This window comes from Clostridium sp. YIM B02555 (assembly GCF_022320955.1).
Classification (GTDB): Bacteria; Bacillota; Clostridia; order Clostridiales; family Clostridiaceae; genus Clostridium; species Clostridium saccharoperbutylacetonicum.
This window is the reverse complement of the sequence record NZ_JAKJJY010000007.1, coordinates 1-115343: the sequence shown is the minus strand read 5'-3', so window position 1 is coordinate 115343 and position 115343 is coordinate 1. Positions and strand designations below refer to the sequence as shown.

Below are 115343 nucleotides of genomic sequence, written 5' to 3'. Positions count from 1 at the left end.
CTGGAGTCCCTATATCAGTATATCCACTTGTATCAACTTGTATTTGATCAATCCATTTACTAAGATTATTTGCAATCTTAGCAGTTTCAGTGTATCTTGCCATATGTCTATCCATAACTGATACACCTTTTTTATAATATCCACTTATCCATGCCCTTGCTAGTGGACCTGCTTCATAAGGTTGTCCATTATATCTTGGCGCCTTAAGCCAAGTATATGCTCCTGATTTTCCATAACTTGGTGTTGTACTTTCAGAAGCTGGATTTGTTCCTGACTGTGATGAGTACCATGAATGACCTACGTATTCTTTAATATTATCTTGACTAAAGCTACCTATAACCCCATTAGTTACAGTACCTTGTGGGAATAATTTAGTTCCATTTGTATCTGTATCAAACACACCATATGCGATTAAATTGCCATAACCTTTTCCTATCTTATAATAATCACTATACGTTGATGCCAACTTATTAACATCAGCTTGATATGTGTTTGTAATAAAAGTTGTTATTTCGCTTAAATTGCTTTTAAACTTAGTTATATCTGCTGCTGAAGGTATTGCAGTTACACCGCCTGGAACAATAGAAGCAGCGTGTGGAAGCTTTCCACCAAATATTGCTCCCATTTCATGAGCTTTTCTTCTAATTGATAATGCTTTTATGTAATTATCAACTAAAGTTTGGTTATCAGTTGAATTAAATCTGTAGTCTTGACCATACGTTGGAGTCCATGGATGTGATTGTGGACCTTTAACATAATCCATTAATGCTAAATGGTAGAAATGTAATATATGATCTGAAATATAATTTGATCCTTGTATAAGGTTTCTTAGAAGCATTCCTTGTAAATTCGGAGTAAATTTAGCTGCTTGTTCTACTGCTTTTGCTGAAGATATTGCATGGGAGACAGGACATAATCCACATATTCTTTGTGTTAAAAAAGCTGCGTCCTTTGGCACTCTATTTAAAAGAAGATTTTCAAAATCTCGATAAAGCCCTCCTGAAGCTTGAGCTGCAGTTACAGTATTACTTGAGTCAAGCGCTACATTAATCTTTAAATGTCCTTCCAATCTTGTAATTGGATCTAATGTTATTGTACTCATTTATATCATCCCTTTCGTCTGAACTTGCTAATTTAGTAGCCATTTATGTTAAGTAAATAACTTCAATCATATCTTTTTTATTGCTTAAATTTCAGTTACATTTATCCTTTTTTAAGTGTAGCACCTGACACAGTATCTACTTTAGTTTTGTCTTTTTGGTTTTTTTCATTGGACTCTTCATCATTATTTGCTTTTTTAGTGGCACCAGAAACAACATCTATTAATGGATTTGTAGGGAAAGCTGGATTTGCACACCCCATACATGGCTGATTTGCTGCTATACAGAAACTAACTCCATTATTCCATTTCATGCTAGGACATACATTTGAACATTGAGGGCCTTTACATCCTATGGATCCATAACATCCATATATACCCGGTTGTTTTACCTTTTCTTTTCCTCTTCTTTCGCATTGTTTGTGAACTGTAGTACCATAATATTTTGTTGGTCTATTATTTGAATCTACAGCTGGTGCTCCTGTTAAAATAAGGTCAAGTAATGTTTGTACCATAACTGTTGGATGAACTGGGCATCCTGAAAGATTTATTACAGGATTGGTTGTTTTACCACTTAACACTGTTGATACTGATTTACATCCAGTTGCACTGCTTGCACCTGATACTCCACCAAAGGAAGCACAAGTTCCAGCTGCCACCACATATTTTGCCATAGGTCCATATTTTAATACAGCTTGCTCCATTGTTAATGGAGAACCATTCTGCTCACCAATTATACAATAGTTTCCACTTTCACCTGTTGGCACTGCACCTTCAACTACAAGTATAAATTGTCCATTATAAGTGGTAGCACATTCTTCAAGAGTATCCATTGCAGTATTTCCCGCTGCTGTCATAAGTGTAGTATCATACTTTAAACTAATTTTGCTTGAAAGTACATTATCAATAGTAGTTGGATTAGTAACATTTAACGTTGAAATTGTACATCCTGAACAACCTGATCCATTTAACCATATAACTGGTGGATCTGTTTCTGCTGCAAGTACTGTATTCACTCTATCCATATCTAAATCAATGTTTAGAGCAACTGCTGCTGCTACAGACCATTTTAAAAATTCTCTTCTGCTAATTTTCATAATAATACTCCCTTTTGTTATTTTTTATATAATTCCATGCACGGTTTTATAACATATGTTATTGTATTGATTTTACCATAAATTTAATATATATCCAATATATTGTTAAATTATACATAAAAATCCTTGGAATTTGCTGAGAGTTTGCAGAGAATTTGCTGAGAATTTTCTAAAAAAATACGTTCCACATTTTCCTATTTCACCATTTTTTCTTATATCCTTTAAAAATTCAAGTCAAATTACTTAGCCTTGATATAAAAATTAAAAGCAAAGAAAAAAGTGCCCCATCCGACTAAGATAAGCACTTTTCACTCTTTTCATAATTATTCATTTAAATATAAATTACTTCCAATTCGTCATTGTCATTATCCTGAAAGTTATCCCTTCCTTACCATAAACTCAATAAAATCCATCTACTTCCCGATATAAAATTATATACTTTCCTTATTTAAGGAAAACTTATTCCAAATCAAATGAGAATTCAATTGTAGAATGTTCCATAATATCAATATTTTCAATATATATTTTATCAATTATGATTTCAAAACTTTCGTCTAAGCTTCTTAATTCATCAAGAGCTTTATCAAACTCACTCTCTTTATGTAATCTACCTACAGTTAAATGAGGACAATATGTTACTTTCCTAAATAAAAAATACTCTAATATTCCACTGTATAATTTATCATGCAGTTCAATTATATTGTCATTTCCCTTCTTTACATTAAGAAACAAATACCCATCTCTAAAATCTCCTGTAAAATCCTTTAATTTAACATTAAACTTTTTTACTCCTTTTAATACCTTATTAAAATGTGATTTCAAATCATCTGTTGATATATCACTATCAAATGGAAAAACAATAGTTATATGTGGTTCAATGCAATTTGCAAGTGGATCATACTTTTCTCTTATACTTTTAATAATATTAATATTATCGAAATTAGGAAATAAAATTATTGCCCTTTTCAAAAAAATCACTCCTTATCATCATTTGATTTTTTTAATATCTTAGTATCTAAAGATAATGTTTTATATATAAGAATTGTAGTGTTTTTCTTAAAATTAGTCACTCTCAACTATTAAAAATAAACTGAAAACTAATTGTAGCTTACAACTACTTATATTTAATCAATTAAAAGATTTAGAAGTCTTTTAATTTTATCTTTACCATATCACCATTAATTAAGTTATGCCAAACAATTCCCTCTATCCCACAATTGTTACCAAACTTAGATTTCTGTTTAGGTAACCATTCCTTTAGTTCATTATAAGTAGTAGGTACATCGTCGAACACAATTCTTTCTAATTTAGATGGAACAGTAAATAAAAATACAGTATGACCTTCTAAATTTAAAGGATTGCCTTGAATGCTTTTTCCTAAAGCCTCTCCAGAATATTCGCCATCTGCTACGCCTATAAAACTAGTGTTTTTAACAGCATCTATAATCCACTTATTCTCTGGAGCTTCTTCGCAGTCAACATACCAAGGCTCTATAATACCCAACTTCTTTTGTTCTTTAGTTGGATTTCTTCTCTTCTCAACTCTAACACAAGTTTCATTTCTAAGTGTTAATCTCACATTAGTCCCATCTAACTTTTCAGTAGCTATTGCATCTTTAAAGTTAAATTCTACATCAAAAGAATCTAACACCTTTCTTGTTTTAAGGTCTCTTTTAAAAATTGTTTTTATCTTTCTCATAATTGATACACTCCTTGTTAGTTAATTTTCGAATCCATCACCGCCAAGAAGTAAGTTGTAAGCTATAATTAATATTCAGTATTCCTATTTTTTAAGTTAGACAACTAAGCCTTAACTATCCACAGCCTCTCCCAAATAAATAGTTTATCCATTATTGTTATCATATTCAACAAACCTTAGTTAAATATATTTGTAAATTCTACAATGCCAGGACTATGCATATTATCACTACAATTTGGACATTTTAAAGAAAAGAAATCAAAAGAATTATAAACTCTATTTAGTTCATCTTCTTTGAATATGTACGAATCCCTTTCCAAAGCATATCCATCTGCACTTAATCCACATTTAAAACATTTAAATGTATGAAAATAAACTCTGAAAAATAATCTTTCTTCTAATGTTGAACAATATCCTTCTTCAATTTTAGGACATCCTTTTGGCCAATATATTATTGTTGGCCAAAAGGTCTCTCTTCTTCTATAATTACGTTTTTCTAAAACTCCCAACGTTTTTTGTGTATTAAGAGCTTTTTGGTCAATACAATAGGAAACAGCTTTTTCGAAGATACTATTATTTAAGATACTTACATTTTCAATAGAAGTAATTATTCCATTATTGATTGACATCCATTCATCTATTGATGGTATTACTGTGATTTGATCATTTAGAATAATTCTTTTCATTATTTCCCCCATCATATTATACTTTGTATTACTAACACTTTAAGCTACAATTTCCATTTATTTCATAATAATTTCATTTTTAAAGCTCTACATCTAATTTTATAACCAATTGCCTTAGCTATTCATACCTTTCATCTATGTTACAAGTTAGCATTTTTTTATCTTATAAAATCACTTCAGCCCATATTGCAGTATTTATCCATGTTTTCTCCTCAACATATTGTTACTTAGCTTAACAATTCTTCTACTTCCTTCTCTGCCAAACTCTCTAAAATTTCAATTCGAGGTGATAGTGCTTCATGACATTTAAATATAAAATTACTTAATACTTTTTAATATTGTATCCACGTTATCATAATTAGCTCCAAATGATTTTGCTTTAAGCATCTCTTCTTTTGCTAAATCTAATTTTTTCGCATTATAATATACTATTCCTAGACAGTAATGCCCATCTTTAGGGTCTAATTCAATTAAGTTCTTTGAATAATTAACAGCATCATCATACTTCATTAAAAATATATCTGCATTAATAATAGATTTCAAAACATAAGTTTTCATATTCTTATCCGGATTTGATGCCAAAATTTCCTTAGAATTACTTTCAACTGCCTTCCAATTTTGTGCTTTGTAATCTTGCTCTAGTTGCATTGCTAATCTTATTGTTTTACTTTGAATGTTATTAAATCCCCACCAAACTGTTGATGTGGTTATTATAAGTGCTAGTAGTAAATAGGCATATCTATTAAAGTACAACAACCTCTTTTTCGATTCATTTAAAATTCCTGCAACGGTGAAGCCTCCAATAAGACCTCCTAAATGTGCAAAGTTATCTATTCCAGATTTACTAAATCCATAAAATAAACTTATTAATATTACTCCAAGGATGTTTGGGCCTAATCCAGACTTAAATAATGCAGGTTTCTCTATACATTTAAAAAGAACAGCTCCAAATAATCCAAAAATAGCTCCTGATGCTCCTACTCCAGGATTTGAATTAAATGCAAAGCTAAATATATTACCTAAAATTCCAGCTACAAAATATATAGTTATAAACTTTGTTTTTCCAAAAATTCTTTCAGAAAGTTTACCTATTAAATATAATGAATAGCAATTTAATGCTACGTGCATTATGTTAGCATGTAAAAACATTGGTGTAATAAATCTCCAATATTGCCCTTGTATTATACTAGTATTTTCTTTACTTCCAAATTCAAATAGAAGTTGATTATAATCTATACCTCTCTCCCGTGAATATATCCCCATTATGACAAAAATAAAAAGATTTAAAGCAATCAGTATATATGTAATTATTGAGTCTTTACTCTTAAATTCAACATTAGATTCCATCCTCTTCTTCTCCACAATTTCTTCAAAACTTGATGTAGATGTATCAATTTTCTTATATTCATCAAAATACCTTTCTAAATGTTCTTTTACGCAAAATTTATCTCTTTTAGCATTTAAATAACTCACAACACTTTGCTTTTCAAGATCCACAACCATACTTCTTAAATATTTATTACCTGCTACTTTATCAACTTGATTATCTTCAATAATCTTAACCTTCTCTATTGGTGGGTCTCTATCGAAAATAAACATTCCAAAGTAATATACAATTGTGTTCTTCTTAATACCCAGAAGCTTTTCCTTCACGTCTATGAAATATTGTTTTATTTCTTCTTCTGAAAATAGATCTCCATTCATTAATTCTAAAACAATCATTGTGCCATAATAATCTTTTATCATTATATTGTCTTTTTCATCTATTCTTATTTTATTTTCCTCATCACATAAAGGCATAAAATCCTTATACTGAGTGAAACTCTTCATTATCATTTTAATTTCATTTGTATACATAAAATCCCCCTTATATCCCTCAAAAGCATAACCACATTATACCATAACATAATTTCTATTAATACAATTGAACATTTTCTAACTGATTCATTTACTAATCCATAAATGAAAATAACTGCAATTGTCTAATAAACAGTTGCAGTTATTTTCGCTAGCTTTATTCTTTCGTTTTTTCATACTTATTTCCTAAAAAGCTTTTTAACTATCTAATTCATCTAAATATTCTTCATAACCTAATTCCTTCATTTTATCTATAGGAATAAATTTAAGTGCTGCTGAATTAATGCAATATCGTAACCCTCCTGCATCTTTAGGGCCATCATTAAATACGTGACCTAAGTGAGCATCGCCAATATTACTTCTTACCTCTGTTCGCACCATACCATGACTTTCATCCTTTTTTTCCTTAATAACTTTTCTTGTTATAGGCTTTGAAAAGGCAGGCCATCCACAACCTGAATCAAACTTATCAGAAGAAATAAATAAAGGCTCTCCTGTTGTTATATCAACATATATTCCTTTTTCAAAAAATTTATCGTACTCATTCTTAAAGGGCGCTTCTGTGGCATTTTCTTGTGTTACTCTATATTGTATTTCAGTTAATTTTTCTTTTAATTCTTTAAGTGACTTTTTTACATACTTCTCATCCATTTTACTACCTCCTCAAAACGTATAATGCTAATTTTTCTTTACTATATATTTAATCACATTATATCATATCAAATTTAATAAAAATCAAAACATATTTTTAATATATTGCATTCTTAAAAAATAGAATATGGTAAACATTATAAATATGAATTACAATATAATTAATTGGTATATGTTTCCGTATGGAGGTGAGATTTTATGAGAAAAAGAGATTCTAATAATATTAATAATTTCTTTGGTGAATTCTCAAAAAAAATTATATTTAGAAAAGATAATTCTCTGCAAGGTAGAGCTTTAAAAATTACACTTATTTATTTTATTATAGGAAGTTTGTGGATTTTATTATCAGATAACTTAGTTGAACTATTTGTTCATGACCCAGGTACAATAATTATCATAGCTATTGTAAAAGGATGGTTTTATGTACTTATAACAGCAATTATAATTTTTACTCTTATATCCAATGAAATGAGCGAAGTAATTAATTCAAAAGAAAAAATGCAAGATATAAATGCCCTATTAGAAGAAGAAATTGATAAAAAAACACAAATTGAAATAGAAAATAATAAACTGACAGAGCGACTTCAAAAATATAAAATTTTAGCCGAAAATGCTAATGATGCCATATTATTTGTCAATAAAGATGGACATATTCTTGAAGTAAATGATGCAGCTATAAAAATATATGGATATACGTTTGAAGAATTTACAAAGCTTAGTGTGTTTGACTTAAGACATATTGAACGGCATCAAAAAATAATAGATCAAATGGAAGATGCTGATGCAGAAGGAATCATATTTGAAACCATGCACTATTTAAAGGATGGGACTTCAATACCTGTTGAGGTAAGTTCAAGAGGTTCTACAATAGGCGATAAGCGAATTCTGCTTAGTATTGTTAGAAATATCTCTGAACGTAAAAAAGCTGAAAAAGAAATATTATATTTAAGTTATCATGATCAACTTACTGGTTTATATAACAGAAGATTTTATGAAGCAGAACTTCGGCGATTAAATATTGAGGAAAAAATTCCACTAGCTTTAATTATAGCTGATGTTAATGGTTTAAAACTTATAAATGATGCCTTTGGACATAAAGCTGGCGATGCACTTTTACAGAGAATTGCTAATATACTAAAAATAGAATGTCTGCCAAATGGAATTGTAAGCAGAATAGGTGGCGATGAATTTGTCATTCTCCTCTCTAATACAAATGAAATTTCAACAGAAAAAATCATCAATAATATAAAAGCTGCTATTAATGATGAGAAATCAGATACTGTTATTTTATCTATTTCAATAGGTGCTGCTGTTAAGAAAAATAAGTTTGAAGATATAGATGAAATATTTAAAAAAGCTGAAGAAGACATGTATAAAAATAAACTTATTGAAAGTCCTGCTATGAGGAAGAATACAATCGATTTAATTATGAATTCTTTACATAAAAAAAGTAAAATAGAAGTAGTTCATAGTAAAAAAGTAAGTGGAATTTGCAAATTAATTGGAAAAGCTTTGAATTTTGATAATGAACAGTTAGAGCAAATTGGACTGGCTGGTCTTATGCATGATATAGGCAAAATATCCATTAGCAAAGACTTACTAAATAACCCGAAGCCTCTAAATGAAGAAGAATTGCAAGAGTTTAATAGGCATTCAGAAGTAGGCTATCAAATATTACGAGCAGTAAATGAATTTGCGAGTATAGCTAATTATGTTCTTGAACATCATGAAAGATGGGATGGGAAAGGATATCCAAAAGGGTTAAAAGGAGAAGAAATATCAATTGAAGGGCGAATTTTAGCTGTTGCTGATGCCTATGTATATATGACTTCAAACAAAAGCCTAAGCGAAGAAGCTGCTATAAATGAACTAAAGAAATATTCTGGAAGCCAGTTTGATCCTGAAATTGTTCGAGTCTTATTAGAAAAAGTACTTATTCGTACATAAGTTTTCAACTTATTAATTCAGGCACAATTAACAATATTTAAAGAATAATTGTAACTTTCACAAACTCAAAAAGTCTACTTGGAGAACTTTCCAAGTAGACTTTTTATAAAATAAATTTTATTTCACTGCTTCTTCATATAACTTATTAGCAAAATCCCAATTAACAACACTCCACCATGCGCCAACATAATCTGGTCTTCTGTTTTGATATTTTAAGTAATATGCATGTTCCCAGACATCTAGTGCTAGTACTGGTTTCAAGCCTTCGCTAACTGGAGAATCTTGATTTGCTGTAGATACAACTTCTAACTCCTTATCCTTGTTAACTACTAGCCAGGCCCATCCACTACCAAATCTTGTAGCAGCAGCTTTTGCAAAAGTTTCTTTAAAGGCATCAAAGCTTCCAAACTTTGCATTTATTGCTTCTAATAGAGCTCCTTTTTCCTTTCCTCCATTTGGTGATAACAACTTCCAAAATAGAGAATGATTAAAGTGACCTCCTCCATTATTTCTAACAGCAGTTCTTATATCTGCTGGAACACTTTCTAAATCCTTAACCAATTCTTCAACAGATTTATTTTGAAGCTCTGGATAATTTTCAAGGGCTGCATTCAAGTTATTTACATAAGTCGCATGATGTTTTGAATGATGTATTGTCATTGTATTTTCATCTATATATGGCTCTAAAGCGTTATATTTATATTCTAATTGTGGTAATTCATGTTTCATTTTGTTCAACCTCCAAACGTTTATTTTCTATGTTTAAATATTAACACTATTGAGAATAATAATCAATACTATTTGATAATATTTTAAATTTATTTTGTTATAATGTAAGTTCAAATGAGATTTTTCTCTTTTAAATAATTTTCAAAAATATAAGAGCCTATTTTTATAAGCTCTAAGTACAATAATTCTTTATAAAATTTCTCTAGTTTTCAATATTATATCTAAACTATTTAAAATATTTTCGAAATATAATTATATTAAGTAATATAAATTTTATAGTTATGTAGTATATAATTAAACAAATGTTATTCTGTTTTGGCAGATAAACATCAACTTATGATATTAGGGGATGATTAGAATTGATAAAAATAAAACAACAACCAATTGATTTAACATTGTTAATATTTACAGTTATAATTGGAATTTTTTCGTATATTTTTAATATAGGCTGGATAAGACTAATCTTTTTTCTTCCTTTTTTAATTTACAATCTTATTATATTAATTTCCGGCATAATCTATGTTTCTAAGAATTGTAATGAAGGAAATAAAAGACGAAAACTTGTATTTTACCTTGGTTTATTAACATACATACTTTTTAATGTATTCTTAATTGATGGTGGTGATATTGGTCCTAGCTATTGCTTTTTTAGTTTAATAAAAGTTTATGGAAATGGTGCATTATTTACTAATATATCAATGACTGGTCTTGCTATAAGTTTGATATGTATTGCTTTAAATATTAAGGCAATTATAACTAAAAAAGCTGTGTAACAAGATGTTTAATATTGTAGCTTCCTCATTCTTCTGACTCTAGAAATAGTAAATAATTCTTGCAGCTATCAAATTATAAAATATATATATTACTATAGTATCCATTGATATTTTTCTTTTACCTTTTAAATGTAAAAATACATCAAATGCTATCATTACTATTTCTAAAATTATAAATATTGCAATGAATACATTGAAATTAACATGAAAAATATCATAAGATATTGGCATTAGCACACCTATGAGTAATTTAATCCATGGACCTAATTTATTTAAAATTTTCATTTAACAATCCTCCAATTTTTCAAAACATAATTACTTAATTATATCATATTTTCCAAATTAATGTATTTGAAACCACACTTCATTAAAGCATAAATTCTTTCCTTGTAGAATTTATGCTTATTTAATGCTATTATTTTATTAAAGATTATGAAAAATTTTAAATAATTAATTATTAGGCAATACTATAACCCAAGGAGGTTTTTTCATGTTGATAGATAAACTAAAAACTTATACTTATAAAGATTATCTAACCTTTGATGAAAATGAAAGAATTGAAATAATAGAAGGAGAAATTATTAATATGAGCCCAGCTCCAAGTAGAATACATCAAGAAATTATAACTGAAATACTTTATAAAATAAGACAATATATTGAGAGCAATAATGGCACTTGTAAAGTTTATCCTGCGCCCTTTGACGTTATACTTAAAAATAACGATGAAGATGCAATTAATAGTAAAAATATAGTTCAACCAGATATATCAGTTATATGTGATAAAAATAAATTAACGGATAAAGGTTGCACTGGTTCACCTGATATGATTGTCGAGGTTATTTCAGCTTATAATCCTAGTAATGATTATGTAAGAAAATTAAACCTTTATGAAAAGTTTGAAGTTAAGGAATATTGGATAATAAACCCAATGAAGAAGAACATATTAGTTTATGTACTAACTGAACATGGATACGACGCTCCTACAGCTTATACCTTTTATGATACAGTTAAGGTAAATATCTATGATAATCTAGAAATAGACTTTAAATCAATTGATATATAATTGTTATTTTGCATTCCAAACTAATTAGGACTACCTAAAAAGGTAGTCCTGATGACTTTACATAACAACTTATTAATTAGTTAATTAAATGTGAAGCTCCTATTAAACCAGCATCATCTTGGAATTTAGCTAACTCTATTTTTAAATTTTCAGGATAAAAAACCTTGGACATAGTTTTTTCTTTTATAAGGTCAATTATTTTAGGATTATGAATTGCAACAGAGCCTCCTATTATAAAAATATCTGGATCAACTACTGCACATATATTAGCAATTCCCTTAGCCATATTTTCACAAAAATCTTCTATAACCTTTATCGCCACCTCATTCTTTGAATAATACAATTCAAAAACCTCTTCAGCATTTAACTTTCTATTTAGCTTTTCACTGGCGATTCTTGCAATATTAGTACCGCTGCATTGACCTTCTAATCCTCCTGCATTTAAACCATTGTGCGAATATTTATCTTCATTAATAATAATATTGTTAATTTCAGCAGCTGCTGAATTAGCTCCTGCTATTATTTTATTATCAAGTATATATGCACCGCCTACTCCAGTTGAAATTGTAATGAAAAATACTGCTTCGGAGCCTTTCCCAGCTCCATAAATAGCTTCAGCTAATCCTGCAACATTAGCATCATTATTGAGTTTAGTTTTTAAAAGTGTTTTTTCTTCAAAGTATTTAACTATTTCAAAGTCATTCCATCCAACTAAATTCACAGGATTTAGAATTTTACCTTTTCTAATATCTAATGGACCTGGACAACCAATTCCAACTCCATTAAATTGATAATTGTTTTTTTCCTCATTAACAAAATCGATTAATTTATCCAAATTTGCAGTACATCCAAGTTCTACTTCATTATTAAATTTCACTTTTTTAATAAGCTGTCCATCTTCGTCAAAGATAGCACATCTTAATTGAGTGCCTCCAATATCTATTCCTATTTTATTCATTATACTTAACCTCCTTGATTTCAATTTCCTTGAAAGAGAAAAAGTGAGAATTGAGACGACAAGCCCACATTTAGAACCTTCCAGCAAAAATTTCACTAGTCCTGTGGAAGATAACTGTATCATATTTCGGTGATTGTTGCATAAGTCTAATTCTTGCTTTGGATATCTATAATTGAACATTGTAAAATATATATTACATTATTCTAAAAGTCTTGATTTCATAAGGCTTAATATCAAAGGTAAATTCATTTGTATTTTCAGCAACGCATAAAATTTCTTCTTCAAGTAAGTTACATTCTATTACTTTGTTACAACTCATATCTAGACATGCTTTCACTTGTGTACACTTATTTTCAAATTCATAAATTCTAATAATAGTACCATTTCCATCTTCGGCTTTCTTTATAGTTTCAAGAACTATATTTTCAGCATCCAACTCAATAAGACTTGTACTTTCATTTTTCACTTCATTGCTGCTCTCTGGATAGCTGGTCAAAAGAGGAAGATTTAGCATATAGGCTTCCTTTACAGTAGAACCTTTTTTCCAATTTCCCTTATGTGGTAGTATTGAATACGTAAACCAATGTTCTTCTTGGTCAGTTGTTAAATTAGGTTCTATTCCTGATTTTATAAGTGATAAGGTCATAAGCTGATTTTTTATGCCATAGCCATATTTACAGTCATTTAAAAGACTTACACCATACCCACCATCGGATATATCTGCCCATTTATGTGCACATACCTCAAATTTTGCTTTATCCCAGCTGGTATTACCATGAGTTGGCCTTGTCAAATTTCCAAATTGAATATCATAGGTTGCTTCATTAGCATTAACATCTATTGGGAATTCAACCTTCATAAGCTGCTGATGCTCTTTCCAATCTACATAAGTTTCAAAGTCAATTCTATTAGAGTTAGCATAAAAATAAACTTTTTGCCTTATTAATGAATTGCAATAGTTCCTTTCAGTTAGTAAAACTGCTTGGACAGGGCCATTTTCTATCCATTCCAGCCTTGTAACTTCATCTGCAATCCATGATTTTCTATTGTAATAAATATCAATATTCCAGTTATCAAATTCTCTTGGTTTATCCTCATAAACTCTAAATACATTTCCCTTTTCTCCAGCTTTTAAAACTTCACGGTTGGAAGTTTTATCAAGAAGTGATGTAAAGAAACCTGCAGAATCTATACTTATTTTATAATAAGGCGTTTCTATACCTTCATCAGTAATATTAAATGGACTTTCATGATTTGTACCGTCATTAAATTTAAACAACTTAAGCCCCTTTGCTGGAATGTCTTTAACCCATACTACCAGCTTACCCTCTTGAGTTTTTTGTACTGGGAAAACATCACCAGCTTCACTTATTAATTCAGTTGCATTTTTATTAAAATCTTCTAACAAAATTTTATCACTACGCCTAAAGGACAAAGTATTAATAACAGCAATATGTTCTTTACCCGCTCCTAATTTTGAAGCAATTAAATTTAATCGTTCATTAGTTAAAGCTTCAACTTTATTTTTAATTTCTTCATATTCTAACTTTGTAACATCATAGGCTTCTTTAATTGCTGAACCAGGCAGAATATCATGGAACTGATTAAGTAAAACTGTCTTCCATATTGAATCAATTTCTTCTTTAGGATAAGGCATACCATATTTTTCAGCCCAAACTGAAAGCATTTCTAAATCCATTAGTGCAAATTCACTCTTACGGTTACTGCGTTTATTTCTAGCCATTGAGGTATAAGTTCCACGATGATACTCTAGATAAAGCTCTCCAATCCACTCTGGCACATCAGGATTATCAGTTAAAGCTCTATAAAGCTTGTCAAAATAATTTTTTGAGAATTCCTGTTTAACTCTTGGTGCGCCAATAATTCCTTTTTCTAATCTTCTACCGTTTTCAAGCATTTCGCGAGTTGGCCCGCCACCACCATCTCCATAACCGTAACATACAAGAATATCATTATTTAACTCTTTTTGTTGATATCTGTCCCAGCCACCCATTAAAGCTGCTGGATGTAACATACCATTATAAGTTGTAAAAAAGCTTTCTTTTGCTTGATCTATGCCTTTTGTTGTAATCAAATGTGTAAATATAGGTGTACCATCAATGCCATGCCACCAAAATGTGTCATAAGGAAATTTATTAAATTCATTCCACGCAATTTTAGTTGTCATAAAATATTCTATTCCACATTTTTTCATAATTTGAGGTAATGCAGCTGAATATCCAAATACATCTGGGAGCCAAAGAATTTTGCTATCTACATCAAATTCTTCTTTAAAGAATTTCTTTCCATATATAAACTGTCTAACTAGAGATTCTCCAGACGTTAAGTTACAATCTGCTTCAACCCACATTCCGCCTTCAGGTTCCCATCGCTTTTCTAATACCTTCTCTTTTAACTTTCCATAAATTTCTGGATAACGATCTTTTAAAAATTCATATAATTGAGGTTGACTTGACATAAATTTATATTCTGGATACTCATTCATTAATTTTAAAACAGTTGAAAAACTTCTAGCAACCTTTTCTCTAGTTTGACTTACTGTCCACAACCAAGCTACATCTATATGAGTATGCCCAATACAACTAGCTATCACTTCACTATGATCAGCAAGTGTACCATATACAGTTTTCTCAAGATATTCTTCTGTTTTCTTAATAGAGGAATAAAAAGACTGTGAATATGGCATACGAAGATCTAATAAATCAGCAGCCTTCTCAAGCTCAACCTCAAGAGACATTTTTGCACTATTATCCTCTTCAAGCTTTTCAGCTATACATAAAGGTACATTAAAATCATGATATAATTTTAATATCTGCTCATCAACTTGAGTAACATGTCCTATAAGCAATAGTTCAACGTGTAGGGTTCCAGTATAAGCTTGTAAATCAACTTTATACTTTTGTTTTGGCTTTGCACTTTCAGTAATTAGTATTTCCCTATGGTTCATATCTACACCTTGAACAGGAATATCATTTATAAAGGCTAAAAATTGAGGATTTCTCATATCCTCTGCTTCATCAATTTGTGTTTTTATAATTAAATATACTGCTTTATTTGAATATTCTTCTGGTACAGTAAATTCAGTTGTAAACCAAGAATGTTTATCTTTTCCCATCCAAATCATATTCTTACTATCAAATTCCTCCCATGGAGTTTGATCCATTTCAGCATCCTGTGGTCTAAGATAAAAGCCTTCTTTTTTCTTCCATTTAGTTATATCAAAAGATGTAACAGACGATAATTTTTTTAATTCATTGCAAAGTATACGAATACGTTCTTTTCTAAACATTAAAATCACCAAACTTTCAAACTAAATATTTTTATTAGTATTTATGTAAATTGATTTGATATTTTTTAAATATGCCTTATATAAATAAAATCCTATCAAAGGTATCTATTAAGTTACAACTTTGATAGGATTCATAATGTATAAAAAATTTATCTATTATCCTTTAGCTGCACCTTGCATGCTGAATCCTTTTGACATATATTTTTGAGAAATTATATATAGCAGTATAGATGGTGCTGCATAAAGCACGGAATATGCTGCTAAAGGTCCATAAGCAATCATGCCATGATTTCCAAAAAACTGATATAGCATAACAGATGCTGGGTACTTTTCAGTAGTACTAATTAAGATGTATGGAACAAAGAAGTTTCCCCAGCTGCCAGAAAAAGTATAGATAGCTACAGTAAAAATTCCTGGAAGCATAACAGGTGTAATAATTTTTCTTAAGGCTGTAAACACACCTGCTCCATCAACCCAAGCTGCTTCTTCAAGCTCTATTGAAACTGAATCCATAAAATTTTTCATCATCCAAATAGCATAAGGTAGCGCTGAAGCTGTTAGGAATAAAATTACTCCAAAGATATTATCATATAGCTTTATAGTTATAAAAAGCTGATAAACAGGTACCATTAATGCTGTTATAGGAAGTGAAGTCATAAAAAGTACAGAATACATAAACATTTTTTTGTGCTTCATCTGATATCTAGAAAGTGGATATGCACACAAACCTGACACGACAACAACAAATACTGTTTGTAAAATAGAGATTAACAATCCTATAACAAACGAACGTTGATTAGTTTGATTTTTCAATACATCAATATAATTACCCAAAGTTATATTTTTTGGTATCTGAAGTGCCTGAGATGCACTGCTATCAAATGAAGCTACTATTACCCATAGCAATGGAAGGAAAAAACAAACACCAATTATACTAAGAATTGCATAAGGAAATACTTTTCCAAAAATTCTTCTTCTCCATTTCATATTCATACGTCTTACCTGCCTTTAAATTTTTACTTTAGATGCTTTTACATAGATAACACCTAATATTACACCAATTGTTAGAAGTATCATTGATATTGCAGTACCATAACCAATTTGGAAACTACCAAATGCATCATTATACATTAGCAATGGAAGCGTTGTTGTTGAATCTCCTGGCCCTCCACCAGTCATCATATAAATCAATCCAAAGACACCAAGAGTAGAAAGTGTATTTAACATCATATTAGTTATAATAGAACCTTTTATATTAGGTAAAATTATTTTAAATAAAATGGCTATATTAGATGCACCATCAACTACTGCTGCTTCTTCAATATCCGTTGGAACATCATCTAAGGCAGCTTGATATACTAACATTGAAAATGCTGTACCATGCCATGCATTAGCAATAACAATACTAAGCATAGGATATTTAAAAAGCCATGATACTGGTGTACCACCAAAAGCATTAATTATTGAATTAAGAGTACCAGCATCATTTAAAAAGTTAGCCATGCAAAGTGCACAAACAACTTCTGGCATAACCCAACCAGAAAGAACTATACTTCCTACAACTCTTCTGAAGATTGTATTTTTATTTTTCATTAAAACTGCAATAAGAAACCCAAATACCTGTTGTCCTATCAAAGAAGAGCAAACTAAGAAAACAAGTGTGTTAACTATACTTTTAAATACTTGAGTATCCTTTAACATCTGTCTGTAATTTTCTAAGCCTATAAACTTAAAATCCTGAGCTTGACTTCCTGTCAAGGACAAATTTGAAAACGAAAAAATTACAGTTAATACAATAGGAAAAATAAAAAATAATAACAAAAGTGAAACTGCAGGCAAAAGAAAAATATATTTTCCAAATTTCGATTTTTTGTTAAATAGCGAAGACATAACTCCAGCAGCACTCATTCTTTTAACCCTCCTTACAATATATATGTACTCAGGCAAAATGCCTGGAAATTTTCAAAATTAATAAACGTTAATTCATTTCTCTTATATGAACTATATAGTTTGCAATAATACCGCTACATTACCAAACTAAAATATGTATTTAAATACTTTTAGTGCTATTTATATATTCAAAACAAGTATAAACGAGCAGTTTCATATACAGGCCCTGCCCGTTTATATTAATTTTTATTTATCAGTCACCTTATCATCTCCAGCGATTCTCGTTACATTTTGTGCATATTTTGCTATAGCATCAGCTGGTTTTGTTCCAGATGCAACTGCTTCAACCATTGATTGAATTTCAGTTGATACTGAAGGATATTTATCTACTGCTGGTCTAAATATTGCATTTTTTAACATATCATTAGCTTGTTGATTAAATGGTATAGCCATAAAATCCTTATCTTCTGCTACATCTTTACGAGTAGTAAGGAAGCCTGCTGCTTTATCTAATGTAAGCATATTTTCTTTATTCATAGCAAATTTTACAAATTCCATAGCTGCATCTTTGTTTTTACTTTGTTTAGGAATTGCAAGTGACCATCCACCTGCCATAGTTACAGTTTTTGGCTCTTGTCCTTTACTTGTAGGCATAGGTGCAAATCCAACTTTATTAGTATAATCTGCCCATTCAGCAGGACCACCCTTTGCCCAATTACCTGACGTCCAATATCCATCTAAGCCAATACCAACTTTATCCTTAGGCATATACTGACGAGCAAAAGTATTTCCTGCTTCTCCATTAAGAACTAGGGAAAGAGATGGACCATATCCCTTTTGATAAATTGTATCAACAAAGTTAAGTGCCTCTGTCATTTCATTACTCTTTACAACCCATTTTTTGCTGTCTGAATCATAAAGGGTACCACCAGCACCATAAAGAAGCATTTCATAAGTCTGCATACTTGTAGCTTCGCCAGTAGCTTTTCCTGAATTCATCCAGAATGGAACTACATCTGGGCACTTTTCTTTAATTGTTGCACATGCTTGTAAAATCTCATCCCATGTTTTTGGTTGCCAGTTTTCAGGCAATCCTGCTTTTTTAAAGACTTCTTTATTGTACCAAAGTCCTCTTGAATCCGTGCTATATGGCACAGCGTAAACCTTTCCATCTGAGGCAGTAACACCTTTCTTTAAAGGCTCATTAAATTGGTTTGTCCAATCTGACCAACTATTTAATTGAGAGGTTAGATCTTCTAAATATCCAGCACTTGCATCTGAATTTAACATAAAGGTATCTTCTGTTACAATATCAGGGCAATTTTCACCAGATTTTAATGCTAATGCAATTTTGGTAAAATAATCACCTTCTGATGCAGTGATTGGTGCAGCAACAACCTTAACCTTAGGATTGTTATATTTTTTATTAACTTCTTCAATCCATTTTTTATAAGTGTCAGAACCATCATCTCTGTAAGTAAATTTAAGTGTTATAGCTCCATCTGATGATTGATTTGAACTAGCAGCTTTGTCACTTGAGCTTCCACACGCAACCAAAGAACTTGTCATTATAATACCTGTTACTAATAACGAAATCTTTTTTAACATTTTTCTACTTAACATAAAGTCCCTCCTATTTTTACTTATCATGGAATATTTATATAAACTTCACTATATACAATATAATGAGGTTAATATATCAAATTAATCTACAAAAACTTTAATAATAAGTTCAGCAAAAAGCGAATCTGCCCAAGCGAACCAGCTTCTTGTAAAATCATGAGGATCATTAGGATTAAAGCTCTCATGCATACATTCTCTTCCATCATCTGTTTCTATGATCATTTGAATAAGCTTACTTATTTCCTCAGGATCAATTGAAGTCATAGCCTGCATCATCAAACCAATTGGCCAAATGTTTCCAGCAGGAGTATGAGGACTTCCTACCCCTTTAGCGTATTTACCTTCATAATAATATGGATTTTTGTTGCTTAAAACAAATCTACGTGTATTTTGATAAATCTCATCATCTACTGATGCATATCCTAAATAAGGAATAGAAAGTAGATTTGGAACATTTGCATCATCCATTAAATTATAATTACCCATACCATCAGTTTCGAAAGCATATATTTTTCCAAATTCTTCTGTTTCAATAATTCCAAAGGAAAGTATTCCTTGTTCAATTTCTTTTCTTAGTTCTATGGCTCTAGTCTCTAAATTCTTATCTTTATAAATTGAAGCTGCAATTTCCTCCATAAATTTAAGTACAACTACTGCAAACATATTTGAAGGAATATTATATCCATATGTACAAGCATCATCACTTGGTCTAAAGCCTGACCATGTCATTCCTGTATAATCAAGTGGTGCTCCCTTTCCTTCGTTTGGAAGAGTATCTGTATCTGGACAATTTTCTCTTTGAAATCTATACTCAGATTTTTCATAATGGTGCTGTTCAACTTTCCATAAATTAATTATTGTATTCATTACTTTATAAAAAGCTTCATCAAAAACTTCTTTACTACCACTAACTTTCCAATATTGATAAGCAAGCTGAATCGGATAACAAAGTGAGTCTATCTCATACTTTCTCTCCCATACCCATGGGTTTTGAAGAGTTAAGTCTTCCTTCATTCCATGATTGCTTGGCTCCATATTGAAAGCATTTGCATAAGGATCAATCCCTATATACATGATTTGCCGTTTAATCAACCCTTCAACAACTCGTGCAATTTGAGGATCTTTATTGACTAATGGTAAATAGTGTCTTACTTGAGCAGAAGAATCCCTTAACCACATAGCAGGAATATCTCCTGTTAAAATAAACGTAGTACCATCTTCTAAAATACTTGTTGTAGTGGCAAGTGTACTAAGATAACAATTTTTAAACGTTTTCTTAAAACTTGTGTCTAATTGCTCTGCAATATCATCAACATATTGTAGAACAATTTCTGATATATTCAATATCTTCACTCTCCTTTCACCATGTTTTTTCTTACTTGACTATATTATATATTCCAATTTTGCCAAAGTCAATATATTAATTATACTTTTTAAATAAACATTGTCTATTTTATGTCAATCTAAATACATTTAGTATATTAAATATACTAAATGTATTTTTTATTTGTTATATTTACTCAATCATAGCTAATAGCTTACTCTTGCTTCTCGACCAACTTAATCCCTTAGCCGTTTTATTCCCTTTAGCCATATATAAAACAAAAGATAACCTTTGATTTCATAAGCCCCTCAGATCCTTTAATTCTTTACTTTCTAGGTATTAAAAAAGGTGCTACAACTCTATTTAATAAATAGATTAGTAACACCTTTTTATTTCTATAATTATTTATTTTCCTATTAATCATGAATTTCTTTAACTGACTGACCAATAACGAGTATAGCTTTAAGATAAGTTTTCTCTATTACTTCCCCTTTTAAAAGCTTAAGCACAAACTGTATTGCTGTACTGCCAATTTCCTTTTCCTTTTGACGTATATGAGTAAAAAAATAATCTCCCATGCTATTATATGGACCATCAAAGCAAAGTATAGATATATCTTCTGGCACTTTTTTATTTAGCGATTTTAAGACGCGCATTACTAATAGTGCTAAATTATATTCTGTTACAAATACACAAGTTATATCTGGATTGTCTAAAATTAAATTCTTGATTTTATCACAATCTGCTTCGATATTATTATCGCTATCCATCCCTGGTAAAGTACTCATTAAATTAGTTTCCCATAGAGTTTCATCAACTTTAACGCCATGTTCTGCGTGACTAATTATAAAACCTTGTATTCTCTCCTCGATAGTCGTAGTATCTTTAGGATTAGTAGACATAAAGCTAATTTTTCTATGCCCCTGTTCTAAAAGATAATCTGCTGCCATTTTTGCAGCCTCTACATTTTCAGTTCCAACAAATGCTGCTGGAATACCCTTTAAATCGCAATCCATTAAAACAAGTGGATATCCTTCAATTATAAGCTTCAGTATTTTAGGATTATAATGTTCTCCATGAACTGGCATTACAATTATTCCGTCTACCCCCATGTCCACCAGTGAATCAATTGCATCATTTTCTAAATCCTGATTACCATAGGAACGTCTTGGAACTATAAAGCAGTTGTTTTTAGTTGCTTCTTGTTCAATTCCAGATAATAAATTCGTTCCATAACTCTCAGAAAAATCAGAAAGAACAACACCAATAATTGGTGAATGTGCTTCTCCCTTATGTATATTTTCTTTATCTTCAGTATATTTCATAACAAAAGAACCTTTTCCTGGCACTCGTGTTATTAATCCATTATCAGCAAGCATCTCAAGTGCTTTTTTGCTTGTAATATTACTAACATTAAATTGTGCTGCGAGTTCTTTTTCTGTGGGCAATTTTTCTCCCTCAGAATATTCGCCACTCACAATTTTATCATATAAAGAATTGTATAATTTTTGATACAGTGGCTGATTATCATTCATATAAATATATCTCCTGATCATTAATAAAATATTATTTAAAATATAGACATATAAATTCATAGCTGATATTAACCAAAGTTATACCTAACTATAAATAATATATCTAATATATTTAATATATCATTCTTATATCCTCTGCGTCAATTTTATTTTATAAAGTTTCTGTACTATATTATAATTAATTACCCAAAATTAGATAAATTTTCAAAAAGGCTTCACTAAACTTTAAATTTAGTGAAGCCTTTTAAATACATCAAAGAAAACATACTTACTATTTTCCTAGTTACATTTTAATTTCTGGTTTTACTATTAATTTAAACTAGTTTTGGAAGCGTAGTTGCTCCATGAGGCATAATACTTATTGTAAGATTTTCAGCTTTATCCTTATAAGCAGTTTCAAGTGCCTCTTCCAAGGTTTTAGTCACAATAACTTTTGTATTTTTAAGCAAAACAGGATCAATTTCCGAAACCAAAATCAGTTTATACTTTTCCCCTGTCTCACAGAAAAAGTATCCAACAAATTTTGAAATGGTATAATGTTCTCTAAGGTCTTTTTCTCTATCTAACATATTATCAAAATTCAATATCATATCCTTAATATCTTTAACTTCCCCAATGCCTTCGCTACACTCACTAAGTACTATAATAGTTCCACCATCTACTACTGCTTCTTTTGCATTTATTAAGGTTTTTATGGATTGATAAAGATTTATATCCTTTGGATATCCTCCTGCACTAGCAATAACAATATCCGCTTTCTTTTTTATATTAACTCCATCAATACTATCTACTAATTTTCTTCCGGCTTCATGAGCGGTTATATAATTTCCTGCAACTGCACCAGCTATATCTCCATCTGGTCCCATTACTACATTAAACATAAAGGACGGCTTCACCATAGCAGCTGCTTGCATCATATCTTCATGTACAGGATTTTCTATAATATTACCTGAACATACACGATCCCTTGTCCCACTTCCAAGACCTTCATTCAAAGAAAGAGAGTGATTTGCTGATATGGTCTTAAAAGAGGATATGCCAGGAAGTATTGATTTCTTTCCTCCTGACCAACCCACAAGGAAATGATAAACTATGGCTCCTGTGATAACTACATGATCAGCCTCAACAGCTATTTTATTTACTTTTACAGGCGTTCCATAGCTTGTATCACCTAGATATACAAGATTTTCTTCATCAAAACAATCGTGGTCATATACTTCAAACCTTTTTGACAATTCCTCCCCAAGAAGTATTTCATGCTCTTCCTTTGTTTGCTTTCTGTGAGTACCTTGAGCACATAGAAATATAATATTTTCATCTTTAACTCCACCTAAATTTAGTTCTTCTACAATTTTATATAGAAACTCATGTGGCTTTTGCCAGCTTCTTGTAATATCAGAAATTACTATACAAACTCTTTCATCTTCATGTACTATATCTTTAAGCCTTTTACTATCAATTGGATTAAGTAATGCTTCAGAAATAATTTCAGCTTCCGTTCTATCTTGCCTTAATACATTGCTTTCAATTACTTCTAGTAGATTTTTTTCTTCGATTAAAGCTTTCATCTCACCTTGACCGTATTTCATATTAATTTCTTTCATTTTATAGCCCCCAATAATTGAATTATTAATCTTTTTAAACATTTATTAATAATTTGGTAATTTTTTTGTATATTTTATATATAATACAATATTTAATCCTTGTCAATATTATCATTCTTTTAATCGCAATAAAGTCAAATCTTAATTAATCTTAATTTTCCAATAAATCTTATACAATTTATTGGAAGCATATACTCTAAATGGTATAATAATAGGGGTATAATTTAATTCAAAACTTTGGATTTGGAGTAACAAGTATGAAAAAAAGTACAAGCAAATTAACAAAAACAAAAATTATATTATATATTTTTATTGTAATTACTTTTTTAGTTGGTACATGTGCACTAGCTCTAGCTATTAACTCCGTTGGAAACATAACAAAGTATTGGCTTTATTTTATAATTAGTAATTATGTATCTATTATAACTTTTTTTATAGCAGCATTAATTTTAGGTGGATTAATAATATTCAATCCTAATAGAAATCAAAAGCTCATAGGAATTATAGCTTTTCTTGGAATCACTATAATATGTGGTTTGATTTTTATAAACTTAGCATTACCTTTAGGCAGAGATGCATATATAATGATGACAAAATCATATAGTGAGGTTAGTGGTTCATTATTAACAGTCAATGCGGTACATACAGGCGCAAAGCTTAGACAAATAGATACTGAACTTACCATACATGATATTAATAAAAATGAAAATATTAGTATTACTTTTTTTAATCCAGCAGCTACTAATTTTAGAGTTGGAGAGAATATCAATGTAAAATATTTACCACATTCACATATGGGAATATCATATTCTTATATAAATGAACGCGTTCCATTTTTATTATTGCCACCAATATAACTAAAATAGTATTAATCACTTTAATTATAAATAACACTAACATTTTTAACATACACGTTCACGTTCACAACGTATATAACGATTTTTTATTTAACAAAATTTTATTTAAAGAGAGGATTTTAATTATGTTACTAAAAAACACCTTTGCACAAACTCCACCAATGGGTTGGAATAGTTATGACTATTATGATACTACAGTTAATGAAGCTCAAGTTAAAGCTAATGCTGAATACATGGCAAAATACTTAAAACCACACGGATATGAATATATTATTGTAGATATTCAATGGTCTGACTCTAACGCAGGTACTGACAGGAAAAATTGTCAATACATAAATTTCAGCCATTTTAATATAGATGAATATTCTAGGCAGCTCCCGGCTGAAAACAGATTCCCATCTTCAAAAAATGGTGCTGGCTTTAAGCCTCTTGCAGATTATATTCATAATTTAGGCTTAAAATTTGGTATTCACATTATGAGAGGAATTCCAAGATATGCTGCACATATGCCTTTAAAAATTAAAGGTACCAATGTAACTGCAGATAAAATTGCAGATCCGTATTCAATATCTAAATGGAATCCAGATATGTATGGCGTTGATTATCAAAAGCCTGGTGCTCAAGAATATTATAATTCTATTTTTGAATTATATGCGCAGTGGGGCGTTGATTTTGTAAAGGTTGATGATATATGCAATACTAATATGTATAGGGAAAATCCTTATTCTGCCGAAAAAGAAATTGAAATGATTCATAAAGCTATATTAAGTTCTGGAAGAAATATTGTCTTAAGCCTTTCACCTGGACCTGCTGTAATTGAAAAAGCTTGGCACTTAGAAAAGTTTGCAAATATGTGGCGTATTACTGATGACTTTTGGGATAATTGGATTTTACTCAAAAATATGTTTGAACGTTGTGAAGTTTGGCAAAATCATGTATTAACTGGCTGCTATCCTGACTGTGACATGATTCCAGTTGGATGGTTAGGTAAAGGTTTTGGTTTAGAACGCTATACTAGCTTTACTATAAATGAACAAATTACCTTAATGACTCTGTGGTGTATTTTTCGTTCTCCTTTAATGGTTGGAGCTGAATTAACAAAATTAGATTCAGAAACCTTAGAGCTATTAACAAATGATGAAGTCCTTTATTTAATAGCAAATTCACATGGTGCTATTCAAATAGAACGTGATGATACGCATGCTGTATGGTTTAGTAAGGATAATAATGATGATAGCTGTTATATTGCTCTATTTAACTTATCAGAAATAAGTAAAACTATAACAGTTTCTTTAAAGGATATTGGAATTAATTCTCATGTTTCTCTACGTGATTTATGGAAACATGAGAATTTGGATCCAGTTGAAAATATAGTTACTGCTAACGTTCCTTCACATGGTGCAGCACTATATAAGCTTAAATTTTTCCAATAAGATATTCCTGCTTTCCATCTCGTAAGAAAACTGGAATAATATCTATTGGTGCATCTACTTCAATGGTTTGACCACCATTATAAAGCTTTCCAGTATGTGCATCTGTCCAATGAGAGCCTTTAGGGAGATAAACCTTCCTAGAGGTTGCTCCTTCATATATTATTGGCGCAACTAATATATCAGCTCCATATAAATACTCGTCCTTAATATCCCAAACCTTTTCATCGTTTTGGAATTCAAAGAAAAGTGGCCTCATAATTGGAGCCCCATTCTCATGGGCTTCTTTCATTAATTCTCTAGTATAATCTCTTAAAGTTTCTCTTAAGCTCATATATTTAACTAAAATATCATATGCTTCATCTCCAAAGCTCCATACCTCATTATTTCCACCAGTAGACAATGCCTTGCTGCCGTCTTTTTTAATTACCTCAGTGCTTGATGCACGATCTCCATGTAATCTCATTACTGGGCAAAAGGCCCCCCATTGAAACCATCTGATTAATAATTCTCTGAATTTAGGATCCTCGGGATTTCCTCCAACAAAACCACCAATGTCTGTTGTCCACCAAGGAATTCCTGCAATCCCCATATGCAAGCCTGCAACAATTTGCCTTCTGAAATCCTCATAAGAAGAATGAACATCTCCTGACCATACTAATGCTCCATATCTTTGACTTCCTGACCATGCACAACGAACTAAATTAACAATATTCTCTTGTCCTTCTGACTGCATTCCTTCATAAAAGGTTTTAGAATAGTGTTGTGGATAAATATTACCTATTTGAACATTTGGTCCTAAGGAATATCTATAGTTATCAAAATCATATACATCATATTCTGGCTCAGCTTCATCTAACCAAAATATCTTAATTCCATAATCATAATAGTTCTTTTTACATTTTGACCATACATACTTTCTTGCCTTTGGATTTGTTGCATCAAAAAAAATACTTGCTGGAAACCAATTCATCATAGCGACATTAGCTCCCTTTTCAGCTTTAATTAAGTATCCTTTTTGCTGCATTTCCTCATAATTTTCACTTTGTCGATCAATTTGAGGCCATACGGATACCATTAATTCTATACCTAATTCTTTTAATTCCTCTACCATTGCTTTTGGATCTGGAAAAAATTCTTCCTCAAATCTAAAATCTCCTTGTTTAGGCCAATGGAAAAAATCAATTACAATCACATCTATTGGCAGCTTTCTTTTCTTATATTCTCTTGCTATATTTAATAGCTGCTCCTGATTATAATACCTTAATTTGCATTGCCAAAAACCTAGACCATATTCTGGCATCATTGGAACTGTACCTACAGCTTTTCCATAAGCCTTTTCTATTTCAGCTGGAGAATCTCCTGCTGTAATCCAATAATCTAATTGCTTAGTACTTTCTGCAAACCATTCTGTTCTGTTTTTAGCAAAATTTACTCTTCCAATAGCTGGATTATGCCATAGGAAGCCATATCCTTTACTTGAAAATAGAAATGGTACACTAGCTTGAGAGTTACGGTGAGCTAATTCTAAGGTTGAACCTTTCAAATCAAAAATTTCTTGTTGATATTGGCCCATTCCATATATTTTTTCCTTGGCATCTCCTTCAAAGGAAGCTGTTAACTTATAATCTCCTCCAATGATAGGCTTAAAAGCTCTTGCTTGAAGCTTTAAAGCTCCACCACTGCTAATTTCTCTTAATAACAATTCACCTTTTTCATTGTAAAAGGAAATCCTACCTGAAGTTTCCCATCTTGATTGATTAATGATGCTTGCAGTTATTTTACCATTTTTTATGATAGCAGTTTGTGTTTCTTTGTTAATTTCTATTTTAGCTTTAGTATTACTGCTACAAGGTAACAAGGAATAATCCGTATCTATTATTTCACCCATCATTCGCGATCTGACACGCAGACTGTTTTCTCCCCAAGCTTCAATTTGTAAGGTTTCTCCATTGTTTTCAAAAATCAACTTTCCATCTTCTATAGAGTAAAAATCCATTTCTAATTAACCTCCCACCTGAAATATATTCTTCTTATATATAATTATAGTGTCTTATAAATTCTCATGTTATAATTATATTTGCAATAAACTATAAATATAATGTCATACTATTAATAAATGGGGTGAAAATAAATGGTAGGTAATAAGGATTTAAAAGCTCCTAATGACTTAAAAGAAAACATTTCACATGGAGATTTTTTATTTAGTCTTGCAGTGCATTTAACAGAACATAAAATCGCACTCGACATAATGTTATATTCTCATTGGCATGAAGAATTAGAAATTTTATATATAATTGAAGGAAGCATGCTGCTGCAAATTGATTTGCAATCATTTATTGTGAATAAAGGCGATATTATTATAATTCCACCAAACTTAATTCATGGAGCCTCACGTTGCAATAACTCCCCCTGTAAATTTTATGCAATAGTCTTTCATCCAAACTTAATTTCCAGCATTATTAATGATACTATTCAGCAAAATTACTTAGATCCTTATTTTATAAAATCAAACAAGAAATTTCTCTATATTAATAAGAGTTCTGGGGAATACGATAAAACCTTTCACTACATAACAGCTATAATAGAAACCTATTATTCAAAAGCTTTTGGCTTTGAACTTCTTATTAAAGCCTATATTCTACAGATGTTTTATAACATAATTCAATTTCATTCAATTGAAAACAATGAATTGAAAAAGGAAGATCTTTTAACAACGTTTCGAATAAAAAAAATTCTTGCTTTTCTAGAAGATAATTATCAAAGTCCCTTTTCCTTATCAGATTGGGCATTAAGTATCTCTCTAAGCAAAGAACAGTTTTGTAGAATTTTCAAGAAACATTTTAATAATACTCCTATTGAATATTTAATTAATTATAGAATCTCTAAAGCAGTTGATTTACTTATACAATCAGAGCTTCCAATTATAGATATTGCCTTTGAAACTGGATTTGAAAGTGCCAATTATTTTACTATAACATTTAAGAATAAGATGCATACTACTCCTAAAGAATATAGACGTAATAACAAGAAGTTGGTATAATTAGGCATAAAAAAATCGTAGGCGACTGTGAAGCCGGAGATTTTTTTTACGCATCTGCCTTTTCGAACGCATGTGAGAAAAATCTGGCAGGCGAATATGATTTGTTTTTTATTCTTTTTCTTATACACACTCAGTTAAATAGTCTTTTTCATATATTATCCACAGATTTTAATGCATTATAAAATCCTAAAGAATAAAAAAATATTTTATCACAACTATTTCGTGATAAAATATTTTTTATTATGAATATATTCCTAATATCCCTTATTTTTGAGTTCCGATACTATTTCCACATATTTTTCAATTACATCAAAGCCTTTATAATCATCTCTTCTTAGGTCTATAATATCTCCATGAGAAATTCCACGTCTTCCTTTGTTTCTCAAAACTCCTTTGAATTCACCCCATTTTGCAGAATCAATTGCCACTAAGCCATCATTTTCACCTTCTGTAAGCTTTACAAAAATATAAGGTATAGCTATAACATAATCACTGAAGATATTCTTTACTACTGATGTATAACTTTGATAATAAACTTGCTCCACATCTTTAACCTCTTCATTGAATTTTTTGCTATGATAGGTTGAGAATTGCCTGCTTGCAGTGTAAAAATCTGGATTCTTATCACCTAAAAGTTTGTAGTGCTTATCAAAAAACCTTGCAATAGCCTTATAGATTTTATCAGGAATTTTGCAGGCAATATCAACAAACTTACAACCTCTATGTGGTGATGATATCATAGTTAGAGATGCTACATAGTCACCCATATCTAATTTGCTAATCATATAACGTGAATCCAAGCCACCTTTAGAATGTGCAATAATATTTACCTTTTCACTGCCTGTTTCTTTTATTATATTCATAATTTTATTTTTAATATCTTTTGCATTGTACTCAACTGTACCCCAGGCTTCTTGATTTCCATAATAAACTGTTGCTCCATTACGAATTAATTCTTTAGGTATCCTTCCCCAGTAATTAATGTATTTTAAATCTCTAAAGCCAACACCATGCACCAATACAAGAGGATATTTTGTTTTACAAACTGCTGAATCAACACGTGCTTCATAATTAATCACTTTATAGCATTCATGATCATATTCCATTCCTGCAATACGGCAAGCGTATAACATTACAAAAACATTAATAATAGGAATTAAACTCCAAAAACCTACTATGAGCCTTTTCACAATATTTAATCTTCTTGAAGTACATAAAATTCTTAGCATTCCATTTACAAGCAAAATAAGAATTGCTACTATAACTACAATACTATCTGCAATCAAAACATATTCAGGCATTCCAAAGCCTTGTATTCTAGTAAATCCAGTTAAATATATTATGGCTTGAATAAATGTTGTATATAAGCCATACAAAACAATACGCCTTCCACCTAACATCACTCTTAATCTTAGGTTTACAATTTGCTTTTTTGTATGTGGCGCTACGTTTACTTTCATCCAAAGATATAAAATGAAAATAATCATCTCCGTTAAAATAATCCATTTGCATATGGAATTATCTTGTCCAAATTGTGTGCGTTCACTAAAAAAATACCCTAACAAAACAATGTGTGGTGCAAAAATAAAATATAAACACATGAACCCTTTATGTAATAAATTTAACTTTTTAGTAATATCTAGACCTATGACACTAATTACTATTAGCATTAATGCAAAAGTTATTATAACAGCTACCATATTTATCCCTCTCTTTAGTTAACCTTTAAAATTTAATCTAACCCTATTATTTATATAATTATATAGATAAATTCTTAGGATCTTCTCCATACTGATTTGCTCCTATTTGACCTTCTGTACATAACAATATAAGTGGCCATATTCCTCCAATTACCGGAAGAAAAGTATGAAAATCCAAAATCCACTCGTACCAATATCATGCTCTCTTCTTACTATAATTTTACTTACAGGTACACTACTCTTAACTAAAAGCTGTTTTGTTTTTTCACTCTTAACATAAAACAAAGCATTATCACAACCATCAAATACTGCACCTTCAATGTTTTCGACACTATCTGGGATTGTTATACTTTTTAAATTACTACAACCATCAAATGCTGCATTGTCTATGCTTTTCACACCATTTGGTATCACTATACTTGTCAAGTTCTTACAGTCTGAGAATGCTGCCTGTTTAATACTCGTCACGCTATTAGGAATTTCTATGCTTTTTAAATTAGTGCAATAATTAAATGTAGAATAGTTTATGCTTGTTATCCCTTCTGGAAGCGAAACACTAGTTAAATTATTGCATCCACTAAATACATCTCCCCCCATATTTTTTACACTATTTGGCAGAATAGCATTTATTAAATTATCACAGCTAGCAAACGCATAATCTCCTATATCTGTTATCCCATTTGGTATTGTAATATTTTTAATACTAACACATCTTTCAAATGCACTTTTTCCAATACTTGTTACACCATTTGGTATTTTTACACTTGTTAAATATTCGCAATTAAAGAATGCTTTATCCCCTATACTTTTTATTTTAATATCACCAATCTTTTCTGGTATAACTAATGGAATACCCGTTGTTCTTCCTGGTCCCCAAGGAATATCTCTGCTAAATTTCACAATGGTACCAGTTGCTTTATCAACCTGAAATCCGTCACTGCTTACACATTCTATCCCTACTCCATTATCATCTAAATACCATCCATCCACATTTTTATTCTTGGCCATATATCCATTACTGTCAAAATAATACCATTTCCCAGAAATGTTTTTCCAGCCTCTGGCGCATGAATCTCCTTCTACATACCACCAGCCATTATTATCTTTTTTCCATTCTGCATTAGCTCCTATTGGATTTAACGCTAGTACTAAAGCTACAACCAACGTGCTTGTTATTCCCCTTCTTAATTTTCTCATTATTTTCCCTCTTTCCCTAATAACATTACTTTCTCATACATAATTATAACACATATTGCCAGATACCAAATTCACCTAACAAACCTATGTTTTAAAATGCTCAATTTTTCACTATTTTTCTCAATATAAATGCAAATTAACAAAAGAAAAACTCCAATAGACGAATTGTTATCATCTATTGAAGCATCGCTAATTAATACTTTTTTTCATTTTTATATTCTCTTATACTGAGTTAATTTTTCGCCTTTGAATTATTAATAATTTTCTCAAAGAATATTAAATATAATACTATTCATTTTATTTTATATTTTTTAATACTGTTACATTAAATAAGGGCTTTTGGGATCTTGATGATTCTACTTAGATAGTTCATCTACACATTTTTTTAAATACTCGAATTTAACTGGAGCATAATTCCATCGTTCTACACTAACACATGCTGATTGTTTCATGACAGTTGGATACATCTCAGTTCCATGAACATGTCCATACAGATAAAAAAATGGAGTTGCAGAGTTAATATACTGTGGGGGCTGATGTTGCATCACTATAAACTCGTTATAGATAATTGGAAATCTATATACTTCATCAAAGCCACATTCCATCCACTCACTTAATGTTAGATAATTATCATGATTGCCCATAATCAATATCTTTTTTCCCTTCAACATCTTAATGATATCCTTCATTTTCAATAATGGATATAAGCCCACATCACCAAGATGAAATACCATATCATCTTCATTCACTACTCTATTCCATGAATCAATCATTTGCTTATCCATATCTTCAATGCTTAAAAATGGTCTTTTTTCATATTTTATGATATTTTTATCACCAAAATGTGTGTCTGCTGTTATAAAAACTCCTGCCATATTATCCCCCTCATTACAAAAACAACTTAACATATTCTACTAAATATATATTATTATGCATTCACTTCTAGACATTTTATGCATTCTGTTTATAATAATTTATTGCTATTCCAATATCCCCACCTTTTGTGTCATAATATGATAATGCTTCACCCCAAGTATAATTATATTTTATACCTGATAGCTTTCTTTCATGTGGCTGACCTAATTGATTTATTAACCATTCATCATGACTTTTTCTTTTTAATTCTACTTTGTCATCTGACCAATTATCATAAGAATTTTTTAATTTAGGGTCAGCATTTTTCAATTCAATAGATGATATAATATTCTTTTTAAATACAATTCTAATCCATAATAATAATCCGTCTATTGTTTGTGGATTTTTAAAATTATATCTTTCAATATCACCATTAGAATAACTATTTATTTCCGATGAAAATAGCTTTGTAAAACTTCCACTATTCATTCCATAGTATATCTCTTTATTATTAATAATTATTTTTCCTTCATCTAATCCCATTATTCTCCTCCTATTATTACTTTAATCCTTCTAATACATCCAACATTTTATTATAATCGTCTAAAGACATCTTATAATTATTCAAATCTATTGTCTTTGATTCAATCCTCTTTATTTTCCCACTCTTCACTAATTCGTTAAAATCAGGTATAAACATTTGAGGTAAACCACCATCTCCAAATTGTGGATTGGCTTTAGTTATTCCAAAAGCTACATCTGTATCTTCTGTTATTTCATAAGCCATCATTTTACTTCTATATTCAGCAGCATCCATTCCATCTTCCCAATATGGTTTTACCTGTAATCCTTCAAATAATTTTCTTGAATCACCATTTATTCTGTCAACTGCACTTTTAGTTGTAGCATACCCTGTTGGATATGGGTCACCCACATATATTATTTTTCCTTTTTTTAGAGTAATATTTCTGTAATTATCTACCCCCACATATGGAAAATCTCCTTGCCAACTTTGAGCTATTTCGGATGGACTAGATTTACCTGCACCCTCACTACCATCTTTAACATTCTCTGATTCTATATCTTTCGCAACCTCTTTGTCAACTTTAGCTACCTCAGTTTCCCTTGCAGTATCTACAACCTTCCCTATTACCGGTGTTTCTACTTCAACATTATTCCCAAGCTTTGAAGTTCCAACCTCATCTTTTACTGGTGTTTCAACTTCTATTTCTTTATTATTTATATCAATTTCTAATTTATCTATATTTTTTATATTATCTACTTCAATTTCCTTATTAACATCCTTTAATTCTAAATCAGCACTGCTTATTTCTTCATTTTTAATATTTTCTAGATTTGTATCTAATTTTTCCTCTATTTCTGCTTTTATTTTACCTGTTTTTGATGCATTGGCTCCTTCTTCTAAACTTGTCTCTACTCCTACTTCTGAACCCACCTTAGTAATTCCAGAAATTTTTCCTTTTACAGATCCAAAACCAGCCCTAACTCCATCTACTGTCATTGCTGTGTTTATTGCGTTTTGACTCCACTTTTGTGCATCTTCCAATTTCATATCTAGATTAACTTTATCCCAAGCATCATTTACTATTCCCATTACAGATAATCATGAACCTAAAAAACAGTCATTAGATTTATACATCTAGTGACTGATCTTATATTATATTAACTTTTTACGAATCTCATCTATTTTTTTCTTTCTAACCATTTCATTATATAATTTTTCAAATGCTTCTTCTTCATTATCGCATTTGCAGATTACATTTGCTTCCCCTCTTTCATCCGTTTCATATATTAACCATTCACCATCCACTAATGCACATCCTCTCGTATTTGGTGCTTCGCATATATTATCAAAATTACCAATACAGTATCTCCCCAAATTTTCTTGTTTAATTTTAATTAAAAATTCTTCTTTATTCATTTTCTCACCTCTATTTATAATCAATCATTCCTAATTGTTTCAAACTATCAACACTCATTGGTAATTCCCATTGTATTCCACCACCATCATTATCTTTAAATGCATCTGCAATATCACCCGAATATGTTTTCCCTGGCTCATGAGTATAGGTGTCTGAAACTCTTGTATTCCTTTGAAATTCATTCATAAATTCTTCTCTCATAGCTTCATTTTCTTCTACACTCAACTTTGGATTATTATATTCATTTATAGCATCTTTTAATTCATTAAAATTACGCTTCACTTTATATCTATTATATGAAGGCTCATTTGCAATATTCTCTTCAGTAAAATGATACGGTAAGGCCCTTTTTTCTTTTGGAATTAAAACGCCATCTTTTATAGGTGAAACAAATCTTCCATTTTCGTTTCCTACTCTATCAAACTCATCTCCTACACTAGGTACTATTTCCATTGGCTTTCCTTTAAAACCATTGTTAAATGGCCATTTATAATTCGGATCGCTATATGGTACACCATCTGCATCAAGAGCAATTGGCGGATTTTTTAAATATTCTGCACTTTCTGGTACAAGAATATCTCCTTTCTCCACTTTTGATGAATTATCATATGCATTTTTCATATCGCTAACATATTTTTCTATATCTGATTGTTGAACTTTACCTTCTAAATCAATCTTTCCAACAACTTTACTACTAATATCATCTAATTTTGTTCTTAAAGAAATACATATATCTTTATCAATAGTTTCACCTAACTTCTCAGTACTTTTTCTATCACCATCAATCCCATCTTTCACATTCTCTGATTCTATATCTTTCGAAACCTCTTTGTCAACCTTAGGCACCTCAGTTTCCCTTGCAGTATCTACAACATTCCCTATTACTGGTGTTCCAACTTCAACATTATTCCCAAGCTTTGTAGTTTCAACCTCGTCTTTTACCGGGCCTTCTACTTCTACTTCTATTTCTTTATTATTTATATCAATTTCTGATTTATCTATATTTTTTATATTATCTACTTCAATTTCCTTATTAATATCCTTTAATTCTAAATCAGCACTGCTTATTTCTTCATTTTTAATATTTTCTAGATTAGTATCTATTTCCGCTTTTATTTTACCTGCTTTTGATGCATTGGCTCCTTCTTCTAAACTTGTCTCTAATCCTACTTCTGAACCCACCTTAGAAATTCCAGAAATTTTTCCTTTTACAAATCCAAAACCAGCCCTAACTCCATCTACTGTCATTGCAGTGTTTATTGCACTTTGACTCCACTTTTGTGCATCTTCCAATTTCATATCTGGATTTGTGAAAAAGTCCCACGCATTCTTTGGATCAAGAGTATTTTTTACATCATTTATTATTCCTGGAACTATTCCCTTTGCTGTATCCCAAGACAATTTCATGGCATTTTCCATATCTTTTTGATTTGCTTCTAGTGCTTTCTTATAAGTATCCTCGTCATCCATTCCATTAATACCTAAAGCTTTTTCTACTTGAATTTCCATGAAGTCTGAATTTACATCGTTATTATATTTAAGCAAATCATGAAGGCTTAAAATTCCTTTTCCCATATTAATTACATCAACTGTTAATGCCTCTTGTCTTACAAGTTTCATTTTCAGCTTATCATATAGCAGCTTATTATTCTCTTTTAAATATTGCCCAGTTTCACTATTTTCTAAATAATCATTTAGTTTATTCATATCTTTAAGTGGATCATCAATAAAGTCTTCTGCTGAATTAATCCCTGATACTAGGTTATTATAATTTTCTTCACCGAGCTTACTTTTTAAATACTCATCTGCGCCTATATCTCCATATAAACTTTTTAAATTTTTGATAGAATCCTCTGCTTGTCCTAGTATATCTAATCTAAGCCCATCTTTAATATTATCCTTTAATAAATTTAAAATATCCTTATTTATATTTGCCTGCTTCTGCTTTTCTTTTTCATCTGCGTCTATTTCTTTTATTAGATCATTAAATTTATCTTTACCTAAAACTCTGCATAAATATATAAAGGTCTGTTTAGTTTCATCTGATAATTCTCCAGAATTTTCTTTGAGCATTTTTTCTAAATTATTTTTATCTATTTCACCATTTGCAGTAATAACTGAACTTTTCTCGAAGGTTTTATAATCAGTTATTCCAGATAATTTAGAAAACTCACCACAAACTTTATTTTCAAGTTCGTTCACTCCATTATAATATTTATTAAAGGCTTCTTCAAACCCTGTAAGACTTGTAGTTTGATCACTTATTGATTTTTCTATATCTGATATATCCCCACCTATATCAAAGGCTGTAAATTCCAAGTTACTTATAATATCAGTTATAGTATTCATATTTTTAAGAATATCTTTATAATCTTCATCCACACAATTAGATATATTTCTGTTTATCTGAGCAGTGTCACCATAAAAAGATATTAGTCCTGTATCTGGTCCTGTGACACCATTACCAATTCCGCATCTATCTATATAATTAACAAAATTTTCACAGTCTTTTTTCAAACTTACTGCTGTTACTTTTTCAACATAAGTTAAAACTTCCTTCATAAATTTCACTTCTGTTTCAAGCAATGTATACTTTTCTTCTCTTGTTTTATGCGCTGCTTCAAATTTATCTCTAGCTGCTCCTGACCATCCTCCTTGATATAATTCATTTAGTGCACCCTTAACTATGGCTTTTTGCTCAGCCAATATACTCATTACATGATCGTGTCCACTAATTGTACCCGTTAATTTCCCTAAATCTACTTTAAAATTCATAACTTACTCCCATGTGTTTTCCCTATTTTGATTTAAACCAGAATGCATTTTGAAAAATCAAATTTTATGTTTATTCTCTCTATTACTATTTATTAATCATCATGATGATGGTGGTGTTTCTCTCTCTCTTCCGAATGATATCTTATATCTTCTCTTCTCATAGAAGATAATTCCTCTTGTAATTCTGTTATTTTATCACTACATTTAACTTTTAACTCATCAAGTTCATCTGTTACAGTATTATTTAACTTTTTTTCCTTTGTCATCAATTCATCTTCATTAGCACAATAAAATGTTGATAGCCCATTTGAAGCCAAATTAACTAATTCAGATGATACCCTCTCATTTATGTTATCTGTAAACCTTAAAATACACTCTATTTTCTCTATTTGTGATATATCATTAGAGCATTTTCGTATATCTGAGCATCTACATCCCATTTATTTCGTTCCTTTCCTCAAGACATTATTAATCCTTATAACTGTCCATATTTTCATATTACTTATTTCCCTTAGCTATTTATTATTGTTAATTTGAAGAATCATTTATTACTGCTTGAGTTGAATTAATCATTTTATTAACATCTTCAGAGCTATTTATTAAAGCTGCTGCTTCAGACCCCACTGCCCCAAATATTGATCCACCTATAAGCTGTCCAATTAATTTATCCTCTTCAAACATTGTAAACATAGTATTATTTAAATCTTCTATTTCATTTTCCAAATCAGTTATTCTCTCTTTAAACTGTTCTTCAACAATTCTTTCAGTAAGAATAAAGGCATCACCACTAATCCCTATCCAATTTTCCTTCATTTCATTGTTAAGGTTTTTGTGATATTCCAAGGCTTGACATAATTCAGTTTTACACTGTGTTAATGTCGCTATAGCTTTTTCAAATGCCTCTGGATTTACTTTTATTTCTTCTGCCATATTATTCTCATCCCCATTTTCATTTTTCGTTTATTATAATAAAACACCGTAAATTCATTAAAATTTACGGCATTACTATTATAGCATACTTTCCCAGTTATTCAAATTATCAGCATATTATCTTCTTAAATTTGCTTTTTTGACATTTTATTACTTAAAATAATAAAATTAATCCAATATATTGGGATAAAGAGAAAACTCCATCAAACAATACAAAAAAGAATGTAGTAGATTTTTCACACAAATCTAACTACATCCCCTTCTATTCTCAATATTTCAAATTATAATATTCCTCATATAAAGAAATCAAGAATTCCTCAACTTGTCCTTCATCAGACTCATTAGGTAAAGTTGTTTTCACTGATGCTTCTTTAAAATCAAACTCATAAAGTTCTACCAATTTAAACAATTCATCATAACTATATTTACCTTTTCTAATATCCAATAATAAATCATGTTCTTTCTGTCTATAAGTATTAATTTCATGAGTTTTTAATATTTCAGTTCCCATAACCAGAAGTCTTATTAAATGCATAGCATGTTTTAAGAGCTTACCCTCATCTTTTTTTCTATTCCTATGATTAAGCTTATCATAATCATGAACTATATTACTCATTTCTGAGTATATGCTAACAAAATCTCTTAATGGATATTTATCCATTTTAATATCCATTAACATCTCTGTTTCCATTTCTTGCTTATTAGATTTATCAATATATAATTTTATGCTTCCTTCTGGAAACTCTGTATAATTAGTTGAAAAATGCTCCATTTGATTATTTATTGTATTAAGAATATGTTTTTCTTTTTCTTCTTGAGGATACTCATCCCTTGCTAATGCATTTTGAAGCCTTCTTAATTGTGCCGTGGCGTAGTTTCCAAAAGTATGTATTACTCTTTTTGATAAAAACATATTTCTATTTTTACGTAATACTTCACCATATTTATTCATATAGATAATATGCTCATCCCGTGTACCTAATAACTCAAGAATATTAGGATTACCTTTTAAGGCTAATGAAACAAATTTCTTAAGTCCATATATAACCGTATCTGTTTCTTTATCTTCAAATTGTTCAAAGCTTTGAAATCCAAACATATTTTCTTTTTTTCAATTGTAATTCCTCTTAAGTCTATATCGCTACTATCTATATTAGTTCCATATCCTATTGATCCTGAAAGGGTTAAATAAATTAAGTTATCTCCCAAATTTACACTTGAATTTAGGAATTTATATTCTTCTTTATTTAAAATTTCATTTTTCATTTTATGTCACCTCTACAAACTCTAAGAGTCTTATAAAAAAATTCATTTAAAGTCTCAGAATCCCTTTCTCTTTCATTTTTAATGCATTTTGCATAATTATTAAAATCAGCAAAGCCTTTCTAACTTTGAAATATAATACATTGGCTATCTGTAGAACTATTCAATTGATTATTTGCAACATTTATCCTTTGAAAATATGTATATGCTTCTTCTATACCTAATTTAACTGAATACTTATTTTCTATTATTTCTTTGAGTTTATGAATATGATAATCTGATATTGATATATCAAAGTCACCCCAAAGTTCTTCTCCTTTTTTTAAATAAATCCTATCCAAAACATATACTCTCACATACCACCGACTTCTCGAATCATAATACCCTCTTCTTACTAGATAATCTTCATTCCTACTATTGTAAAATGATTTATTATCATTTAAAATACGCTTTATTTTTTTATATGTAAACCTCTTTTTGTAAAATAATAGTCCATCATGCTGCAACCAGTCATCATATCTATAAATTTTGCCACACAAATTATTTCTTCCTAAATATAGGAATATCTTCTCTACTATTTCTCTTATAACACTAATAGGAACCTTTTCACCATTCATATTCAGTCTTAAAATATTTCCATCAAAAGGTGCGAACTTTTTTTCAACATTTTTAAAAATATCAATTTTCATTTAGAACCTTCCTAATACATCTAAATTATTATTTTTAGGAGCAAACTATGCTCCTATTAATTATTTCCAATAATAAAATTTTTTCCACATTCTAAAATAACCATTATTATATTCTTTTTTATAATAATTACTTAAATTATTTATACTACCACGTAATTTAAGACATATCTCTATTTCTCTTTGTAATTCAATTATATGTTCCTTCAAAGTTTTTCTAGAAACATAATCGCGAAACGTCCAAGTTTCATATACTTTTCTATATGACTTTCCACTACGAATATCACTATATCTGCGCACTTTCTTATTTGCAGACCTTTTGCACCACTTTAAATTTTTACTACCATATCCATCCTTACAAATGGGTGTCTTTTTGTAGCTTCTTGACATTAATATCACCTCCACTACAAGGCGTCATCTATCCAAATCATATTTTCTCACCTCCTAATAATTTATTTTTGTAACTTTCTATATAATCTCAGATTAAATTTGATGTTCAAAACTCAAAATCTATACAATATAAATAATTGTAATTTTATTACCCTTGAGCCTTAAAATTATAAATTGGTTTAATTATTTCAATAATCTCAACAGTTTCAGAAATATTTTGAAGGATTTCTTCTTTAGGTTTATACACCATCGGAGCTTCATCAAGAGTTGCTTCTGTAACTGAAGTCGTATAAATCCCTTCCATTGAAGCCTTAAATTCCTCTAAATCCACTTTTTCTTTAGCTTTAGTCCTACTCATAATACGTCCTGCCCCATGGGGTGCTGAATAATTCCAATCTGGATTTCCTTTTCCTATGGCAATTATACTTCCATCTCTCATATTAAGTGGAATTAATACTTTTTCCCCTTCATAAGCTGAAATACTTCCTTTTCTAATAATATTGTCCTTGAAATTTATGTAATTATGAGTAGTAGAAAATGACTCATATTCTTCAAAGCCTTTTCCAAAAAGTTTCTTTAAAATTATATCTGCCATAGTGTTTCTATTTAAAACAGCATATTCTTGACAGATATTCATATCATGTAAGTATTCTTTCCTGTAATCTCCATCTAAAAAACATAAGCCTTTTGGATAACTTGGCATTAAATCATCATATAATGCTTCTAAAGCTTTTAAAGCTCTTTGAATTTCTTTTCTACGCCCATCAGCTTTATACTCACTAATTATTTTTTCTCTTTTAATATAATAATCACCTTTACCACTGCATAAATCTATAGCCAAGTTTTGATAGATATTAGCCACTTGCAAGCCTAAATTTCTGCTACCTGAATGTATTACAAGATACTTAGTTCCATCAGCACTTTCATTTATTTCAATAAAATGATTTCCACCACCTAAAGTGCCAATACTTTTTTCAATTCTTTTAGTATTTTTCAAACTTCTATAGCATTTTAAATTTTGTAATTCTGGAAATCTAACAACTCTTCCTTGGTGAACCTTCATTCCTGATGGAACATATTTATGAATAATATCATCCAACTTTTCTAAATCAACATCTATTTTCCCTAAATTAATAGTTAACATCCCACATCCAATATCAACTCCTACAATATTAGGAATTACCTTATCACCTAAATCAGCTGTAAATCCAATTACACAGCTTGCCCCCTTATGAGTATCTGGCATTATTCTTACCTTACAACCCTCTACAAATGACTGATCACATAATTCTTCTAATTGTTCAATTGCTTCATTTTCTATATTATCTGTAAATACTTTTGCTGTATTATATTTTCCTTTAACTTCTAACATGTATTATATTTAGTGATATGCAGCACAACAAATATACCACTCACTAAATCTTCACTTCCTTTCAATTTATATATTTACTTCTCTTTTTCATATTTAATTGTAAAATTCTATTAATATGTTTGTACTTCAATATTCTTATTTTTGCATAAAATCATTGCAGCTTTGCTAATATATTCTGGCTTATCTACTAGTCTTTTAATTATTTTTTCCACTAAGTATGTTTTTTCCTTTATCTTCTCTTCTTCAACTATTTCCAACACTTCTATTGCCTTAGCTCTTACTTGTGGGTTATAATCCTCTAAAAGCATCTCAATAAAATTTAAAACTTCATTATTATTCACTTCTCCAAGCACTGCTATTTTGCTAATTATTTTTCTTTCTTCTTTATACTGTTTCCCTATAATATTATTATGTGAATAATTATGTTTTTTTCTTTCTCCTATATTATATAAAGCCTTAAATTCTAAATATATTTTCTCTTTTATTTCATTACTACCAAACTTTATTAATAAAGTCTCTAGAGTTTCATTTAATTCATCAGATTCTAAATAAACTTTTTCAAAATCAGGTATAACTTCTACAATATTATTAGCTTTAGTATATTGTATCCATGTCCATATATTTTCTTTTTCATAAATTGCTTTTCTTAAAAGTTCTATGGAATATGTTAATGTCCATAGTTCTGCAACCCTTACTTTGAGATTATTATAAACACTTTCTATAGTCTCTTTTTTTATAAAAGCCTCATTTTTCTCATCTTCAAGAAATTCTTTTATATTCTTCAAACCTAAAAGCTTCAATGTTTTAAACTCTGCTTTTTCCATGTTATCTATATATAGATTTAAGTACTCAATATCCTTTTCTAGATTTAGCAGCCCTCCATTAGGCTGTGTTTCAAAGAACAATGAATAAAACAACTCAATTAAATATTTCATTAATTCTTTATCTTCCTGTGCATTCTCAAATAATCTTTCTATATTTAATGTACTTCCCAAATAATAAGCAATTTCCATACGAATACAATTATTTTTGAGAGCACCAATTAATATTTCCCTTTGGTTACTTATATCCTGCATTATATCTTCTTGTAAGACTAACATTTTAGCTATGTTAATAGCTCCCCAATCCCTATTTATTTTAAGTAAATAAAAAACTCCTTCTTTTGCCGCTTTATTATCTCTCCATCCACATAATACATAAGAAATATATCTGGCATATTCCTCCGCTTGTCCAATAATAAGATAATCCTCTATTAACTCAACACATTTATTATGTAATCCTGTCATATCAATAGCAAACTTAAATATTTCACTATTGCCTGTAGTAAACAATATTTCTTTAAATATTTCATATGTTTTATCCGAATAAGTTCGATTATCTAACTTAGAAATTAATTCATCTATTATATTTAAGTTTTTAAAATTAATTTCAAGTAATTTCTTTTCAACTACAGAAGCTTTTTTTAATTTATTATTGCTAATTTGGTTTAATAATTCCAATATCCTCTGCACTTGTGTCAATCTCATTTTTTCATCAATACCAAATTGATCTAAAAAACCTGCTGATATTTTTATATTCTCACCATCTTTTGGGTTTAAGATCTCATCTGCTGAACTGTAATCTAAAATACCATCATAAGTACAATTCTTTAAAATATCATATATGGATTTTTTATCATCTTTATTTCTAAACAAATTTATAATCATCAATCTCATCTCCAAATTTCCTATTTTGAATAACAAATAAAATTTCTAAAATATATACTTATATATTAACTATTTTTTATAAACATGTAATGATATTCAAGTGCTTTTTCTATAAAACTAGCTAACATCTATATTACTGATTGCAACTCTTTCTTAAAATAATAATCCTCTATTGTATCTTTTAAATTGCTTAGGCCATTTTCTACATTTGGTATAAATTCTAATATCTTTTCATTCCAGCCAGCAATTACATTGACCTTTTCTCCTTTAAACTGTTGAGTCCCATATCCTACAAGATCAATTGCATGAACCCACACATTTGAATTAACTTTAGCTCTATACTCATCAATTAAATCTTGACATAACTGATCATAGCCTCTATTTATTTCATTATCCGATAAAATTATTATTCTATCTACATATACTCTATTATCTAACAAATATCGTATTGGTAATGAAATATCAGTACCTCCCCAAGTTTGTTTTATTGCTTTAGCATTAGATATTATTCCATTTCCAGCTGCAAGTGGTGTTATTTTAAATTTTGTATCAAAAGTGCTTGTTATAGCTTCTTCACAAATACTATTTGCAATAGCCATTAGTAAAGTTCCTATTTCACCACACGTCATATCACTTTTTTTACTTACGTTATAACTCATAGAACCCGACACATCGGTCGATATAAAGGTTTTCCCTTTTAACTTATCAATATTTCTTGTTGAATACCTAATTGCATTTTCCAATACATCATAGATCTTTGAGGTTCCTAATCCTTCATTTGATAACACCTTATAAGCTGAATAATATCTAAAAGGTAATTGCTTACTCTTTTTAACTCTATTTTCATTTTCTAAAACTTCATATACCATATTTATATTATCTGGCTCAGCTTTAATAATATTTCTCAAATTACGGAGAATAGCCATATAACCAAGTTTATTACTTCCAATTAGCTTTCCCCAGGTCTCCTTGTTGTTACCTTCACTTGAAAGCACTGTTTCCCATGTAAATGGGGTTGTTAATTTATCTTCAAGTAGTCTTTTAAACATACTGCTTTGCTCAAGATTATTTGGCTTTGGATGCACTAAATTGACTATATCTTTGAGTCTAATTTGTTTCTCTCTATTATATTTTGCAAATGAAAACTCATCAAATCTTAAGAAACAATCAGAAAGTCCCTTTTTTAAAGAGTTTGGAATTGGCTTACCATATACATTTAAATAGTAACTTAAAATTTCTGCCATATCATCTACTCTTTCAACTATTTCATTTGAAACTCTTCTAACATACTTCTTTCCCTGCACATCATGAGCGAGCTCCCCTGCTATAACATGAGAGATACTTCTTAAATGAATTTCTTTTCTAGCATATATAGCTAAGTTAGCTATAAACTTTGGATCTATCTTAATAATCTGTCTTAAGTCTTTAACTATCTCTAAAGAATTATCTCCATAAAACTTTCCTTCGTTAAAGAAACTTGTTAAAACTTCAGTTATTAGCTTTTCCTTTAATTCCATTTTAAAAGCTACATGGCCTGCTTTATTTAATGTTTTACACTTAGCAGCATTAAACTTTGACATTATAATTTACTCCTTCCAATAATGAAGTTTGATTTTTTTGATGACTTATGGAGTTGCACCATATAGGCCATATTATCAACAATTTATTAATCAATCTATTTATTGTAATATGCCTAAATACTCTTATCATCACGTTAATTTGTTTAGTTTATTAAGTTTTGCAAACTATACTGCTTTGTGGTATTTATATAACAGAGAGAAAATCAAAAAGTGTTTAATACTTCTATTTTAGCTTTACTACAAAGTAACACTTTTCTGCACTTCTCTTAAAACTAACCTATATAATGGAGTAAATTTATCTGAGTAGTTTTCGGCACTATATTAAACTATCACATTATCTTCAACCTTCCTTCTGAATTGAATTTACTTTAGAAATTAATTTATGATTACTAAAGTATTTATTATGTATTTTTCATTTGATTTTTGTGTTTAATTTCAAATCCTAATTATCACTTTTAAACATTATTATACTTTGCTATACGAAGTAACTCAGATATGCACTGCCATGTTGACTTATCCTCTTGACTACAATACTTATTATATTATTTCTATGATTTTCTTAAAGACAAAAACTTTGCATCTTTAGAATTATAATCCATTAGTACCAATTAGGTATTTTACATATATTTATTGTAATAAAAAATAATCCATATAAACTTAGGTTGATGAATTCAATTCATCCTCTTTGAGTTTACACAGATTATTCTTATATTTATTGTGTAAATAACATAGGATTAGTTATCTTTTAAATTAACCTTTATAATATGTTACTTAAATTTTTGTGTTTTAGGTACAAATGTCATTTCAAGTTTTTCCCTTGATACCAAAGTTATCTTTAAATCTCCAATTTCTTTTTCTTGAGTCGTTGTTAAGACTCTACCATCAAAGCATTTATCAAAAAATTCTTCAAATTGTTTTGTTTCAACATTTGGTTCACATACATCAAATATTGCAGATGCATATTTTTTCAAATCATTAATTTCACCTTTAGTATACTTAATTTCAGAAAATGATCCTTTTTTAGTTTCTTCTCCACCACCAAAATCAATGGAAACTTCTAATAGTGGTCCATTTTCCTTTTGAGATTTTGCTGTAATCATATTTTTATCTACATGTTCAATGTATAAGTATCTGTCATCTTCTTCAGTCCTTTTTGCTCCAGCATATTTACTATTGATTTCTAGTTTCTTTCCTTCGAATTTATTAATTTTAGAACCAGAGCCTACTGCCTCATTAAAATAATTTTTAAATTCTTCACCAGTGAAGGTATAATAATTTCCGTTAATTCTACTATCAGTCGGTTGTTTAGCTTTTGCCTTTGCTCCACATCCAGCTAACAAACTTAAAGCCATGCATGCAGCAATAAAAATTTTAAATTTCTTCTTCATTTTAATTCCCCCTAAAATTTAATTCCTAAAATTTACCCCTTATTGTTTTTTACACAACTGTATTATTTTATCATATTTTAGCATATGTTGTAAAATAGAAAAAAGCTAGAAAGTTTAATTTAAACTTCTAACTCTATTTTTTATTATATATATTATTATGATAACTTATTTATATAAGTTCTAATTAGGAGTGTATATTTCATTTCAAGAAATCCTAAAGGGATTTCTCCATTTATTTATAATTAAACTATATAATTAATTTGCCTTATCTATATTTTCTATATTTTCAATTTCTTTAGTTCCTTCAAGCCTAAGTGCTCTTTTAATCTTATCAATAATAATCTCTCTTACGCTATCAGGTGACTTTACTCTAACATATGGCCCTAAAGATATTATTTTTCTTAGAACCTCATCTTCTTCAAAAGTATAATAATATATATCTATTTCATATTTATTTTCTGAAATACTCCTTGAATTTCTTTCAAAGGAAGAAAAACTCATAAAGCACCTTTCCATAGCTCCCCTAATATCTTCAAGTTCAATTGTAATTGGAATTTCACAGTATTTCTTTTCTTTTAGTTTCTTAAGTACCTCTTCCCTTCTTATTTTCGAATTAACCTTTTGTTCTATTTCTACTTTCTCTAAAGTATGTAAATTAACCATTATTGGCCGCTGCTCTTCTAAAGAATAAAGAGAGGCTCTAAATTTATCATCTTTTAATGAATACTCAATTCTAATTGGAAGTGCTAGTTGATTCTTATATTCATTGCCATTTTTATCTACATTAGAATATAAAATAGGCTTTTCCTCAATTATCCCTTCTAAAATAGTATAAAAATTTTTACTTATTTTTTCTAAATCAACTTCAAAATCATTTTTACCCTTGTTTGTAAACTCTATTACTTTATTACTTCCTGTTTTTATTTCTATTAGTGCTTTTTGTAATTTTTCTAAAGTTTCATTTCCAAGTAAAGCTTGTACTACTGGCTCTTCTAGCATTCCATTAAGCCAAGATTTCTCTAGTTTTGAAAACCTAACTTTAAGAGGCATCCTATCTTCATTATTTAAAATACTATAATATTTTCCATCTCTTTCTTCTAAGAAATTGAAATTATCTTTTTTATCATATTGATTTAAAAGCATTCCCTCAAAAGTTTTGAAGTCTTTCCCTATTACTTTTTCATCATATTCTTCTTTTTCAATAATCTTTATAATTTCATCTTTATAAAGTCCATTATTAGCTAAATTTAGAATTCTAAATACTAAATGAAAATATTTATTTTTATATTCATGAAATAACTCCATAATTATTCAACATATCCTCCCAGTCATTCTTGATTTTCTTATGAAGATATTTAGGAGAAATAACCCTTAAATAGCCACCATATTTTCTAATCCACGGAATCATTTCCCAAGGATCATTTACTATCTTTTTAAAGGAATATATTTTATCATTTATTTCCTCAAAAGTACACTCACCAAGTTCACCTTTTATCTTATCGATTATGTAATATTCCTTTGGAGAATTAATCTGAACCTCAAATTCCACTTCTTCATATTGCCCATCAATGTTATGAGGTACACTAGAAAAACTCTTTTCCATAGCAATTTTATACTTTTCTTCATATTTATCATAATTAAATCGTGTTTTTAAAACTTCAACATCGTCTTTTCTATCAAGTCTTGCACTAATACATTTCCCATTACTAGTAAACGAGAAAACATAAAACCTTCCACATTCAATATCATATCTAAGCTTGAAAGGTCTGAGTACTTCATTATTACCATTTTTTACGCATGCGACTTTATCGTCAGTCTTAAGTTTTATTTCATTTCTATTTTCAATTGCTTTCATAATTTTCAAAATTAGTTCTTCCTCAATTACAGGATGAAAATGCAGGTTTTTATATTGAAAACAATTATTATCCACTGGAATTATCTTTCGCTCAAACTCCATATAATCTTTTAGTGTGTCATAAAAATAATGTCCACTTACATTAGGAAATATAATATTTTTATATAAATCTACTATATTATAAAGCTTTAAAATTTCATTATTATTGAGTTCTTTTAATATATCCTCTGAAAGATAATATTCTTTAATTCTTCCATTTTTCTTAACTGAAACAATTTCCATAGAATTTACTAATTCATTAAGCTTTCGTTCTATAGTTTTACTGCTAATATTTTCATAATCTATTAATTCTTTGCTTATCATTTCATTTTCAATATCTGAAAAGTTCATTGGTTCGCTTTTATAGTTTAAAATTAAAAGCAAGTAATAATACAAAGTAATATCACAACGAGTAAAGCTCTTGCTTAAATATGTATTAACCAAAAAGTTTTTTGTATTTGAAATGTCATCATAACTCAAACCTAATAGTTTATTTTTACCATCTTTATCTATTTTGATAAAATCATTTTCTATATATTGCTTAATTCGTCGCATCTCATAGCTAACTTTTCTTGAGCTCCCATGTTTCTTATTTTCTAAATCACCTTTTGAAAAACAGCCATATAAAAAAACATCTCTAAGTATTGACCGTATTAAATCATAATGTTTTATAAAATCCGGAAAAATGTAAATCCCCACCCTTGTTTAAACCCGCAAATGGATTTCTTTTCTAAATTCGCTATTATTATCATAGCATAGCAATTAATATAATGGGATAAAAACTTGCAAAAAATATCTAATCCGTAATTATAATGAATAAGTAGAAATTGTCAATTGAGAACCTTGGCCTCTCCAAAATATTGATATAAAGGCAATAAAATGGTAAAATATATAATACGAAAATAATAGTTCTTACAAAAAACTAAATTTATCTTAATATAAATAAATTATTAATGATGTAATGATAAAAATTCAAGTTAGATAGGAATGTTGGTATGAATAAACAACTGATAATATTAGGAACAATTGGTTTGATTACTATAGTTGGCGCTGGTGCTGGCGGTGCAATATTTGCCGCTAATAACGACTTTAATACTAATACTGTTTCTAAAAGTGTTGAAGCCTCAAAAGAACCTAAACAAGAAAAAGTTAACATAAGTGGCTGGAAATCAGAGAGTGGAAGTTGGTATTTTTATAAAGATAACGAAAAGCAAAAAAATTGGATACAAGACAAGAATTCTTGGTATTACTTAGGTGCTGATGGTAAAATGAGAGTTGGATGGATTAAAGATAATGGTGTTTGGTATTACCTAAATACAGATGGAACTATGGCTACTAATACAACAGTAGATAATTGCTATATTAATGAAAAAGGAACTATAGAAGAAACTCCTGCTAATTCTCAAAATTCTGCTAAAACTGATGATTCTTCAAATACAACTAAATCCAAATATGCAGTAACAACCTTTGAACAAGCAAAACAAATTGTATTACGTGAAGATGGTGCATATATAAAGAAACTTGCTGATCCTGGCACCCATATACAGCTTACTCCATTTAATGATCAAGATCATATTGCTGACGGCTCTAGTTATGGCTTCCCTACTGAGGAATTTTTCACATTACTTATTGATGAATACTCTAATAGTACTGGAGAAATGGAATTTGAATCAGGGGAATACTTAGTTGGAAAGGAAAGTGGCAATGTATATATACTTCCTCATCAAGGATGCTTTTCAGCTTACCAAATTAAAAATAATAAGGTTGCTAAAGAATTTAGGTGGCCAGGTAAAGATGAGGACCCTCATCACAGTTGGCGTTAATGAGCATAAGTAATATTAGATAAATAAAAGCTTAACCAAACTTTAAATCTGGTTAAGCTTTTATTAATAATGTTGATTTCCTTTGGAAATCTTTAAGTGTTGAACAATTCTTTTTCAATATATATAGGTTCGATATCATAAACTACTAAAGTATCACTTAATATATCATGTAAACCTCTTTTTTTCGAATCTACTCCAATCATAATATAACCAATAAACAATATTAATCCACTTAAATATCTACCAATACTTTCACGATAAATTAAAGTAAATAAAGATGGCTTTTCACCTGTATCTTTACATACCTTAAGTTTAAATAATTTTTTTCCTAAAGTTCCCCCACAATAATATGTCATTAAAACAAAATACGCTAGTCCACATAAATAAATAACAATGTCCAATATAGAAAATTTGAATAAGAATTGTTTTATCAAAAATGCATCTGGATCTGTCCTAGATATTATAAATCTAGGTACTGTTATAACAAGTAATGCTATTCCCACAATAATACAGTCAATTATATATGCTGAAAGTCTTACAAAAAAGCCTGCATATTGTAGGTTTTCTTTATTCTGTTTTAGCATAATACATAATTCCTCCATTACCTTCTTTTTCTAAGTAATCAGAAATAACTTGTGCATCTGATTTAGGCTTTAAATTCTCTGCTTTTGCAAACAGAGATGAAAGTATGTTTTCCTTGTTCTCTGGTGTAAATATTTCAACACTTTGACCTACAGTATCTATCACATTTTTTTGCATATTTTCGTAAGTATCGATATTATCAATCAAGCCCAAATCCAAAGCTTGTTTAGCTGAATATATACGACCATCTGCAATAGGTTTAACCTTATTTATGTCCATTTTTCTTCCTTCTGCAACAACCCCTGCAAATTGTTCATAAGCTTCATTAACTAAGCCTTGTAAAATATTACGCTGCTCATCTGTCATTTCCACTCCTGAAGCTCCCATTGCTTTATTAGGTCCGCTTGTTATATCTATTTCTTTAATTCCTAATTTATCATATAAACCTTTTACATTAGTTAATGATGTAATTACTCCAATGGAACCTGTCCAAGTATTCCTGTTAGCATAAATCTTATCAGATGCCATAGCTATATAAAATCCTCCAGAACACGCTTGAGATGCCATATAAGTCCATATAGTACGTCCTGTTTTTTCTTTATATTCTTTCAACTTTAAATAAAGTTCATCACTTTCATAAACACCCCCACCAGGACTGTTAACATATAAAATAACTCCTTTATTATTTTTCGATTTAATCATATCATCAATATATTTTAATGTACGTTTATGATTATATGACTCTGTATTTTGAAAAATGCTATTAGAATTTGATCCACTCTTAATTGTACCTTCTACTTTAACCACTCCAACAAAATCCTTACTTGGTAATGCAATTTTATTAGAATTTAACATCTCGCCAAAAGTACTTTTTGTATCCTTATTTTTATTATCTATTTTGTTAGAGACTGCATTTGTAATAACACTTGCTGCACCAACAAATACAAAACATAAAGCAGCAGCTATCAAGCCTATAATTTGTTTTTTGTTCATTCACCAATTCCTCCAATTTTTACTTATATTTCTTAATTATACAATAAAAAAATTTATGGCGATATTAAATTTATCTTAATTTTTATCTATTATTTGTATTTACGCTATCTAAATTATCAATGTTAAATGTTCATTGTTCAATTTTCAATTATCAGTTAATAGCTAAATCTCTTCAGTATTTCTTGAATTTAAATGCATAATCTTAATTAGAATTTGTATATAAAAAGAGTATCTTCAAATTGAAGATACTCTTTACGCTTTAAACCCATTGACAACAATAGATGCCAATGGTATAATAACAAATTATAATTATATATTTTCATCATAACATATTACAAAATAAAAGTCAACACTTTTTTTGAAGGGAGTCTTAAATTTGAATGAAATTATTAATTTATTTGAAAACACTTCTCTAGAAAAGCAGGTATTTAATGAAATAATTCAATGTAATGAAATCACACGCGATTATAGTTTGAAACTAAATGAAGACGACGTTAAGGAAATTATGAAAACAAGGACTATTGCTCTAGAGAAAAGTGGCCGAATAGAATTTAATGGTCAAATTATAACTAAAATTATTACAGCATTTTCTGATTCACCATATATCTCGCAGCATAACTATAGCGATACAATAAATGAACTCGTAGAAATTTTTTATAATTATAAAAATGAAACTTTGGATTATATAGGAGATGATGAACTCATAGAAATCATGAAGGACTATTTTGATGATTATTGCCAAGGTTCTTTAGAACTTTTAGAAGGAAAAGTATTATATAAGATTGCTGACAATATAAGAAATGGTGTAAAAGATTATACTAATCTTGATAGTGAAAAGGATTGATGATTTGTGGAAAATTGCAATAGCATTGAAAAATATAGCTTCTTCGTAGAGCATAATTTTAGTGAAGATCATTTTTTTAAGGATGTTTTAGTAACTTGCTATAAGGAAAAACTTCTAGATGATACTACTTTAAACAGACTTTCTTATGAAAGACTTGACTTATTAAAGATACAATTAAAATATTACACTAAAGATGAAAGCAGCTCTGTTATGGTAGAAGTAGCAGAAAACTTGCTTGAAGGCATTGATTATACATTAAGCTTTTATTTAAAAACATTTAATTCCATTCAGCTAATAATAGATGAATTAAAAAATAACAGCTTATCACAAATGTTAGAAACTGGTCGAGATTTAATAAAAGTCACTATGAAAGAAAGTAAAAAACTTTTGGAATACATTATAAATAATAAACTTAAAATAAATAATTATTCTTATAATGACACTATAGATGATGGGCTTCCACCCTTTTTTAAGGAATATGATTACTTTTTTACCCCACATTTAGGCTCAGGCTCAATAGATTATCAGCTTTACATGGATAATTGGAATTATAAAGGTATTGAGTATATAAGAAATTATTTGAAAATCTTAAATTTAGAAAATGAATTTTGCAATAAATTTGATATTTATGAAATCAATGAATTGCTCAATAGCTATGATAAAAGAAGTGAATATCTTTTAATAAATATATTCGAATTAGTCCTTATTAATTCTCTAGGTTTAATTATATCTGGTAAATCTTTAAATAACTTAAATATAACCAATTCTGACAGAGAAGTTTTAAGAAGTAAATTGATGAATTTATCACTTGAAAAGTTACAAGACAAATTGTTAGAAGGTGCAGCTAAGTGTTGTGAAACTTTAACTATTGAAAATAATGAATTAATTAATTATATTAAAAAATCTACAAATAAGTTAACAGAATGGTTATATGAAAGTATTAAATTGGATAAATTAGAAACGATATTTATATCTTTTAAGGAAAATATAAATGAAGAAATTATAGAATATGAAGACGGAGAAAAGCTAAGTAACACTGCATTTAAAAATATAACTGAAAAAATAAGAGAATGCTCTTCTGTGCAAGATAAGATTACATTGATAAAATATAATATTAAAAGCTTGGAAGATTTAATAGATATGCTAAATGCAGAATGTTTATTCGATGATGAGTTTATGCACTTATTTAAAAACTTATCAAAAACTTACATTATTCTCTTAGCAAAGCATATTTCAGATTTTAGCTTTAATAATGACTACGAAAAAGATTGGTACTATGAATTTAAAAAATATATTTTAAGTTTAAGCGAAGAAGATCAAAAGAACATTGAAATAATTAAAGAAAAAATTAATATTACTTAATAATCAGCTATTAATGTGCAAAATACTAGTGCTAATCACAATTGAAATCAGCACTAGTATTTTTAGCTTATAAATTATTTTTATGCTTGATTCAATGTAAAAACTTCATTAAGTTTCAAATCTAGTAAAGCATTATCTTATTATTAATAATGAATATCAAATATCGGTTTCAATTCAAAAAAACTTTTCTGTTTTATTAAATTAATTCATTCTTTTGCAAAAATTCTATAGCAACATCTTTAGGATCTTTATTTAATTCATCTACTTCATAATTTAATTCACTCATTACATCATCATTAAGTAAGTCTCCTACTTCTTCTACTAATGGTTTTATTTCAGGATATTTTTCTAATGTTTCAGCTTTCACCACAGGAATAGCATAATATGGTGGAAAAAAGTGTTTATCATCTTTTAAAACCTTCAAATCATATTTCTTCAATAATCCATCTGTCGAAAATGCATCTATTACATCACTTTCTTTATTAATTAAAGCAGCATATCTAGGACTGCCGTCTATTCCGACAGTATCTTTGAAATTAAGATTATATTTCTTAGTTAAACCAATTAATCCATCTTCTCTATTAAGGAACTCAAGCGTTGTTGTTGCAGTTAAACCATTTGAAACTTTTGCAAGATCACTTATAGTTTTTAAATTATATTTTTGAGCAGTATCCTTTGCTACTGCTAGTGTATACGTATTATTAAACCCCATTTGCTTTAACACTTCAATATCATATTTATCCTTATAATCTTTTTTTACTGTATTATAAACCTTTTCTACATCTGATATTGGCTTATATTTTAATACATCTCCATAAGCTGTTCCACTGTAACTCACATACATGTCAACATCACCATTTTTTATAGCAGAAAATATAACTTGAGTTCCACCTAACGCAAATTTTCTATTAACAGTAATGTCTGTCTTTCTTTCTATAAGCTCTGATATTATATTTCCTAAAATATCTTGTTCTGTAAAGTCTTTACTACCTATTGTAATAACTTTTTTACTAGATACCTTTTGAGATACTCCTGTTACAACAAAAATTCCAACAAGGACACATGCAGTAGCAACTAATATAGATTTTTGCATTTTTCTAGCTTTAACTTTTGATGCTTTACTTTTATTATTACCATTTTGCAAACTAATTGGTGTAACAAGTTTTTCTACCACTCCAAATAATCCATCTACTAATAATGCTAATATACACGCTGGAATTGCTCCTGCTAAAATTTGATAATTATTAACAGTTCTTATACCAGAGAAAACCAAATATCCCAAACCACCACCACCAATAAATGCTGCCATAGTCATAAGGCCTACTGCTGTAACTGCTGAAATTCTTATTCCTGACATTATTACTGGAAGTGCTAAAGGTATTTGAACTTTAACTAAAACTTGAAATTTAGTAAGTCCAATTCCCTTTGCAGCTTCAAGCATTTCTGAATTTATACTATCAATTCCTGTAGTAGTATTTTTTATAATTGGTAGTAATGAATATAATACCACCATTACAATTGCTGGTTTTGTACCTATTCCTAAAAACGGTATTGCAAATCCCAGTAATGCCATACTTGGAATTGCTTGAACAACACTAGCTATACCTAAAATCGGCTTATTCAGTCTTTTCACATAACTTGTAATTATTCCCAATGGGATTCCAATTATTATAGCTATACCAACAGCTATTGCCGTAAGTTTAATATGTTCAACTGATAATGTCATTATCTGATCTTTTGCTGTAAATATATAATTTGAGAATTCATTCATTTTATTTCACCTCTTCCGTATCTAAAAATTGACTACTTAGAGTTGTTACTAAACTACTTTTCGTAATTATTCCTTTTAAAACGCCCTTATCATCAAGCACCGGAACTTGTCCTATTTTATGTTTTTTTACAGTTTCAAGGATGCCTATAATCGAATCATCTGGCTTTACATTTATGAATTTAGTATTCATTATTTCTTCTACGAGAATATTTCTATCAGATTTATTTTGTATTTCCTTGGCTGTAGTAATTCCCAAAAGATAGTTTTCTTTATCTATCACCATTAAACTATCAACTTTTGAACTCCTCATTTTTTCAATGCATCTTAACAATGATGTATTTTTAAAACAAGTAACAGGATGATCAATCATTATATCTTTAGCCCTTATAAATTCTGGTGATGACCATATTCTATTCTTTCCAATAAATTCGTTAACAAAATCATTAATAGGATTTTTAAGAATATTTTCTGGAGTATCATATTGTATAATCTCACCTTTATTCATTATACAAATTTTATCTGCGATTTTTATAGCTTCATCCATATCATGTGTTACAAAAACAATAGTTCTTTTTAATTTACTTTGTAAATCAATTAATTCCTCTTGAAGCTGCACCCTAGTAATTGGATCTAAAGCACTAAAAGGCTCATCCATTAAAATTATTTCTGGGTTTATTGCAAAAGCTCTTGCAACTCCAACTCTCTGTTGCTGTCCTCCACTCAATTCAGTTGGATATCTATCTAAAAATTCATCACTACTTAATCCAACCATTTCCATAAGTTCAATTGTTTTTTTCTCTACATTGGCTTTATCTAATTTTTCAACTTTAGGAATTATTTGAATATTTTCTCTAATAGTCAGATGTGGAAACAATCCTGTTTGTTGTATTACATATCCAATGTTTCTTCTAAGCTTTATTACATCTTTTGAAGCAATATCTTCACCATTAATAAAGATTTTTCCTGATGTTGGATTAATCAACCTATTTATCATTTTTAATGTTGTTGTCTTTCCGCATCCACTTGATCCTATTATAGCAACAAGTTCCCCTTTATTTATCTTTAATGAAATGTCTTTAAGAATTGTTTTATTTTTGAAATCTTTACGTATGTTTATAAATTCTATCACAAATTCCACTTCCTTCCTTTTAGCAACTTTATATTATAACCAAAGTTGTTACTTTTTGCATTCCAAGTAACAACCTTATTATATCAACAAGTTGTTACTATTGTCAAATTACACTCTGTTATTTAAGAATTATTATTTACTTAAACTCATTAATAGCCTCATTTATTTCTAATAAATTATTTTTTTTTATGAATTTAAAAGTAACAACTTAAATTAAAAATATTACATAATATATATTAGTTTAGAAATATTCACTTAAAATTAAAACAGGTAAAATATCAATCATTTGAGTTATACAAATAATTAATATTTTACCTGTCACAAAATATATTAACAATTTATGGATACAAAAATTTAGTTACTTTTTCATAACAACCTTCATTTCCGATAAAATAAAAAATGTCATTTTCACGTAAAACGGCATATGGTCCCGGGGACATTTCTAAGCATCCATTTCTCTTAATACATATTATTGTAGCTAGGGTATTATGCCAAAAATTAATTTCCGCTACATTTTTATCTATATACGGTGTTTTTTTTGTTATAAGTATTTCGAAAGGTATAAATGGATTTATTGCTTTAAACCTATCTGTTCTCTCTAATAAATCTAAAATTCTATCTCTTAACAAATCATTTTCTTCTTTTTGATGTTCTAATTTGTCAAGTATATCATTCCTTAAATCAGTAACAGTCTTTACGTCATTGTGCTGTCTGATAAATTTTATAGCTTTCTCTGTTGATTTTATTATTACTCCACTGCCTTTATTTGCATCTACTATATCCATATCCGCGAGGATTGCTATAGCTCTTCTCGCTGTTTCTGCAGAGACTCCATATTGACTAGCAAGCACAGATCGTGCATATATTTTTTCACCAACACGATAATGTCCAGTTGCTATTTTAGAAGCAATATCTGCAGCAATTTGCTGATAAACAGGACTTACTATTTTTATTCTTTTTTCCATTTTTTCTATCCTCTTATTAAAATTTAATTTAAATATCTTTAAAATTATTTTAAATACTTTCAACTGGTATTCTATCACATTTCTTTTGTTTTTGCTATAAAACTTCATATCATATACACTTCGAATAAAAAACAATAATATCCATATTGCCGAACGTAATAAGATTAATATGTTGTGGCTGTCGCATCAGTGATTATCTAAAGAACTTTATTTTTAACATTAGAAAAGCAGATTCACCTAACTTTTCTGTAAATCTGATTTTCTAACAATCATTATTTTGTATTCTACTTATTCAAAAATCGTTCAACTATGTCTAATTATTTTTATCAATATCTAAAATAGTTTGTAATAGGACATTTGCCCCTTTCCAGCAGTTTTCAACTGGTGTAAATTCCTTTTCACAATGACTGTGGCCATCTTTACTTGGTACAAATATCATTGTAGTTGGAATGACATCTGTTATAAATTGTGCATCATGACCTGGTCCACTATACATTCTCTTACATGAGTATCCAAATTCCTTAGCATTTTTTTCTACGTAATCTACAAATTCTGGGTAAAAATTAACTGTTTTACGTGACCATGCTTCTTCATAGCTTGCTTCACATTTTTCAACCACCTTAGGTATAGCATTAATGATTTCAAGAACTTGTTTAATTACTTCTGGATCTTGATGTCTAGCATCTAAAGTAAATTTAACCATATCAGGAATTACAGTATGAATATTAGGATGTGCTGAAATCTTTCCTGTGGTATATACTAGCTTACTATCAAGTTTATCAAGTTCATCGTGGAGATATTGAATTGTTTTTACTGCTGCATACAAAGCATCTTTTCTATATTTCATAGGTGTTGTTCCTGCATGATCAGCTTGACCTACAAAAGTAAATTCATAGTTGATCATACCGCAAACCCCTTCAACAATACCGATATCAATTTTTTCATCTTCTAAAACTGGTCCTTGTTCTATATGAAGTTCTAATAATGCCATATATTTTTCAGGCGTCATTCTATTAGAAGCTTCTCCCATATATCCACTTGCTTCTAAAGCTTCTTTAAAGGTAACACCTTCTGTATCTGTAGATGCAAGCATTACATCCTTATCAAATTTACCTGTAATAACTCCTGATGACATCATTGCAGGTTCAAAACGTGCACCTTCTTCATTTGTCCATATAACAACTGTTATTGGATGCTTATGAGGAATTTTTTCTGTGACTATGGTTTCTGCTGCTTCGAGTGCAGTTAGTACACCAAGAATCCCATCATAATTCCCTCCTTGTTTAACAGAATCAGCATGAGATCCCATCATAATAGCTGGTAAACCATCTTCTCCAGGAAGTGTTGCATAAATATTTGCCATATCATCTGTTTTTATTTCCATTCCAAGTGCTTTACATCGTCTGCAAAATTCTTCTCTTGCTTCTAATGCTGCTGGTGACAATGACAATCTTGTTATTCCGCCTCTTCCAGTGTCTCCAAATTTACTAAAAGTTTTAATTTTGTCATCCATTCTATCAATGTTACAAGTAACCATACTAATATCCTCCTTTAAATTCTTATATTCTATATAATTTAATCCTTATAATAAACCTTTATATTATAATCTATCCTACAGAAATTTCATAAATTCACAGGAATAGCCATCTATACAAGCCATACTTGATGTTTTATATACTAATTTTATTATTTTTTCATTACTCTCTGGGCTGGTGAAATTGCCTTAGCTGGGCAAACAGTGCCACATAACTGACAACCAACACATTTATTTGCTATAAGCATAGGTTTGTTTGTTTTTTCATCCATCTTTATTGCTTGATGTCCACCATCAAAGCAGGATAAATAGCATCTTCCACACCCTAAGCATTTATCTCTATCAAATTTAGGATAACAAATACCATCTCTTTCAAGTTCATCGGCAGCTACAATATTAGGCAAGGCTTTTCCAACCACTTCGCTTACCCTTTTATAACCTTGTGAACTTAAATATAGTTTCATTCCTTCAATTAGATCCTCAATAATCCTATAACCATATTGCATAACTGATGTAGTTATTTGTAAATTTTCACAGCCTAAAGCTAAGAATTCTGCCGCATCTGCCCAAGTTTCAATTCCTCCCATACCACTTATAGGTGCATCCTTTAGTTCCTTACAAACCTTCATATCTCTTATAAAACGTAAGGCTATTGGTTTTACAGCTTTTCCTGAATATCCTCCAACACTTGATTTTCCTTCTACATTTGGTGCAGATTGAAAATTTTCAAGATCTATATTCATAATGCTCTTTATTGTATTTATTGCAGCAATCCCTGTTGCACCCGCTTCCATTGCAGCCTTAGCTGGTATTTCCATATTACCAATATTCGGAGTCATCTTTGCAAGTATAGGTAAGTGTGTTCCTTTTCTTGTTGCTTTAGTATATAAAGCAACTAATTCAGGATTTTGTCCGACATCAGAGCCTAAACCTTCCCCTGTCATATGTGGACATGAGAAATTACATTCTATAATATCTGCACCTGCTTCTGTCATAAGCTTAGCAAGTTTTGTCCATTCTTCTTCATTTTGTCCCATAATTGATGCAACAATGATTTTAGTCGGATAATCCGCCTTAAGTTGTTTTAGGAATTTTATATTTTCTTCTAGGGTATGATCTGAAATTTGCTCTATATTTTTAAAACCTATAAAAGGTAAATTTTCTTTAGTTAAAGCTGTAAATCTTGGAGAAACCTCCTTTGGTACAAACATTCCTATTGTCTTAAAAGCTACTCCTGCCCAGCCCATATCAAATGCCTTAGCCACCATCTCATAATTGCTTCCAACCACAGAAGAAGAAAGGAAAAATGGGTTTTCTGTATGAACTCCGCAAAAATCTATAGATAAATCAACATCATCCTCTTTAATTTTAGGTTCAGCTGCAATTGCTTTCATAATTTTATCAATAGGTACCGGTTCATTAATTTTTCCCTTTAAACATGCCTTTATACATGCCTTATCTGCACAAGTTTCACAAGGAAGTGGATGTGGCAGTTTATTTACTGCCCCAGCCTTATTTTCAAATCTTAAAGAACGAATAATATTATCCGCTTCAAGGGTGTAGGGACAAGCTTTTCTGCAAGGAGCTTCATTACATAGTAAGCATCCTGACACATATTCATTAATAGAAATATCTTTATTAAATAAACTACTCATTTCCATTCATCCTTTCTAGCCCTAGATTTCATCAGTCTTTCAAACTTCAAAAATTCTATGCCTTTCAATCTATCTTATTATTTTTGATAGTTATTTTCGTCCTACTCTCTTTACAAATTGCCCAATACCTGGCTTTCCAACAAAATTTCCATCCTCATATACCAAATTGCCTCTTACAAAAGTCTTTACTGGATATCCGTGAAGTTTTTTCCCTTCCCAAATAGTGTGATCATAATCTGAATGCATGTTTTCTACTGAAATTGTGAACTCTTTATTAGGATCATAAATTACAATATCTGCATCCTTCCCAACTGCTAAAGAACCTTTATCCTCGCATCCAAATATTTTTGCTGGATTAAAGGCACATAATTCAACTGCACGATTAAAAGATATTTTTCCGTCATTAGCAGCTGAAAGCATATAAGGATATAAATTTTCTATACCAGCACAACCATTTGGAATCTTTGTAAAATCATCCTTTCCCCAGTCCTTTTCATAACTTTGGAATGGACAGTGGTCAGTAGCTACAGTATCTATTGCTCCAGACTCTATTGCCTTCCAAAGAGCATCTTGGCTTTCTTGACCTTTCATTGGCGGAGAACATACGAAATTTCTTCCATCCTCTCTCTTATATACCTCACAAGTAAATTCTAAATATTGAGGGCATGTTTCTATATAAATCTCATGACCATCGTTTTTTGCAGTTATTGCCGCCTCTAGGCCTTCCTTATCTGCCATATGAACAATATACAAAGGTGCTTCCATAGATTTAGCCCAGTGAATAGCTCTTTTATCAGCTTCTGCCTCCACAAATTCTGGTCTGCTTAAATAGTGATACCACGCTGAAGTTTTACCTTCTTTTAAGAATTGTTCGATATTTAAATCAATAACATCTGGATTTTCAGCATGAATATTAGTCATGGCACCTGTTTCTTTTGCCTTTAACAATATTTTCACTAAGGTTCCATCATCAACCATCATGCCTTCTTTTTTATATACTAAGAAACATTTAAAGCTTGTAACACCATAATTTACAGCTGCTTCAAATTCATCTAAAATGGCGCCATCATTTAAATCTGTTATACAGCAGTGAAATGCATAATCAACGCAAGCTTCTGGATCACACATTTCTTTTCTGCCTTCAATAGTTTCAATTATGCCTTTTCCTTTTCTTTGCATTGGATAATCAAAAACTGTTGTAACACCACCGCAAGCCGCTGCTCTTGTGCCTGCAAGGTAGCTATCTGCTGAAACTGTTCCTCCAAAAGGCATTGCTAAATGTGTATGTGCATCAATAGCACCTGGCAAAACTAACTTTCCAGCTGCATCTACAACTTTTGCACCTTCTTCTGAAAAGCCTGTTCCAATTGCTACGATTTTTCCATTCTTTACAGCAATATCTGCTTTGTAAGATTCCACTGGTGTTACAATAGTTCCATTTTTAATAATCAAATCCATAAGTATTCTCCTCCTTTTATATTTGGTGCTTTGGATGCAACTAACTAGCACCCAAAGCTAAAATTTAATATTATTTTACAGCTTCGTCCCAATATTTTGATGTAAAGGTTGTATCATCAACTACTGGATCTTTAGCTAAATCTTTATTGTATTTCTTTAAGAAATCACCTGTTTGCTTAATTGCCTTCATATCAATTTGTCCAATTTTTGATGTATCAAAGCCTTGTGGTGCTACAAGCTTAGCAACTTCTTTCGCCATATAAACTTGGTGATCTAAAGATACTGATTTATCAACATCATAAACAGTCTTTCCTGCAGCTTCTGGATCTTTAACTGCGTCCTTCCAGCCTTTAATTGAAGCTTTCAAGAAACGAACCACTAAATCTTTGTTTTTAGCTGTCCAATCAGAATTAACAAATAAACAATCTTCCATCATTGCAACATTTTCATCATTCATATCAATAATATTTAAATCTTCTTTTTTCATACCGCCTTCAAATAATAAACCTAATTCGTTATAAGTCATAGCTGACGCTGCATCAATAGAACCTTCTTTTACTTGATCCATTGTAAAATCTTGTTGTACAAGCTTTAAGTCTTTTTCTTTATCTAAGTTATATTTTGATAATAAAGCAAGTAATTCATACTCATTACCACCAAACCAATTACCGACTTTTTTACCTGCTAAATCCTTTGGTGAATTAATCCCTTTTTCTTTTTTAGAAACTAAAAGCATACCTGATTTTTGAAATACTTGTGAAACCTCTTGTAAATTGTATCCTTGCGCTTGATAGGTCATTAAACTAGATACCCAAGTAACTCCTATATCTGCTACCCCGTTATATACATTTTGTTCCGGGATAATATCGCTTCCACCAGGAAGAATTTGAAGATCAATACCTTCATCTTTGTAATATCCCTTTTGTTGTGCCACATAGTAACCCATAAATTGTGATTGAGGCAGCCATTTTAATTGAAGTTTAACTTTTTGAAGTGACCCATCACTCTTTTTTGAAGTATCACTTGAGTCTGCTGCTGGTTTATCCTTGGTATCCGATGTACTTGACGAATTAGCCCCACATCCTATAAACAGTGCCGTCATCGTCATTATAATCACAAATAAAGCTAATAATCTTTTTTTCATAATAAATTCCTCCATGTCTTTAATATTTTATTTTTTTCATGTATTTAGTATTTTTATATTTATACATGTTTCATATTTTTTATATTTTTTATTTTTGTTCATGTTTTATTTTTTTTTATATTTATGTAGGTTTTAATTTTTTTATTGTGTAGGTTTTAATTTTTTTATTGTGCATATCTTTAATATCTTTATCTTTGTGAAGCATGCCACTTTATAGCTCTGCGTTCTACCAATATAATAATTGAATAAAGAATGATCCCAACGACAGATGCCATAACAATATAGGTCCATCCCATGGCCATCATACCTTTTCTCAAATTATCTTTCACTCCAAAACCAATCCCTGAAGTAGATGAAGCGAAATATTCACTTATCATAGCCCCCATTATGGCCGCAGCAACATTAATTTTCAGTGCTGTAAATATACTTGGAAGACAATTCGGCAAACGAAGCTTAAAAAATATGACTTTTTTAGAAGCTGCATAAGATTCTAATAAATCTTTTGCAAAAGGTTTTAGATCATTTAAACCGCGATATGCATTAATTGCCATGGCTGCCATGCATACAACTGTTACTACTCCCACCTTTTGAGCAAAGCCACTAGTAAACCAACGATTCATAATTGGAGATAGTGCTACAATTGGAATTGCGTTAAAGGCTGATATTACTGTTAATCCTGTATAACCCCATTTAGGAAATTGAGTAGCTATTAAAGCAACAATAAATCCAATCAAACAACCTAAAGCCATTCCTACTAATGCACCTGCTACTGTAACTGCCGTATCATATATTGCTTTAGAAAAATTATTTTCAAGAGTTTTTACTATTTGTGAAGGTATTGGTAACTGAAAGGGTTTAAAACCTAATAAACTATGAATAAATCCTAATTCCCAAACCACTATTATAAGTATTCCAAAACTCAAGGGCCATAGAATGTTTTTCATTTTTTCTCCCATATCTTAATCTCCTTTCTTTAATATAAATGTTGTAAAAAGAATTGTTAAAATCTTAAAGATTTCTAGATGAAATACCCATTTAATGATCATTGACTATTGATCCATGATCATTACAATACACATTTATATGGTTTGTTTTCTCCAAGGTATTAAAATCTTTTCTGCCAAAATAACAATGAAGTAACTAATGATCCCCATAAAAGCACTTGTAAATACCGAAGCCCAAAACACATCTTTTGTACCTGAATATAATGAATAAAGAAGTTTCACGCCAATTCCACCACTTGAACCCAGCATATCTATCAAAATTGATGCTGTAATAGACATAGGCGCTGCAATCTTCAAACCTGCAAATAAATATGGAAGTGAGTATGGAATCATAAGTTTGCAATAAATACTTTTTTTCTGCGCTGCATAAGAATATAAAAGTTCCTTCTTTTCATTATCAACACTATTTAAGCCACTTAACATATTTATAGACACTGGAAAAAATGTAATATATGCTGCTATCACTATTCTTGAAGCATCCATATCTTTAACTAGCGTAAAGATAATTGGAGCTAAGCCCAATACTGGTACCATTTGCGATATTATTAAATAAGGGAGAGATATTTTTTCAGCAATTTTTGATAAACTCATTACAATTGCTAATAATACCCCTATAATTGTTCCAAGCGTAAACCCCATAACTGCCCTTGAAAATGTAAGGCCCGCAGCTCCCATTAATTCCGAAAAATTTTGTGCAATTGACATCACTACAACATGAGGATATGGCAATTTTGCTGAGGCCATAGGATCTTTAGCTACCTTATCTAGAAAGAAAGCAATTAATTCCCAAACTAGAATAACACCAATAGTCCAGACCAAATTAATCTTATATTTTTCTTTCTTAGTAATCATACCTACACCCCCTCAAAGCTGTTTCTTATCTTGGTTATATAGTCATAGAATTTTGTTGTTTGCTTTGATTCCATATTTCTTGGTCTTGGTATATTAATATCAATTACTGCTGAAACACGTCCTGGATGTGGAGAAAGCACTACTACTTTATCTGATAAAAATACTGCTTCAGAAATATTATGAGTTACAAAGATTACAGTCTTTTTTGTCTTTGTCCATATATTTAATAAATCCTCATGAAGCTTTTCCCGCGTAAACTCATCTAAAGCCGAAAACGGCTCATCCATAAGTAGTATTTCTGGATTGATTGCTAGTGCTCTTGCAATTCCTACTCTTTGCTGCATGCCTCCACTAAGTTCATAAGGATAATGCTTTCCAAAGTTTGTGAGTCCAACTAAATCAAGCATTTCAGTAACTTTTTCGGTACGTTCAGATTTTGGCATCCCTAAAAGCTCCATAGGCATACATACATTTCTTCTCACTGTTCTCCAATCATATAAAACTGGATTTTGAAATACTATCCCGTATTTTTTTTGTAGTCTTATATCTCTTGGAGTTTGACCTCTTACTATAACTTTTCCACTTGATGGTTGAAGCAAATCTGCTATAATTCTAAGCAAAGTAGTTTTGCCACATCCTGAAGGTCCAAGCAGTGAAATAAATTCTCCCTCTTTAATTTCTAAATTTACATCTTTAAGTGCTGTTACTGGTTCTCCTCCATTTTTATCTTGATAAATCATACTTAAATCTTCTATTTTGATTTCTATATTTTCTTCCATTGACTTTGGAAGTTCGACTTCTTTTAATATTGTATTCATTTATTTCAACCTCCTTTTATCCTGGAACATTTCACATCTATGAATAAAAGCAATGGCTTTTTTCATAAAAAAATAGCGCAAAACTTTTTAGGTCTTGCGCCATTGCAATTAATTCCATAACTTACTATATATATTTAACAAATCACCTTTATTAACCTCTTTTATAGTATTCGATGGGCTTCCACTGTTCATTGCATCTTCTGCCATTTTCTCTACTACCTTATCAAATTCCTCTTTATTAATTCCATATTCCTTTAAGGTAGGAATTTCACAAATACTGCATAGCTCAGTAAGTTTTTCTAAAAAAGCTTCTGCAGCTTCTTTGTCATTTTTTTCATCAGCTGCTGCACCAATTGCTCTCCCTATAGCTCCAAAACGTTCATAAGTTCCATCCAAAACATAAGATAAACATTCCTTTATAAGCATAGCATTTGAAATTCCATGGGCTACATGAAATAATGCTCCAATCGGTCTGCTCATTCCATGTACTATTGTTACCGAGGAATTATTTATACACACTCCTGCTTCATAAGCTGCTATTGCCATTTCCTCTCTTGCCTCTTTGTCTTCACCATCTGCATAAGCCAGAGGTAAATATTTAAATATCCTCTTTATTGCAGACAATGCAAAGGTGTCTGTTAGCGGGCTTGCTTTTTTTGAAGTATAAGCTTCCACTGCATGAGTAAGTGCATCCATACCTGTTGCAGCAGTTACAGTCTTTGGCGCTGTACTAGTAAAGCTTGGGTCAATAATAGCTAAATCAGGCAGCAATGCTTCCCCCTTTAGAAGCATTTTTATATTCCTTTTTGAATCCGTAATTACTGTAAATTTTGTAGCTTCAGAGCCTGTACCTGCGGTAGTTGGGATTAAAACCATTGGAGGAAAATTTCCTTCAATAACTTTTCCCATATAGTCACATATTTTACCTTCTAATTTTGTCATTGCTGCAATTGCTTTACAACTATCTAGAGGACTACCTCCTCCTATAGCAATTAAAAAATCACAATTTGATGCTTTATATGCCTTTACTCCACTTTCAATCATATGCTCTGTTGGCTCGCCTATAATATCATTAAATACTTCAAAAGCAATTTCCCATTTAGCTAAACAATCTGTAAGAATTTTAACTGTACCTGCCTTTGTAACATTTTTCCCTGAAATTACAAAAGCTTTTTTACCCAAAGTCTTTATTACATTTTCACTTTCTTCTAATGCATTATCTCCAAAAATTGTTTTCCCTGGTAAACTAAATTCATAAGCCATCTAATTCACCTCATTTAAATATATTCTTTATCAACAATACTTAGTACTTCATCAAGTTTTGCAAGTTCTTCTTCTAATTGTTCTTTTGTAATAATTAATGGAGGTGCAACTAGTATCATATTTTCATGAGAATAAGTCATAAACTTTCTTTCTTTTAGTAGTCCTATAATTTTTCCCATTATTCCTTCTGGATCTTTACCATATTGTACTAGCGGTTCTTTAGTTTCCTTATCCTTTACTAGTTCAACCGCTGAAAATAATCCAATATACCTTACATCACCAACACTTGAGTGAGAAGCTTTCATAGCTTCTAATTTTTCTCCAAGAACTTTTCCAACTTTATTAACATTTTCTAAAACATTTGCTTCTTCATAATAATTTACTGTAGCTACTCCTGCTGCACAAGCTAAAGGATGCCCACTATAAGTTAACCCACAAGATAATAAATTATCCTCAAAATATTCTGCTATTTCCTTTGATACAACAACCCCACCAAGTTGAACATAACCACAGGTAACACCTTTTGCAAAGGTTACTATATCTGGTTTTACATCAAAATTCTCAAATGCGAACATCTTTCCAGTTCTTCCCCAACCTGTCATTACTTCATCACAAATCATTAATATATTGAACTCATCACATAAGGCTCTGACCCCTGGAAGATATCCTTTTGGTGGTATAATAACACCATTTGATCCAGTTATTGTTTCAAGGACAATTGCTGCTACACTGTCTGGTCCTTCATAAATAATTTGTTCTCTAAGCTTTGCCAAATAATATTTTGTTGCAGATTCTTCTGATTCAAATTTTATTGGTTCCCTATAAATGTATGGATCAAAGAATTTCACAAAACCAGGAATTCCTGGTTCCAATGCGTATCGTCTAGGTTCCCCTGTTAAGTTTCCTGAACCAAAGGATGATCCATGATAGCTTCTGTAACGACTAAAAACTTTTGATTTTCCTGTAAACATCCTTGCAATTTTTATAGCATTTTCGTTTGATTCTGCTCCTGCATTTGTAAAAAATACTTTTCCCATATTATCTGGCATTAATTCCACTATTTTTTTTGCAAGCTTTGCTCTAGGTTCAGCCCCATAAGATGGCCCTACAAAACAATACTTATCCACCTGCTCTTTAATTGCATCTCCTATTGCTTTATTTCCAAAACCAAGATTCATATTTACAAGCTGAGAAGACATATCTGAATAACAATTTCCTTCATAATCCCAAAAATAAATACCATCAGCTTTTTCTATTGGAATAGGATTTATATTTCTTTGTTTGCTCCAAGATTGTAAACTATATTTTTTTAATGTACTCTTAATTTCCTCACCATTCATTTTTAACACTCCCTTACTTTCTGCATATAAAAAAACAGAACTTATTCAAATGAACAAGCTCCGTTGCTGTTACCTTTATAAATTCGTTTTATTCTTTAACTTGTACTTATTATATAATGGTCTTTACTGTGTTTCAATAACTAAATGACTAATCCTTTTTGTGCAGCTGCACAGTTAATTCAGTTATGAGCTAAGAGTTATAAGTTAAGAGTTATTGATGCAGCTATAAAAGGTCTTTAATATAGAATCCTAAATAAAACCTTAGTTTTTCTTCTAGATCAAGCGGGTTGTATCCAGTAATCTTCTCTATCTTTTTTAATTGATTATTAACTGTATTTCTATGAATATATTGTTTTTCAGCTACAAGACTTTGGCTTCCATTGTTTTTTAAATACATATACAAAAAGTCAGTTAAGTCTGTATTATTTTCTTCATCATACTTTTCCAGTTTTCCTATAGTATCTTCATAATATTCTTTTAATACCTGTTTATCTTTTGAATTAAGAAGTAATTTATAAATATCAAGCTTTTTATAATCTCTTACTTTCTTACCTTTTTTCTTTGCCATCTTCATAGCCGTTAGTGCTTTATTAAAATTCTCATCTTGAACTCTAATATCATTTAAATTTTCGCTAATACCTATGTGTATCTTCCATAAATCATCATCCCAATTTTTCAAAAAAGTATTTACAAAATTATCTATATCATAATCACTATAATCTACTAAAACTAAAATACAACAATCATTATAAGCAAAAGAAATATATAATTGATGAATACTTCTAGCAATTTTTTCTGAGTACATTTTTATTTTTTTCATATTATATTCTTTATCTTTATTTTGACTGTTTTCAAAAGCTATAGCAATAAAGCAAAAACGACTGTCTCTTAGATAACCATATCTCTCCATTTGAGAAATCAAAGTATCTAAATCTCCAACTTTAAAAATTATATTTTTGATTGTACTTGCAATACTGGCTTCTGTCTCTTCACTTTTCATAATACGATAACATATATCCCTTGTTACATCTACCATTCTTGTTTCCCATGGAATAGTATAAAGTGGTATATTCACAGAATCACAATATTCTATTACTTTTTGAGGAATTCCTTTTGTATATGGTCCAATATTAACTACAAATGCACTAGTCCCAACACTATACAGCTTTTTTGCATATTCTAATAACCAATTATCATTATTATTTAAAATACCCGATGTAAATACAACTTCATTTCCGTGAAGAAATTGGCTCACCTCATCATTTTCTATAATATGAACCCATTCAACAAGGTTGTTTAAGCCTTTTTGTCCTGCAAGCAATTTCATTTGATATAAAACAGCCCCATTTCCAAATAATTTCCCTACAGTAACTGACATGCTATTTCGCCCCCTAGTTATGCTTAGGCATAATTTTTAATAATCATTATATCATAAAAATTCTAAATTTATCATTCATCTTTGATAATCTTTCTATAATTTCTTGTATTCTAAAAAGAGCAAATTACCTTGTATATTTCTGGTAATCTGCTCTTAACGTTCCAATTAACATATATTCTTTTTGTAAAAATTACTTAACGATTTTTAATTTATCTTTTATTTCAAAAACTTCTTCTATACTAAAGACCCATCCAACCTGAAAGTACCATCATTTGAACTTCTGATGTTCCTTCATAGATTTCAGTTATTTTTGCATCACGCATCATTCTTTCAATTGGATAATCACTTGTATAACCATAACCACCAAATAATTGTAAGCATCTATTAGTTACATCTGTTGCATTTCTAGCAGAAACTAATTTTGCCATAGCAGCTAAATGTGTGAATTTTTCATGTTCATCTTTTGCACAAGCAGCTTGATATACTAAAAGTTTTGCAGCTTCTGTGTTTGCACGCATTTCAGCAAGTTGAAATTGTGTATTTTGGAATTTTGAAATAGGTTTTCCAAATTGAATACGTTCTTTAACATACTTTACAGTTTCTTCTATTGCACCTTCAGCAATACCAAGAGCTTGTGCAGCAATACCAACACGTCCTCCATCAAGAGTTGCCATAGCAATGTTAAAGCCTCTACCTTCTTCTCCTAAAAGATTTTCCTTTGGAACTATACAGTTGTCAAAGAATAATTCACAAGTAGAAGATGCACGGATTCCCATCTTTAATTCATGGCTTCCAACAGAGAAGCCAGGGAAGTCTTTTTCAACTATGAATGCTGAAATACCTTTTGTTCCTTTGCTCTTATCTGTCATTGCAAGGATAATATAAATATCTGCATAACCTGCATTAGTTATGAAAATTTTGCTTCCATTTAATACATAATGATCGCCTTCTAATACTGCTGTTGTCTTTTGCATTGATGCATCAGTTCCAGCTACAGGTTCTGTTAATCCAAAAGCACCTAATTTTTCACCTGAAGCAAGTGGTTTTAAATATTTTTCTTTTTGCTCCTCTGTACCATATGTGTAAATTGGTGTAGCACAAAGACTTGTATGAGCTGAAACTATAACACCTGTTGTAGCACAACACTTTGATAATTCTTCAACACATTGTACATAGCTTAAGGTATCCATTCCTGCTCCGCCGTATTCTTCAGGAAAAGGTATCCCAAGTAACCCCATTTCAGCCATTTTAGCTACATTTTCTTCTGGGAATCTCATACTTTCATCAATATCTTTTGCAATTGGTTTTACCTCATTTTCTGCAAATTCTCTATACATTTCTAGTAATTGTTCATGATTTTCATCTTGTTTAAAGTTCATTTTAATTTCCTACCTTTCTTTTTTCTATTTCCTTTTTAATATTTATGAGATATCGCTTTATTTTTATTGAAACTTACTGACTTAATTATTCTATTGGACAGCATACTTTACCTGGATTCATAATAGAATTAGGATCGAAGACTTTTTTAATGCCTTTCATTAATTCCATATTTATTTCTCCAACACTATCTGCTAAATAGCTCATTTTTCCACTACCAATTCCATGTTCTCCTGAAACAAGTCCACCGCATTTTATTGCTTCTTCGTAAATGATCTTAAAGAATTTTTCAACTCTAACTTTAAAGTCTTCTTCTTCTAAATCATTGCTGCATTGGTAAATATGAAGATTTCCATCCCCTGCATGTCCAAAACTCTTAATTGTTAGTCCACATTCTTCACCTGTTTTATTTACAAAAGTAAGATATGGAGCAATTTTGTTTACTGGAACTACAACGTCACATTCATCTAATAATTTAGTTTCTGCCATAATTGCTTCTAAGAAACTTGAACGTGCAGCCCAAGCATCCTTAATTTTTGCTGGTGTATCAGCTACAAGCACATCAATTGCCCCTGCTTCTAATACAATCTCACTTGCTTCTTCAATAAGATTATTCAATTCATCTTCATTCCCTGCATCTAAGGTTACAAGTAAATAAGCATTTGCAGTAACTCCATCAATTACTTGTGGGAATACGCTCTTACCAATATATCTTTCACTTGATAAAACAATTTCTCTTTCCATAAATTCGATAGCTTGTGGATTCATGTGTTCCATTTTAAATTTAGGAACAGTTGAAATACAATCTTCCAAATTTTCAAATGGAATAATTAAACTTGCTACTACCTTAGGTGCTGGCATAACCTTCAAAGTAAGTTCTGTAATAATTCCAAGAGTACCTTCTGATCCAATCATCAAATTAAGTAAACTATAACCAGAACTTGTCTTTGATACAGTAGCTCCAAAATCTGTAATTTCTCCTGTTGGAAGAACAACCTTCATTGCACGTACATAATCACGTGTTGCACCATATTTAACAGCTCTCATTCCACCTGCATTTGTCGCAACATTTCCACCTAGGCAAGCAAACTTTTCACCTGGATCTGGAGCATATAATAAGCCTTGTTTTATACAATCCTCTGCAAGATCATTTAAGAGAACACCTGCTTCAACTTTAACAACAAAATTTTCCATATCGTATGAAAGTATTTTATTCATTTTTGTAATATCTATTAATACTCCACCTAGAAGTGGTACTGCGCCTCCTACAAGACCTGTTCCAGCTCCTCTTGGAGTTACAGGTATTTTATTTTCATTACATATTTTCACGACTTTTGAAACTTCCTCTGTAGAATGAGCCATAAAAACAACTTGTGGTGCTACTTTCCCATAAATAGGCATTTCATCATGAGAATAATCTTCATTTATATCCTCACCAGTTAAAATATGCCCTGGAGCTGCTTCCTGTAATTTTGAGATTAACTCTTCTGTCAATTTATTATACTGTTCCAAAATAATCATCCTTTCTCACATACAAATTTAAAACCCTAATTCCTTTAAACTAATACGCAACCCTACGTCAATTCGAGGACTCATCCCCAACTGTAAATCAAAAATAGACATTAGTCCACAAGGAATCCTCCCCAACTGTAAACTGTAAATTGTACACTGTAAACTGTCTAAAGTGTTCCTATAAAGCATATGATTCCCGCAATAACTACATATGCAATAAAATACTTCAATACACTTCTTAAGATTTTACTTTCTGAACCAGTCTTATCAATTGCACTTGCGCCAATTGCAATACTTTGTGGACAAATCATCTTTCCTATACCTGCTCCAAGAGTATTAGCAGCAGCCATCCATGCCCCAGAAAGTCCTAAGTTTTGAGCTGTTTGTGATTGTAGTCCTCCAAACAACACGCTTGTTGATGTACCTGAACCAGTTACAAATCCTCCTATAGCTCCAATTAATGGAGAGATTAAAGGATATGCACCACCTGTAACAACAACTAAAAGACTTGCAATAGCTGAAATCATTCCACTATAACTCATTACCTTAGCCGTTGACATTACTGCACAAATTGTAACAATAGTTTTCCAATTTGCTTTTAAGGTATTAGCAAGAACTTCAAACATCGTTGATATCTTTGCTCCTTGAACTAAGCCTCCAATAATGGCAGCAATAAATATAATTACCCCTGGTGTATTAATCCAACTGAAAGTTAAAGTATTTCCACCTTTACCAGCATAAACAACAACACTGCTTTTGAAGCCTGCAATCAAGTCATGAATTGGTGCACATAGTGTAGACGTAAACATCAACATTAAAAATATTAAAATAAATGGACACCAAGCTTTTATTGCTTTGTCAAAAGATAACCAATTTTCTTCCTTTTCACCATTAACTTCAAGACAGTGCTCAGGTTGTGGTTTTTTATTAAAGATTTTTGCAGCAATAACTGTACATATCATACAGCAAATTGATCCAACTATATCTGGTAATTCTGGCCCTAATACCATAGCTGTAATATAAGCAGGTACTAAAAATGATAATGCAGCTACTAGTGTAACAGCAAATGACCCTTTCAAGGCTTTTATTCCTCCGCCTACTATACACACCATAATAAATGGACTTATAAAAATTAAAGCTGCTTCAATTATTGCTGTATTTGCAGCCAATTGGTTAGTTGCAATTCCAGTTACTGAAGAAACTGTTACTAAAGGTATACCTACTGATCCGAAAGCCGTTGGTGTACTATTGGCAACCAAACATGCTAAAACTGCAGAAAATGGATTTAATCCAAGTCCAGCTAGCATAGATGCTGGAATGGCAACTGCTGTACCAAATCCAGCCATACCTTCCATAAAGTTTCCAAATCCCCATCCAATAATTAATGTTAAAACTCTTTTGTCTATTGAAACTCCAGCTAGCATTTTTTTAATGAAATCCATAGCACCAGTTCGTAAAATCAAATTATACGTAAACAATGCTGCAATAATAACCAAGCAAATTGGCCATAATGCATTAAGTATTCCTTCCAATACTCCTGTCATCGTATAAGAAACATCCAATTTAAAGAAAAATATAGCTAAAAGCATTGCTAGAACAAGTGCAATAGAGCAAGCTTTATAACCTGGCATTTTTAATCCACTAAGTGCAATAATGAGCCAAATGATAGGTAATATTGACATTAAGAATTTAAAAAATAACATTCTTCTGTCCTCCTTAAATGTTTTTAATGGCATTATTTTTTTAATTTGTATTCCACTTATTAGTACGATTATATTGCTTAAATTGCTGCTAATGCGTATAAGTTCTAATTAATACTGAACATCTCAATTCAAAAAAATTCTAAAAGACAAGTAAGAATTTAGCTTTTCCCTATAATCTTTCGTCACTAATTACAATTGAGAATTTGCCAGTGATAATACAAACATATATACTACATTTTTATATACATTAAACTTGTTTTTACTTTAGTTATTTACTTTCAACTTATGGCTTTCATGAGAGTTTTGAGGTTAAGAGTGAACTTTATTCTGCTTTTGCCTTTTTCATTTCTTCAATCATGATTGGAAGAATTTCAGTTACATTTCCAACTATGCTTAAATTTGCAATTTCAAAAATTGGTGCTTCTTCATCTTTATTAATTGCTACAATATAATTAGAGCCTGTCATTCCAGATGTATGTTGTGTTGCTCCAGATATACCACATGCAATATAAAGCTTTGGTGCAACTATTTTGCCTGATTGTCCAACTTGATGTGCACGAGAAATCCAACCATTTTCAATTGCTGGTCTTGTTGCACCAACTACACCACCAACCACTTGTGCTAATTCTTCAACAAGTTTGAAATTCTCAGCATTTCCCATTCCACGTCCACCAGAAACAATAACTTCTGCCTCTTCTAAGTTAACAGATTCAGAAATTTCTTTTATAGTGTCAACTATCTTTGCTTTGATTGTATCTGCTGAAATTTCAACTTTCTTTTCTGTAACAGTTGCATTTGATGTGCTTTCTGGTTTTGCAAAACTACCATTTCTAACAGTAACTATGGCTGTTCCATCTACTTCAATATGTTCTAAAACTGTTCCACCATAAGCTGGCCTAGTATATATAACTTTTCCATCAGTTTTATTAATTCCTGTAACATCACTTACACACCCTAAATTTAAACGCCCTGCAACTCTTGGTGCAAGATCTTTAGCAAGTTGAGTATTAGCTAATAAGACAACCTCTGGATTTTCTTCCTTAACAATTTCTGATAATACTTCTGTCAAAGTGTCACAATCTCTAGCTGCATCTATAAAAGTTACTGGAATTCCTAAAGTCGCTACTGTGTCTGCAATTGTTTTATTTCCAACTACTATAGCTGTTCCTTCTGCATTTAATGCTTTTGCTGCAGTAATAAGTTCAAGGCTTCCGCCTATTACTTTTTCTCCATCTGTTTCAATGAATAATAATCCCTTCATACTTTTGTTTACCTCCTTAATTAAATTGCCTTATCCTTTTTCATTTGCTCCATAGCAGCATTTACTGCAAGCAGAGCATCTTTCTCTTGAATTTTAATTCCGCCCTCTTTCTTAGGAGGTTCAACATATTCAATGCAGTGAACTTTTTTAGGATTTATCTCTCCAATTTCGGCTGCAGAATAAGTTGGTATTACTGCCTTACGACTTGCCATCTTACTTTTAATAGTAGGATAACGTGGATCATAATCAGGCTTACTTACTGTTACTACTGCGGGACATTGTAAAGAAACCACATTGTAACCATCATCAGTTTCCTGATGAATTTCCATAGCCTCACCTTTTAAATCGATTACAGTTGCACTACTTATATATCCTAATCCTAATTTTTCAGCAAGCATAGCTCCAACTTGTCCAGTAATTTCATCTGTCGACTCTTTTCCGCATAAAATTAAATCAAATTTTTCTCCCTTATCTTTTTCAATTTTATGAATAGCATCTGCCAAAACATGAGCTGTTCTCATGGCATCTAATTCTGCATATTGGTCATCTTTTACAAAAAATGCTTCTTTAGCTCCAACAGCAAGACAGTTTTTTAATGTGTTTGTTGTATCCTCTGCTCCAACTGTCAACACACTAACATTTCCTCCATTAGCCTCCATAAAGCGAACTGCTAATTCTAATGCATAGGTATCAAACGCATTAGCTACTAAGCTTACACCTTTCAAATTAGGCTTTTTCACTTCTCTATCCAAATGTATTTCAATAGAATCATCTGGAACTTGTTTTACACATAATAAAATCTGCATAATTTCCCTCTCCTTTATTCTTCAAGCTGTTTTTGTAGGAATATGAAAACAAATAACAAATCTAATAGCATAATTGTGAATTTAAGAGTTCGAAAATACTATTTTATATTATTATTTTGTTGAATTTTCATAAATCCGCTCTTTTTATTGGTCTTACCAATTCACAAGTAAATTTTACCACTAGTACCCATATATTTCAACTACTAATAAAAATTTTTTTATTACATATATTTAAAGTTATTATATTTTTTGTTCAATGGTCAATTATCAATGCTTAATTATTAAGCTAATTACAATATATATTACCAACAACAAAGTACTGGTGACATACAATTGGCTTTACTAATTGATGAATAAGTAATGCTGAATAATCAAGGTTAGAGCTCAAGGAGAAAGTTCGAAGAACAAAATACAAGATTTAGATTATCACTTTTTGTCAGCAATTTTTTTAGTTTTATATATTTTCTGAAATTCCATACTTTCCTACCCGTGCTATAAAAATAAGAGCCTATTTCTAGACTCTTAAAAATTTTACTTAATATTATTTTCATTCATATTATTAATTAATTTTATATATTTATTTTCATTTTTGCCCATACTCTAAATAAGCATATTATATAGCCAATTACAATTATAACACGCTTGAAAGAATTTTAAGTACTATTAGTGAAACAGGTATAAATAAGTCTGGCACTAAAGATATAACATTTCCCCAAACAAGATTTCTATTCCTTGTTAAATCAATTATTCTCACATAAGAAGCCCCAGCACATAATATACAACTTACTATTATTGCACTATTTAAATATTCTTTTCCTCCCCATAAACTCATTATTGCAATGATTCCCATGCCAAGTTCACTAAAACCTAACTCCTTTTGGAAACCATTTGACTCCCAGCCAATATATTTTGCTATCTTTTCTGACATCAGTGCATGTCCGACAAATGCTAAGATTCCTAAACCACCTACCCCAACTACAACTTCCCATAAAAGTATTTTACTTAAAAAATCAGCTATAGTAGCAGCTTTAGAAATAAGTGATGCATCAATTACTCCTATACTAATACCTAATAGTGTAAAAAAAATAAATGGCATTTTACATCCTCCTCAATTATTAAATAAAATTAATATCTCGAGAAGAATTATAAAGTCTATTGTTACTATAGAGTCAATACACTTTTTATTGGAATTTGAATTTCAGTAATAAAATCTTCAGGATTTCTAGTTATTGAAATATCTATATAATAAACTTCTACAGGATCTCCTATTATAGTAAGTTTATTGTTATTTGCGTACTCAATTAATTGCTCATATGTTTTTGGCTTATTAAAATGTGCTCCTAAATGCATTTTACTTAAATAGTATCCTTCTGGAATCACTTTATAGTTGTACTCTATATCACATGGATCTTTAATTTCCATACAAAGCTGAATATCACAGGGCATTCCCAATATTCTTTCCCCATGATATATAGCCATTGGATTTCCTATGGTAGAATTCTTCTTAATTTCAAGTATCTGTTCAAAATCATTAAATAATTTAGCAAAACCATTTTCATTTAATTCTATTGTCCTTTTCAAATAAATAACATCTCTTTTGGGAATTCTTTTTATTTCAATACAAGAAAAATCAGCATTATCAAGCATATTTATATTATTAATATATAATTCAAAGCTTTTATCTGCATATAATAGCTCATTAATTTGTTCCTTAAGCTCATACCTTTTTTGCTCAAATATATTCTTTATTCCTACCATATCATTTTTTTGTAAAAATACCCCTATTTCATTTAAAGACAACCCGAGTGCTGCCATTTTTTGAATTATCATCACAATAACAATTTGCTCGACACCATAGAACCTATAACTACTCTCCTTATCTATAAATTTAGGTTTTAATAAACCTATCTTATCATAATAGCGTAGGGCTTGTATTGAAATAGAGCATATTTTTGAAAACTTACCTATAGAAAATAATTCTTCTTCCAAATAAATCACCTCCTAGCATTTAATATTAAGGTAATTATGATACTTCAAGTTTTTTATTATATATAGTAAATTGATTTTTCCCCTTTTCCTTTGATTCATATAATGCAACGTCAGATTTTTCAATCAAAGCTTCTAAAGTTTTTCCATCACTTGGATAAAAGGCAATCCCTATACTAGCCGAAACTCGAACCTCAATGTTATTACCAATATACTTTGCATTAAGATTTTCGCATAAAAGCTTTATTTTTTCTTTTATTAAAGGAATAGAAAGGCTCGGATTAAACACACAAAATTCATCGCCTCCGAATCTTGAAACAATAGCATCCGGTTCATTAAAAACATCAATTATTTTATTTGCTGTATCTTTTATTACTTCATCACCTGTCATATGTCCCAAATTATCATTTACAGCTTTAAAATTATCCAAATCTATAAAAATTAATGTACATGTACTTTCCTTGTGCTCTTTAATATAATTTTTAACTTTATCATAAAAGGTTGTCTTATTATACAATTCCGTCAATTGATCATATTCTGATTTTAGTTTTAAAAGTGAAAATTCTTTAACAATATGATCAATATCACTAATCTTACCAATTACTCTTACAATTTTACCATTTCTCTGAATATAATTCAGTTTCATTTCACACCATAAATATTCACCATTCTTTTTCATTAATCTAATTTGTTTAATAATAGATTGCTTATTAAAAGCTTTCATATCATCAAAAATTTTATTTAATAGTGTTTTATCTTCTGGATGTATTTTAAATTCATTAAAGAAATTTTTATTATACTTTTGAATATTTAAGTTCCATCCAAATTTCTCTTCAAATTTTGAGGAACTTAACATCTTTTTCTCTGTAAGGTCAAAGTCAAAAATAATGTCATTTAATTGTTCTACAACAATATTATACCTCTCCCTTTCTAAACTTAGATCCTTAAGATATTTTCCCTGCTCCTTGGCTTTTACAACAAAACAATAAAATGCATCTAAAAGAGAAAGTAAAACTATTCCCCCAATGACTAGCAATATTGTGCCATACTTTGCATAAAAATAATTGCAAAAGTTTAAAAATTTATCTAAAGGCGATAATTCACTTGCATTACTTATAACTTCAGCAAAGACATTAATCCTAAGCATAAAATTAAATATTAATGCTAAACTTAAAATATAAATTATCTTTTTTATATTATTAAACATAATTTTCACCTCTTAATTGTTAATTGAATATTATTATCAATTACACTGCATAATACATTTTATATAATATTTTAAATAAAATCAATAAGATTTCTAAACTAAACACTAATGACAATATATTAATTTTGCGCTTAACACAGCTATTTTCTGAAATATAACTAAAATAATATGATATAATTATATTATTGCTATTTCAATTATTAATTTCATTTATCAATTAAACCAAAGGAGGAATGCCTATTTTTACTTATGTATTAATATTATTAATTGGTATTTTAATTTCAGCTATAATAAGCAGATTTATCCCATCTTTATCAATACCAATTATTCAAATTGCAATGGGCGCTTTAATTGCAACTTTTCATTCTGAATTTAACATTCAGCTTGACCCCCATACTTTCTTAGTTATGTTTATTGCCCCCTTACTTTTTCGTGATGGGAAAAATGCAGATAAAATTTCCTTGTGGAAGCAGCGAAAAAATATACTTCTAATGTCAGTAGCTTTAGTTGTTGTAACAGTTATTTTAGTTGGATTTCTTATAAATAAGCTAATCCCTTCTATTTCATTACCTTCCGCTTTTGCTTTGGCAGCAGCATTATCACCTACTGATTATGTTGCAGTTAATGCACTTTCAAAGAAAATTTCTCTTCCAAAAAGAGTTCTTGATATCATTGAAGGCGAAGGACTTATGAATGATGCTTCTGGGCTTGTATCTTTTAAATTCGCCTTAGCAGCAGCTTTAACTGGAACTTTTTCATTATTCAATGCAACTACAAGTTTTTTAATAATGTCTATAGGTGGAATTATTGTTGGATTTGTTTTGGAACATATTTTAATTAGGTTTGAGATTTGGGTAAGAAATCTTGGTATGGAGGATGTTACCGTAGAGATATTACTTCAAATTTTAACTCCATTTGTAATATATCTTATATCTGAAGAAGTATTTCATGTTTCAGGTATACTAGCCGTTGTTATCGCAGGAATGGTATATTCATTATCCTTAAAAAAGTCTAGATTTGAAAATGCCGAATTAAATGCAGTATCAGAAAATACTTGGTCAGTTTTAGCTTTTGTTCTAAATGGACTTATATTTATAATAGTCGGCTTACAATTACCAAATATAATTAAAACTGCATATTTTGAAGTTACAATCAATAATTTTAATGCAGTTAGAGATGTATTTTTAATAACTTTTGCTTTACTTATAATTAGATATCTCTGGGTTCTATTTATGTATATTAGCGATACAGAATGTAAAAACGAAGATTACAGTAAAATATTTCTTGCTGCACTTTTAACATCTCTTTCAGGAGTAAGAGGTGCTGTTACATTAGCTACAGTCCTTTCGATTCCTTTGGTCCTTGAAAATGGCGAACCGTTTCCAGCAAGAACACTAATTTTATTTTTATCTGTTGGTATAATTTTAACTACCCTTCTTATTACAACTTTTATATTACCTTTTTTTGCAAAGAAAAATATCCCTGAGGAATCAAATTATTTAGAGACCTTAAATAAAGCTCAGATAAATGTATGGAAAAATACAATAGATAAACTCAAATTAGAAATTGAAAATAATAAGTATGTTCCCTTAACCATAAGTGAATATAAGCTTCGTATCCATCAATTAAAGCGTGGAAATTCTTATTATAAAAATTGGAACATAGGAGACAAAGAAGAAAAGAAATGGATGCTTATATGTTTTAAAAAGGAAATTGAAAATACTGAAACATTATTACAGCAAGGGAAAATATCTGAAGCAACAGCATATGCATATGAAAAAGCTATTAGAAATAAAATCAAGTTAATATCTTCTGTTGAAGGCTTTTCATTAAGATTAAAGCAAGCTTATGCGCGTTTTGCTATTATGCTTTCCAATATAAGAAGATTTAAATTTATTTTACAGGTATTAGAAAACAATAAGGACATTGAGAAATACTCAACAAATATAGAAATGAAAGAACTTTATTTAACCAATGCAAAACATCTGATTCATTACATTAAATCAATTATTAATTCTGAAAATGAGGAAACTCTAAAAAAAATAATATTATATTATCAAGGACTATGCTGGCGTGCAAGCAAACCTTTCTTAGAAAAATATAATAAATATGAGAAAAAGAAAGCTGACATTAAAGCAATGCAATTAGAAAGAATTATTATACAATCTCTATTTGAAAATGGTGATATAAACTGGCATATCGCCTCTGAACTCAGAAAAAATTTAAATTATATCGAAAGCGATATTTTAAGATAATTATACACTTAAAAGCCTAACTTATTCATTTAGGATAATCTTAGGCTTTTAATGTCTTGATAAAAAATACGTATAAAAAACAATAATATTTTCATGCCTTATTATCCATTTATGGCATTTAACTCTTATTTCTGAACAACTTAGTAATAATTTATATGATGCCTTTTCACAACTCCCCCCTAAATATATAACTTTATTTTTATTCTCTTGATATTCAACTAATATAGTCGAGAATTCCTTGCTAACGACATTACTTGCTTAAAATATCAATATTTTATGTAAAATTTGCGCAATATTTGTATTACGATTTATTTTGCCAAATACTTGGAAATAAATTATAATTTATAAATGTGTGTTAGATAATTTCTGTATAAAAAGAGGTACTATATGAATAAATATACTTTATTACGATTAAGATGTAATATACTTATTAGAAAATTTATTTTAAATTCACTTTTAAGTGTTTTAAGACCTAGTAACAAGTTAGTTATTATAATTTCCCAAAATTTGGACAAGCATATTGTTGCGTATCATAAAAGGATACATAACATTTATGCTTCGAAATTCCATTTGAATCTGGTGAATTAATGTTAATTTTATTTGTTATATCAATACTATTGGCTTAATTATGTAATTTAATATATAATTTAAAAATCCTAATATCATCTAAAAAGATAATATTAGGACTTGCATAATTACATATAATTCTATAAGGTTATCCAAATCAAACATTGATGTCTATCTATTCTAACTAAACAGTTATTTAAAATTGTTTTAGTCTGCATACTTCCTTCCTCTGATTTTTCATGCCTTATATTTATTCACCTTCATATGCAGCTTTTAAGATTTCTAAATCAAATTTTTTCATTTTCAAAAAAGCTTCAGTCACTCTTTTCATTTTTTCCCTATCAACAGATTTCATCATTTCCTTCATTATTGTTGGAACAACTTGCCAAGACACTCCAAATTTATCTTTTACCCAACCACATTCCTCGGCTTCTGGGATGGCAGAAAGCTTACTCCAGAAATAATCAATTTCCTGCTGATTCTCACAATTTATTATAATCGAAAATGCTTCATTAAAAGTAAAATCTACATCAAAACCATGATCCATAGCACAAAAATTAATATCTTCAAGTTTAAAAGCAGCATAATTTATCTTTGCCTTTGATGACTTTGCTTCTCCTTCTTTATATCTGCTTATAGTTTCAATTTCAGAATTCTCAAATATTTCAGTATAGTATCTCATTGCTTCTTCTGCCTTCCCACATGATTCTTTTGAAAACAAAAAGCAAGGTGTGATCTTTTGAGTAGTTTTTTCATTCTCTTTAAGCATAAGTTGCCAAGATAAACCATACTTATCTTGAATCCAACCATACCATTTGCAAAAAGGATATTCTCCAAGTGGCATTAATTCTTGTCCCCCTTTAGACAAAGCTTCCCATTTTGAATTAACTTCCTCAATTGATTCACAAGCCACCATTAATGAAATTGACGGATTGAATTTAAAGTAAGGTCCTGCACTAATTGCTTGAAATTCTTGTCCTGCAAGCTCAAAAGTAACTACTTCAGCATTACCCGAAGGAGTATCTTCTAATATTGTTTCACTCAATAATGAAGAATTATCAAATAAACTAACGTAAAACTTAGCAGCATCACTCGCTTCTTTATCATACCATAAATGCGGAACTATTCTTTGCATAATAATACCCTCCTCAAATTCTACTTTGCGGCTTCTTCTGAATATTTTTTAAAATTATCCAATATTGATTGCCAGCCATTCTTTTGCAATTCAACAGAATTTTCGCTTTCAGCTTCAAATATTTCTGTTATCTCTGTCTTATTTCCATTTTCCTCAAAGATAATTCTAACTTTTCTCTCGTCACCCAAGGTGTATGAAATAAGCTTATGTAGTTCAACTTCATCATAAACTCCACCAAAATCAAAACCAAAGCTGCCATCTTTAGCTTCCATTCTAGATAGGAATTTACCTCCAACCCTTAAATCATTTTCTGCAATTGTAGTATGCCAATCCTCTGATGCGGTATTCCACCTTTTTATACATTCAGGTTCTGTCCAATACTCCCATACCTTCTTAACATTCACATTTACAGTAGCTTTGATTGTAATTTTTTCCTTTTCACTCATATTTCTCTCCTCCTCTTACTTATTGAAAACCTTTTATATAAATATTGTACCACATCAATGGTATAAACATACTGTATATTGCTTTCTTAAATTCAATAACCTTTCGACAACTAAAAAAAGCAGTAGTTAAATTACTACTGCCTTTTTACTGTAAAATATTATATTTTACACATATTTAATGTGACCCATTACTCCATTAAATAAATAGTGGTGTATTTTCTTCCAAATTTCATAGCTTCCTCGTGACTTGGTACCCATACATCTATTACATACGTACCATCTTTTTTCACCTTAATCGCCCCACCTCTATCTTCAACATTAAACATACCATCCTGCTTATAATTTTTCAATTCTGGAATGTACATTTTACTGCCGAGAGGGACATTTTTTGGAGCTGCAATAACACCTATTCTCGTCCTCGTCTGCATTGCTGTTTGAGATCCCCATTGTTCTTGAGATCTTGGATCATCAGAATATGCAGTTAATTCAGCTTTTATCGGTGTACCTTTTATATTATTATTTTCTTGAAGTTTAATTGAAGTATTCTTCTTATTTTTAACTTCTTCTACTATTTCATTAACTGCATTATTGAGAGTTTTTATGTCTTCTCCCACAATTTCTCTATTCTCTTTAATATCAAGATTTTCTATATTTGAATCTCCTTGATATTTCCCCATAGCGACTTTATTTATTTGAGTCACTTTTGCTTGAGCACCGCCATAACCTGGACCAGTGCACATTAAACACATTGCAAAGAGTGCATATACTCTTGTAATATGTTTATTTAATTTTGTCAAATAACCACTCCTTGTGTTTTATTTGCGGCTTGAATTTCCCAAATACTTCAAGCTACATTAGCCACCGATATGGTATTGCCTATTATAGCATATGAATATCCCCTTCTCAAAATCAATTTATTCTATATATGGATAATTTTCTTATAATTTAATATAAAAGTATTCATATCAATAATTACACAATTACCATAGAAAGTTGACTCTCTATTTTATAATCATATTATTTTCATCCAATTATATTTTGCTTTAAAACATAAAATTTTAAACACATTTTATTTATTAACTTCTATTAAATGAATTTAATGAATTCAGAAAAATATGTTACTGACTTTAATACCACAAAAAATTATTAATACATTAAGTTTACCAATCATATAAATAGTTTATAGACACCTAGTTGTATCGAAGAAATTTTTTAAGGAGGAAAAGACATGCAAAAATGGCAAAAGGTCTTTCTTGTAATTCTTTTTATATTAGCATTTTTAGGAGCAATCATAGGTTTTATTATGACATACTCTGGATTTGGGCAAATAAATGTGTTTGCTGAAATAGATATTTTAGGATTTTTCGAATTAATTTTATTATTTGTGGCAATTATCTGTGGTATTGTAGATATTTATGAAATTTATGATTGTATTAAATTGTTTGGGGCAAAAAAATTCAAACTAGTTTTGACTACCAAAAATAGGCTAAATTATATTTTAGTATTTTTTGCAGCCATTTCACTTTTAGAGTTCGGAGAATTAATAACTTCAAAAGATATGCACCTTCTTCCTTTATTATTTATTACACTTATATTAACAACACTATTTATTATCCATGTTCGAAGTGAAAATGGTCTCAGCGACAACGGAATAATATATTGCGGAATATACCACAATTTAGCTGATATAAAATCATATAGAATTATTAATAATACAATTCTTGAACTAAATATATTAATAAATTTCTTTTGGTTTGAATATACCAATATTATTAAATTTAACTTAAGCGAAGGTGACAAGAATAATGTCGAAAATTTTTTAACAAAAAAAATGCAGTCACATTAGTGACTGCTATTTTATAAAATTTTGAGAGGGTTTAGGTATTGGTTTTGGGTATCTTTGTTATATTCATAATATCATATTATGACAAAATAATCTATATTTTTCTATAAAATTTATTTATTTTATTTTTCGACAAAATATCCTAACATTAAATGCCATTCTTTTACAAATTCCTCTCTTTTTTGATTTTGCAATACCAACTGCTGTTCTAAATTACAACTGAAATCAAAACACACAATGCTCCACCTATAATAAATGTAATCATACTCATTCTCACACTTATAACATCTCCAATATTATTTTTAGATTTTTCTTTCTCTATATTTACAGTTTCAAGATTGAAATTTGAAATATATTGAGCACTATCTTTTCCCATACCTAGAAGAGATAATCCTGATGGATTTCCACTAATTCCAGAAAATATTCCGAAAATAATTACTGCAACTCCTTCGAGAAATAAGACATCTTTAAATATATATTCTGTAAAATATATAACTACTGCTCCAGCAATGAGTAATATTGATAATAAAACTACTTCACTAAATAAAAAATTCATTATTTTCTTCCTCATATTTTTCCTTCTTTCATAAATTCTACTGTCCTAATAATTATATATTCTATTATATTCATTATAAACTCGTAATACAAAACCTGTAATTTATACAATTTTGATATTAAAATGTCTGTTTGCAAAGGTTTGAATTTACTCTCTTATAAATCCAACTACTCCAATTGCTCCAGGACCTCCATGAGTTGAAATCACACATCCAGTTTTAATCCAATTAATATTCTCAAAACCTTTTTCTTTTGCAATCACCTCTACGCGCTTCTTTATTTCCTCATCAAGTCCTAAAGAATAAATAAAGTATATTTGTTCTCTATCCATATTCCATTTATCTATATATTCATTCACATATTTCTCAGCAACACGTTTTATTGAACCACGATATTTTTGTGTCACAACTAATTTACCATCCAATATTTCAACTACTGGTTTAATTTGAAGAATAGTTGCTCCCAAATATGATGCATTTGACAAGCGCCCACCAGCCTTCAAATACTCAAGATCTCCTGGTATAAAGGATACTCTTGCTCTTTTTACATATTGTTCTATTTTTTCAACTAAGTCCATAGGTTCTATATCTGAAAAGTTCTCTATTAAGTTTGCTGCTTTTAAAACAATAGCTGCTTCTCCTCCAGAAACATTTAATGAATCTACATGTAAAACATTTTTCATACCAGCAGAACCAATAATTGCATTTTGATAAGTACAAGAAGCTTTTGATGAATATCCTATATGAATGATTATACATCCAGGATTTTCTTCTGTAATTTTATTAAATAACTCTTCATATTCATTAGGATTTACCGCTGAAGTTGTTGGTATTTTTTTAGTTCTTTTATGATAATCATATATCTCTGTTACTTGAATAGCTCCATCTTTATAATCTACATCATCCATTACTACATGCATCGGAAGTACATAAATATTATGTTGCTTTGCCAAGTCTTCTGGCAAATCAGTTCCACTTTCTGTCACTAAAATATATTTTTCCATCTTTTCTCCTTATCTAATGTCTTATTTATTAAAATTATATTCTATTTGTACTTATTACGCACTATATACATCCGAGAACTCAATATTAATTTTTTCCACTAAATTTCTTATAGTTCTATATTCACTGTGTGAAATTATAGAATAAGCATTTTCATTTACCTTTACACAAGGAATCCTTATTAAAAATTCGGTTCCATTTTTATATTTTTTATTAATTTCAATACTTCCATTATGCATCTCTACAAAGGTTTTCACAAGGAATAACCCCATTCCAGTGCCTTCCGCAATTCTTGAATTACTCTTATCAACTTTTTCAAACTTTCCAAAAATCATATTTTGAGCTTCTTTGGGAATACCTATTCCATCATCTTTAACGCTTATTTCAATTAAGTTTTCATTCACTTTATATATACTAACTTTTATATTCCCATGCTTATTCCCATATTTAACTGAATTCGAAAGAAGATTCAAAATTATACGTTCTATTAAATTTTCATCACAGTCTACATATATTTCTTCACATTCAGTATCAAAAATAATATTCATATCCTTACAATTTGCATACGATACAATTGATAAAGTTATTTCTTCAATAATATTGACAATATTTTGCTTTTTTAATTTTGCTACAAAAAAACCTGCCTGAATCTTAGTTGCATCAATTATATTATTAGTTGTTCTAATAAGTCTTAAACAATTTTGTTTTATTATGTTATTATAGTTTCTTATAGTTCTCATATCTTTATCATTTAAATATAACTCTTCCAATTGTAATGCCGAATAAATTACATTTATTGGTGTTTTTAATTCATGAGATATATTAGTAAAGAAATCATTAATTAATTTATCTTCTTTTTCCTTTTCAATAAGTAATGCCTCCATCTCTAGAGATCTTTTCCTATCTGATATATCTCTTATTATTGATACATTACACTCTTCTACTATGTTTTTTAAAAATAATGTATAAATTTCAGTATCTAATTTTCTTCCATTAAAGCTGAGCTTGCCTTCTACAGGATTATTAACCTTAGTTTTATCTCTACTACTGAATCTTTCAACTAATTTCTCCCTATATTCACAATCTACTAAATCAAATATACTTGAGTCAATTATGCTATTTTTATCTTCTATCTCTAGCAAAGATGCCATTTTGCTATTAGCATAAATTATTTTTTCATCTTCTATTAACATTACTCCTTCTGGTAATAATTCAATAAATCTCTTAATTTTATAATACTCTTCTTCCAATTTATTCTTTGAAAAAACTAATTCCTCATTTTTCCTTTCAAATTCCGTTGCTTTTAAATTTATCTTCTCAAAAATTATTTTATATGGATCCGAAATTACTGATTCAAATAATGCTTTAAATAATAAATATGCTGCAATCAATTTTGAAGTATGTCCTAAAAAATTAAATAATCCATATGCATCAATATAAAAAGTAAATAATAATTCAGAAAATATCTTGAAAATTATTGAGAAAAAAATTAATTTACTTCCACTAACTTTTTTTATTTTATAATTATTATTGATAAAAAATGCAAATATCATAAAAAATGTTGAAATAATATACTCACTAATCACCTTAAATTTTGTGAGTCCATATCCATCTATATAACACATAGGAAATATGTTTGTAAACAATATAGTACATAACATTATAGAAACAATAACTAAATTTAAAACTACTACTTTTTTTGCTTTTAGTTTATTATTTAAATAATATATAGAAAAAATTAAAGCTATACTTTCATAATATCTTCCACCAACCCACAATTGAATAGAAATATCTGGATTATCAACAATAATATTGATTCCTTTATAGGTTAATGTGTGAAACATATCAATAATTCCCACAAACCCATATATAATTCCCAAATAGGTAAACCAATTATTTTCACATATTCTAACTGTTCCAACAGCTACAAGCATTACAGCCAAACTTATGGCTATAGTAGACATTTCAATTAAACTATGAAATAAAGTATAGTTATTTCTACTAACAAAATAGCATATAAATACCATAATTATTATTATTTTCCATTTATCAGACATAACAAGCTTGTAAATACTTTTATTTTTCATAATAACCTTCCCCCATAAATATTACTCATATTTTCTATTATACCCTTATATTTAATTATAAACTAAAAAATACCATTTTTATATATTATTTCATTATTTTTATTCAAATATTTTCAAATTATTTTACTCCAAAAATTACATTGGTAAAATACATGAAATTCATTAGACTTATAATTTTAAATCTGTATAATCATTCTTAGGCATATTAATAGTTACAACTCATTTAATATGTCTTAAGTTATCTTTTACTATTTAGGAGGTAATTAATGAATAAGATAAAAAAATATTATATACTCATCCCTATAATTACTGCAATATTGTCACTAATAGTTATAGTATCAACAGCACTCGATACTAATCTCATTAATAAAAGTTATTCCATATTTACAGAAGACATGAATTCCAATAATGTCTCTACAGTCGTAGTTAACAGTTCTCCCAAAATGACCATAATATTAAATAATGGCGATAAATATTATACTGATAATCCACACACAGATACATTAGTTGAAAAGTTATTACTAAAAGGAATAGAAGTTAAAAACGAAAACACTCCTCCTCTTACAAAATCTATTCCTTCAGGTATCTTTGTTTTATCCATTATTTCAATAATGGCCATGCTTTTATACAAAGTTAAAGGAAAGAATTCAGTAACTTCTATAGAAATGCAGGATTTTAGCAAAGACCAAAAAAATGCATTAGACTTCAACGCTGTAGCTGGTAATGAAGAAGCAAAAGAAAGCTTAATGGATATAGTTGATTTTCTCAAGAATCCTGAAAAATATCAAAAATATGGTGCAAGAATGCCGAAAGGTGTAATTCTTTATGGTGATCCTGGTACAGGGAAAACTCTACTTGCAAAAGCTGTAGCTGGTGAAGCAGGTGTTCCATTCTATGCTCTAAGTGGATCTGACTTTGTACAAGTTTACGTTGGGGTTGGAGCTGCAAGGGTAAGAAATTTATTTAAGAAAGCAAAAACTCAAGGAAAAGCTGTGATTTTTATTGATGAGATTGATGCAATAGGAAAAGCAAGAAGCAATGGTAAAAATGGTTCAAGCAATGATGAAAAAGATCAAACTTTAAATGCTCTTTTAACAGAAATGTCTGGTTTTGGACAAGATGATGGCATTGTTGTAATTGCTGCTACAAACAGATTGGACATGCTTGATAAAGCATTATTAAGGCCAGGCAGATTCGATAGACATATCGAAGTATCCTTACCAGATGTTAATGCAAGAGAAAAAATATTATCTCTACATTTTAAAAATAAGCCTCATGAAAATATTGATATTAAAGAACTTGCAAAGAAAACAGTTTACTTCTCTGGTGCAAAACTCGAAAGTTTAGTTAACGAAAGCGCTATTTTAGCTGCAAAAGAAAATAGTACTTCTATTACATCAGCTCAAATAGATGCAGCTTATTCAATAACCTTAGCAGGTCATGAGAAAAAAGAAAGAAGTTATTTAAAAGAAGAAGATAAACTTTTAACTTCGTATCACGAAGCTGGACACGGCTTGGTTAATATGCTATTACTTCCAAACGATAAAGTTTCAAAAATAACGATTATTCCAACTACAAAAGGTGCTGGCGGATATACTTTGACTATTCCCGAAGATAAAAGTTACCACAGAATTGATTATCTTAAAAATAAAATTAAAGTCTCACTTGGTGGCAGAGCTGCAGAAGAAATAATTTTTGGAAAGGATAAAATTTCTACTGGTGCCCATGGAGACCTTTCTCAAACTACTGATATTGCATTAAAAATGATTTCCGAATACGGTATGGGAGATACATTAGGACTGATAAAACTTTCAAGTGTCGGTTCTCTATATAGTAGTTATGGAAATCCCGTAATTGAAGAATGCAAAAATCTCGTTAATGAATTATATAAAGAAACTTTAGAACTTTTAAATGAAAATAAGAGTTCTCTTGAAAAAATAGCTTTAGAATTATTAGATAAAGAAACTTTATATGAAGACGAACTAAAAATGATAATATAACAGAAGCTTAGCTTGATTAAACAAATCATTTCCTATTGCCAAATAACAAAAGAGGTTCAATATGCCTCTTTTGTTATTTATTATTCTTCTTTCTTTCAATATATTCCAATAAGCTATTCAACAAATATTTCCTGCCAAAAAAATAAAATTAGACATATGTATTTCAAACAATATGTCTAATTTTATTTTATAATCCAGTACTATTAATTTCAATTCTTCTCGTATCTTCATTGAAATGTAAATGAATATTTTCCCTTTCTTCCTCTAGAACAAGTCTTGTTTTTCCGAAACAAAATATAGTATTTCTAAATGCCAAAGCAGCTGTTATTCGACCATCTAATGGAACCATCAACGTTGTAGGTACATATGCTTTACTTCCAACAATTCCTGCACTAATGTTTCCTCCAGCTGATAATATGCCTCCACGAGCAACAGAATCTGATTTCGTGAAAAGTATATCTTTCATTGCAGTTAATTTAGAAGTATATTGTCCTTTTCCCCCTATTATTATATTTCCAGTTGATTTAATTTCACAATCCTGGCAATATCCTATTCGTATATCTAATGGTGCTATTAAATTCCTATCATAGTATTCTATTTCATTTTCTAAGATATCCTTTAGGCATTTCAAATCATTTATTCCATTCATATTTAATATATTATATCCCAGAACATTTTCCTTAATATAGTCTACTAACTTGCTTCTTTTAGTTTTATTTTTTATATTTAAAGTTATAATATTTAAAGCAATTTTTTGGAAATTACTAAATCTCTGTTCTGTTATTGTTAGTACAAGCTGATTACTTCTCAAATTAATATCTCTAAATTGTAAATCATCTATATACTCAATCATATTGTAAATAATACGCTTAAATTCATTTAATACATCTAAGTATTCCTTATTTCTAATGTCAATTTGTCCAGATAAAATTTTAGAATTTATTGCATTTCCTAAAATAGTTATTTCACCTCCAGATACTACATTGGAAGTATTAACATTTTGGCTCACATCTAATGAACCACCCGCACTAACAAACATATTATCTTGAACAGAATCATAAACCTCTATATCTCCATAGAATTTAATATTACAGGTTTCCATATTTACAGATTCAACGGCATAAATTGGATTAACTGTAACTTTTCTATTTGCAATATGTGCTTTTCCATCAATAAGAGCTATAATATCAGCCCCTTCGATTTTACATCCATCTGAAGCTACTATAGGCATACTTCTTATGTATTCTCTTTTTATTTTTTTTCCAAAGATGTTTTTACCATCCTCGCCTACGACTTCAGGTATTATTTCAGCAATTTTATCTCCTGCATTTACATTAGAAATTCTAAATAAATTTTTAAAATCAACTATTTCATCTGAATCAGGCTCCGGAAATAACATTTGTGTCGGTGTAAAAAATAACTTCACCTCACTTGGTATATCTTTAGCTGGTCTTATTCCTTCTGCAACTAAGATTTCTTTTCCTGTTCCCTCTGTTGCCTCTTCTAAAGCTTCTTCGTCTATACCATAAACTATTCCTTTTTCCTTTAATATCTTCTTTAATTCTTCAACTGTAAAAAATGGCGGAAATTTTTCTGAAGCAATTTCTGTTGATATTGCTAAATTTAAAAAAGCTTCCTTATCTTTTAGTTTGAATTCTGTTTCTGGTGTATATGCTACAGTCATATATGCCTTCATTTTATCATCAGAAATAGATATATTAACTTCCCTGTTAGCTTGAGTCTTTTCAAAAGTATAAGTAAACTTATCGTTTGATGTAACTTCATATGCTTTATATTGTTTACATGGCATATCATTTATAAACAAATTAATATATTTTCTAGCTTTTATTGTTATTCTTTCATTAAATGCGCCATCAACAACTATTATTTGTCCATCAATAACTTTTGCTCCAACTTCTCTTTCCATAATTATCCCCCATAAAAAATATTACAATATATGTTACAATTTTAATATAATCTGCAACCATAATTCAAGTTAAGAATTATTATTGTATAGATATCCCAAACTTATAAATGGAATATACATGCATCATTGAGAAATTATATTCGTAACACTACACTAGAAATCAGATACATTTTTCTGGAAGCAGGCATGTGAAATTGAGCTGATGAAGGTTATTAATGGGGACTTGTTTCATTTCAGCTTGTCCAGATTTTACATCTGGAACACGCTGAAATGATGGCAAGCCCACATTTAGAACCTTCCAGCGAAAATTTCACTAGTCCTGTGGAAGACAAATGTATTGAATTTCGGTAAGTAACCACATAAATTTAATTCTCGCGTTGAATATCTATAATATATTAAAACAATATATATTAATTAAAATTATTGTTTATATTTATAATTTCATTAACTATAACTTTACTTATATTAGGAGGAACAAATTTAGGTTTACTTAAATAGTAACCTTGAAGATAGTCCACTCCCAATTCGATTAACTTTTCTAATTCCTCCTTTGTTTCTACTCCCTCAGCTACAACTTTTATTTTCCTTTGTTTTGCATAAGAAATTAGATTCTTGGAAATCTGCTGCCTATCCAGATCTTTATTAATTCCCCTCACAATTTCCATATCAATCTTCACATAATTAGGAGTAATAGCTAACAACACAGCTTCATTGTTATAGCCTGATCCAAAGTCATCTATAGCAATCTGTGCATTCCATCTTTCACATGCTTTTCTCTTTTTAGAAATATTTGTTCCATTGGATCTTTCATTTTCAAGCAATTCTATAACCAATCTGTCAAGATATGCTCCATATAAATTTTCAAATCTTTTTACATCTTTCTCAGATAGCGCATGATTAGGTATTGAATTTACAAATAGTTTTACATCTTTAAATTCTTCCATATAGCTTAAAAATCCTTCAAGTGCTTTAAAAAACGTAATTCTTTCAATTTCATATAATCTAGAATCAGCAGTTGCAAGTTTTATTATATGAAGTGGATTTTGTAGATTTTCTAATTGTGAGCGCATTAAAGCTTCATATGCAAATATTTCTCCTGTTTTTGCATCTACAATTGGCTGGAAAGCATATTGTATCAATTCTTCATCAAGTAATTTATTTAAATCCTCTTGACTACTTAATAAAAAAGATTCCTCTTCATATTCTTTTCTGCTAAATTCACTTATATTTCCTTTTACTGTTCTTTTAATTTTATACATTGCAAAATCAGAATATTTGGATAGCTCCTCAAAATTTGCAGCATCATCAGGAAACCATGCAACTCCTGTTGATATTCTAATTTTTAATTCTCTATTATTAGGTAACTTAAGTACAGTATTTTCAACATTATCATGAATATCTCTAATAATTTTCCTAATTTCATCCTTATTTTCATATCCATAAATAAATACAAAAAATTCATCCCCTGATCTTCGTCCTACAACCCCTCCATATTCTTCAAGCCTTTTTAATTCTACAGCTGCCTTTCTTATATATTCATCACCATAATCATGTCCATATGTATCATTTACATATTTTAAATTGTCTAAATCCCACATTATAAAAGCACCAATTTTATTTCTAGCTTTTCTTATCCTTTCTTCAACTGTTCTATAAAATGCACGTCTGTTTAATATATCTGTCAGTATGTCATAATCTCTTTCATATTCAATTTTATGCTTCTCCAATATTTCTTGCGTTACATCACTAACTACACCTAACATTCTTGAATTATGCTCTAATATTTTTAATTTTATCCATCTAATGCTATTGTCTTCTTTTGTAATTTTATAAATATCCTCTGCTAAATTTTCTTCATGTACTATTATTTCTTCTATTATTTTTTCAAAGTCTTTAATATAAACATAAGAATCATTTTTATATACATCTTGAATACCTATTACTTGAAAAAAGGTTTCTGTGCAAAATACCATATCATGCCCTTTTTTATATTCAAAAGCACCTATTGGCATATTAAAAAGTTTTATTATTTGTGACAATTTTGATGCCGAATCAACAAGATTTGTGCTTAGAATTTCAATTGCTTCAGATAATTCATCAATCTCAGATATATTGGTTTTTTTAAGAATCAAAGGTTCAATTGGATTACGCTTTTTTACGTCTTCAGCTAAATACCTAATTGGTCTAGTAACTCTTGCTCCAGCAATAAGAACAACTGCAATTCCAATTACACTTGATAAAATTAATGATACTGACAATAATCTTGTAAATCGGTTTGAATAATATAATAAATTATCCTCACCAACAATCCCAATTATCGCACATTTTTCATCTTTAAATGGAGATTTTAAATTGTATAAATTGATATATTTAACGCAACCATAAGATCTATTTAAATAGTCATTTGTATTTAACTCATAAATAGACTTAAATACTTCAGTACCATTCATTGAAACCTTTTTGTCTTCTGAAAGTATTCTATTTATCATTGGGCCAGTGCTCATGACTTCATCAAAATCCATTCCACTTCCTTCATCAATACCTATTACATAGACCCCTTGCCCATTTGTAGTAAGCTCATTATAATCAAGTTGTGAATTTAAATATTTTAATGAAAGAGCTACTCCAATAACTCCATAAGGTTTATGATGTTCATCAAATAGAGGAACTGAATATGTAATAATCTTCATATCCTTATCATTTAAAGCAAAAGGCTTGCTCCAATAACCTAAATCTTTATAATCTAAAAACAAATTATCATTAGCAGCTTTAATTGGTTTTTCAAAAAAATCTGTTGCTGTTACTTTTCCAGCTCCATTAAATGTAAACTTATTATTCCAAAGGGCATCTAATGGTATACCTAAACTTCTTGCTGTTGATGCAGAACCTCTTTCCATGAGCAAGTCAGAATTATCCTTTGGATTAGAATTAGGATCTAAATCCCTAATATACAATCCAGGCTTTTCTTGTGAATCAGTATTAAGTATTACGAATGCCCCTGTCACGTAATTTTTTCTTAACATATACACTAATTCATTTGAAATATCTTTTAATGAGTCTGTTGCAACTTGAGGATTTTTATCAAAATCATTTACCGTCATACCTCTACTCTTTAAGTTTTCTAATATTCTAGAATTAATTTTCTCCTGATATTCTCCAATATTACTCCAGCGTTGTATCATTTCATTTTCCAAATAGTTTTTTCTTAATTCAATTTTCTGATTTAATATGTTAAAAGAATTATTCCTTAGTATTTCCACTATCCCACTTGTAAAAATTGTACCTACAAATAGAATAACTTGAACGATTACAATAACAATCATAGGAATTAATAATTTTCTAGCTATTGAATTTTTATTTCTAATGATCTCCATATTTCACCCCATTATACCAATCTAGCAATCCAATGAAAATAAAATTTACAATAAAAACTCACATAGCATTATTTATGTCATTTTTTAATTTTTCAAACCACTTTTTAAAATTTTCATCAGTATCATACTTATTTATAAGTTCCTTCTTAGAAATTCCATTATTTAATTGTTTTTGTATTTCCTCTCTATCCAATTTTGCCTTATCCAACATTGCCTTTTCTAAAATATCTCTTGCTTTATTTGAACCATTAAATGCCTTAACAAAATAAAATTCATTTGAATTTTCTTGATCTATTGCTGTAAAAATAGCATCTTGTAATTTTTGTGAAATATCCAAGTCATTATTTTTTGCTATTTTACTTTTAATAAAATCAATGTTATTTGCATCTTTCTTAACTGGAAGATAACCTGACTTTATTGAAAATTCTGTATTTCGTTCTACATCAGTAAACCATTTTAAAAATTCTGTTACTGCATATTCATGTTTACGATCTGATTTAGTAAGCACTATTCCTGCACCTTGTTCTGGCATATACCCCTTATAATTCTCGAATTTTGGAATAGGCAAAACCATACAATCAATTGGGTAGCTAGTCTCATCATTTTTTATAACTGAGCTCGGAAAATATTCTGCTCCTGGTGTTGAACCAACAAAAGCAATTATATCTCCTGTCTTTGTATCATCTGAACGAAATCGTCCATAGGCTCCATAATACCCATTAATATATGGAACATAAAAATTATCCCACAGCTTTCTCATAACCTTTTCATTCAAATTAACATTTACTTTACCATCTTCTATTTTAAATATTTCTTCTCCTAATTCTTTACTGCCAACCATCATATAATTAGCCATAGCATCTCTTCCAAAAAAAGCTTTTCCATCATCCTTAATTTCTGTTTTGCTGTCTGACCATTCATAGTATTGTTTAGCTAGTTCTGCAATACCTTCCCAGGTTTGAAATTTATTTATATCTGCATTTGTTTCTTTTGCAAACATATCCCAGGCGGTTTTATTTACCATAAGTACTTCTGTAGATTTTGCTATTGGAAATATAGTTAATTTATCACTGCTTGTTATTTTACCTTCCTCAATATAATTATCTATGTAATTTGACATTTCACTTTTAGATAAATATTGATTATAATCCGATAATAATCCAAGCTGCTCTAATTTATATGCTGTATCTGGATAAGCAGTGAAAGCCTCAGGCATCTTACCTGCGCCTACTTTTTCATTTGAAGTATCTATAACTTTATCAGTTAATTCATTTATACTTCCTTGACTAAAAGCTTCAACAATTATCCCTTCCTTTTTCCCAACAGTTTTGTTAAATTCCTCAACCATTTTATCAAATTCTATTTTCTGTACTCCATTATAGTAATGCCATATTTCAACTGCAGTAGGATTTTCTTTATCTAAACTATATTTATTCCCTAAATTTAATGAGCATCCTAAAATAAAAAAACATAATATTAAAACTGGTACTATTTTTATTGTAATTCCCCTCTTATCTAACATAATTCCCCCCATTAAACCGTTCTATATCCTCTCTAATTATAGGTTATAATTCATTTAATTTCCACAAAATAATTTAACTTTTTCCCCAATAATTATACATCTAGATTCTTTTCCATGACCAATTTCATTTGTCTTTACAATTGGTATATTGGTGTCATTTATTTTTTCTTTTAATAATTCTACTATATTTGGTGAATACTTTTCTTTCTCCATTTCTGTAAAACTTCCAAGGATTATTCCTTTGACTTTTTTAAATACCCCTAGTTGTTTATATTGAGTTAAATACGTAGCCATTTTAGGAACATCTCCACCTAAACCTTCAAAGAGAATAATTTTATCTTTAAAATCAGGCATGTATTCTGTCCCTGAAAGTTTCAGTAAACAACGAATATTTCCGCCTACTACTGTACCTTCCATACTTCTCCCCTGTATCCACTCATAGTTAAATTTCAAAAGTTCATTTCCTTCTCCCATAAAAGTGCTTTTAAATTCTTCAATTTGTCTCTCATCATTACTTTCAACCAAATTTCTAATTTGATAAAGATATGTCTTCATATTTGTCTTTGAATATAAAGCATTGATAACTACTGATAAATCACTGTATCCAAAGAAAGGTTTGGGATTCTTTTTTATTACTTCAAAATCTAAATACTCCAAAACTTCATTCGCAACATCTCCACCTGAAACATCAAATATAGCTTTAATTTCTTTATCAAGGAAAAATTTCATTACAGCTTCTGCTCTCTCCCTACCATTGCCATTAAATACAGAGTAGCTTTTATATATTCTTTCACTATATACTAGGTTAAGTCCAAAAGTACCTAATACATTCTCCAAATTGAGAATTTTACTTTTATTCTTTTCATCTAATCCATTAGAACAAGCAACTATCCCAACCTTATCACCACTATTTAGTAACTTCATCTTAATTTCCTCCCTAAACTATTACTACCTATAGTTTCTTATAACCTTCTTATTGAGTATTTACCCTCCTTTGTCATTTGTCTTAAAATAAATTCTTGTTGTTTATTAATATTAGTACCTTTAATTATTTTTGACCAGTGTGTCCATGTTTGATCCTTATGAAAAATAATTCCTGAAATCATAGTTTTTACTTCAATTATTTTATTCAATTTAATTTCTTCTATCTGGTCATTCAAATAATCAGATATACGATCTTCAATTTCAGCCTCTTTACTAGAATCAGTTTCCATTTCTTTAAAAATAACTGGTGAAATGCAAACATTAGATCTCCAAGCACATTTCGCTCCATATTTTAATATAGCTTCATCACTTGTTTTAATCTCTATTATGTGAATATTTATTCCACAGAACTTTTCTTTTAAATATTCCAATAAACTTTGTTTTCCATCCTCTTCATTACTTTTATTATAGATAACCTTTTTGCCTTCTCCACTAATTGGAATTCCCAAATTATATAATGGCACAAACCCATCATACTGCATTGCTTTTGATTTTAATGGCTCAGAATTACTTATCTTTCTGATAAGCTCCGACTCTCCCCTATAGCTTGGACTTCCATAAACATTATTATCTTGATACTTATTTTTTTGATTTTCATTATTAGTAGAGTATTCTGGTATAGACCAATATTCAACAGTACCATCACTATGAAATATAATTCCTGACGACATTTTTTCATTATTAAATAGACCTGTGTTATTTTCATGAATATATCTAAAAATTTTATTTTCTATTTCTATTCTTCTACTCATACTTTCTTCCATTTGCTTTAATATTATTGGTGAAATAATAACATTAAACCTCTCGCTATAACCATCTCCATAAATATTTACAGCTTGATCATTTTTTGAAACATCTGCAATTTCAAAATTAGCTTGAATAAATTTTTTTTGCAAATCTGAAATAACTTCTGATTTATTTGCTGAATCTAATTGAAATGAAAAAGTTCCATCATTAGTTTCAATATTATTACTTTCATAATTATAAATGTGATCTCCAAATTTGTTTGTTTGCCCTATTTCCATAAATGCACCTCCTAAAAATCAAAACAAATAATTATTCAGTTAATACCGTAAAAAAAAGTGTCAGACATTCATCTAACACCATTTTAGCATATTATACTAATTTATATATATTTTATATTTTATTATTAAATTTCCATTTTCGTTTCTATTTATTAGGATTTGAAATAACAGCTTTTCCATTTATAGTTTCTATAACTTCACCATTAACACTTAAGTCTTTATCCCTTAAATTATAAATTATAAATTCAACATTCTCATATTTTTCTTTACAGCCTTTGTCTATTACCTTAAACTTAATTTCAACCTTTTCATCCAAATTAGTTATCTTAATTTTGTAATGGTTAAATTCCCCAGCTTGATATCTAAAACTTTCACCATCATCAGTATAATGATGATATCTAATTTCTGTGTTTTCTTTTGATAAATAGACTTCTATAGTTAATCTATTTACAATCTTTTCACCAATATAATTTTGATCTTCTCCAGTTGGAATTATAGACCCACCTTTAACGTAAATCGGACAAACATCCACTGGAGTTTCCTTTATGATATATTGTCCTCCTTCGTATTCTTCTTTAGTCCAATAATCTATCCAGCTATTTCCTTCTGGAAGATATAGCATTCTTGCTTTTGCTCCTTGTTCAACAACAGGCGCTACTAAAATATTTTCCCCACAAAGGAATTCATCATTTATCTCATAAGTTTTTTTATCATTTTGATAATTAAATAGTAATGGTCTTATAATTGGCTCCCCATTTTTACTGCATCTCCACATCATATCATAAAGATACGGTAACAATTTATAACGTAATTTTATATATTTTCTATTAATTTCTTCAGTTATTTCATCAAAAGCCCAAGGTTCTTGATCCCTTGTTCCCATTGCAGAATGATTTCTAAAAAGAGGAGTGAATGTTCCAACTTGAACCCACCTGCTCAATAGTTCAGCACTACAGTCATGTCCAAAGCCTCCCACATCAGTTCCACAAAAAGCCATTCCACTAAGTCCTAAATTCATGAGCATAGGAATCGACATTCTAAGATGCTCCCATGTGCTTTGATTATCTCCTGTCCATGCAGTTGAATACTTCTGAGTTCCTGCATAACATGCTCTAGTTACAATAAATGGTCTCTTTCCTGTCGCTTTCTTCAAACCTTCATAAGTTCCCTTTGCCATCATATGACCATAAATATTATGCGCTTCTTTATGAGTTACTAAAATACCATCATTATTAAACATAACATCATCTGGAAGTGGTCCATTAAAACTTGCTGGCTCATTCATATCATTCCAAATTCCACTTACTCCAGTATCAATCATTATTTTTTGATTTTCTCCCCACCATTTTCTTACCTTTGAGCTTAAGAAATCAGGATAAACCGAATCTCCAGGCCATACTTCATTTCTATATACTATCCCTTGATTATCTGTTGCAAAATATCCATTTTCAAGACCTTCATCATAAATTTTATAACCTTTGTCCACCTTGACACCAGGATCTATTATCGTTACAACCTTAAAGCCCATATTATTCAAGGTCTTAATCATAGCTTCTGGATTTTCAAATCTTTCTTTATTCCAAGTAAATACTCTATATCCATCCATATAGTCTATGTCCAAGTATAAGGTATCACAAGGAATTCCTTTTTCTCTAAAGTTATTTGCTATTTCCATAAGTCTTGTTTCATTATCATAAGACCATCTGCATTGTTGATATCCAAGTGTCCACAATGCTGGTAGTGGCATATTTCCAGTAATTATAGTATATCCTTCTACAACTTTTTTTACTGAAGGACCATAAATAAAATAATAATCTAAATTACCATCTGCAGCTGCAAAATAGTAATATTCTGAATTATCCCTTCCCATATCAAAATAAGTCTCGAAATGATTGTCAAAAAATATACCAAAAGCATTTCCTTTACTTAATCCAATTAAGAAGGGAATTGATTTATAAAGTCTATCAAAAGTTTCTCCATGTGGTTTAGCATTATCTGTATTCCAATTTACATAATGGTAACCCTTTTTATTTAAATGTCCAGTTTTTTCTCCCAATCCATAAAAGCACATCTCTTCTTCCATATTTTTTGATATGTACAACTTATACTCTTCCTGATTATTGATAGCATGTCCTTCTGCTTCAGCAAGCATATAGTCACCATAACGTCTATTAAAAGGTTTACTATCACCTCGATAATCGGCGCATAACCTTGTACCCTCTTTATCATAAATATCCACCTTAAAACAATCGTATACCTTAAGCTGCAACTGTTCTGTTGATATTTGAATTCCACCATTTATAAATTCCACTTCAAAATCACAATTCTTATCCTTTAAATTTTCAACTGCTTTTGAATTTCTTTCTTTTCTAAATGAAGGTACAAAAAAATTAATTATATAAGAATTCACTATTTTTATATATACTTTTTCCTCTTCAAACTCAATATTAACTATATTGTTTTCAACCTCGTATCCTAATAATTTTCCATAACTGTTTTTTACCTCTTTACAATTATCCATAGCTTTTCCTCCATATTAATAATTCTATTAGTTATATCAATTTACTGTTATTATATACTGATAGTTTATTAATTTCTTGCATTATATAACCATTAAATATAAAAATACTGCTGTTGCCTTTTTAAAAGAATACGGATCATCAATTGGTTAACCGAAAAAAATGAATGGTGAACAATATTAACAAGTTATCATTCACCATTCATTTTAAACTATTAGTCTATTTGATCCAAAGATTAGAATTTCCAAAATGCTTATCTAATTTATCACTAAACCATCGTCCATTAAGAACTTCTTTTATTAATTTATCTTTTACTTCTTTTGATAGCGTAGTATCAGCATCCATTTGTTTTAAAATCTCTTCATAATCAATTCTTTCATTAGACATACTGATTTTAGCATTATTTTTGTCAGCATCTAAAATTAATTGAGTTGTTTTACTATTTGCACCATTCCAAGGTTTCCATTCGCATCCAGTAGTAATTTTCCCATTAGGAGTTCCATCCCATAAGAAATTTGTAATATAATCAGTAACTTTTACTCCTAGATCTTTTGCTCCAGGATTGTTGAAACTATCTTTATACATTGCACTAAAACCTGTTGTTTCATCTGTTAAGAAAGGAATCCAAACTCCATGGAATGGTCCTGCTAATTGAGCCATTTTATCTCCTACTACATTCTTATCTAATCCCCACTTAAAATCACCTGTATAAATTGGTGCGTTATAATTTTTAATCATTCTTTCAGCTGATTCTTCAGCATTGAATAATTCATATAATTTACTTCCATAATTTAATGCAAAGTTTAATTCCTTATTAGCTTCCTGATTAGTCATAAGAGTGTTATCATCTTTAGCTGCAAAATACTTATCATATCTACCAAACAAAGAGAATTCTTTAGCTCCTGTTAACATAATAAGAGGCACATTATTATAATTCTTTGTATCAAAGCCCTCCTTAGGCAAAACTGTTCCATCACTGTATAAATGAGGGAAAGCACTCATTCTTATCCCTGCATTTCCCATTAATTTAGCTAATCTATCTGCTGAAAGATTATATAGATAAGCTTTTACATCTTTTCCATCAGTTAATAACCACTTGTATGCTTCATCTTCAGTTGCTTTAATTTTATCAGCTACTACTAGTGGCGCAATTGCTTTTGCAATTATCTTAGCACTGTCTTCTGGATCTGCAGTTGTCATTCCACCACTAAATGAAATTGCTTTTTGGAATTTATCCTTGAATATTGGCGATATAAGCATAGCCATTACATCTCTACCACCAGCAGAGAAGCCAGAGGCTGTAACATTTTCAGAATCCCCACCAAAAGAACTAATGTTAGCTTTTATCCAATCTAATGATTTGCTTATATCTAACAGAGTATAATTACCAGAATCCTCATTTTTATTTCCTGTCTTAAGTGCTGGCAAGCTATTAAATCCAAGAGCACCTAGTCTATAATTTATAGAAACAACTATACAATTAGCATTTACAGCCAATTTCTTAGGACTTATTTCATTGCTAGCGCCTGTTTGATTATTACCTCCATGAATATAAACTAAAACTGGTAAATTAGTTTGATTTGTATTAGGTCTATAAATATCTAAATTTAAACAATCCTCACTACCAACGATTTTGCCATTAGATAATTGAATTCCCATATTTCCATCTTTAGTTGCATCTAAAGTTCCTGCCCAACTATCAGGATTCACAGGAGCTTTCCATCTCAATTCACCAACTGGTGCTTTAGCATATGGTATACCCTTCCAAATTAAAGTTTTTCCTTCATTTTCTTGGTATCCTTTAATTTTACCATATTTTGTCGTTTGAATAATGCCTTGGGAATATCCTGTATTTTCTTCTTTTGAAGTTCCTGCTACTACATTAACAGAAGTACCATCTTGAGCTTTAACTGGTATACTTACTAATGAGCCTGCCATCAATGAAACAGATAAGGCCATTGCCACTAAAAAACTTGTTTTTTTACACATTACTTTTCCCCCTTTAAAAACAATTGTTTATTAATAAATAGTAATATTAAATCTATTAAACCTTTTCATAATTTCATATCACTAAATATTTTAACGTCATGTAGAAAAAATTGCTTCCTAAAAAAAATAACCTAAGTATAATATAAGCATTTTCCAATTCTTATATTTTACTTAGGTTTCGCCTGAATATCAGTAACAATCCTACGATAATATCATGTATACATTTTCATCTGCATTAAGAATAACATTTTTTTGATAATCTTGTCAATATATTTGGATATAATTTCATATATAAAAATAGCATAATATAGTTTTTAGTAAAATCAAAACTACATTATGCAAAAAAAATTATTTTTCTATCTCCTTGATACTAATCTAAAGACTTTTCTATTAAATTATTTTTTATGCCATAGATCCATCAGAAGTTAAATAATATCCACCTACATATGCATTAGAAACCATTGTTCCATTATCTCTTAGAAAATACCACTTATCGCCGTCATTAATCCAACCAGTTTGCATTATACCATTAGCATCCATATAGTACCATGCTCCATTAACACTTTTCCAGCCAATTACAGGAACTCCTTGTTCAATTAATATCCATTTTCCTGCTTTTGTTTTTCCCCAAAAATCCCCTTTTACTCCTGTACTTGGTGATGTAGTTACAATTTCATCTGTTGGTGCTGAATCTGTAGTTGTAGAAGTTGTACTAGTTGTAGTTGTTGTGGAAGTTGTAGAATCTGTTGATTTATCATCTTTTGCAGCCTGTTCTGGTGTTATTGTGCTTGAAAAAGAATTAATGTACGAAGAAACCTTTTGATTGCTCTTATCAATATCCTTCCATTCAAATCCAGGTGTCATATTGTCAAAATCTTCTTTCGTATATTTATCTTTATCGTCACTTGAACTTGCCGCATATACACAGGTTCCTTGCGCTAAAATTGCAATTAATGCAAGAGTTAAAATTCTTAATTTTTTGCTTTTCATTTTTCTCATCTCCTAGAATATTATATGTATATTAATAATTCAAGCTAAATTTATATTCTTACTATTCATTATCGTTTAAATATTGTATTTCTTCAGTATATTATATATAATTTTTATCATCTTCTAAAGATTTTGTAAATGTAAAATACCTCCAATTCTGCTTTTGCATACATTGAAGGTATCATTTTCAATACTATTTCTTTTTATTATATTTTTTACAAAGTTCCATCATTTCTTCTTGAGCATTAACTATCTTATCCACCACTACTTTTGAATAAGAACCATCTGTGTTCAAGATTCTACTTTTAACATTATCTTTTAAATATAATTCTAGCATTTCTTTTAGTTCTCTCTTTATCATAGAATCCTCAATTATTGTCATTGTTTCAACTCTTTTATCAAGATTTCTATACATCCAGTCTGCACTTGATATGTAAATATCCTCTTTTCCTTCATTATGAAAATAATAAATCCTGCTATGTTCTAAATATCTTCCTACAATACTTTTAACTGTTATATTTTCGCTTAAGCCTTTTATACCTGGTTTCAAGCAACAAATTCCTCTTACTATAAGTTGAACTTTCACACCAGCTTGTGAAGCCTTATACAAGGCAATCATAAGCTTTTTATCAACTAAGGAATTCATCTTTGCTATTATTTTCGCCTTTTTTCCGCTTTTGGCATATTCAGTTTCTCTTTCAATTAAGTGCTCCAATTTCTTTCTTAATCTATAAGGTGCTATTGTTATTTTACTCATATTTTCAGGTTTGAAATATCCAGAAAGCATATTAAAAATAACCGTCGCATCCTCTCCATATTCGGGCTTTGAAGTAAGAATTCCAATATCTGTATAAAATTTAGCCGTCACATCATTATAGTTTCCCGTTCCTAAATGAACATATCTTTTTATTCCTTTTTTTTCTTGTCTAACAATAAGCAAGATTTTACTATGAGTTTTAAGTCCAATAACCCCATATATAACATGACATCCAGCTTTTTCAAGCTGCCTAGCCCAATGAATATTATTTTCTTCATCAAATCTTGCTTTAAGCTCAACAAGCACAGTTACTTGTTTACCATTTTCTGCTGCCTTTGAAAGTGCTGCAATTATTGGGGAATTTCCACTTACTCTATACAGTGTCTGCTTGATTGCCAATACCTTTTCATCCTTTGCTGCTGTTTCTACTAACTTAACAACTGACGAAAAGCTTTCGTAAGGGTGATGCAGAAAAATATCATTTTTACTTATTGCTTGAAAAATATCTTCTTCTTGTAGCTCCTTAATTGCTAAACTCTTCACCTGTTCAAATTTTAATTCACTATACCCTTTAACGTTGTATAACTTATTACAAAATGTTAAATCGATAGGTCCCTTGATTTCAAATATTTGATTCTCTGATATTTCAAATTCCTGCTCTAAAATATTTATTATTCTATTATCATTAGATTGCTCAATTTCCAATCTAACCTCTACTCCCCATCTTCTTTGCTTAAGAGATTCCTCAATTGTCTCCAGTAAATCTTCTGCACCTTCTTCATTTAAGCTTAAATCAGCATTTTTAGTTACTCTATAGCAAGCAGTTGTTAATACTTTAAATCCAAAAAGCTCACTTAAGTGATTTTTTATAACATCCTCTAATAATATAAAATTCTCTCCATTTTCTCCTGGAATAGGAACTAATCTATCTAATACAGATGGTACTTGAATAGTTGCAAAGACTTCCTGTCCACTCTTATTGGATTGTAATATCACTCCTATATTTAAGGTTTTATTTAATAATAATGGAAATGGTCTTCCTGAATCAATTACCATTGGTGTTAATACTGGATAAAGAATATTTTTATAATATTCATTTACAAACTTTAACTGTTCTTCATTCATCATGTTATAATTTAAAATTCTTAAATTTTTTACCCCTAAATGATCATATAAATGCTCATATGTAATATATTGATCTTTTACCATGATTCTAACTTTTTCTAATATCTTTTCAATTTGTTCGCCAGGTGTCAAACCTGAAACTTCCCTTTCATCAAAACCTGCTTGAATCTGGCTATATAAAGATCCAACCCTTACCATAAAAAATTCATCAAGATTAGAGCTAGATATAGCTAAAAATTTAAGTCTTTCTAATAACGGATTTGTATTGTCCTTAGCTTCATCCAATACCCTTTGATTAAATTCTAACCAACTTAACTCTCTATTAAAGAAATTTTTGTAATTATCATACGCATGCAGCTCGTTCATAATATCCCCTCATTCTAAATAAGTTAAATATTTTTAACCTAATCTAATTATTTGCTATAATAGTATTTAAAATACATCACCTATAATGTACAATAATAAAATACATAATATTATAATCTAGCATTCTTGTTAACTTCATGTTAATAACAGATTATATATTGGTTAATTTTACTATAATTGTATCATATCTTAGGAGGAATCAGATGAAAAATATTGCAGTAATTGATATTGGTTCTAACTCTATGAGAGTTTTAGTATATGAAATATACGAAAATAACTCTTTTAAAATTATTGATGAAGAAAAAAGAATGACACGACTTGGGGAATATATTGATAAAAATAATAAACTTTCTAACGAAGGCATTGAAAAATTATTAATAACTCTTGAATTTTTTAAAATTCTTTGTGAAAAGAATAATGTTGTAGAAATAATAGTAGTTGCAACAGAAGCAGTTAGACGTTCAGAAAATAGAGATGATATCTTAGGTTTAATAAAGAAAAATACAGGGTTAAATATTAGAATTCTAAGCGGATTAGAAGAATCAGCCTATGGTTATATAACAATTCAATCAACGATGGATATTAGTGATGCCATACTGATTGATATTGGTGGTTCTAGTATGGAAATCACTTTAGTTAAGGATAGAAAAATATCACACGGGATAAGTTTGCCTTTAGGTTCAATTCCACTAACTAAACTATTTCCTTTTGATGAAAATGAAAAGGAAGATTTATCAGCAGATTTCAAAAAGTTTATTTTTAAAGAATTCGATAAATTACCTTGGCTAAAAAATGAAAAAGATTTACCTTTAATCGGTATTGGTGGTACAGCCCGTTCCATCGGGAAAATACATAAAAAATTTATTTCTTATCCTTTAGATTTATTGCACAATTATTCAGTATCCTTTGAGGAAATCAAAATTCTTTATGACTATGTTATTAGTCTTGATTTTAATCAAAAACAAAAGTTAAAAGGCTTACCTAAAGAAAGAGTTGATATTTTTACAGCACCTTTTTCTGCTCTAGTTATGCTTATGGACTATTGTAATTGTCCACTTTTAAAAATTAGCCAATATGGAATACGTGAAGGGGTCTTATACGAAAAATTATTAGGTAAGGATATTCATAATATTGATATTTTAGAATTCTCTTTAAATAATATTTTAACTAATAACGATTTAAACATTACTCATGCTGATAAAATCAGGGATTTATGTTTTGTTATCTATAAATATCTTGAAAATTCAAATTCTAAATATTCAAGATTAGAAAATAAATTGCTTGGAATCATTGCAAAATTGCATGATGTAGGAGTAAGTATTTCTGTTAAACATGCTTATAAACATAGCTTTTATATCATAATAAATTCTTTAATAGCAGGGCTTTCTCACAAAGAAATCCTGATGACAGCATATTCAATAGCTCTTAGCGGCAAATTCGATTATAAAATTATAGATGAATACAAAGACTTACTAACGAAGGATCAAATACTTATCTGCAAAAGACTTTCAACCATTTTATGCTTAGCTCATAAAATTGATAAATATTTCTATAATAGTTTAGCTGAAGTTGTAGTTATTAATGAAAAAGATAATTTCAAGTTAGCTATACCAAAGGCTAGTGTAAAATATATGAAGGATAGTCTGCCTGTAGAAATGGATGAAAGTTTTAAAAAGTGCTTTGATAAAAAATTATGCATTATTGAATTATAATCAATTTTTATCCACACAATATATTACAATATATTGTGTGTGGTAATAAAAAAATATAAATTAAGGAGATAATTATCGCAATATGAAATTTGAATTTGATAAAAAATTACTTAAATACTCAATATATATAACTATTACTGCAGTAATAATATATATAGCATTCTTAATTATTTTTAACATAGGTACAATTTTTGGAGTTACATTTGATACTTTGGGATATATCTTAGGTTTAATTAAACCATTGATTATAGGTATTATAATAGCATATCTATTATATCCTCTTACTAAAGCCATTGAAAAATTTCTAGAAAAAAATAAAGTATTTAAAATAAAAAAAGCTTCAATAAGACGTATTTTGGCTATCACATTATCTTATCTTTTAATAGTAGGCATTTTTTCAGGTTTACTATTAGGTATATATTTTATGATTGGTGGACAACTATCCAACAACACTACCTTAACAAATATTACGCAACATATAGGATTATATATAAGCAATACTTCCTTTTCTCCAAGCTCTATTAAAGAAACTTTAGATAAAATAAATAACCCTCTTATTAATAGTATGAATCCTTACATTGTTGATGGTGTAGTTTACTTACAAAAATATGTTGAAAATAATCTAGGTAATATGACCTCTTATGTTATGTCAATTGGAAGTAGTGTTGCAATTTTTTTCATTGCTCTAGTAATAAGTATTTATCTATTGAAAGATTCTGAGTACTTTTTCGACTTATGGCATAAAATATATAACTTAATTTTTAGGGAAAGTAAGGTTGGAGGTAAGATAACTTATGTCTTTAAAGTTATTCATCAATCCTTTTCAAATTATTTAAAAGGACAATTACTCGAAGCATTTTTTGTTGGAGTTTTATCTGCTGTTTCCCTTTCAATAGTTGGTATTGATTACGCTATTATAATTGGTATTTTCGCAGGAATAACGAATATGATTCCTTATGTAGGACCAATTGTAGGTACTGTTCTTGCAGCTATTATGGGATTACTCAGTGGAACTCCTATAAATGTCCTTTATGCAGTAATAGCAATGCTTATAGTTCAGCAAATTGATGGACATCTTTTAGCACCTAAAATTGTTGGAGATAGTGTAGGCTTACATGCTGTATTTATAATAATAGCGATTTTAATAGGTGGAGATGTTGGTGGAATCCTTGGAATGCTTCTTGCAGTTCCAATAGCGGCTTCTCTAAAAGTGCTTATAAACAACTGGTATGAAAATTACACAAAAGTTCAAACTAATTCTGATGATATAAAAAATACAACTGATTAGAAAACAAAAAAATCGCAGGCGACTGTGGAGCCGGAGATTTTTAATATTAAGTTCCGTATTGTGCTTCGCACTCTTTTTATAGGTGCGCATCTGCCTTTTCGAACGTATGTGAGAAAAATGTGCACCTTAGAAAGAGCAGCTATGCTGCATATAAGAACATTTCCTTAGAAAGAGCAGCTATGCTGCATATGAGAACATTTTATACAGGCGAATATGATTTGTTTTTTATTCTTTTCTTATACACAACTCACTTAAATAGCCTTTTTCATATATTATCCACAGATTTTACTGCATTATAAATTCCTAAAGAATAAAAAATAAACTCCTGTATTTTTACAGGAGTTTATCTTTCCTTATGCCACCCAGGCACCACTTCCATCAACGGTATAACCATTTACTACTGTATTTACGGCCATTGCTCCACTATCTGGATAGCAATAATACCACTTTCCACCAAAAGAAATCCAACCAGTTTCCATGTCACCATTATTACTAAAGAAATACCATTTACCATCAATAATATTCCAACTCTTAGCATAAGTTCTAGTCTTCTTATAGAAATACCATTTGCCATTATTTAAAGTCCAATTTCCATCAACATTAGACTTATATCCAATCGTAGCTTGTCCTATCCCATTATTGCTATTTCCAAAGTCATAATCTTCATCACATTTTGGATATTTGTTATTATCCCAACTAAATCCATCTGAAATTAATATACTGTCTTTTCTAAGAAAATATTTATCATTTCCTACAGCATCGTTATTTGTAACATCTAAATGATACCACTTTCCATTAAGCTTAACTAAATTCCAGCCATGAGGAACTCCATCTAAAGTTCCAAGGACAATCTTATTTTCTATTCCCACTAAATTTAATAATTTATAGGTAGTCATAGCATAGCCCTGACATGTAGTTTTTCCAGTAGTTAATGCAGAATATGAATTGTCTGATACAAGACTATCATCATATTCAAATCTATCAATCAAATATTTATTTATAGCCTTAACTTTATCAAAATCACTCATAGAGTCAGTAATCGTTGCTGAAATTATTTTTTTTAACTCTTCTGAAATATATTCTTCTTGAGTTTTTGTGGTTTTATATGTAACTTTTAAGGTTCCGGTCAGTCCTCTTCTTTCATACACTAATGACTCCAAGGATCTACCTAAATAATCATCCTTTTCTGCAATACTTCTTACATAATCCAATACATCTGATTTATTATATGAAAAATCAAATTCAGTATCCCAATTTTCTAAATGATTGTATATATATGAACTTAAATCATCATCTTTAGCAAATGCTACTTGTCCACTAAATGTTGATATTACCATCAATACAAATAATATTTTTTTTATAAAGTTCTTCATTAACAAATCCATTCTCTCCTCCTACAAATTGCTTAATAAGCCTAGAGTAATTTTCATTAGTATATAATTAAATTTAATTTTCCTCCTCTCAATATATTTTAGTTAAACCGAATACCAACTAGTATCATACCTAGCATATTCTTTATCAGATTTCTTATATTTATTATATAACAAATTTTCTATCAGTAAATGACAAAATTTCTTCATCTAAGTTAATTTATTTTTCTTAAAATACTAATAAAAGAACTTCTCATAAATTACAAGAAGTTCTTTTAAAGAGAGATTATAAGGTATTGTAACTAATTAAAAATCACTTTTATACATAAACTAGCTATATTTATATATGTTTTTGATTTTCAACTAATTCAATGAACATTATAACTTAACATTTAATTTTTGTAAACATTTACCCATCTTTATTTTTATCCTTTTATTCTATGTTTAATCCATTTTTCGCCTCTTAATCTCATGCAATACAAACTTCCTCTTACAATCCAATCTACATACATAGCTAACCATATTCCTAGAACACCTATTTTAAGTACTATTCCAAATATGTACCCTAAACCAATTCTGAATACCCACATACCTATAAATGCAGTCATCATTGTATACTTAGTATCTCCTGCTCCTTTAAGACCTGACGATAAAACAAAGGAAATCCCCCAAGTAACCATTGCAATACTATTACTTTTAAGAAGAGTTGCTGTAAGACTTATTACTTCTGGGTCAGTAGTATAAAAACCTGCTACCCATTCTGCAATTGGAACAAAAAGCATTGCAACAAAAACTAAACAAATTGTTGCAAATTTAACTAAATATATTAAAGTATTTTTTCCACCTTTAATATCATTTCTCCCAATATACTGCCCTACTAAAGTTGTTGCAGCTAAGCAAAGTGCATTTCCTGGAACATTAATTATTTGTGATATAGACATTCCAATTGCATTTGCTGCAATTGAAGCTGTCCCCATTGTAACTATAAAGACTTGGACTAGTAATTTACCTGTTTGGAAAATTACTGCCTCCATTCCAGCTGGGACACCAATATTGAATATATTTTTTTGAATTTTCATATCAAACTTAAATGGATATATCTTTTTAATTTTTATATTTTTACTTCCTCGTAGTAACACAAAGATTATTACTATTGTACCAATTGTTCTAGCTATAGCTATCGCCATAGCAGCTCCCATTATTCCAAAGGACGGAATGTGAATAGCATCTATTCCGTAAATCAATATGTACCCCAAGATTATATTTACTACATTCATAAACATAGTAATCAACATTGGCGTTTTAGTATCTCCAGTTCCCCTTAATATTCCATTAGAAATTTGTTCAATTGCTATAAAAGGATATGTTAACAAAGTAAATTCTATATACAATTTTGCATCTAATTTAACTAATTCCTCAGCAGAACCATACAAAAAATTAATAATAGGTACCCGAAAAATCCATAAGAACAAGGTTATCATTCCAGATACCACCAGTCCTGATGCAATTGCTTGTTTTGCAGTCTCATTAGCTTTTTTAGTTTGGCCTTGTCCAATTTGTTGAGCAACTACTACTGTTGCTCCTACTGATAAAGCTGCAAAAAATGATATAAACAAATTATTCATTGAATCTACCATTCCAATTGCAGATACAGCTTCTTTACCAATATGACCAGCCATTATTGTATTACATACTCCAAGCAACATAACAAAAGTTTGTTCAATAATTATTGGTATTGTTAGTTTTAAGACATTCTTTCTTATTAACATAAAAAATCCTTCTTCCTAAGTAATCCTCTTATCTTAAGCTTTAATAAAAAAATCGCAGGCGACTGTGGAGCCGTAGATTTTTTTTACGCATCTGCCTTTTCGAACGCATGTGAGAA

At 29.6% G+C, this 115343-nt stretch carries 89 protein-coding genes and 1 pseudogene (1 of these 90 running past the window's edge); 14 read left to right on the top strand and 76 right to left on the bottom strand.

Features of this window, described 5'->3' with window-relative positions:
* From L3B98_RS12070 to msrB, 7 genes are all read right to left on the bottom strand, one after another.
* Positions 1-1102, bottom strand: partial view of a nickel-dependent hydrogenase large subunit gene (locus L3B98_RS12070; RefSeq protein ID WP_238916799.1) — the 5' portion only. It extends 317 nt beyond the left edge of the window; the window shows 1102 of its 1419 coding nt (coding positions 1-1102); it begins with the start codon at positions 1100-1102; its stop codon lies beyond the left edge, outside the window.
* A 101-nt stretch (positions 1103-1203) separates the two neighbouring features.
* Positions 1204-2196 (bottom strand): hydrogenase small subunit, encoded by a 993-nt coding sequence (locus tag L3B98_RS12065; protein WP_238916798.1) that lies wholly within the window; start codon positions 2194-2196, stop codon positions 1204-1206.
* A gap of 459 nt (positions 2197-2655) precedes the next feature.
* The gene (locus L3B98_RS12060) at positions 2656-3174 is read right to left on the bottom strand and encodes a 2'-5' RNA ligase family protein (protein WP_238916797.1); all 519 of its coding nucleotides are present in this window, start codon (positions 3172-3174) and stop codon (positions 2656-2658) included.
* 163 nt (positions 3175-3337) lie between these two features.
* Positions 3338-3895, bottom strand: coding sequence for an RNA ligase family protein (locus L3B98_RS12055; RefSeq protein WP_238916796.1), 558 nt, complete (start codon positions 3893-3895; stop codon positions 3338-3340).
* A gap of 176 nt (positions 3896-4071) precedes the next feature.
* A complete protein-coding gene (locus L3B98_RS12050) occupies positions 4072-4581 on the bottom strand; it encodes a hypothetical protein (protein WP_238916795.1) in 510 nt (169 codons plus the stop codon).
* Positions 4582-4899: 318 nt separating this feature from the next.
* Positions 4900-6438 carry a rhomboid family intramembrane serine protease gene (locus L3B98_RS12045; protein WP_238916794.1) on the bottom strand — a complete coding sequence of 513 codons (1539 nt, stop codon included), beginning with the start codon at positions 6436-6438 and terminating at the stop codon, positions 4900-4902.
* Between the two features lie 198 nt (positions 6439-6636).
* On the bottom strand, positions 6637-7089 hold the full coding sequence (gene msrB / locus L3B98_RS12040; RefSeq protein WP_238916793.1) for a peptide-methionine (R)-S-oxide reductase MsrB: 453 nt from the start codon (positions 7087-7089) through the stop codon (positions 6637-6639).
* A gap of 198 nt (positions 7090-7287) precedes the next feature.
* Between msrB and L3B98_RS12035 the strand changes: the two genes are divergently transcribed.
* The gene (locus L3B98_RS12035) at positions 7288-9036 is read left to right on the top strand and encodes an HD domain-containing phosphohydrolase (RefSeq protein ID WP_238916792.1); all 1749 of its coding nucleotides are present in this window, start codon (positions 7288-7290) and stop codon (positions 9034-9036) included.
* 117 nt (positions 9037-9153) lie between these two features.
* Here L3B98_RS12035 and L3B98_RS12030 read toward each other — a convergent pair whose 3' ends face one another.
* Complete coding sequence (locus L3B98_RS12030) at positions 9154-9765, bottom strand: superoxide dismutase (RefSeq protein ID WP_238916791.1); 612 nt, start codon at positions 9763-9765, stop codon at positions 9154-9156.
* Positions 9766-10124: 359 nt separating this feature from the next.
* On the opposite strand from L3B98_RS12030, the gene L3B98_RS12025 reads away from it, so the two are divergent.
* Positions 10125-10538 (top strand): hypothetical protein, encoded by a 414-nt coding sequence (locus tag L3B98_RS12025; protein WP_238916790.1) that lies wholly within the window; start codon positions 10125-10127, stop codon positions 10536-10538.
* A 39-nt stretch (positions 10539-10577) separates the two neighbouring features.
* Here the strand turns inward: L3B98_RS12025 and L3B98_RS12020 are convergent, their stop codons facing one another.
* Positions 10578-10823 carry a hypothetical protein gene (locus tag L3B98_RS12020; RefSeq protein WP_238916789.1) on the bottom strand — a complete coding sequence of 82 codons (246 nt, stop codon included), beginning with the start codon at positions 10821-10823 and terminating at the stop codon, positions 10578-10580.
* Between the two features lie 205 nt (positions 10824-11028).
* Here L3B98_RS12020 and L3B98_RS12015 point away from each other — a divergent pair, with 205 nt between their 5' ends.
* Positions 11029-11601, top strand: coding sequence for a Uma2 family endonuclease (locus L3B98_RS12015; RefSeq protein WP_238916788.1), 573 nt, complete (start codon positions 11029-11031; stop codon positions 11599-11601).
* A 76-nt stretch (positions 11602-11677) separates the two neighbouring features.
* Here L3B98_RS12015 and L3B98_RS12010 read toward each other — a convergent pair whose 3' ends face one another.
* The 8 genes from L3B98_RS12010 to larA all read right to left on the bottom strand — a co-directional run bounded on the left by L3B98_RS12010 (position 11678) and on the right by larA (position 23845).
* Positions 11678-12559, bottom strand: coding sequence for an ROK family protein (locus tag L3B98_RS12010; protein ID WP_238916787.1), 882 nt, complete (start codon positions 12557-12559; stop codon positions 11678-11680).
* A gap of 193 nt (positions 12560-12752) precedes the next feature.
* On the bottom strand, positions 12753-15869 hold the full coding sequence (locus L3B98_RS12005; RefSeq protein ID WP_238916786.1) for an alpha-mannosidase: 3117 nt from the start codon (positions 15867-15869) through the stop codon (positions 12753-12755).
* A 156-nt stretch (positions 15870-16025) separates the two neighbouring features.
* Positions 16026-16862: a carbohydrate ABC transporter permease gene (locus L3B98_RS12000; RefSeq protein WP_015394162.1), complete on the bottom strand. Its 837-nt coding sequence runs from the start codon at positions 16860-16862 to the stop codon at positions 16026-16028.
* Between the two features lie 15 nt (positions 16863-16877).
* Positions 16878-17777: a sugar ABC transporter permease gene (locus tag L3B98_RS11995; protein WP_238916785.1), complete on the bottom strand. Its 900-nt coding sequence runs from the start codon at positions 17775-17777 to the stop codon at positions 16878-16880.
* Between the two features lie 228 nt (positions 17778-18005).
* Entirely contained in the window at positions 18006-19382 is a 1377-nt protein-coding gene (locus L3B98_RS11990; protein WP_238916784.1) for an ABC transporter substrate-binding protein, read from the bottom strand.
* Between the two features lie 81 nt (positions 19383-19463).
* Complete coding sequence (locus L3B98_RS11985; protein ID WP_238916783.1) at positions 19464-20735, bottom strand: glycoside hydrolase family 125 protein; 1272 nt, start codon at positions 20733-20735, stop codon at positions 19464-19466.
* A 387-nt stretch (positions 20736-21122) separates the two neighbouring features.
* Positions 21123-22241 carry a GntR family transcriptional regulator gene (locus L3B98_RS11980; protein ID WP_238916782.1) on the bottom strand — a complete coding sequence of 373 codons (1119 nt, stop codon included), beginning with the start codon at positions 22239-22241 and terminating at the stop codon, positions 21123-21125.
* 314 nt (positions 22242-22555) lie between these two features.
* Positions 22556-23845 (bottom strand): nickel-dependent lactate racemase, encoded by a 1290-nt coding sequence (gene larA / locus L3B98_RS11975; protein WP_238916781.1) that lies wholly within the window; start codon positions 23843-23845, stop codon positions 22556-22558.
* A 257-nt stretch (positions 23846-24102) separates the two neighbouring features.
* Between larA and L3B98_RS11970 the strand changes: the two genes are divergently transcribed.
* Positions 24103-24702 (top strand): hypothetical protein, encoded by a 600-nt coding sequence (locus L3B98_RS11970; RefSeq protein WP_238916780.1) that lies wholly within the window; start codon positions 24103-24105, stop codon positions 24700-24702.
* A 125-nt stretch (positions 24703-24827) separates the two neighbouring features.
* Positions 24828-26135: a glycoside hydrolase family 27 protein gene (locus tag L3B98_RS11965; protein ID WP_238916779.1), complete on the top strand. Its 1308-nt coding sequence runs from the start codon at positions 24828-24830 to the stop codon at positions 26133-26135.
* Here L3B98_RS11965 and L3B98_RS11960 read toward each other — a convergent pair.
* The gene (locus tag L3B98_RS11960; protein ID WP_238916778.1) at positions 26119-28131 is read right to left on the bottom strand and encodes a glycoside hydrolase family 31 protein; all 2013 of its coding nucleotides are present in this window, start codon (positions 28129-28131) and stop codon (positions 26119-26121) included. The genes L3B98_RS11965 and L3B98_RS11960 overlap by 17 nt on opposite strands.
* A gap of 135 nt (positions 28132-28266) precedes the next feature.
* On the opposite strand from L3B98_RS11960, the gene L3B98_RS11955 reads away from it, so the two are divergent.
* Positions 28267-29175, top strand: a complete 909-nt coding sequence (locus tag L3B98_RS11955) for an AraC family transcriptional regulator (protein ID WP_238916777.1) — start codon at positions 28267-28269, stop codon at positions 29173-29175.
* 254 nt (positions 29176-29429) lie between these two features.
* Here the strand turns inward: L3B98_RS11955 and L3B98_RS11950 are convergent, their stop codons facing one another.
* From L3B98_RS11950 to L3B98_RS29105, 18 genes and pseudogenes are all read right to left on the bottom strand, one after another.
* Positions 29430-30875, bottom strand: a complete 1446-nt coding sequence (locus L3B98_RS11950) for a triacylglycerol lipase (RefSeq protein ID WP_238916776.1) — start codon at positions 30873-30875, stop codon at positions 29430-29432.
* A gap of 150 nt (positions 30876-31025) precedes the next feature.
* On the bottom strand, positions 31026-32072 hold the full coding sequence (locus L3B98_RS11945) for a leucine-rich repeat domain-containing protein (protein ID WP_238916775.1): 1047 nt from the start codon (positions 32070-32072) through the stop codon (positions 31026-31028).
* A 356-nt stretch (positions 32073-32428) separates the two neighbouring features.
* Complete coding sequence (locus L3B98_RS11940; protein ID WP_238916774.1) at positions 32429-32947, bottom strand: metallophosphoesterase; 519 nt, start codon at positions 32945-32947, stop codon at positions 32429-32431.
* Positions 32948-33023: 76 nt separating this feature from the next.
* Positions 33024-33470: a hypothetical protein gene (locus L3B98_RS11935; RefSeq protein ID WP_238916773.1), complete on the bottom strand. Its 447-nt coding sequence runs from the start codon at positions 33468-33470 to the stop codon at positions 33024-33026.
* 16 nt (positions 33471-33486) lie between these two features.
* A complete protein-coding gene (locus tag L3B98_RS11930; protein ID WP_238916772.1) occupies positions 33487-34542 on the bottom strand; it encodes a hypothetical protein in 1056 nt (351 codons plus the stop codon).
* 63 nt (positions 34543-34605) lie between these two features.
* Positions 34606-34869: a hypothetical protein gene (locus L3B98_RS11925; RefSeq protein ID WP_238916771.1), complete on the bottom strand. Its 264-nt coding sequence runs from the start codon at positions 34867-34869 to the stop codon at positions 34606-34608.
* Positions 34870-34879: 10 nt separating this feature from the next.
* Positions 34880-37645: a TNT domain-containing protein gene (locus tag L3B98_RS11920; protein ID WP_238916770.1), complete on the bottom strand. Its 2766-nt coding sequence runs from the start codon at positions 37643-37645 to the stop codon at positions 34880-34882.
* Positions 37646-37737: 92 nt separating this feature from the next.
* A complete protein-coding gene (locus L3B98_RS11915; protein WP_238916769.1) occupies positions 37738-38085 on the bottom strand; it encodes a hypothetical protein in 348 nt (115 codons plus the stop codon).
* An 88-nt stretch (positions 38086-38173) separates the two neighbouring features.
* Positions 38174-38575: a hypothetical protein gene (locus L3B98_RS11910; RefSeq protein WP_238916768.1), complete on the bottom strand. Its 402-nt coding sequence runs from the start codon at positions 38573-38575 to the stop codon at positions 38174-38176.
* A 268-nt stretch (positions 38576-38843) separates the two neighbouring features.
* Positions 38844-39841 (bottom strand): annotated as a pseudogene (locus L3B98_RS11905) (nucleotidyltransferase domain-containing protein).
* Positions 39842-39960: 119 nt separating this feature from the next.
* A complete protein-coding gene (locus L3B98_RS11900; RefSeq protein ID WP_238916767.1) occupies positions 39961-40527 on the bottom strand; it encodes a hypothetical protein in 567 nt (188 codons plus the stop codon).
* A gap of 60 nt (positions 40528-40587) precedes the next feature.
* Entirely contained in the window at positions 40588-40914 is a 327-nt protein-coding gene (locus L3B98_RS11895) for a hypothetical protein (RefSeq protein ID WP_015394182.1), read from the bottom strand.
* Between the two features lie 148 nt (positions 40915-41062).
* Positions 41063-42286 (bottom strand): RtcB family protein, encoded by a 1224-nt coding sequence (locus tag L3B98_RS11890; protein ID WP_238916766.1) that lies wholly within the window; start codon positions 42284-42286, stop codon positions 41063-41065.
* 110 nt (positions 42287-42396) lie between these two features.
* Positions 42397-43992, bottom strand: coding sequence for a hypothetical protein (locus L3B98_RS11885; protein WP_238916765.1), 1596 nt, complete (start codon positions 43990-43992; stop codon positions 42397-42399).
* A gap of 128 nt (positions 43993-44120) precedes the next feature.
* A complete protein-coding gene (locus tag L3B98_RS11880) occupies positions 44121-45572 on the bottom strand; it encodes a TROVE domain-containing protein (RefSeq protein WP_238916764.1) in 1452 nt (483 codons plus the stop codon).
* A gap of 767 nt (positions 45573-46339) precedes the next feature.
* On the bottom strand, positions 46340-46960 hold the full coding sequence (locus tag L3B98_RS11875) for a hypothetical protein (RefSeq protein ID WP_015394185.1): 621 nt from the start codon (positions 46958-46960) through the stop codon (positions 46340-46342).
* Between the two features lie 255 nt (positions 46961-47215).
* Positions 47216-48265 carry a WYL domain-containing protein gene (locus tag L3B98_RS11870; RefSeq protein ID WP_238916763.1) on the bottom strand — a complete coding sequence of 350 codons (1050 nt, stop codon included), beginning with the start codon at positions 48263-48265 and terminating at the stop codon, positions 47216-47218.
* Positions 48249-49553: a WYL domain-containing protein gene (locus L3B98_RS29105; protein ID WP_238916762.1), complete on the bottom strand. Its 1305-nt coding sequence runs from the start codon at positions 49551-49553 to the stop codon at positions 48249-48251. The genes L3B98_RS11870 and L3B98_RS29105 overlap by 17 nt, the downstream gene beginning before the upstream one ends.
* A 296-nt stretch (positions 49554-49849) precedes the next feature.
* Between L3B98_RS29105 and L3B98_RS11860 the strand changes: the two genes are divergently transcribed.
* Entirely contained in the window at positions 49850-50677 is an 828-nt protein-coding gene (locus L3B98_RS11860; RefSeq protein WP_238916761.1) for a hypothetical protein, read from the top strand.
* A 92-nt stretch (positions 50678-50769) separates the two neighbouring features.
* On the opposite strand, the gene L3B98_RS11855 is transcribed toward L3B98_RS11860, so the two are convergent.
* Positions 50770-51261, bottom strand: a complete 492-nt coding sequence (locus tag L3B98_RS11855; protein WP_238916760.1) for an RDD family protein — start codon at positions 51259-51261, stop codon at positions 50770-50772.
* Positions 51245-52252, bottom strand: a complete 1008-nt coding sequence (sppA, locus tag L3B98_RS11850) for a signal peptide peptidase SppA (RefSeq protein ID WP_238916759.1) — start codon at positions 52250-52252, stop codon at positions 51245-51247. The genes L3B98_RS11855 and sppA overlap by 17 nt, the downstream gene beginning before the upstream one ends.
* A gap of 376 nt (positions 52253-52628) precedes the next feature.
* Between sppA and L3B98_RS11845 the strand changes: the two genes are divergently transcribed.
* Positions 52629-53096 carry a DUF6323 family protein gene (locus L3B98_RS11845; protein ID WP_077364877.1) on the top strand — a complete coding sequence of 156 codons (468 nt, stop codon included), beginning with the start codon at positions 52629-52631 and terminating at the stop codon, positions 53094-53096.
* A gap of 6 nt (positions 53097-53102) precedes the next feature.
* Positions 53103-54458 (top strand): DUF6179 domain-containing protein, encoded by a 1356-nt coding sequence (locus L3B98_RS11840; protein WP_238916758.1) that lies wholly within the window; start codon positions 53103-53105, stop codon positions 54456-54458.
* Positions 54459-54654: 196 nt separating this feature from the next.
* Here the strand turns inward: L3B98_RS11840 and L3B98_RS11835 are convergent, their stop codons facing one another.
* The 21 genes from L3B98_RS11835 to L3B98_RS11735 form a co-directional block, all read right to left on the bottom strand.
* A complete protein-coding gene (locus L3B98_RS11835; protein ID WP_238916757.1) occupies positions 54655-56229 on the bottom strand; it encodes a glycine betaine ABC transporter substrate-binding protein in 1575 nt (524 codons plus the stop codon).
* A 1-nt stretch (position 56230) separates the two neighbouring features.
* Positions 56231-57358: an ABC transporter ATP-binding protein gene (locus L3B98_RS11830; protein WP_017810443.1), complete on the bottom strand. Its 1128-nt coding sequence runs from the start codon at positions 57356-57358 to the stop codon at positions 56231-56233.
* 338 nt (positions 57359-57696) lie between these two features.
* Entirely contained in the window at positions 57697-58323 is a 627-nt protein-coding gene (locus tag L3B98_RS11825; protein ID WP_238916756.1) for a GntR family transcriptional regulator, read from the bottom strand.
* A gap of 313 nt (positions 58324-58636) precedes the next feature.
* On the bottom strand, positions 58637-59860 hold the full coding sequence (locus tag L3B98_RS11820) for a Zn-dependent hydrolase (protein ID WP_238916755.1): 1224 nt from the start codon (positions 59858-59860) through the stop codon (positions 58637-58639).
* A 149-nt stretch (positions 59861-60009) separates the two neighbouring features.
* Positions 60010-61512 carry an NAD-dependent dihydropyrimidine dehydrogenase subunit PreA gene (gene preA / locus L3B98_RS11815; RefSeq protein ID WP_238916754.1) on the bottom strand — a complete coding sequence of 501 codons (1503 nt, stop codon included), beginning with the start codon at positions 61510-61512 and terminating at the stop codon, positions 60010-60012.
* A gap of 90 nt (positions 61513-61602) precedes the next feature.
* Positions 61603-63006: a dihydropyrimidinase gene (gene hydA, locus L3B98_RS11810; protein ID WP_343073686.1), complete on the bottom strand. Its 1404-nt coding sequence runs from the start codon at positions 63004-63006 to the stop codon at positions 61603-61605.
* 34 nt (positions 63007-63040) lie between these two features.
* A complete protein-coding gene (locus L3B98_RS11805) occupies positions 63041-64114 on the bottom strand; it encodes an ABC transporter substrate-binding protein (RefSeq protein ID WP_238916752.1) in 1074 nt (357 codons plus the stop codon).
* 188 nt (positions 64115-64302) lie between these two features.
* Positions 64303-65070 (bottom strand): ABC transporter permease subunit, encoded by a 768-nt coding sequence (locus L3B98_RS11800; protein WP_015394200.1) that lies wholly within the window; start codon positions 65068-65070, stop codon positions 64303-64305.
* A 123-nt stretch (positions 65071-65193) separates the two neighbouring features.
* Positions 65194-65970, bottom strand: a complete 777-nt coding sequence (locus tag L3B98_RS11795; RefSeq protein WP_238916751.1) for an ABC transporter permease — start codon at positions 65968-65970, stop codon at positions 65194-65196.
* A 2-nt stretch (positions 65971-65972) separates the two neighbouring features.
* Positions 65973-66788, bottom strand: a complete 816-nt coding sequence (locus L3B98_RS11790) for an ABC transporter ATP-binding protein (RefSeq protein ID WP_238916750.1) — start codon at positions 66786-66788, stop codon at positions 65973-65975.
* 108 nt (positions 66789-66896) lie between these two features.
* Positions 66897-68051 (bottom strand): iron-containing alcohol dehydrogenase, encoded by a 1155-nt coding sequence (locus tag L3B98_RS11785; RefSeq protein WP_238916749.1) that lies wholly within the window; start codon positions 68049-68051, stop codon positions 66897-66899.
* A 14-nt stretch (positions 68052-68065) separates the two neighbouring features.
* Entirely contained in the window at positions 68066-69391 is a 1326-nt protein-coding gene (locus tag L3B98_RS11780; RefSeq protein ID WP_238916748.1) for an aminotransferase class III-fold pyridoxal phosphate-dependent enzyme, read from the bottom strand.
* Between the two features lie 223 nt (positions 69392-69614).
* On the bottom strand, positions 69615-70769 hold the full coding sequence (locus L3B98_RS11775) for a PucR family transcriptional regulator ligand-binding domain-containing protein (protein ID WP_238916747.1): 1155 nt from the start codon (positions 70767-70769) through the stop codon (positions 69615-69617).
* A gap of 239 nt (positions 70770-71008) precedes the next feature.
* Positions 71009-72148 (bottom strand): acyl-CoA dehydrogenase, encoded by a 1140-nt coding sequence (locus L3B98_RS11770; RefSeq protein ID WP_015394206.1) that lies wholly within the window; start codon positions 72146-72148, stop codon positions 71009-71011.
* Between the two features lie 85 nt (positions 72149-72233).
* On the bottom strand, positions 72234-73658 hold the full coding sequence (locus L3B98_RS11765) for an FAD-binding oxidoreductase (RefSeq protein ID WP_017810442.1): 1425 nt from the start codon (positions 73656-73658) through the stop codon (positions 72234-72236).
* A 167-nt stretch (positions 73659-73825) separates the two neighbouring features.
* Positions 73826-75361, bottom strand: a complete 1536-nt coding sequence (locus L3B98_RS11760) for an L-lactate permease (protein WP_238916746.1) — start codon at positions 75359-75361, stop codon at positions 73826-73828.
* A 322-nt stretch (positions 75362-75683) separates the two neighbouring features.
* Entirely contained in the window at positions 75684-76622 is a 939-nt protein-coding gene (locus L3B98_RS11755; RefSeq protein WP_238916745.1) for an electron transfer flavoprotein subunit alpha/FixB family protein, read from the bottom strand.
* A 20-nt stretch (positions 76623-76642) separates the two neighbouring features.
* Positions 76643-77428: an electron transfer flavoprotein subunit beta/FixA family protein gene (locus L3B98_RS11750; RefSeq protein WP_238916744.1), complete on the bottom strand. Its 786-nt coding sequence runs from the start codon at positions 77426-77428 to the stop codon at positions 76643-76645.
* Between the two features lie 631 nt (positions 77429-78059).
* A complete protein-coding gene (locus tag L3B98_RS11745) occupies positions 78060-78524 on the bottom strand; it encodes a DUF6790 family protein (protein ID WP_077364899.1) in 465 nt (154 codons plus the stop codon).
* A gap of 65 nt (positions 78525-78589) precedes the next feature.
* Positions 78590-79426 (bottom strand): MerR family transcriptional regulator, encoded by an 837-nt coding sequence (locus L3B98_RS11740; RefSeq protein ID WP_238916743.1) that lies wholly within the window; start codon positions 79424-79426, stop codon positions 78590-78592.
* A 25-nt stretch (positions 79427-79451) separates the two neighbouring features.
* Positions 79452-80621, bottom strand: a complete 1170-nt coding sequence (locus L3B98_RS11735; protein WP_238916742.1) for a diguanylate cyclase — start codon at positions 80619-80621, stop codon at positions 79452-79454.
* Positions 80622-80854: 233 nt separating this feature from the next.
* Here L3B98_RS11735 and L3B98_RS11730 point away from each other — a divergent pair, with 233 nt between their 5' ends.
* Positions 80855-82876, top strand: coding sequence for a Na+/H+ antiporter (locus L3B98_RS11730; RefSeq protein ID WP_238916741.1), 2022 nt, complete (start codon positions 80855-80857; stop codon positions 82874-82876).
* 817 nt (positions 82877-83693) lie between these two features.
* Here L3B98_RS11730 and L3B98_RS11725 read toward each other — a convergent pair.
* The 3 genes from L3B98_RS11725 to L3B98_RS11715 all read right to left on the bottom strand — a co-directional run bounded on the left by L3B98_RS11725 (position 83694) and on the right by L3B98_RS11715 (position 85821).
* A complete protein-coding gene (locus tag L3B98_RS11725; protein ID WP_238916740.1) occupies positions 83694-84578 on the bottom strand; it encodes a VOC family protein in 885 nt (294 codons plus the stop codon).
* A gap of 20 nt (positions 84579-84598) precedes the next feature.
* Positions 84599-85024 carry an SRPBCC family protein gene (locus tag L3B98_RS11720; protein ID WP_077364911.1) on the bottom strand — a complete coding sequence of 142 codons (426 nt, stop codon included), beginning with the start codon at positions 85022-85024 and terminating at the stop codon, positions 84599-84601.
* Positions 85025-85212: 188 nt separating this feature from the next.
* Positions 85213-85821, bottom strand: a complete 609-nt coding sequence (locus L3B98_RS11715) for a 3D domain-containing protein (RefSeq protein WP_238916739.1) — start codon at positions 85819-85821, stop codon at positions 85213-85215.
* Between the two features lie 431 nt (positions 85822-86252).
* Between L3B98_RS11715 and L3B98_RS11710 the strand changes: the two genes are divergently transcribed.
* Positions 86253-86870: a hypothetical protein gene (locus L3B98_RS11710; RefSeq protein WP_238916738.1), complete on the top strand. Its 618-nt coding sequence runs from the start codon at positions 86253-86255 to the stop codon at positions 86868-86870.
* 205 nt (positions 86871-87075) lie between these two features.
* Here the strand turns inward: L3B98_RS11710 and L3B98_RS11705 are convergent, their stop codons facing one another.
* From L3B98_RS11705 to L3B98_RS11695, 3 genes are all read right to left on the bottom strand, one after another.
* Positions 87076-87438 (bottom strand): hypothetical protein, encoded by a 363-nt coding sequence (locus L3B98_RS11705; RefSeq protein ID WP_238916737.1) that lies wholly within the window; start codon positions 87436-87438, stop codon positions 87076-87078.
* Between the two features lie 132 nt (positions 87439-87570).
* Positions 87571-88425 (bottom strand): DegV family protein, encoded by an 855-nt coding sequence (locus L3B98_RS11700; RefSeq protein WP_238916736.1) that lies wholly within the window; start codon positions 88423-88425, stop codon positions 87571-87573.
* 54 nt (positions 88426-88479) lie between these two features.
* Positions 88480-90510 carry an MASE3 domain-containing protein gene (locus tag L3B98_RS11695; protein ID WP_238916735.1) on the bottom strand — a complete coding sequence of 677 codons (2031 nt, stop codon included), beginning with the start codon at positions 90508-90510 and terminating at the stop codon, positions 88480-88482.
* Positions 90511-90776: 266 nt separating this feature from the next.
* Here L3B98_RS11695 and L3B98_RS11690 point away from each other — a divergent pair, with 266 nt between their 5' ends.
* The gene (locus L3B98_RS11690; RefSeq protein ID WP_015394223.1) at positions 90777-92510 is read left to right on the top strand and encodes an FtsH/Yme1/Tma family ATP-dependent metallopeptidase; all 1734 of its coding nucleotides are present in this window, start codon (positions 90777-90779) and stop codon (positions 92508-92510) included.
* 187 nt (positions 92511-92697) lie between these two features.
* Here the strand turns inward: L3B98_RS11690 and L3B98_RS11685 are convergent, their stop codons facing one another.
* The 9 genes from L3B98_RS11685 to L3B98_RS11645 form a co-directional block, all read right to left on the bottom strand.
* Positions 92698-94437 (bottom strand): FapA family protein, encoded by a 1740-nt coding sequence (locus L3B98_RS11685; protein ID WP_238916734.1) that lies wholly within the window; start codon positions 94435-94437, stop codon positions 92698-92700.
* 410 nt (positions 94438-94847) lie between these two features.
* A complete protein-coding gene (locus tag L3B98_RS11680) occupies positions 94848-97811 on the bottom strand; it encodes an EAL domain-containing protein (protein ID WP_238916733.1) in 2964 nt (987 codons plus the stop codon).
* A 58-nt stretch (positions 97812-97869) separates the two neighbouring features.
* The gene (locus tag L3B98_RS11675; RefSeq protein WP_238916732.1) at positions 97870-99333 is read right to left on the bottom strand and encodes an extracellular solute-binding protein; all 1464 of its coding nucleotides are present in this window, start codon (positions 99331-99333) and stop codon (positions 97870-97872) included.
* A gap of 54 nt (positions 99334-99387) precedes the next feature.
* Positions 99388-100257 carry a S66 peptidase family protein gene (locus tag L3B98_RS11670; protein WP_238916731.1) on the bottom strand — a complete coding sequence of 290 codons (870 nt, stop codon included), beginning with the start codon at positions 100255-100257 and terminating at the stop codon, positions 99388-99390.
* Positions 100258-100295: 38 nt separating this feature from the next.
* The gene (locus L3B98_RS11665) at positions 100296-101342 is read right to left on the bottom strand and encodes a DUF6033 family protein (RefSeq protein ID WP_238916730.1); all 1047 of its coding nucleotides are present in this window, start codon (positions 101340-101342) and stop codon (positions 100296-100298) included.
* A 145-nt stretch (positions 101343-101487) separates the two neighbouring features.
* Complete coding sequence (locus tag L3B98_RS11660; RefSeq protein WP_238916729.1) at positions 101488-103863, bottom strand: glycoside hydrolase family 31 protein; 2376 nt, start codon at positions 103861-103863, stop codon at positions 101488-101490.
* A gap of 217 nt (positions 103864-104080) precedes the next feature.
* On the bottom strand, positions 104081-105850 hold the full coding sequence (locus tag L3B98_RS11655) for a carboxylesterase family protein (RefSeq protein WP_238916728.1): 1770 nt from the start codon (positions 105848-105850) through the stop codon (positions 104081-104083).
* A gap of 402 nt (positions 105851-106252) precedes the next feature.
* Positions 106253-106840, bottom strand: a complete 588-nt coding sequence (locus tag L3B98_RS28905; protein ID WP_275298405.1) for a cell wall-binding protein — start codon at positions 106838-106840, stop codon at positions 106253-106255.
* Between the two features lie 193 nt (positions 106841-107033).
* Positions 107034-109088, bottom strand: a complete 2055-nt coding sequence (locus tag L3B98_RS11645; protein ID WP_238916727.1) for an RNA degradosome polyphosphate kinase — start codon at positions 109086-109088, stop codon at positions 107034-107036.
* 203 nt (positions 109089-109291) lie between these two features.
* On the opposite strand from L3B98_RS11645, the gene ppx reads away from it, so the two are divergent.
* Positions 109292-110800, top strand: a complete 1509-nt coding sequence (gene ppx, locus L3B98_RS11640; protein WP_015394233.1) for an exopolyphosphatase — start codon at positions 109292-109294, stop codon at positions 110798-110800.
* An 82-nt stretch (positions 110801-110882) separates the two neighbouring features.
* Positions 110883-112088: an AI-2E family transporter gene (locus L3B98_RS11635; protein WP_238916726.1), complete on the top strand. Its 1206-nt coding sequence runs from the start codon at positions 110883-110885 to the stop codon at positions 112086-112088.
* 353 nt (positions 112089-112441) lie between these two features.
* Here L3B98_RS11635 and L3B98_RS11630 read toward each other — a convergent pair whose 3' ends face one another.
* Both L3B98_RS11630 and L3B98_RS11625 read right to left on the bottom strand, forming a co-directional pair.
* The gene (locus L3B98_RS11630; protein WP_238916725.1) at positions 112442-113473 is read right to left on the bottom strand and encodes a transglutaminase-like domain-containing protein; all 1032 of its coding nucleotides are present in this window, start codon (positions 113471-113473) and stop codon (positions 112442-112444) included.
* A gap of 410 nt (positions 113474-113883) precedes the next feature.
* Positions 113884-115227: an MATE family efflux transporter gene (locus L3B98_RS11625; RefSeq protein ID WP_238916724.1), complete on the bottom strand. Its 1344-nt coding sequence runs from the start codon at positions 115225-115227 to the stop codon at positions 113884-113886.
* Between the last annotated feature and the right edge of the window lie 116 nt (positions 115228-115343).

Coding starts and splice junctions, on each gene's coding strand:
- L3B98_RS11940 (WP_238916774.1), bottom strand. CDS start 32,947: ATGGCAGGAGTTTTTATAACAGCAGACACACATTTTGGTGATAAAAAT.
- L3B98_RS11915 (WP_238916769.1), bottom strand. CDS start 38,085: ATGGGATGTAGATGCTCAGATATACGAAAATGCTCTAATGATATATCA.
- larA (WP_238916781.1), bottom strand. CDS start 23,845: ATGAAAGAAATTAATATGAAATACGGTCAAGGTGAGATGAAAGCTTTA.
- L3B98_RS11770 (WP_015394206.1), bottom strand. CDS start 72,148: ATGAACTTTAAACAAGATGAAAATCATGAACAATTACTAGAAATGTAT.
- L3B98_RS12020 (WP_238916789.1), bottom strand. CDS start 10,823: ATGAAAATTTTAAATAAATTAGGTCCATGGATTAAATTACTCATAGGT.
- L3B98_RS11885 (WP_238916765.1), bottom strand. CDS start 43,992: ATGATTATAAATTTGTTTAGAAATAAAGATGATAAAAAATCCATATAT.
- L3B98_RS11735 (WP_238916742.1), bottom strand. CDS start 80,621: ATGTTTAATAATATAAAAAAGATAATTTATATTTTAAGTTTAGCATTA.
- L3B98_RS12055 (WP_238916796.1), bottom strand. CDS start 3,895: ATGAGAAAGATAAAAACAATTTTTAAAAGAGACCTTAAAACAAGAAAG.
- L3B98_RS11795 (WP_238916751.1), bottom strand. CDS start 65,970: ATGATTACTAAGAAAGAAAAATATAAGATTAATTTGGTCTGGACTATT.
- L3B98_RS12005 (WP_238916786.1), bottom strand. CDS start 15,869: ATGTTTAGAAAAGAACGTATTCGTATACTTTGCAATGAATTAAAAAAA.
- L3B98_RS11730 (WP_238916741.1), top strand. CDS start 80,855: ATGCCTATTTTTACTTATGTATTAATATTATTAATTGGTATTTTAATT.
- L3B98_RS12035 (WP_238916792.1), top strand. CDS start 7,288: ATGAGAAAAAGAGATTCTAATAATATTAATAATTTCTTTGGTGAATTC.
- L3B98_RS11660 (WP_238916729.1), bottom strand. CDS start 103,863: ATGGATAATTGTAAAGAGGTAAAAAACAGTTATGGAAAATTATTAGGA.
- L3B98_RS11945 (WP_238916775.1), bottom strand. CDS start 32,072: ATGAGAAAATTAAGAAGGGGAATAACAAGCACGTTGGTTGTAGCTTTA.
- L3B98_RS11685 (WP_238916734.1), bottom strand. CDS start 94,437: ATGGAAAGAGAAGTTGGAGCAAAAGTTATTGATGGACAAATAATAGTT.
- L3B98_RS11690 (WP_015394223.1), top strand. CDS start 90,777: ATGAATAAGATAAAAAAATATTATATACTCATCCCTATAATTACTGCA.
- L3B98_RS11670 (WP_238916731.1), bottom strand. CDS start 100,257: ATGAAGTTACTAAATAGTGGTGATAAGGTTGGGATAGTTGCTTGTTCT.
- L3B98_RS11665 (WP_238916730.1), bottom strand. CDS start 101,342: ATGGAAATAGGGCAAACAAACAAATTTGGAGATCACATTTATAATTAT.
- L3B98_RS11695 (WP_238916735.1), bottom strand. CDS start 90,510: ATGAAAAATAAAAGTATTTACAAGCTTGTTATGTCTGATAAATGGAAA.
- L3B98_RS11720 (WP_077364911.1), bottom strand. CDS start 85,024: ATGAGTGAAAAGGAAAAAATTACAATCAAAGCTACTGTAAATGTGAAT.
- L3B98_RS11725 (WP_238916740.1), bottom strand. CDS start 84,578: ATGCAAAGAATAGTTCCGCATTTATGGTATGATAAAGAAGCGAGTGAT.
- L3B98_RS11825 (WP_238916756.1), bottom strand. CDS start 58,323: ATGGAAAAAAGAATAAAAATAGTAAGTCCTGTTTATCAGCAAATTGCT.
- L3B98_RS12010 (WP_238916787.1), bottom strand. CDS start 12,559: ATGAATAAAATAGGAATAGATATTGGAGGCACTCAATTAAGATGTGCT.
- L3B98_RS11910 (WP_238916768.1), bottom strand. CDS start 38,575: ATGGCAGAAGAAATAAAAGTAAATCCAGAGGCATTTGAAAAAGCTATA.
- L3B98_RS11780 (WP_238916748.1), bottom strand. CDS start 69,391: ATGAATGGTGAGGAAATTAAGAGTACATTAAAAAAATATAGTTTACAA.
- preA (WP_238916754.1), bottom strand. CDS start 61,512: ATGAGTAGTTTATTTAATAAAGATATTTCTATTAATGAATATGTGTCA.
- L3B98_RS11875 (WP_015394185.1), bottom strand. CDS start 46,960: ATGAAGAAGAAATTTAAAATTTTTATTGCTGCATGCATGGCTTTAAGT.
- L3B98_RS11925 (WP_238916771.1), bottom strand. CDS start 34,869: ATGAATAAAGAAGAATTTTTAATTAAAATTAAACAAGAAAATTTGGGG.
- L3B98_RS11855 (WP_238916760.1), bottom strand. CDS start 51,261: ATGCTAAAACAGAATAAAGAAAACCTACAATATGCAGGCTTTTTTGTA.
- L3B98_RS12000 (WP_015394162.1), bottom strand. CDS start 16,862: ATGAATATGAAATGGAGAAGAAGAATTTTTGGAAAAGTATTTCCTTAT.
- L3B98_RS28905 (WP_275298405.1), bottom strand. CDS start 106,840: ATGAAAAGCAAAAAATTAAGAATTTTAACTCTTGCATTAATTGCAATT.
- L3B98_RS12030 (WP_238916791.1), bottom strand. CDS start 9,765: ATGAAACATGAATTACCACAATTAGAATATAAATATAACGCTTTAGAG.
- L3B98_RS11990 (WP_238916784.1), bottom strand. CDS start 19,382: ATGTTAAGTAGAAAAATGTTAAAAAAGATTTCGTTATTAGTAACAGGT.
- L3B98_RS11625 (WP_238916724.1), bottom strand. CDS start 115,227: ATGTTAATAAGAAAGAATGTCTTAAAACTAACAATACCAATAATTATT.
- sppA (WP_238916759.1), bottom strand. CDS start 52,252: ATGAACAAAAAACAAATTATAGGCTTGATAGCTGCTGCTTTATGTTTT.
- L3B98_RS11675 (WP_238916732.1), bottom strand. CDS start 99,333: ATGTTAGATAAGAGGGGAATTACAATAAAAATAGTACCAGTTTTAATA.
- L3B98_RS11980 (WP_238916782.1), bottom strand. CDS start 22,241: ATGAATGATAATCAGCCACTGTATCAAAAATTATACAATTCTTTATAT.
- L3B98_RS11710 (WP_238916738.1), top strand. CDS start 86,253: ATGCAAAAATGGCAAAAGGTCTTTCTTGTAATTCTTTTTATATTAGCA.
- L3B98_RS11880 (WP_238916764.1), bottom strand. CDS start 45,572: ATGTCAAAGTTTAATGCTGCTAAGTGTAAAACATTAAATAAAGCAGGC.
- L3B98_RS11705 (WP_238916737.1), bottom strand. CDS start 87,438: ATGAGGAAGAAAATAATGAATTTTTTATTTAGTGAAGTAGTTTTATTA.
- L3B98_RS11970 (WP_238916780.1), top strand. CDS start 24,103: ATGAAAAAAAGTACAAGCAAATTAACAAAAACAAAAATTATATTATAT.
- L3B98_RS11680 (WP_238916733.1), bottom strand. CDS start 97,811: ATGGAGATCATTAGAAATAAAAATTCAATAGCTAGAAAATTATTAATT.
- msrB (WP_238916793.1), bottom strand. CDS start 7,089: ATGGATGAGAAGTATGTAAAAAAGTCACTTAAAGAATTAAAAGAAAAA.
- L3B98_RS12045 (WP_238916794.1), bottom strand. CDS start 6,438: ATGTATACAAATGAAATTAAAATGATAATGAAGAGTTTCACTCAGTAT.
- L3B98_RS11930 (WP_238916772.1), bottom strand. CDS start 34,542: ATGGGAATAGTAAATGATGCTTGGGATAAAGTTAATCTAGATATGAAA.
- L3B98_RS11900 (WP_238916767.1), bottom strand. CDS start 40,527: ATGAAAATTGATATTTTTAAAAATGTTGAAAAAAAGTTCGCACCTTTT.
- L3B98_RS11955 (WP_238916777.1), top strand. CDS start 28,267: ATGGTAGGTAATAAGGATTTAAAAGCTCCTAATGACTTAAAAGAAAAC.
- L3B98_RS11805 (WP_238916752.1), bottom strand. CDS start 64,114: ATGAAAAAAAGATTATTAGCTTTATTTGTGATTATAATGACGATGACG.
- L3B98_RS11790 (WP_238916750.1), bottom strand. CDS start 66,788: ATGAATACAATATTAAAAGAAGTCGAACTTCCAAAGTCAATGGAAGAA.
- L3B98_RS11655 (WP_238916728.1), bottom strand. CDS start 105,850: ATGTGTAAAAAAACAAGTTTTTTAGTGGCAATGGCCTTATCTGTTTCA.
- L3B98_RS11920 (WP_238916770.1), bottom strand. CDS start 37,645: ATGAATTTTAAAGTAGATTTAGGGAAATTAACGGGTACAATTAGTGGA.
- L3B98_RS11745 (WP_077364899.1), bottom strand. CDS start 78,524: ATGCCATTTATTTTTTTTACACTATTAGGTATTAGTATAGGAGTAATT.
- L3B98_RS12050 (WP_238916795.1), bottom strand. CDS start 4,581: ATGAAAAGAATTATTCTAAATGATCAAATCACAGTAATACCATCAATA.
- L3B98_RS11950 (WP_238916776.1), bottom strand. CDS start 30,875: ATGGTAGCTGTTATAATAACTTTTGCATTAATGCTAATAGTAATTAGT.
- L3B98_RS11760 (WP_238916746.1), bottom strand. CDS start 75,361: ATGTTATTTTTTAAATTCTTAATGTCAATATTACCTATCATTTGGCTC.
- L3B98_RS11995 (WP_238916785.1), bottom strand. CDS start 17,777: ATGAGTGCTGCTGGAGTTATGTCTTCGCTATTTAACAAAAAATCGAAA.
- L3B98_RS11860 (WP_238916761.1), top strand. CDS start 49,850: ATGAATAAACAACTGATAATATTAGGAACAATTGGTTTGATTACTATA.
- L3B98_RS11935 (WP_238916773.1), bottom strand. CDS start 33,470: ATGGGATTAGATGAAGGAAAAATAATTATTAATAATAAAGAGATATAC.
- L3B98_RS11870 (WP_238916763.1), bottom strand. CDS start 48,265: ATGGAGTTATTTCATGAATATAAAAATAAATATTTTCATTTAGTATTT.
- L3B98_RS11635 (WP_238916726.1), top strand. CDS start 110,883: ATGAAATTTGAATTTGATAAAAAATTACTTAAATACTCAATATATATA.
- L3B98_RS12015 (WP_238916788.1), top strand. CDS start 11,029: ATGTTGATAGATAAACTAAAAACTTATACTTATAAAGATTATCTAACC.
- L3B98_RS11800 (WP_015394200.1), bottom strand. CDS start 65,070: ATGGGAGAAAAAATGAAAAACATTCTATGGCCCTTGAGTTTTGGAATA.
- L3B98_RS11775 (WP_238916747.1), bottom strand. CDS start 70,769: ATGTCAGTTACTGTAGGGAAATTATTTGGAAATGGGGCTGTTTTATAT.
- L3B98_RS11630 (WP_238916725.1), bottom strand. CDS start 113,473: ATGGATTTGTTAATGAAGAACTTTATAAAAAAAATATTATTTGTATTG.
- L3B98_RS11820 (WP_238916755.1), bottom strand. CDS start 59,860: ATGGTTACTTGTAACATTGATAGAATGGATGACAAAATTAAAACTTTT.
- L3B98_RS11895 (WP_015394182.1), bottom strand. CDS start 40,914: ATGTCAAGAAGCTACAAAAAGACACCCATTTGTAAGGATGGATATGGT.
- L3B98_RS12065 (WP_238916798.1), bottom strand. CDS start 2,196: ATGAAAATTAGCAGAAGAGAATTTTTAAAATGGTCTGTAGCAGCAGCA.
- L3B98_RS11965 (WP_238916779.1), top strand. CDS start 24,828: ATGTTACTAAAAAACACCTTTGCACAAACTCCACCAATGGGTTGGAAT.
- ppx (WP_015394233.1), top strand. CDS start 109,292: ATGAAAAATATTGCAGTAATTGATATTGGTTCTAACTCTATGAGAGTT.
- L3B98_RS11750 (WP_238916744.1), bottom strand. CDS start 77,428: ATGCAGATTTTATTATGTGTAAAACAAGTTCCAGATGATTCTATTGAA.
- L3B98_RS11645 (WP_238916727.1), bottom strand. CDS start 109,088: ATGAACGAGCTGCATGCGTATGATAATTACAAAAATTTCTTTAATAGA.
- L3B98_RS11835 (WP_238916757.1), bottom strand. CDS start 56,229: ATGAATGAATTCTCAAATTATATATTTACAGCAAAAGATCAGATAATG.
- L3B98_RS11890 (WP_238916766.1), bottom strand. CDS start 42,286: ATGTTAGAAGTTAAAGGAAAATATAATACAGCAAAAGTATTTACAGAT.
- L3B98_RS11755 (WP_238916745.1), bottom strand. CDS start 76,622: ATGAAGGGATTATTATTCATTGAAACAGATGGAGAAAAAGTAATAGGC.
- L3B98_RS11785 (WP_238916749.1), bottom strand. CDS start 68,051: ATGGCTTATGAATTTAGTTTACCAGGGAAAACAATTTTTGGAGATAAT.
- L3B98_RS11960 (WP_238916778.1), bottom strand. CDS start 28,131: ATGGATTTTTACTCTATAGAAGATGGAAAGTTGATTTTTGAAAACAAT.
- L3B98_RS11700 (WP_238916736.1), bottom strand. CDS start 88,425: ATGGAAAAATATATTTTAGTGACAGAAAGTGGAACTGATTTGCCAGAA.